Source organism: Paenibacillus sp. FSL R7-0273 (assembly GCF_000758625.1).
GTDB lineage: Bacteria > Bacillota > Bacilli > Paenibacillales > Paenibacillaceae > Paenibacillus_AQ.
The window spans coordinates 4,619,640-4,734,982 of sequence record NZ_CP009283.1 but is presented as its reverse complement, the minus strand read 5'-3'; the positions used below and the strand labels follow the sequence as shown (position 1 = coordinate 4,734,982).

The following is a 115,343-nucleotide window of genomic DNA, read 5'->3' as shown; positions in this document are numbered from 1 at the left end:
TGTGCCTGAGCTGCTGAAGGCAGGAGTCAAGGTCTCGCTCGGCACCGACGGGGCAGCCAGCAACAACAATCTGGATATGTTTGAGGAGATGCGGCTGGCGGCACTGATCCATAAAGGGGTCAGCGGTGATCCGACGGCTGTTCCTGCACCGGAAGCGCTGCTGATGGCGACAGAATACGGGGCGGCCTCGATCTACCTGAACAATGTCGGCCGTCTGGCTGCAGGGATGAAGGCGGACTTTATTGCGATTGATATTGACCAGCCGCACCTGCTGCCGCATTCCGACCTGCTCTCACATGCTGTATATTCGGCCAGTGCAAAGGATGTAGAGCATGTCTGGGTTAACGGTAAGCAGGTTGTGAAGCACGGCCAGTGCCTGACGCTGGACGAAGAGGAAATCCGTCGGAAGGCGCAGGAAACCTTTGAAAGCCTGCTCAAGCGGTAATGTATTACGCTGCTACGGGTAATCCGTTGGCGTACAGAGTTTTATAGAGGAAAGGGAGCTGCGCTTTGAGGAAAAGGAAAAAATGGCTTCCGCTGGCGGTCAGTGCGGTACTGCTCCTTTTGTTCGGACTCGGGCAGTTCTATGCCTATATTATGAAGGACCAGTGGGCTGAGCGCAGCGCGGCCAAGGAAGTGGCCAGAGCCCGTGCAGGGCTGACTGAAGTGACCAAGGCCCAGAAGTCTGTCTGGGACGAAAACTCGTCTTATTGGGTGCTTACAGGCACCAATGAGGCCGGAACCAAGCTGATGGTCTGGGTCCGCTTTACACTTGACGGTAAGCCGGCAGGGGGCGACAACGATATTTATGCTGCCGAGCTGGCCAGCGGCACTTCAGAGCAGCAGATGCAGGACAAGCTTGCTGCGGAGCTGCCGGGTGCCAATATCCGGCGGCTTCTGCCCGGCGTATTTAACGGGGAATATGCCTGGCAGGTCTTTTACAAGCAGGATGGCCGGTATTATTACCGTTTCTACCGTTTTGCCGACGCTACGGCAATCGGGGAAGGATACAGCCTGCCTAGCAAATAAGACGGCACAAATGGCAAAAGCAGCGGGTAGACGTAATGGTCTGCCTGCTGCTTTGTTTTGTTAATCAGATATTCGTATATGGCGGGATATGCCTGTTATGATATATAAATAATATAGCAAGCTGCCAAATGTAAAGATTATACGTCTTTATGCCCGGGCGGATTCCAGTGATGCTGGGGAAAGCAGGCTGATTGTACAAAGAAAAGACATGAATGAGCTCATCATTCATGTCTTTTTTGCCGATATGAAAAAGAAGCCAAGCAGGAATATCCAAAAATTAGTACCAAAAATTTTAAATATATTCACAATTTTTTGCGGAATCGTATATACACATATGATATACTAATGCTTGTACTTAAGACATGCCAAAGAGCATGCCGGTCTTATGAAAGAACGCTAGACATGCTATCTTAACTTTTAATATATTGATTGGCTTACATCTGAGAGGAGGACGTTTCTTGAAATTACGTCTTATGCCAGTGCTGTTAACGTCTTTGTTGTCTGCTGCGCTGCTGTTTGGAGGCTGGTACGCCTACCGTCAGTTTGCTGTGCAGGAGCCGCTGCAGAAGATTGTATCATCCTATGAAGGAGTCAATGAATCACATATTAGTATTAACCGCAATGAGGTCACTTTGAAACTCGAGCTTGAGCCGGGAACCAAATTACGTGAGCTTGTACAGTTTGTAAACACCGAAGGCAAATCGGCCATGGGCGGCCGGACACTGAAGCTTGATGTGGACCAGAACTCCAGCGACCTGCTCGATGCTTATTGGGAAAAGGCGATGTTTTCTGTTGCAGAAGCGATGGAAAGCCGCAAGTATACACTGATTCCGGCTAAGCTGGACGGACTCAGAACTCAAAACACCGAGTATAAAGATGTGACAGCTACGACCGAAATTGATGACAATAACGTCTACGTGAGCCTGAGCGACGGTAAACAGAGCAAATTTATTATTTTACCGCGGGTTCCCGGGTCGATGGGAGTGTGGAATAATGCCTAAGTACTGGAAGGAAATTCTCGCCGGCTTTGCTCCGGTGCTGCTGATCTTTATGGCTTTTGTCGGAATTAATATCTTTCCGGTCATCATTGCGGCCGGCATGGTCGCGGCCCTGCTGGTGATTGCCCATCTGCGCGGAGGACTTACTGTTAACGCCGGGGCAGACAAGAAGCGCAAGAAGAACGGTCCGGCCAAGCTTACCTTTGAAGAGATCGGCGGTCAGGATAACGCGAAGCAGGAGCTGCGCGAAGCGCTTGATTTCCTGATCCGGCATGAGGAGATCAGCAAGTTCGGCATCCGCCCGCTTAAAGGGATTCTGCTGACAGGCCCTCCGGGAACAGGGAAGACACTGATGGCAAAGGCTGCGGCACATTATACCAACTCCGTCTTTGTTGCAGCATCAGGCAGTGAATTTGTGGAAATGTATGTAGGTGTCGGGGCCGGACGTATCCGTGATTTGTTCAAGGATGCCCGTACCCGTGCTGTTAAGGAAAATAAGCAGAGCGCCATTATTTTTATTGATGAAATTGATGTTATCGGCGGCAAGCGCGAAGGCGGACAGCAGCGGGAATACGACCAGACCTTGAATCAGCTGCTGACCGAGATGGACGGGATCTATAATAACGATACGCCGCGTATCCTGCTGGTTGCTGCAACGAACCGCAAGGAAATGCTGGATTCAGCACTGCTGCGTCCGGGCCGGTTTGACCGCCATATTCAGGTGGATATGCCCGACAAGAAGGGCCGCAAGTCCATCCTTGATCTCCATGCCAAGAACAAGCCGCTGCATGCTGCAGTCGATCTGGACAAAATTGCCGAGGAAGCTTACGGCTTCTCCGGCGCCCAGCTGGAGAGCGTGATGAACGAAGCGGCGATTTATATGATGCGTGAAAACCTGACCGAGGTGGAGCAGCGCCATTTATCCTCGGCGATCGACAAGGTTATGATGGGCGAGAAGACGGACCGCGAAACCAACCAGGAGGAGAAGCGGCGGGTGGCGATCCACGAGCTGGGCCATGCGATTATGGCGGAGCTGCTGCGCCCGGGAAGCGTAAGCCAGGTGACTCTGACTCCGCGCGGCCAGGCACTTGGTTATGTACGGCATAATCCTCAGACAGAGCAGTATCTGTATACCAAAGACTATCTGGAGGACCAGATTATGATCGCTCTTGGGGGTGCAGCCTCTGAGGAAATGTTTTACGGCGGACGCAGCACCGGCTCGCGCGGTGATTTTGACCAGGCGCTGAATATAGTAGAGACAATGATGAAGTCGGGTCTTACCTCGCTCGGGATTGCCAATCTGCAAATGGTTACCACTGAAGAGCTTATGAAGGAAAACAGTAAAATACTGGACGAGCTTATGCTCCGCACCCGGGAGCTGCTTGAGAATCAGCGTAGTATTTTTGAATACTCCCTCGACATCCTGATGAAGGAAGAAGTCCTCTCCGGAGAGCAATTTCGTTGTCAATTTAGTGACAGTGTAAAATTACCGGCATAAATATTTATGCCGGTTATTTTTTTTTACTTTTCAGACATGCTAAGATATTATTATATGTCGGGCCATATATTTTTTTTCGACAGACAAGGTACAATACAAAAGTATAGATACCTGAAAGGATGGAGACTTTTACATGAAGTTTAAAAAGATCGGTGTCATCGGCGGTGGCACAATGGGACAGGGGATTGCCGAAATGCTGGCAGCCAAAGGTCTTGATGTATTACTGGTGGAGAAAAACGCAGAAAGACTGGACTACTCCTATGAAATGATCGAGACAAATCTCGACAAGCAATTGGAGAAATGGGCAATTACACAGGCTGAGAAGAAGCTGATTCTGAGCCGTATCCAGAAAGTTACACATTTTGCCGAGCTCAGCTCCTGCGACATGGTGATTGAAACCATTACTGAAGATCTGGAAGATAAACAAAAAGTGTTTAACCAGCTTGACCAGGTATGTCCAAGCCACATTATTCTGGCCAGCAACACTTCTACCCTCAGCTTGACTGAGCTTGCCAGCTCTACAATGTATCCGGAACGCGTTATCGGCATGCATTTCATACATCCTGTCGGCAAGGTAGATCTTGTTGAAATTGTGCGCGGTCTGAAAACCTCTGACAGCACCTTTGAAGATACCAAAACCTTTGTTGATGAAATCGTTGAGAAGAAGGGCGTAATGATTTATGAATCCCCGGGATTTGTAACTTCACGCCTAATTTGCCTGTTCATTAACGAGGCTATGCATGTTCTGCAGGAGGGTGTTGCTTCTCCTGAGGATATCGATGACGCAATGCGTATCGGCTACCAGTTCCAGCACGGGCCGCTTGAGATGGCTGACCGCTTCGGTCTGGACTCCGTACTTGCCGCACTTGAGAACATGTTCCGGGAATACGGCGAGCTGAAATACCGCCCGTCCACCATTCTCAGAAAAATGGTGCGTGCAGGACAACTGGGTGCAAAATCCGGCGAAGGCTTCTTCAAGTATGACAAGGATGGTGACCGTATATGAACGTTTTAGTAATCAACTCCGGAAGTTCCTCTTTGAAATATCAGCTGTACAATATGACTGATGAATCTGTGCTGGCCAAAGGGCTGGTAGAGCGCATCGGGATGGATTCCTCCATTCTGACCCACAAGCCGACCGGCAAGCAGGAAGTAACCGAGGTCAGCGAAATTCTGGAGCACAACACGGCTATCCGCAAGGTGCTTGCCTGCCTGACTGACAGCGAGCATGGTGTAATCAGCTCTATTGAAGAAATCAATGCTGTAGGACACCGTGTAGTACACGGGGGCGAATATTTCAAGGAATCCTCTTTGGTTAGCGGCGATGCTAAATCGAAGATCCGTCAATTGTTCGACCTTGCTCCGCTGCACAACCCTGCTGCAGTAATGGGGATTACAGCAACAGAAATCAATATGCCGGGTGTTCCGCAGGCTGTTATTTTTGACACTGCGTTCCACCAGACTATGCCTGAAAAAGCTTATATGTACGCCATTCCTAGAGTGCTGTACAACAAATACAAGGTTCGCCGCTACGGCGCGCACGGTACCTCCCATGACTTCGTAAGCAAAGCTGCTGCCGAGTATCTGGACCGTCCGCTGGAAGACCTGAAGATCATTACCTGCCACATCGGTAACGGTGCCAGCGTAACTGCGGTTCAGGGCGGAGTATCCGTTGACACTTCAATGGGGATGACCCCGCTGGAAGGTCTGATGATGGGTACACGCAGCGGTGACCTCGATCCGGCTATCGTTCCTTATGTTATGAACAAGGAAGAGCTGTCTGTCGGCGAAGTAAACTCCATGCTGAACAAGCACAGCGGCCTGCTGGCTATTTCCGGCGTGAGCAGCGACATGCGTGACATTATTGACGGTGCAGAGAAGGGCGAAGCGAATTCCACGCTTGCTTTTGAAATGTACGAATACCGTCTGCGTAAATACATCGGTTCCTATGCAGCAGCTATGAACGGTGTGGATATTATCGTCTTCACAGCAGGTGTCGGCGAGAATGCCTCACTGCTGCGTGAACGGGTACTGAACAATCTGACGTTCCTGGGCATCGAGCTGGATGCTGAGGCTAACAAAGTACGTTCCGGCGATCCGCGCCGCATCTCCACAGCTGATTCCAAGGTGCAGGTGCTGGTGGTTCCGACAAACGAAGAGCTTGTCATTGCCCGCGATACCTATCGCCTGGTGCAAGGAATTAACGGCTAAATTAGAGGAGAGATCTTAGGCATGGCTAACAAAAGTGTGATCAAGAATGTGAATGAACATGTCGGAGAGAGTGTTGTCATTGGCTGTTGGGTGAACAACAAACGCTCCAGCGGTAAAATTCAATTCCTGCAGCTTCGGGATGGTACAGGCTATATCCAGGGTGTTGTGGTGAAATCAGAAGTGCCTGAGCAGGTCTGGGAGGATGCCAAGAGCCTCACCCAGGAAAGCTCGCTGTATGTAACAGGCATTATCCGCGAGGAGCCGCGCAGCCAGTCCGGATATGAAATGACGGTTACCGGAATTGAAGTGCTGCATCTCACTGAGAATTATCCGATTACCCCTAAGGAGCATGGCGTTGACTTCCTGATGGATCATCGTCATCTCTGGCTTCGCTCCTCGAAGCAGCGTGCGGTACTCGTTATCCGTGCGGAGATTATCCGTGCGATTCAGCAGTTCTTTAACGAAAATGACTTTACCAAGGTGGATCCGCCGATCCTGACTCCAACCTCGGCTGAAGGAACCACCAACCTGTTCCATACGAAGTATTTCGATGAGGATGCCTACCTTACACAAAGCGGCCAGCTGTATATGGAAGCTGCAGCTATGGCACTTGGCAAGGTGTATTCCTTCGGTCCAACCTTCCGTGCAGAGAAATCCAAGACCCGCCGCCATCTGATTGAGTTCTGGATGATCGAGCCGGAAATGGCTTTTACTGATCATGAAGAGAGCCTTGTAGTACAGGAGAATTTCATCAGCTTTATCGTGCAATCCGTCCTGACGAACTGCCGCGCCGAGCTTGAGGCGGTGGGCCGCGATATCTCCAAGCTGGAGAATATTAAAGCACCGTTCCCGCGGATCACTTATGATGATGCGATCAAGTTCCTGAACGATAACGGCCATGAAATTGCCTGGGGTGATGACTTCGGTGCACCGCATGAGACAGCGATTGCTGAAGCCAACGACAAGCCGGTGTTCATTACGCATTACCCGGCGTCCTTCAAGGCGTTCTATATGAAGCCGCATCCTGAGCGTCCTGAGGTAGTACTCTGCGCAGATATGATCGCGCCTGAAGGCTACGGGGAGATTATCGGCGGTTCGCAGCGTATCGACGATCCTGCATTACTGGAGCAGCGCTTCAAGGAGCACAATCTTTCTATGGATACTTACAAATGGTATATGGACCTGCGCACCTACGGCTCCGTGCCTCACTCCGGCTTCGGTCTGGGACTTGAGCGTACTGTAGCCTGGATTTGCGGTCTGGATCATGTACGTGAAACCATTCCGTTCCCGCGTACACTGTACCGTCTGTACCCGTAAATAAAGTGAAAGGGGCAGAAGCATGGACGGCAAAGGATGGAATACCTGGGGTGAGGGCGCAGCTTTTGGCCTTCAGCACGGGATGGCCGTCATTCCTTATGCACTCTTAAAATATTACCGGAAGCTGAATCTCAGCGGCGAAGAAGCCATGCTGCTCATCCACCTGCTGTCTTTCCGGCAGGTGGAGGGCATTGAGTTCCCGTCGCTGGAGGATCTGCAAACTGTGACCGGCCGGAGCATATCCGCAATTGCCGGAGAGCTGCAGAAGCTGATGAAGGAAGGCTTTATCAGCATTGACGGAACAAATGACGAGTTGAGAGATTTTCATTATGAGCAGTACAACTTTACCGGACTGTTCAATAAGCTGGGGGTTGTCCTGGCTGAAGCCGCACAAGAGGCTGCTAGCGGCAAGCCTGCCGGTACTAATCATTCCGGGTATGCTGGATCAAGGATTGGCGTAAACTCAGCTGGAGCTGCGGCTGTAGAGTCTGAGAGCCGCAATCTGTTCAGCATCTTCGAAAAGGAATTCGGCCGTCCCCTGTCCCCGATGGAATGCGAGACGATCTCCGGCTGGGTTGATCAGGACCGGTATCCGGAGGAGCTTATCCTGCTGGCACTGAAAGAATCCGTCTTTGCCGGCAAGGTTCATTTCCGTTATATCGACCGAATCCTGCTGGAGTGGTCACGTAACCGGGTGAAGAACGCCCAGGACGTTAAGAACTATAACCAGAAATTCCGGGGCGGCGGAAGATGATGGTTATTATGCAAAGCCTGCTGGCTTGGGAAACCAAGCTGGCAGGCTTTTTTGTTTTTTGTAAGCACCCGCCACATTTTTTGTAAGCAGTATGCCAGAATTGTGTAGCTCCTCCTACAGAATTGTGTAAGCAGAATGGTGCAAGTACCATCTGTTTTTTTAAAGCGCAGGACAAGTAAGAAAGACAAGCTTGCGGGGAAAAGGGGGAGAAGGTAAAATTTAACTATTGCAGAATGGAACGGATGTTCAGGTTATGCTGACTGCGGCTTACTATTTTTCGTTACTGATATGGAGGGACTAATTATGCGGATAAAAGGTATAGCTATCACATTGGCTGCTGTAGCTGTTGTACTCGGCATTACCGCAATTGTCGCAGTTATAATGGGAGACTCAGAAGACGGTGCGGGGCAGGCTGCCGTAAATTCTGCCGTAGAACAAACTGAACCAATCCGTAATCCGGCAACAACGCCGCCAGCGGAGAGCAATATCGCAACTGGTGAAATAGACACAACTGATGGTCAGAATCTATCCGTTAGGCTGTCGGCTGGAATGGGCACAAACTTTGCAGTTATGAACAAAAAACAAGGTGATGTTCTGGTTATGAAAGTAGAATCAGACGAGGGAAATAAGCTTGAAATCGGCATTTTGTCCGTATCAAGCGATGAAGTGTACAGTGAAGTGATTCCCGGTGGTACAGGGGAAATCACAATTACGGTGCCGGAGGACGGGGATTACCGGGTGTATATCAAAAATCATGCTGCACAAGAGGCTCATTTCCGTCTGATTCTGGATGAAGCGCTCACAGGTCCGCTTGTCTAACTTGACACTAATAGAGGGCCCGCATACAAGAACTCCCCCGCCAGTCATCCTTGAGGATGCTGACGGGGGAGTTGCTGGTTAGGCGGTGGCTAGGATGCTGCTCCTGCCGTTTAGATGTACTTTGTGCAATTAAAACAGCTGTTTTCTAGCATATCCGCCTTTTAAGTGTAGTTTATACAGCTATAATTCCGGAATGGAGTGGTTTAAGCTAAATTAGGCTGTTTTAGTTGTATGGAGTGCAGTTATATGACACAAAAGCGGAAAATCTCTACTTTTAGTTGTACAAAATACACTTATGCTCAAAGAACTGCAACGTCCCGCGGGCGGGCTGATAAATATATGCCGGGTATAAAGTGTTGCGCGGTCTACATCACAGCCGAATGATAATGTTCCGGCAAGATGGACTGTCAAAAGCCTACTGGTTCTTAAACAGCTCTTTTTCCACTGCGGCACCCATCTCGCGGGAGCGTTCGGCACAGCGGTTTACTGCAGAAATAACGGTCTCGAAGAAATCACCCTTTTCGAGCGCTTCAATCGCCGCCTGGGTGGAGCCGTTGGGTGAAGTGACCTTTTTGCGCAGCGCAGCCGGGTCCTCGCCGGTCTGCTGTACCATGCGGGCAGCTCCGAGTACGCTCTGCACAGTCAGCTCCGAGCTCTGCTCAGGTGTCAGGCCGCCGCGGATGCCTGCAGCCGTCATTGCTTCCATCATGTAATAGATGTAAGCAGGCCCGCTGCCGGAGATTCCGGTGAGAATTTCCATCCGTTCTTCCTCAATAACGGACGTGATGCCCACTGATTCAAATATATTCAGCCCCAGACGGCGGCCGGCCTCATCGACCTCCTTGGAGAAGGCGATGCCGGTTGCACCAAGCCCGATCGTGCTGGAGGTGTTCGGCATGGTGCGTACAACCGGCTGTTGTGTGCCGAGCAGCCCCTGAATCGTGCGGATTGTAATTCCGGCAATCACAGAGACGATAATCTGTCCCGGGGACAGCAGCGGGGCAAGGCCGCGCAGTGCTTCAGCAGCATCCTTCGGTTTCATTGCCAGGACGATGACCTGGGCCTGCTTAAGGATTTCTGTTTTTTGCTGCGGATCGTTGCTGGCCTGTACGCCGTAACGGCTGCGCAGCTCGGCGAGCCGCTCGCTGCTGCTGCGGTTGAGCATAGTGATGCTGTCTGATGCAATAACGCTGCGGGCAATCATGCCCCGTACGATGGCCTCAGCCATCGAGCCTGCACCGTAAAAGACAATGCGCTCCTTAATAAGCGGAGCAGAAGGTTGCTGACACATGTATGAGTCCCCCTAAAAGTTTTGTGAGCTTAACCTCACTGAATGATCTGCGTACAAAACTCACTTCGTAAGCATAGACCTAAGTTTTGTGAGCTTAACCTCACTGAAGGTTATCCCCGGATTTGGCCGGTCCCGTAAATTTTGTATTTGCAGGAAGTAAGCGCAGGCAGGCCCATCGGTCCGCGCGCATGCAGCTTTTGGGTGCTGATGCCGATCTCGGCGCCAAAGCCGAATTCAAAGCCGTCAGTGAACCGGGTTGAGGCGTTATGGTATACAGCTGCGGCATCCACCTCCTGCATGAACCGGACAGCGTGCTCTGCATTTTCGGTAACAATACATTCTGAATGCTTGGTGCTGTACTCCGCAATGTGACCCAATGCTTCATCCAGTCCGCTGACAATCCGGATGTTAAGAATATAGTCATTATATTCGGTTGCGTAATCCGCTGCAGTGACCGGTACCGCCCATGGAACTAGAGCTAACGTTTCCTGACAGCCGCGCAGCTCAACCTTCGCCTTGCGGAAGGCTTCAGCAAGCGCAGGCAGATGCTCAGCGGCGTATTCACGGTGAATGAGCAGAGTTTCCATAGAGTTGCAGACGGACGGACGCTGGGCTTTGGCATTGAGGCTGATACGCTCGGCCATTTCCGGCTGACATCCAGCATCCAGATAAGTATGGCATATGCCTGCCCCCGTTTCAATTACAGGCACAGTGGCATTCATTACAACATTCTGGATCAGCGAGCTGCCCCCGCGCGGAATGATTACATCCAGCAGGCCGTTAAGCTTGAGCATCTCGTCAACGGAAGAACGGTTCGGATCCTCGATCAGCTGGAGGGCGCCGGGAGGCAGGGACGTTTTCGCCAGAGCAGTATGCAGCACTTCAACAATCCGCCGGTTTGAGGAGAGGGCAGAAGAGCCCCCGCGTAAAACTACGGCATTGCCTGTCTTCAGGCAAAGACCGGCAGCATCTACCGTTACATTCGGGCGGGCTTCATAGATAATGCCTATTACGCCGAGCGGTACACGGATTTTTTCGATCGAAAGGCCGTTCGGACGCTCAAAGGTCTCAAGTGTATCTCCGACCGGATCAGGCAGAACAGCAATTTGCTGCAGGCCTTCTGCAATGGCATCGATCCGGCTGATATCCAGTGCCAGGCGGTCGAGCATAGACTCCGGAGTTCCGGCTTGACGACCGCGCTCCAGATCCTCCGCGTTAGCAGCAATAATGGACTGTGCCTCCTGCCGCAGTGCGTCGGCCATGACAAGCAGCGCCTCATTTTTCTGGCCGGTGGTTAGTCCTGCCAGTACTCCCGTAGTTTCTTTAGCCCGGGATGCCTTGTTTACAACTTCACTCATAACGTTCCCTCCTGGATAGTGGTCTATGTTAAATAATCTTCTCAATTCGGATGACAGCTCTATGAGTCTGCTGTTAGCTCTCTTAACGCAGCGTTATCCATTCATCCCGGTGTATAACCTCAAGCCGATGAACTTCACCGAGCTTTGGAACAATCTCCCGGCTGGGCAAGCCCTGAATACTGCGGAGCTGGGTATCATCATAGTTGACAATGCCCCGGCCCAACAGGGTTGCATCCGGTCCAAGAACCTCAACAACATCCCCCGAGTGGAAGCTGCCTTCAATCCGTCTAACGCCAACCGGCAGCAGGCTATGCCCGCCGTGCAGCAGGGCCTCTACCGCTCCGTCATCCACATACAGGGAGCCGAGCGGTGTTGACATAAATCCTAACCATTGCTTTTTGACCGGCAGGGAGGAAAGGGTAGTATCAAAATAAGTTCCTCTGCCGTCTCCGGCCGCGGCCAGGGCCAGATCGCCTGGTTCGGATGCCCGTCCGATGAACACCGGCACGCCTCCCCGGGTGGCGATTTTGGCAGCGTCAATTTTGGAGCGCATTCCGCCTGTGCCGACACTGGAGCCGGCTCCGCCCGCATAAGCATAGATTTCAGGTGTGATCTCCTGCACCCGGCTGAAGCGGATTGCATCAGGGGTCTTGCGCGGATCTCCGCTGTACAGTCCGTCCATGTCGGTGAGCAGCAGCAGGTGCGAGGCCTTGAGCAGATTGGCGACGAGCGCCGACAGGGTATCATTATCCCCGAATTTGAGCTCATCCACTGATACGGTGTCATTTTCATTAAAAATAGGGATTGCACCCTGTCTGAGCAGTTCCTCTACCGTCATCATGGCATTGTTCATCGCCCGGCGGCTGCAGAAATCTGTGCGGGTCAGCAGGATCTGTGCGGTCGGCAGACCATGCTGTGCAAAAGCCTCCTGGTATGCCTGCATCAGCATCACCTGTCCGACCGCGGCTGCAGCCTGCTTCTCATGCAGCAGCTTCGGCCGGGCTATATACCCAATGCCGCGGAATCCGGCAGCCACTGCCCCGGAGGTTACCAGCAGCACCTCACAGCCGGCCTGCCGCAGTGCGGCAAGCTCGGCGGCAAAGAACGCTACGGCTTCGCGGTTTAAGCCGCCCTCAGGTCCGGTCAGCGAGCTGCTGCCGATTTTGACTACAATACGTGTTGCCACTTTATCTTCACTTCCCCTTTAGAATTGAACATCTGAAAACGACAAAAAGCCCCCATCCTAAGACTTGCGCAAAGGACGAAAGCATGGTTAACTTCCGCGGTACCACCTTCATTGATGAGGGATCATCCGACTTCATTCTCGTAACGGGAGTATCCGTCCTGCAGGGGCAGGCCGCTCGGGGGTAGGCTTCAGAAATATCAACCGCGGTAAATTCTCTCAGCCTTCCGGAATTTACTCTCTGCTCACGGCTATAGCATTTCTTACTGGTCCCGTCTGCACGTTTCACTATTTGACAATTAGAATACCATGGCGGTGTGCGGTTTGCAAAGGGAGTTGTCAGGAATATTTTTATGCGTTGCAGCATTAGCGGAATATGATGTTTATCCCCGGGGGGATCGGGTAAAGTATTTATAATCTGTTACCAGGAGGTGCATCCACTTGAGTAAAGACAACAAATCCGCGCAGGAGCAGAGCGAAAATGCCAAAGAGGCGGCGGAATTTCAGAATCAGGCTATCCGGGATTTTGTGGAGGAACGCGCAGCTGACGTTAGAACCAAGGGACCGGTTGATGAGAGCACAGCCCGAATGCCGGATAACCAGAACAGGATGATTACTCAGCATAACCGGCAGATGTAGTGATGATGCAGGTGGAGCTTATACAATAATACCCGGATGATATGAGTTTGCCAAAAGAATATAAAGAGCACAAAAGGCTGCCGGACTTCCGCTGATAAGCGAAGGTCCGGCAGCCTTTCTTTGTGTCGGGCTTTGTTGAACGAACAGTTTTACGCTTCCGCCAGTCCGGCAACGGTGTTCTTGAACGTTTCAATAAACACCTCTGCAGCCTTGGATAAATAGCGGCCCCTGCGGTAGGCGATGACCAGCGTACGGCTCGGCACCGGCTCAGCCAAGGGCAGGTAGACGGGAACAAATTCACTGCGCGGTGCACGGGCGATGAAATGCGGCACCAGGGTAACGCCCATCCCGGTAGCAACCAGTGACTGAATTGTCTCCATATTGTTGCTCTGAAAGACGACCCGCGGCTCAAAGCCGGCTTTGCGGCAGAGCTCCATAGTCATTTTGCGGAAGCCCTGGCCTTCCTTGAGCACGATGAACGGCTCGTCCTTCAGCTCCTCAAGCGAGGTCCGTATCCCTTCCTTTTTGCGCAGGGCCAGCGGATGGTCCGGAGGAACAGCCAGATCGATCCGTTCCTCCCCGAGCACCTCATACGCCAGGGTCGGAATCTCCAGCGGAAGTGATAGCAGGCTTAAGTCTGTCTGGCCGCTGGCGGTCAGCTTTTCAAGATTCATTGAAGAATCCTCAAGCAATGAAATCTCAACCTCTGCATAGTTCTGTTTGAATACAGGCAGCACGTGGGGCAGAAGATGCGCGCCGGTAATCGGCATGCTGCCCACAACGACACGTCCGGTTCGCAGCTGTGAAATATCCGACATTTCCTGGCGCAGCAGCTCAACCGCACCCAGAATCACTTCTGCCTGCTCTACGAACCGTTCTCCGGCATGCGTAAGCTCTACGGAGCTGGTATTGCGCTGAAACAGCATTACGCCAAGCTCCTTCTCCAGCTTGGACAGCTGCTGGCTGAGCGAGGGCTGGGCCACGTGCAATTTCTCGGCAGCCCGCGAGAAGTTGCGTTCTGCCGCTATTTGCAGCGCGTATTGCAATTGTCTTAATTCCATAATGTACCCCTTGTATACTTATAATACTTATAAGTATAGCCTATAAGTGGTCTTTTTAATATAGAGAACCCCGTAGGGTCCTCTTATTTCATTTCGGCAAGTGCCTTATCCATCTGCGCTTCGTTCGCTTTGACAGAGTCACCGTCAACAGCATCAGCACCGCGGTAGGTATTCTTGGTATTTTGGTAGAAATCAAAAGCGAATTCCTTAATCGGCTCCCCGTCCGTATGCTTGCCCTCAACAACAACAGCCTTGAAGAGATTGGTCAGCATGTACTCCGCGTCCTCGATATGGGCCAGATAATTCCCGGCATTGTACTCTTCAACCACTTGCGATTCAAAGTCCGTCAGTTCTTCAGGAGAAGGAGAGTAGGACTTGGCCAAAACTTCCACAGCGTCAGCCTTTTGAGCAGGCTCTGTATCAGACTGGGCGATTTGCTTGATTGCAGATTCCCAGCTGACGGAGGGATTCCCGGCCGCCGGTTCTGCAGCAGAAGTGCCTGCAGGTGCCGTTTGCTGTGCTTGCTGCGTGGCAGCAGGATCTGCCTGGCCATCCGGCTGATTCCTTGCGGCAATCTGCCCGATGATACTGCCCAGCACAACTACAGCTACCCAGAACAGCCAGCTTTTATAAAATGGTTTCTTCATAAGTCTTCCTCCTGATCTGTCTAATAATAGGGTCTAACTGATTCTATCAGACTTGAGAGTGAATACAAAAACAGCCTCTAACCAGCTTAACCAGCCTAAGCTGCTTATAAGCACTGGCTATTAGTTTTATAGAAATCATATCTTGGAATTATAAACACGGCGGTGTTATATTTAGAGCATTCAAGAGAGACTCCACACTCTCTTCCAATGAACGATTCTACTAATGAGGTGAAATCATGAGCAACAAGACAATGTTTGAGAAAATCTGGGACAATCACGTTATTCATTCTGAGGAAGGCAAGCCAAGCATCATTTATATCGATCTGCATCTGGTGCACGAGGTTACTTCCCCGCAGGCTTTTGAAGGCCTCCGCCTGAGCGGCCGCAAGGTCCGCCGTCCGGAGCTTACCTTTGCAACGATGGACCACAACGTTCCGACGAAGGACCGTTTCAATATTAAGGACCCGATCTCCAAGCAGCAGATTGACACGCTGTCACAGAACTGCCGCGATTTCGGCGTCAGACTGTTTGACCTGAATGATATTGACCAGGGCGTCGTACACGTTATGGGGCCGGAAATCGGTCTGACCCACCCGGGTAAAACAATTGTCTGCGGAGACAGCCATACCTCGACACACGGCGCTTTCGGCGCTCTGGCCTTCGGTATCGGTACAAGTGAAGTTGAGCATGTGCTCGCTACCCAGTGTCTGCAGCAGTCCAAGGCCAAAACGATGGAAGTCCGCTTTACCGGCAGCCGCAATCCCGGCGTTACTGCGAAGGATATGATTCTCGGCGTTATTGCCAAATACGGCACTGATTTTGCAACCGGATATGTTATCGAGTACACCGGTGAAGCGATCCGTGAGCTGTCGATGGAAGAACGCATGACCGTCTGCAATATGTCGATTGAAGGCGGAGCGAGAGCAGGATTGATTGCTCCGGATGATACAACCTTTGAATATCTGCGCGGACGTGAATATGTACCCCAAGGTGAAGCTTTTGACTCTGCCGTTGCTGCATGGAGAGCACTGGTGAGTGATGAAGGTGCGCAATATGATACAGTTGTTGAGTTTGATGTAGAAACACTGATCCCGCAGGTAACCTGGGGCACAAGCCCGGGTATGGGTACGGACATCAGCTCCAGCGTGCCTAATCCGGCGGATTTCACTACCGAAAATGAACGCAAGGCTGCTGAAAAGGCGCTTGAATATATGGATCTGGCACCCGGCACCCCGATGTCCGAAATCGGCATTGACTATGTCTTTATCGGCTCCTGCACCAACGGCCGGATCGAGGATCTGCGGGCTGCTGCACAGGTAGCCAAAGGCCACAAGGTATCTGACAAAGTTACTGCAATTGTAGTTCCAGGCTCCGGACGCGTCAAAATGCAGGCGGAGAAGGAAGGTCTCGACAAGGTGTTTACCGAAGCGGGCTTTGAATGGCGTGAAGCAGGCTGCAGTATGTGCCTGGCGATGAACCCTGACGTTCTCCAGCCCGGACAGCGCTGTGCCTCAACCTCCAACCGTAACTTTGAAGGCCGCCAGGGACGCGGAGGACGTACGCACCTTGTATCCCCGGCAATGGCCGCTGCCGCTGCCATCAAAGGCCGGTTTACTGATGTACGTGACTGGAACTACAAGACGGAAGCCGTCAACGCATAGAAACTTTGAGAGAGAGCGGGAGGAAATAACAATATGGAAGCTTTCAAAAAAATAAACGGAATCGTTGCCCCGGTTGACCGGGTAAATGTAGATACGGATGCTATTATTCCAAAGCAGTTCCTGAAGCGGATTGAACGGACCGGCTTCGGCCAGTTCCTCTTCTACGAATGGCGTTTTGATGAAGAAGGCAACGACAATCCTGCCTTTGAAATGAATAAGCCGCGTTATGAGGGAGCCTCCGTGCTGATCTCCCGTGCCAACTTCGGCTGCGGCTCCTCCCGGGAGCATGCGCCATGGGCGATTATGGATTACGGCTTCAGAGTGGTTATTGCACCGTCTTATGCCGACATTTTCTATAATAACTGCTTCAAGAACGGCATTCTGCCGATTAAGCTGTCGGAAGCCCAGGTGGATGAGCTCTTTAACCGCACAGCAGAGCACGAAGGCTATAAGCTGAATGTGGATCTGGAAGCTAACACGCTGAGCGATGATTACGGGCTGAGCATCAGCTTCGAGCTGGATGAGCACCGCCGCCAGTTCCTGCTGCAGGGTCTGGACGATATCGGTCTTACCCTCAAGCATGCAGATGAGATTGCAGCCTATGAAGAGCGTCATGCTGCGAAGCTGTTCGCCAGATAAAGACAAGAGTAACCTTAAACTTTACAAATTTTACACAAAACTTCTATTTCCGTGTACCGGAGATAGAAGTTTTTTTGCTATAATCGATATATTCATTGCCTTTGCAGGCAACTTTTGGGGATTTCTGTCGTCTAATCATTATCTGTGTTTTTAGTAGTAACTATTATTTGCCAAAAGGGAGAGTAAGGGATGAGAAAAGCCGGACAACGGGTGTTATTACTATTGCTGCTGCCGCTGCTTCTGCTGTCCTTCGCCGGCCGGGAAGCTGCCGCAGCCGGAAGCGGAGCCGGCAGGATCATTATGGACAATCAGGAGCTGTCGCTGCCCCAGGGAATCAGACTTGAAAATGTAAATGGAAGCGTTATGATACCCATCCGGGTCGTCGTAGAGAATCTGGGCTTCGAGGTGCTGTGGGAGCAGACCACGAAGAAGGTGACTGTACAGCAGGACGGAAAGACCGTTCAGCTGGCGGTCGGCAGCAAGACCGCAGAGGCTGACGGCGTAACGCTGATGCTTAATGCGGCCCCCAAGCAGAACGGGGGAACGGTGCTCGTTCCGATCCGCTTCGTCAGCGAGCAATTCGGCCTGAAGGTCGGCTGGGATAACAGCGACAAGACCGTCTATCTGAGCGGCGGACAAGCCGGCGGTACTATGCCGTCCGCAGATCCGCTCCCGGCGGCGACCCCATCCCCGCAGCCTGTGGCAACGGCAACACCTCAGCCAGCAGCAGTACCGTCAGCTACACCTGTCCAGACAGCGGTAACAGGCCAGGATGATGACATTGCTGCAGGTCCGGCCTCAACACCAATTCCCGGCAGTGCCGGGAATGTAGCGGTTACTCCGCAGGTATTGGGAGCCGTGTTCAGCGAGAACCGGCTCATTGTTGCGGCAGCTGGAGGCGCCAAGCCTGCGGTGTCAAGGCTCAGCAGCCCTGACAGAATTATTGTTGATTTTGCAGGTGCATCGTTTGCTTCGGATTTCGTAGGCAGTCTGCCGGGTGTTGCACCAAACGGTACGCCGCAGGGCAAGCTTGAGGTCACCGGGTATCCGCTGGTTACTGAAGTAAGATATGCGCTGTTCAGTACAAGCCCCTCTACCGTCCGGTTTGTGATCCAGACGGTTGGCAACCAGCCTTATCAGCTCAGTACAGACGAGAGTACGGGGCTTGTGACCATTGATCTAAACGCAGTTAATAACGGAAGCGCTCCTGCTGCCGGTACGGGAGGCTCAGGCAAGCCTGTGGTGGTACTGGATGCCGGACACGGCGGCAAGCAGCCGGGGGCTGTCAGTCCAAACGGCAAGCTGGAGAAGGATGTGAACTTTGCCGTTGCCGGCAAAGTAGGTGCACTGCTCGCACAGGACGGTAAAGTAGAGGTTGTATATACACGGACTACTGACCTCACACTTGGACTAGCGGACAGAGTGAAGATTGCCGAGGCAGCCAAGGCTAATCTGTTCATATCCATTCACGGAAATTCTCTTGATGTAACCTATCCTAACCGGGATAAGATTAACGGAAGTGAAACCTATTATTCGCGCACGGAGAGTCTGCCGCTGGCCCAGGTTCTGCATAAGCATCTGGTAGCAGGCACCGGCTTTAAGGATAACGGAGTCCGCAGCAAAAGTCTCCATGTTACCCGTGAGACGAGCATGCCGGCAGTACTGCTGGAGATCGGCTATCTGACTAATCCCGGAAATGAAGCTGCCATGTTCACTGAAACACTGCAAAATAATCTGGCAAATGAGCTTGTTGCCGGAATCTATGAATATCTCGGGCTGTAAAGGGAGCTTTGCTTAGCATTTTGGGAGGAAAAAGGACGTAATCTGGAATTAATTCGCAACTTTTAAGCTGCAGGGGCGTCTAACCAATGTCGAAGGTTGTCAGTGGCATGGTCATCATGAACGCCATTATCTGGCGGAATACTAGATTCTTAGAGGTGAAGGATGAAGAAATTTGCTTTTACGCTGTTGCTGATGCTCTTTGTACTGGTGTTGCCGGAGCATGGACAGGCTGCTGCCGCCAACAACAAGATTTTTCTCGACGGGAAGGAACTGACGGCAGGTCAGAGCGCTCCAGTCGAGAATGTGGGCGGTTCCGTAATGGTGCCGCTGAGAATGATCTCGGAGAACCTCGGCTACAAGGTGGACTGGGATCAGCCCAGCAAGACGGTCACGATTGCACAGCAGCTGACAACGGTCAAGCTGGTTGTAGACCAGACTGCAGCTTCTGTAGACGACAAGACTGTAATTCTCACCAACGCGCCCATCAACCGTAACGGAACCACTCTGGTGCCAATCCGGTTCATCAGTGAGCAGTTCGGGCTGACTGTAAGCTGGGACAACACACAGAAGATTGTAACCCTTATTACCCCGGAAACCGGCGGAAGTAACACCGGCTCTGGGAGTGGGTCCGCTGACGGCGGCTCAACCGTAGTCGTTCCTCCGGCTGAGCCTGCGAAGGACCTGACAATGGTGAACGGAATCAGCTTCAATGAAAACCGGCTGACCATTGCCATGGAGGGAAATGCGGTACCAAAGGTATCCAAGGTGAGCGGACCGGACCGGATTGTGATTGATCTGGAGAATGCGACCTTCTCCGATCTGTTCGGATCCGGGCAGGTGCTTGATCCGAACCTTAACGGCAGCCTTGCAGTAACAGGCTACCCGGATGTTACTGCAGTGCGTTATTCGCTGTACAGTACCAGCCCTTATACAGTGCGCTTTGTGATTGATACGACCAGCTCCAAGAATTATTCTGTTGAGGTTTCAGGCGATACCTCAAGGCTGGTGGTGGTAGATCTGAATGCAGTCACCACGGACAATCCGTCAACCCAGCCGGGCAACAACGGGCGTAAGCTGGTTGTGCTGGACGCCGGTCACGGAGCCAAGGATTCAGGTGCTGTAGGCGTTACCGGCAAATATGAGAAAAATTTCAATCTGGCAATTGTGCTTAAAACGGCTGAGCTGCTCAAAAAGGAAAATAACGTCGATGTTGTACTAACCCGCAGCGATGATACCTTCCTTGAGCTTAAGGACCGTGCGGCGATCGCCAATAACCTGAATGCGGATCTGTTTATCTCCGTGCACGCGAACAGCAGCAGCTCTTCGGCGGCAAGCGGCACAGAAACGTATTACCAGCGGGAGTCCAGCAAGGCGCTTGCCAACGTAATGCAGAAGTATCTTGTGCAGTCCACAGGACTCAGCAACCGTGGCGTGCGGTATGGTAATTTCCACGTCATCCGTGAAACAAAGATGCCGGCAGTTCTTCTTGAAGCAGGCTATCTGAGCAATAAAGGCGATGAGTCAGTGCTCTTTAAGGATGATGTACAGAACAAGATAGCAGAGGGAATTGTCAGCGGAATTAAGGAATATCTCGGATTGAAATAGCAGCTAAGCGGCAGATACGGGCCGCAAAGCCTTGTCCGGCCTGAAGTGGCGGGCAGACAGGCTTTGCTGTCCTGTCTGCCCCTATTCATCTAAAGGGGGTAATGATGTTGAACAAAAAATTAATGTATACAGCCGTTTCGGCTGTACTTCTGATGGTTATTGCCGGCTGCGGAGATAAACCGACTGCAGCACCACCGGCTGCTGAGGCTGCGCCGAGCAGTACTGCAGCTGTAAGCGGAGCTGAAGGAACCCCGGGTAACGGAGCGGACGGTGCAGAGGAAGCCGTTACACCATCAGCTGCACCACAGGCAGATCCAAGTCCTACTCCGTCTGCAACCGCTGAACCGGCTAAGCCGCAGGAGCAGAGCCAGAGCATTGAGGTGTATTTTACCGATCCGCAGCAGCTGGACCTGACCCCTGCGGCCGTTACGATCAGCTTCGGCAATGAGACTGAGAAGTACACAGAAAGCTTCAAGGCGCTGCAAACCAGCAGCAAAGCGGAGCAGGTAACTCTCTGGGGCGGCATTGAGCTCAAATCGCTTGAGTTCAAAGACGGGCAGATTACACTGGATATTCATAAGCCGGATGAAGCTCAGCTGGGCGCCGGCGGCGAAGCAATGGCTATCAGCTCCCTGGCGAAGACCTTCTTCCAGTTCACTGAAGTGAGCTCCATCGAGCTTCTCGTTGACGGTGAGCAGGTGGAGAGCCTGATGGGGCATGTGGATCTGGAGCATCCGATAACCAGAGAGAACAGCGGGCTATAAGGCTTGTAAGCAGGAATGAAGGCAAGAGCTGGCGAATCACTAACTGAATAATATTTGGGAAATAGAGAGGGGAATAACGCATTGTCCGGTCAAAAAAGATCAAAACATACTCTTAGAGCTTATTCTACCCAGGCGGCTTCCGCCGTTCTGGCCGGCGCCATTGCGTTTGGCGGGGCAGGGGCGGCATTTGCCGAAACTGCTGTTACTCCATCGGCTACTTCAACTGCAGCAACGCAAACCGCGGCAGCGGCAAGCGGCATTTTCAGCGATGTGAAGACCGGCTTTTGGGCCGAAAAGCATATCTACAAGCTGGCTTCCCAGGGAATCGTAGTCGGCAACAACGGACTGTTCCGTCCGGGAGACTCTGTTACCCAGCAGGAAGCTGTCCTGATGGCACTGCGCTTCATGAAATTACAGGACAATGTGGACAGTGCAACAGATGTAGTGCTGCCAACCAATTTTGAAGTCAACAATTACTATAAGCCTTACGTAGTGCTGGCATTCCAGTCCGGTCTGCTGGATAAGACAGCTGAAATGGCTGCAGACAACCTGAAGACCTCCTGGGGCGGGCGTAAAGCCTCCCGTGAATGGATCGCCGAGCTGCTGATCCGGGCCTTGGGCAAGAGCTCTCAGGCAGCAGCTGTGTCAGGCGAGCCAACCGGATTCGCTGACGATTCGAAGGTATCCGCGAACAAGCGCGGTTATATTAATGCAGCGGTGGATCTCGGACTGGCCAACGGACTGGACGGTAACCGTTTTGATCCGCAGGGAGCGGTAACCCGCGCGCAGCTGGCGACCTTCTTCAGCCGGGCTGAAGCTCACAGCACAGTGCAGTTCGATAATACAGTATCAGGAACGGTAAGCTCCTTGAAGGACGGTAAGCTTTCGCTTTACAGAGGCGGCTCTAATTCCACATACAATTTGACAGCTGCAACGGCATATTTTACAAGCACCTCGGAATCCAGAATCAGTCTGAATGATATCCAGCCTTATACTAAGGTTACGGTTATCGGTGCGACCTACAACGCGGCATATGTAGAGCTGACTGATCCGGTACAGCAGATTGATACGGTTGAAGGGACCTTTGCCAAAGTGACACCAGGCGTGATCTGGGTAGATTCCCCGTCAGGGTATGATCAATACAGCTATGATGAGAACACGGTCTTTACGGATGTGAATGATGCTGCCATTAATGCTGCAGCGGTTACGGCAGGCAGCAAGATTAAGCTGACCCGTGAAACCTACAGCGGACTGCATAAGGTGGTTAAGCTGCAGGTGACCTCCGGAATTGTCAACAAGACAGCTGCCGGAACAATTCAAAGCATCGACATCGCCGGAAAAAAAATCACCTTCAAAAATGCTGCCGGTTCAGTTGAGAGCTTCAGCTGGGAGGATAACAGCACATTGTTCAGCTCGCAGAACGCTGTATTGCAGCCGGCTGATCTCAGAACCAATTCCGCAGTGAATTATACGGTAAGAAATAACATCCTTACAGCGGTTGAGGTCACTTCAGCTACTGAACGGATTGTACAGGGTTATATTGTAGAGCTTACAGGCACAACGATTGTCTACAAAAAATCTGACGGCACACGCGAAGTCAAGCTGCTTGCCGCATCACCAGCCATTGTTATTCCTAACCTAACGAATCCGGCTGCAGCTGATCTGATTGCCGATGCCGTCGGAGGCGACAATGTCCAGCTTACACTGAACAGCAGCGATCAGGTGACAAAGATTGAAGTGACCAGCCGCCAGATCGAGCAATACAGCGGGGCAACCGTTGTTGCCTATAATAGCAAAACACAGCTGCTCACCTTTACAGACAGCAGCAATAAGGCTCATGTTGTGCAGCTGAATGCCAGCACGAAGCTTGCCTATGAAGGTGTAGCTTCACCTACACTGGCCGGCATTGCCTCAAGATTGACTGAAGGCCGCAAGGTGGATGTTAACTCTGTAGGGGACCGTGCGCTGTCTGTGGAAAGCACAAGCAAATACAGCGGGACCGTGGCTTCGCTGAATGCTACCGCCCGGACACTTGTCTTGAAGCTGACAAACGGCCAGTCGCTGACACTTCCTTATCCTCAGGCTGTAGATTATTTCGGTAAACAAGCTGCCAGTATGGCGGATGTGGCAGTCAACAGTCAGGTTACAGCTGTTCTGTCCGGTAACCAGGATATCATTTCTGTATTGCGTGTCCATACTGCAGCGCAGCTTGAAATTACCAATCTTAACAGCACCACCAACAAGCTGGGGGTAAAATGGGCTGGCGGCACGACTGAGCTGTACACTTTGACTATGCCGATGACCAATGATGCGGGCCAGACGATTACAATCAGCGACCTGAAGGTCGGCGGCTTTATCAATGTTAAATTTGACGGAAGCTCACCAACCTCCATACAGGCGGTTAGGGTAAGCAGCGGTCAGGTAACTGCTGTTGATGCGGCAGCGGCTACACTTACAGTCAAGGATTATAACGGAACCACCCAGACCTTTGCGGCAGGCAGCGGTGTCAGAGTGGTCCGTGACGGTGTTACGACAACTTCGCTGGCTAATGTAACAACTACTGACCGCGTAGAGGTACGTAAGGATGCGGACGGCGTCATTCTGGTCCGTGTGCTGACCCAGCTCAACAAAGTGTTCTCAAGGGTAGATACCGCCACTAACGAGCTGCAGGTCAAACGTTCCAATCTTAATGATCCTTACCGCTATTCACTTGCAGCCAATGCATATATTCATCAAGGTGACACGACTTTATCCGTGCAATCTCTCAAAGAAAATGATAATATTATATTGTATTTTAACAACGATTTTATAGTTGAAATTGTGAAACAATAATGTTATGGTGGATTTCCGTGTGAAACACCGTCTTGACGCAGAGGTAAGACTGACTGCGTCAGGACGTTTTTTTTGAAATATAAGAAGAGGTAGCACGCCCGCATAAGTAACTCCGGGTGTAAACACTCCGTGGAGGGGACGCTATGAAAGCTGCAGAGGTCCGCCACATTCTGGATACTATTGGAGACTTGTTTCCTGATGCACATTGCGAGCTGAACCACAAGAACGCCTTCGAGCTGACGATTGCGGTATTGCTGTCAGCCCAATGTACGGACGCAACAGTAAATAAAGTGACAGTGGACCTGTTTCAAAAGTATCAATCTCCGCTGGATTATGTTTCAGTTCCTCTAGAGGAGCTGGAGAATGATATCCGGCGTATCGGATTGTTCCGTAACAAAGCCAAGCATATTCAGAAGCTCTGCTCGATCCTTATTGAGCAGTACGGCGGAGAAGTGCCGGAGGCGCATGATCAGCTGGTTACTTTGCCTGGCGTAGGGCGCAAGACAGCCAATGTCGTAGTTTCCAATGCCTTTGGAGTTCCGGCCATTGCCGTCGATACTCACGTTGAGCGTGTAGCCAAGCGGCTGGCGCTGGCGGGCTGGGATGATTCCGTGCTTGAGGTGGAGAAGAAGCTGATGAAGGCGGTGCCGCGTGAGGAGTGGACACTTACGCATCACCGGCTGATTTTTTTCGGACGCTATCACTGTAAAGCACAGAATCCGGCATGTCAGATATGTCCGCTGCTCGATGTATGCCGGGAAGGTAAAAAACGTATGAAAACCGCAACAATCAGGAAAACTAAGACTGAGGCGGGAGCAATCAAGAAGTTAGAGATGAAGAAGAGGATGGGATAGAGATGAAGTGCATTTCTGTGTATACCGATAATTTTGAGACTTTTTCCGATATTTTTGACCGCGTAGTTGAAAGTCCGCTTGAAGAGAATGAAGAGCAGGAAGTGGAAGGCATCACGATCAGCCATTCCGGCGATGTTCCTGAGCACTACCTGGAGCGCATGTCCCAGAAGCCTGAGGTTGTCGTTATGAGAGACAAGTCCCGTGGCCTGACTATTCTCCAGCATGGCAAAGTATTCGAAATTCTGCTTCCGGTTCTGGAAACAGCTTAATATTAATTAACATGCAGAGCCGGCCCGTATGGGCCGGTTTTTTTAATATCCGAAAGGGAGGACGCCAATATGGAAGCTGAATCTGTGAATGCATCAAGAATAGAACAGCTTGAATCATTAAAATCAATGCAATCAACCATTCATAAGCTGGAAAGCGCTCTAAGCCAAATGACCGAAAGCGGTGCTAACACAACTCTGGTAAAAAAACGGCTCCTGGCTGTGAACGCCGGTTTAGCTGTCCTTGAAAAGATATGGGAGAACAAGCCTTATCCCTATACCCCTGAAGAATCAGCTGAAGCCCGTAAAGTTCTAGTTGGATTAATCTCTTCTGTTGAAAACAGCTATGCCAGATCCAAAGCCGGCAGTCCGCAAAGGACGCTGCTGGAAAGAAGGCTTCGGGCGTTGAAGCAGGCTGTTCAGGCGACTGATAATCTCTCCGCAACGCAGGCAACAGACCCTGAGTGACGGTATAACTGCACTTTGTACATTTAAAATCAGTGAAAGACCAGACTTTTTCTATATAAGTGTAGTTTGTGCAGCTATATTCGGCCGAAAAGGTAAAATTGCGCTTTTTACGGAGAAATAAGTGTACGAAATACAACTATCCGGTAGTTTTGATGAAAAGCGGGCGGTTTAGTTGTACAGAGTGCAGTTAACGTACGTTTGCTGATCACGTTCAGGAAGAGTGTGCCTTCAGACGCTGGCGGAAGCCGAAATAGACCATGACTGAAGGCACAAGCAGCATGGCACTGAGCATGACGCCTATCAAGGAGATGTTATGTATCAGTACATAGTCCCATAGTTTTGCTGACAAGTGCAGCAAGATGAAGTTTACTGCTGTCAGCATTAGTGCAATAAGAGCTGCTGTACGGCTCTGGCGGACAACTCTGGAATATTTGTCATAAAGGGTCTCGCGGTCGGTATGGATAGGAACGGTGCCCGGTTCTGCCGAGAAAATATGGAGATCCCCGGATGAGCATACATGATTCCAACCGCTGTCTGCGAACAGATCTCTGTATTCATGCTCTTCAGCAGGCTGCAGCATCCGTATATCGAGGCAGTAATCCAGCTTATGCGCCGTTCCTCTGCGGACAATGAACCCGAATGGGGATAAACGGTCCAAAAGCCAGCCTTGTGCAGCCAGTCTGCTTAACTTTTTCATCTCGGCCTCTTCAGCAAAAGCCAACCCCATCGTTAGGACATGCTTCGTCTGCTTGCTGTTATTTTTCATCTGAAGCTTCCTCCTTTGATTGATGTAGTGCAGCATTTCCGTGCCTTGCCATTCTCAATCTCCGTTCAATCTCAGCGGCAATCACCATTTCACCTTTGGCTGTCAACTGATAAGTTTTCCTCCGCTCATCGTCATCTTCATTCAGCAAAATGTAACCGTTCTTCTGCATCTTTTTGATAAGGGTATATAGCGTAGCGGGTCCGATCTTGACTTCTCCGTCTGTCAGCTCTTCAATGTACTTCATAATGGCGTAGCCGTGCCGGGGCACAATTAGAGCCAGAAGGATATAGTAGGCCGAATCTGTTAATTGCTCTGTCTCTAAAGAGTTAGCTCGGGACAATACTTCACCTCATTAATTCCATAAAATAACATTGTCAAGTGGAAACACTGCTGCTTTGTATTTTTTTGTATTTTAATGAATTAGTATTTGGGATAGGAGATTTTGTGGAGGATTATAGCTGATTTTGTAAAACATGATGATTTGATTTATGGCAGACTGGTGATAAAATGTAAATAATCTTTGGAGTGTTAAATTTTAAATAATTTATTTTAAAGCATTGTGCAGGAGTAGGATTCTAAGGAATTGAAAGCGGTTATTTACATTTAATGGACATATGATGTGCTAAGTACATAGTTAGTTATAAGCTGAAGATATTTTCCAGGACACGGCGGAGGTGGGCTTGTGCGGGCAGAACAGACGAAGCTGGAACAGAAACAGAAACAGGTAAAGGATTTATCGTTACCCTCATTACAAAAGCTGATGGAGGAGTGGGGGGAACAGGAAACAGCCCGGGTGATTGCGGATCTACAGGTGAAGCAGCAGAAGGAGGAACTTACGCTGGCTTTTTGCGGGCATTTCTCTGCGGGCAAATCCAGCATGATCAACAAGCTGTGCGGCAGCGATGTGCTGCCTTCCGGTCCTGTTCCGACCAGTGCGAATGTGGTATCGATCCGCTGCGGAGAGCCGCGTGCAGTGCTGTATCCGGTGCCAGAGCGGCAGGATATTCCGGTAATTCCCCGGGAGACTACGCCTGACCAGCTGCAGGAGTACTGCCGTAACGGCGGCGGGTATTCGTCGATCGAAGTGTGGGATCAGGTTCCTGTGCTTGGAGCGCATGGTGTGCTGCTGGATACTCCGGGGGTTGATTCAACGGATGACGGACATCAGGCGGCGACCCGTTCGGCGCTGCATCTGGCTGATGTGGTGTTCTATGTGATGGATTATAACCATGTGCAGTCAGAGAATAATCTGGCTTTTGCCAAAAATCTCAGTGACTGGGGCAAGCCCCTGTACCTCATAGTCAATCAGATCGACAAGCACCGCGAGCGGGAAATCACCCTGGAAGAATACCGGCGGCAACTGGAAAGCGCTTTCGATGCCTGGGGCATTCAGGCCGCAGGGCTGCTGTTCACCTCGCTTAAGGTGGAAGACCATCCGCTTAATCAGTGGAAGGAGCTGTTAGAGCTGATTGCAGCACTGCTGGACCGGCGTGAGGAGCTTCTGCAATATAGCCTGTCCCGGTCAGCCCGTCATATTGCAGACACACTGGTAACCGTTTTTGCGGAAGAGCAGCATGAGCAGCGGGAGCAGCTGGAGGAAGTGACGCAGGGAGCGGATGTAGCAGAGGTAGAGGCAGCACTTAAGGCATTGGCGCTGGAGCAGGAGGCTCTTGCAGGGCTGCCGGAAGAGGCAAGGCACAATCTGCGGAGCGGGGTTGATGCGCTGCTTGGCAACAGCAATCTGACGCCTGCGGATGTCAGGGAGGCCGCCGGCGCTTATGTGGAGAGCCTTGCCCCCGGATTCCGGCGCGGACTCCTGTTCACCGCGGCCAAGCGGGAGAAGGAGCAGCAGAAGCGCCTAGATGCCTGGCACGGGCTGCAGAGCCGGGAAATCTCCGGCCAGCTGGACTGGCACCTTCTGCAGGCGGTGCGTGAATGGGCCGAAGGCCTGGATGTCTGGGAGGACGGGGCAGAAACCCGGCTGAAGGACAGCCTCCCGGCGGTGAGCCGCGAGTGGCTCGCGGGTCAGGTGAAGCCGGGAACCTCCGGCAGCGGCGAGGCGCTGCTCAATTTCTGCCGCACCCTTGCGGCAGAAATCAAAGCGCAGTACCGCCGCGCTGCGCTCGCCGGCGGCGATGAGCTGCTGGCGAAGCTGCCGCCGCTCATCGGGGAGCGGCGCGGTGCCCTCGCGCGCCGCGAAGCCGCCTTGCTGCGCCAGGCGGAGGCCGCCGCTGCGCTAGCGGCCCTTGACCGCGCGGCGGAGGCCCGCGCGGCAGCCCTTGCGGCGCTGCTGCCGCAGCGCCGCGCCCTCACCCCCGGCTCCCTGCCGGAGGTGAGGGCCAGAGCCTACGCGGCCGCGCCGGAGGCAGCGCCGCGTGAAGCACGGCCGCGGCACAGCGCCGCGGCCGGCCCTTCCGCCGCCCCGGCCTCTCCGGCGGCGGAAGGGCCGGCGGGCGGGCGCCGCCGGCTGGGGCAGGCCGCAGCGGTGCTGGACGCTGCGGCGGAGCTGCTGCGCGGCGAGCCGGCGATGGCCTCGGCAGCGCGCAGTCTGGCGGCGCGGGCGGAGGACCTCTCCGGCGGCCGCTTTACGCTGGCGCTGTTCGGAGCGTTCAGCGCCGGCAAGTCCTCCTTCGCCAACGCCCTGCTGGGCGAAGACGTGCTGCCTGTGTCTCCGCATCCCGCAACAGCGGCCGTCGGGCGCATTCTTGCGCCGGAGGGCGGGTACCGGCACGGGGATGCCGTTATTACCATGAAGTCGCCGGAGGAATTCTGGGATGACATTGTCCATTCCTTCGGGGTACTGCAGCTCCCGCAGCCGCAGCGTGAGACATGGACCACTGCTGCGGTCAGCCTGCAGGCCGGCGGCCTGCATCCGTCGGCGCTGCCGCATATCGGCTTTCTGCGGGCGGCAGCGGCAGGCTGGCAGCAGGCGGAAGGGCTGCTCGGCAACGTCCGGACTGTCGGTCTGCAGGAATACCGCAGCCTGGTCGCGGACGAGACGAGGGCCTGCTTCATTCAGGAGACGGATCTGTATTATGACTGTCCACTTACCGCAAGCGGCATCGTGCTGGTCGATACGCCGGGTGCAGATTCCCTGCATGCGCGCCATACCGGCGTGACCTTTGGTTACATGAAGAATGCCGATGCCATCTGCTTCGTGACTTATTATAATCATGCGTTTTCGAAGGCGGACCGCGGCCTGCTGGCCCAGCTTGGCCGGATCAAGGACAGCTTCGCCCTGGATAAAATGTTCTTCATCATCAATGCCTCTGATCTGGCAGGCAGCGAGGAGGAGCTGGAGGAGGTCAAAGGGCATGTGACCCGGAATCTGCGGGCCGGCGGGCTGACCGCACCGCGAATCTTTGCCCTGTCCAGCCTGCTGGCCCTGGAGGGCAAAACAGGAATGGGGCCTCAGCGGTATGAAGCCTCGCGCTTTGGCAGCTTTGAGGAGGCGCTGGCGCAGTTCGCCGGCGGCGAGCTGCCGCAGCTGTCGCTGAATGCCGCCCGGGACAGCCTCACCTCAGTGAGGCAAAGGGCCGAGGAATGGCAGGAGCTGGCGGCAGCGGAGGCGGGCAGGCGGGAAGCGGGCATGCAGGAGCTGCAGGCGCGCAAAGAAGCAGCCGCTCAGCGTCTGGCCCTGCTGGCTGCGGAAGAACGGCCTGCCCGCGACCTGCGGCGTGAAGGGGAAGAGCTGATCTATCATGTGCGCCAGCGGATCGGGTTTGCGCTGGGAAGCTATTTTCAGGAATCGTTCCACCCGTCCCTGCTGCGTGAGGACGCGCGTAATCTCAAGGACATCTTCACCGCCTGCGGCCGGGAGCTGGAACGCACGCTGCAGCGGGAGCTGGAGCAGGAATTGTGGGCAACCACGCTGCGGCTGGAAGCGGCCGGAGTGCGGCTGGTCAGGCAGGCTGCACTGGCAGCTGCAGAGGAGCTGGCCCTGTCCGGCCGTGAGCTTCAGCTGCAGGAGCGCTGGGCTGCGCCGGATAAGCTGGAGGCGGTGCTGGCCCCGCTCGACTGGCCCGGCTTCTGGAGCCGCTTTAAGTCGCCGCGCCACTTTTTTGAAGGGCCGGGCCGTACAGAGCTGCGGGCCGCTGCCGAGCCGCTGCTGAAGGAGTCGCTCACCCGGGCGGCGGAAGCGGAGCAGCAGGTCCTGCTCGATTGTTACGCCAATGCTGTGAACACCGCGCTGGCACAGGCCGCAGACAGGCTGCGGGAAGCGCTGCATGAACGCGAGGAAGCTATGGCAGAGCTGCTGAAAGGAGGTGATTCAGCAGAGCACTGGAGTGGAGTTGTCACCCGGCTGCAGCATCTGGAGCAAAATTTCGACGGGCTTTTAAATAAAGTTCTGTGAAGATTGTAGGAAAATGTCGAAGAACACTTGCAAATTAACGGCTGATGGAAGAAAATAAAGAAGCCTGGAAATTTACAATGAAACTGCTGTCCGTTTACAGAAACCTTGAAAATCAGCAGACAAATTTGCGAAAGAGGTTGAACCGACAATGTGGGGAGCTCCCTTTTCAGCCCGAAGCCGTAAGCTGCTGCTCCTGGGCAGCGGAGAATTGGGTAAAGAAGTCATTATTGAAGCTCAGCGCCTTGGCGTAGAGACCGTAGCTGTAGACCGTTATCCGGATGCTCCTGCGATGGGCGTTGCCCACCGTTCGTATGTCATCGATATGCTGGACGCAGACGCGCTCAAAGCGCTGATCCGCAAGGAACAGCCGGATCTGATTGTGCCGGAGATTGAAGCGATTGCCACACATGCACTGCTGGAGCTGGAGGAGGAAGGCTTCAACGTTGTTCCTACCGCCCGTGCAGCCCGTCTGACGATGGACCGTGAGGGCATCCGCAGGCTTGCCGCCGAGGAGCTGGGACTTAAGACGGCCCCTTACCGCTTTGCCGACAGTCTGGAAGAGCTGCGCGCAGCGCTTGAGGAGCTTGGCACACCTTGTGTCATTAAGCCGATCATGAGCTCCTCGGGTAAAGGGCAGAGCATCTGCAGACAGCCGGAGGATGCGGAAGCCTGCTGGAACATTGCGCTTGAAGGCGCACGTGCCAAAGGAACCCGCGTCATTGTTGAAGGCTTTGTAACGTTTGAAAGTGAAATCACTCTGCTGACGGTGCGGACGGTAAGCGGGACTGTATTCTGTCCGCCGATCGGCCACATCCAGAAGGACGGCGATTATGTCGAATCCTGGCAGCCGCATCAGATGAGCGGGGAGCAGCTGGCTGAAGCACAAGCCATTGCCCTTGCGGTAACCGATCAGCTTGGCGGGCTGGGCATTTTCGGAGTGGAGCTGTTTTTGACGGATCAGGGAGTGCTGTTCAGCGAAGTGTCGCCGCGGCCTCATGATACGGGGATGGTCACTATGATTACACAGGATTTATCGGAATTTGCTCTGCATGTCAGAGCCATTCTTGGATTTCCGCTGGACTCGGTAACGCTTATCACGCCGGGGGCATCGGCTACCCTGAAAGCGGAGGCTGAAGGACAAGCCTTTACAATCTCCGGTATCGGTGAGGCGCTGGCACTGCCGCGCACACAGGTAAGGGTATTCGGTAAGCCTGAAATCCGTCACGGACGGCGGATGGCAGTAACGTTAAGTGCTGCGGAAGATGTGAATATCGCGCGGACGGCAGCCAAACAGGCGGCGTCTATGCTAAAAGTGGAGGTATATGAGGATGAACAGTAGTACTCAGGAGCAGGTACTGCAAATTCGCAAATGGAGTGAATGTGATCTGGAGAGAGTCACCGCTCTTTTGCGTGAATTCGGCTATCCGACAACGCTTAGCGTGATGAAAGAGAGAATGGAAGGCATGGAGCATGATCCGTTCCACTGCACAATGGTTGCTGAGCTGGACAATGAGGTTGTGGGTATGATTGATCTTCATCAGGTGAAATCCTATTACAAGCAGGCAGACTGCATTACGGAGATTACCGCACTGATCGTATCAGAGGAGCTTAGAGGCAACGGACTTGGCAAAAGACTGGTCGCTGCCGCAGAGGACTGGGCCCGCCAAAAGGGCTGCTGCCAGCTGTTTCTCAGAAGCGGCAACCGCGTGGAACGCGCGCCGGCTCATGCGTTTTACCGTCATATCGGGTTCGAAAAAAGCGCAGGCTACCGCTTCAGCAAGGCCCTGGTCTAAATCTTATACGTGCAATCATCCCCATCCCGGAGCTACGGGATGGTTTTTTTTGTTTCTGCAGCTATTCCGGCTGTAAGGATTATTTGAGTTGACCCTTGCCAGACGGCCAGACTAATATTATAGTGAAATCCCGCCGATATTAGCAGACTTATTTGTTTTAAACAAAAATGCGGGGAAACGAAACAGCCTGTGCCCATTTTTCACTAAGGCGCTCTGTTTCAGGCATGTTAATATAACGATAAACCGGATAAAACTATATGGGTAAACCAAAGAAGGGTGAAGCATGTATAAACTGATTCTTGCCGAAGATGAAGAGGATGTACGGGAAGGGATAATCGCCCAGATCGACTGGGAGCAATACGGCTTTGAGGTGGTTGAGCAGGCAGAGAACGGCCGGGAAGCGGCTGAGGCAGTGGACCGCCATATGCCGGACGTAGTCGTAACAGACATCCAGATGCCGTTTATGAACGGCCTGCAGCTGGCCGAGTGGATCCGCAGCCGTCACCCTAATACGAAGATCATCATTCTGACCGGCTTTGATGAATTTGAATACGCCCAGAAGGCGATCAAGCTGCAGATTGATGAATATATTTTGAAACCGTTCTCATCACAGGAGCTGATTGATGTGCTGCTGAAGGTAAGGACAGCCATTGAAGCTGAAATCGCCGAGAAGGAGAATATATATGTCCTCAGCGAGCATTACCGTAAAAGCCTGCCCGTGCTGCGGGAGCAGTTCCTCTCCTCGCTCGTATCCCGCCGGCTGCCGCTGCAGGAGATCAGTGATAAAAGCTCTGAGTATAGCATTGATCTTGCAGGAAGGCAGTTCCAGGCCTCGGTCATCAGCATTGACTATATTCATTCCGGGGAGCAGGAGGGGGCGGCAGCCGGCCGGCATATCTCGCTGCGGGACACCGGGGACCATAATCTCCAGCTGTTTGCCATCCTGAATATCGCCGAGGAGATATGCCAGAAGCATGCCTTCGGCAGAGTATTCATTCACCGGGATGATGTTGTGCTTCTGTCAGCGAGTCAGGCGGCTGATGAAGCCGAAATCACAGGCAGTACATTAACGGTTCTTGAAGAGATCCGCCAGAACGTGCAGCGTTATCTCAAGCTGACGGTGACGGCCGGGGCAGGCACGGTCTGCCGGTCTGCCGGCATGCTGTTCAATTCCTTTGCGGATGCGGTGCAGGCGCTGGATTACCGGCTCATACTCGGCAATAACAGAGTAATCTGGATTGAGGATGTCGAGTCCAGAGCACACCAGCTGCCTGCCTTTGATGAGCTGACCCAGCAGTCGCTGATCCGTACGATTAAGCTGGGTACCGTTCAGGAGCTGAAGCAGGTGGTGGACGAGCTGTTCGGCGGCCTGGATACGGCACAGGTCTCGACCCAGGATTATCAGATCTTTTTACTTGAGATTATTACGTCTATCCTGCGTGTAGCCAGGGAGTCGGGCAGTGAAGCGGCTGATTTCATCGGTCCCGGCTTGTCCACGCTGTCGGAATTGCATAAGTTCAACAATATGGGTGAAGCCAAGGAATGGATAATCAGGATTTGTACCCGGCTGATGGACTCCATCGCCTCGGAGCGCCAGTCCAGCTACAAGCAGCTGATGGATCAGGCCAAGGATTATATCCGCAGCCATTATGAGGAATCTGATATTTCCATCGGCCGGGTCTGTCAGCATCTGCACATCAGCACCGGCTATTTCAGCAGTATTTTTAAAAAAGAAATGAAAATGACCTTTGTCAGCTATCTGCTGCAGATCCGCCTGGAGGCGGCCAAGGAGCTGCTCCGCTCCACAGAGCTGAAGGCGTTTGAAATTGCCGAAAAAATCGGCTTCTCCGATCCAAATTACTTCAGCTTCTGCTTCCGCAAAAAATACGGGCAGTCGCCCAAAGAGTATAAGAACAGCTCCCGGGGAGGATAAACGATGAACAAAAGCAAGGCGGACTTCTTCCCGCTGCGTCCGCAGCCCGGCCAGCGCGGCCGGCTGCGCCTCTCGGCTAAGCTGCGCAGCATCCAGCTGATAATAACGTTATCCTTCACGACAGTGGCCGTTCTTGTAGCGGTCATTGTCGCTTTTATGCTGTACAGCAAATTTGCCAAGACAGCGGAGGAGAATGCGAACCTGAACATGCAGCAGATTATTGAGCAGGTGAATTACAACCTGGAGCTGTACGTGAAGGGAATGGGCAATATCTTTGATACGGCTGAGAAGCAGATTACCACCAGCGCATCCATTGATTCGCCTCTGCTTAATGAACGCATGGATACGCTGATGAGCAGCCGTGAGGATCTGGTGTCTGTGGCTGTTTTTACTCCCCAGGGCCAGTATGTGGTTGGTACTCCCGGGCAAAAGATGCGGCTGAATACGCAGCTCCAGAGCCAGAGCTGGTTCACCAGCGCCCAGAAAACGCCGGACATCTCCTATTCCGCACCGCATATCCAGAATTTGTTCAAAGGGAAATATACATGGGTCGTCTCCATCAGCAAAATGATCCAGTACAAGCAGAACGGGGAGCTGAAGTCCGGTATTTTGCTGATTGATTTTAACTTCCGGACGATTGACCAGCTTAGCCGCCAGGTAAAGCTCGGCAAGCGTGGATATGCCTATATCCTCGACCCCCTGGGCAATATCGTCTATCATCCGCAGCAGCAGCTGATCTATGCCGGCCTGAAGTATGAGAATGTGGAGCCGGTTCTTGAGTATGCTTACCGGAGCTATCTGGATGAATCCACCGGGGAGAAACGGTTTATTACGGTGCGTACCGTGGAGGAGACCGGGTGGAAAATCGTCGGTGTTGCTTACTACGATGAGATTGTAACCACCAAGCGGGATCTCAACCAGTTCCTGATCTGGTTCCTCGCTGTCGTCATTCTCTGTGTTATCGCTGTTTCCGTCTTCCTGTCCTGGCTGATTGCAAGTCCGATCCGGAAGCTGGAGCGCACGGTCAAGCAGGTGGGTGAAGGGGATCTGAATACACCTATTAACGTTAGCGGCGCTTATGAGGTGGAGCAGCTGTCGAGGCGCTTTAATCTGATGCTGCAGCGGATCCGCCAGCTGATGGACCAGATTATCTATGAGCAGGAGACGAAACGCAAAGGCGAGCTTGAGGTGCTGCAATCGCAGATTAATCCCCACTTTTTGTACAATACGCTGAATTCTGTCGTCCGGCTGGCTGAGCGCGGCAAAAATGATGAGGTCATCACGATGATCCAGTCACTCTCGAAGTTTTTCCGGATCAGTCTGAGCAAAGGAAATAACATCATTACGGTGCAGGAGGAGCTCGATCATATCCGCCATTATCTGGTGATCCAGAGCTTCCGCTTCAAGAATAAATTCTGCTTTGAGATCAAAGCGCAGGACGAGGTGCTTCAGCTTCAGACCATCAAGCTGATTTTGCAGCCGATTGTCGAGAATGCCCTGTATCACGGGATTGAAATGTCGCCGGACGAGGGGCTGGTGCTGATTACTGCCGAGCTGCAGGATGGTCTGATTGTAATCAGGGTCAGCGATAACGGAATCGGCATGTCCAGGGAGACATTGAATACTATCCTCAGCGGCGGCGTTAAAAGCGGCAAAACCGGCAGCGGCTCGGGTGTCGGGGTACGAAATGTAAATGAACGGATCAGCCTCTATTACGGCCGCGAATTCGGGCTTACCTTCGAAAGTGAGCTGGAGGAAGGGACCATCGTGACCATTGTTTTTCCGGCAGTCAGCAGCAGGGCAGTTGAGGAAGGAGGGGAGGAATCATCATGAAAATAACACGTATATTGCTGACAGTGCTGATGTGTGCGCTGGTCTGGCTATCGGTGACCTCCTGCTTTTTTAATTCGTCACCTGTATATATCAACACCAAAAACACGCGCAATATCCATATGATCGTCAAAATGAACAAGGGTGATTACTGGAATACGGTCAAGCTGGGCGCGGAAGCGGCCGCCAAGGAGTTCAATGTCAATCTGACCTTCAAGGCACCGGATTCGGAGAGCATGATTGATGAGCAGGTGGCCATGGTCGAGGATTCGATCAGCCAGCACGCGGATGCAATCATTCTGGCAGCGAGCAGCTATATGGGATTAGCCCAGGTGGTTGACCAGGCTGCTTATTCCAAAATACCGGTTATTTCAGTTGATGCCGAAGTCGGCTCTGCCAAGGTGCGGTCCTATGTAGGCTCTAACGGCTATGAGGCCGGCCAGAAATCTGCTGAACGCCTGATAACGCTGCTGAACGGCACCGGTGAGATCGGTATTCTTAACTTTACCAGCGCGTCCCTGAACGGTCAGCAGGAGAGTGGTTCGATAGATTACGGGGCAAGGGATGCGGATGAGCGGGAAAAGGGGTTTCTTAACTATGCCGCCCGTTATCCGAACATTCATGTGGTGCAGATTTCGTATACCTCATCCAATACGACCGAAGCCGAAGAGCTGACCCGGCAAATGCTGGAGAAGCACCCCGGACTGCGGGGCATTGCTACACTGAACGAAACGGCCTCGCAGGGAGCAGGCAAGGTTATTCAGAGCCAGGGTCTAGATAATATTATTAAAATGGTCGCCTTTGACAGCTCGCCCTCCATGCTGGAGCTGCTGCAGAACGGTACTGTTCAGGCTACCGTCATCCAGAATCCGTTCAGCAACGGCTATCTCGCCGTGAAATATGCAGTAGAGCTGCTGCAGGGAATAGATGTGCCGGAGCGCGTAGATACAGGAACCAAGCTGATTGATCTGGACAATATGCTCTACCCTGAGAACCAGAAGCTGCTGTTTCCGTTCGTAAAGTAGGATTTTTATAACATGAGAATTTTCATAAAAGACAGTAGGATTTTATATTCGCAACCGTTTTCACGTAAGGCATAATAAGGTTGTGCCTGAGACACACGGACACACTAATAAAGAAACATCACCAGGAGGTCATTAAATTATGAAAAAGCTTACTTCCGTATTACTAGCCAGTGCATTGCTGGGTGCTGCTTTGGCAGGCTGCGGCGGCAATAACAACTCTGACAATACAGCAGCAACAAATGCTCCTGCCGGCAACGCGGCAGCAAACTCCGGTAACTCCGGCAGCGGTGAAACTCCGAAGGTCGGTGTTGCGATTTACAAGTTTGATGATACCTTCATGACCGGCGTGCGTAATGCGATTGATGCAGCGGCAAAGGGCATTGCAACGGTTGACATCGTAGATAGCCAGAACTCACAGCCGACCCAGAATGACAAGGTTGACCTGTTTGTTACCAAGAAATATGACGGCATGCTGATCAACCCGGTTGACCGCACCGCTGCAGGCGTAATCATCGATAAAGCAAAGGCTGCTGATATTCCGGTAGTATTCCTGAACCGCGAGCCGCTGCCTGAGGATATGAAGAAATGGGATAAGGTCTACTATGTTGGGGCAAAAGCAGAAGAGTCCGGCACGATGTCCGGCCAGCTGATTGTTGACTACTGGAAAGCTCACCCTGAAGCTGACAAAAACGGCGACGGCGTGCTGCAGTACGTAATGCTCAAAGGCGAACCGGGCCACCAGGATGCTGAGCTGCGTACCACCTTCTCCATCCAGGCTATCGAAGATGCCGGCATTAAGGTAGAGAAGCTGGCTGAAGATACTGCAATGTGGGACCGCGTAAAAGGACAGGAAAAAATGGCGGCCTTCCTTGGCTCCCACGGCGACAAAATCGAAGCAGTTCTGGCTAACAACGATGACATGGCACTCGGCGCAATCGAAGCTCTGAAAGCACAAGGCTACTTCACTGGCGACAAATACATGCCGGTAGTAGGCGTTGACGCTACGGCTCCGGCGGTTCAGGCTCTTCAGGACGGAACCATGCTCGGAACGGTACTGAACGATGCGAATAACCAGGGTAAAGCGGCGATTACCGTTGCAGCTCTGCTGGCTAAGGGCGAAACTCCAACTAAAGATAACGTAGGCTTTGATATCACAGACAACCAATATGTATGGATCTCCTACAAAAAGATTACAAAAGACAACGTAGCTGACGCTAAATAATAGCTTCTGGTACACAGAGCAAATAGATAAAAATGATAACCGGGGAGCGGGTCCGCCCGTTCCCCGGAATTCCTTAAGGGTAGGGAGCAGGATAGAACCGCTGTGCCTCTCATGGAAAAAGAAAAAAGCGTAGGGGGCGTAACAACATGGCTAATGCTGAGTTTTTGCTGGAAATGAACAATATTACAAAAGAATTCCCCGGCGTTAAAGCGCTGGACGGAGTAAGCCTCAAGGTTAGACCGGGTTCGGTACATGCACTGATGGGAGAAAACGGGGCAGGCAAATCAACACTGATGAAATGTCTCTTTGGTATTTATTCACCGGACGCCGGTGAGATCTTTCTGGATGGCGAAAAAGCCAGCATTACCAACTCCAACGATGCCCTCGGGCACGGGATTTCGATGATTCACCAGGAGCTGCATCCGGTACCGTTCCGGAGCGTGATGGAGAACATCTGGCTCGGACGTTTTCCGACTAAGGGAATCGGGCCGATTCAATTCATAGACCACAAGAAAATGTATGCGGATACAGCAAGCCTGTTTAAGGATCTGGATATTGATCTGAATCCCGAAACGCTGGTGGGCAAGCTGTCTGTATCCAAAATCCAATCCATTGAAATCGCGAAGGCCGTTTCTTTTCATTCCCGCGTCATTGTAATGGATGAGCCGACCTCTTCCCTGACAAGCGTGGAAGTTGAGCATCTGTTCCGGATTATCCGGGACCTGCAAAAAAGAGGCGTAGCTATTATCTATATATCCCACAAGATGGAAGAGATTCTGGAAATCTCTGATGAAGTAACGATCATGCGTGACGGTAAAAAAATCGGTACCTGGCCGTCTGCTGAACTGACGACGGACCTGATTATCTCCCGGATGGTCGGACGCGATCTGACCAACCGCTTCCCTGAACGCAGCAATGTTCCCGGCGAGGTCTATATGAAGGTGGAAGGGCTGACCTCTCCGGAGCCAAGATCGTTTAAGAATGTCTCGTTCAGTCTCAGACGGGGAGAAATTCTCGGAGTAGGCGGACTGGTAGGCGCGCAGCGTACTGAGGTTATTGAAGCTCTGTTCGGACTGCGGGCGATTGCATCCGGCAGTATTTCAATAGAGGGTAAGAAGGTGAACATCAATTCTCCGCAGGATGCCAAAAAGCACGGGCTGGCGCTGCTGACGGAGGAACGCCGTGTGACCGGTATTTTCCCGGTGCTGTCTGTCCATGAGAACGGGGCGATCGCTAATCTGGACCGTTACCGGAAGCCTTATCTTCTGCTCGACGGCAAGAAGAAAAAGGTTGAGGTGGACCGGATGATCGAGAAGCTCCGCACGAAGACACCGACCACCAAGGTACAGATCATGAACCTGTCGGGCGGTAACCAGCAAAAGGTGCTGCTGGCCAGATGGCTGCTGACCGAGCCGGAGGTTCTGCTGCTTGACGAGCCGACACGCGGAATTGACGTCGGTGCCAAGTTCGAAATCTATTCTATCATCGCCGATCTGGCGAAGCAGGGGAAGAGCATTATCATGATCTCCTCCGAGATGCCGGAGCTGCTGGGCATGTCTGACCGTGTCATGGTGATGTCGGAAGGACGGCTTACAGGAATATTAGAAGGCGACCAGGCTACGGAAACCGAAGTTATGCGTCTCGCCGCACAGCATTAGGATAGGAGCAGCATAAAGCACGGCGAAGACCCATTTGCTTTCAATTAAGCTGATCCGGCTTAGGATAGACAAGCAAAACTTCGCGTAACAACTAAGGAGGAACACTACTCATGGATGTTAAAAAAGCACAATCCTTTATAACCCAAAATGCGATTTATATCGTACTTGTCATTCTCATCATGGGAATTATCGTATACGAACCAAGCTTTATGTCGATTAATACGCTGCGTGATGTACTGATCCAGTCCTCGACCCGCGTTATTATCGCCCTCGGGGTTGCCTTTATCCTCATTACCGCAGGTACGGACTTGTCGGCAGGCCGCGTAGTCGGCTTCACCGCCGTTATCTCAGCCTCAATGCTGCAAATTCCGGATTATTCCCGCCGGTTCTTCCCGGATCTCCCGCAGGTGCATGTGCTGCTTCCGATTGTTATCGCAATCGTGGCCGGTCTTCTCTGCGGTCTGGTCAACGGTCTCGTCGTTTCCAAGCTCAATGTTCCGCCGTTCATTGCCACGCTGGGCACCATGCTTATCGTATACGGAGTAAACTCCCTGTACTTCGATATGGACCCGAACCAGTCACAGCCAATCGGCGGACTGCGTGAGGACTTCACCAAGATTGGCTCCGGCTTTATCGGCAGCGGCCAGTATTCCATACCCTACATCGTCATCATAGCGATAGTCGTCGCCGCGATAGTCTGGGTGCTGTTCAACAAAACCAAGCTGGGCAAAAACATGTACGCCATCGGCGGCAACATGCAGGCCGCCAAGGTTTCCGGGATCAACGTATCCAAGAACCTGATCTACATCTACGCAATCGCCGGTGCTCTTTATGGTCTGGCTGGTGTACTCGAAGCTGCAAGAACAGGCGGCGCAACCAACAACTACGGTAACATGTATGAACTCGATGCAATCGCAGCCTGCGTAGTCGGCGGCGTATCCACCACAGGCGGTATTGGTACCGTTCCTGGCGTCCTCGTAGGGGTTATCATCTTCACCCTGATTAACTACGGTCTGACCTTCATCGGCATCAGCCCTTATTATCAATTGATCATTAAAGGTTTAATTATCATCGCTGCGGTGTCGTTTGATATGCGGAAGTACTCATCAAAGAAGTAGGCCTTGTGCTCGGTGATTGGGCGGCTCAGGGCGGCTCGATGCTCGGGCGGCTCAATGCTCGGGCGTAACTCCGGGAAAGCTTTGGGCTTCCGGCCGCTGTTGTTCTCGAATTCCTTGATTCCATACCGCCTTTGCGGTGGGAATTCGAGAACAAAGGCGGTCGCTCCGCTCCTCCAGCTCCAAACTTTCCCTCCGTTACTCCCATCACCTCGCCAAGGTGGGGGAAAGCAGCAAAAAGCGTTTGCTAGCACTGCATAGCAAACGCTTTTTGGTGTTTCGATTGCTGCGCTCCGAAACAAAACGCCAAGAAAAAAATAGACCAAGAAAAAGAACAAAAGACCAATAAAAAAGGCCTAAATGCCAAATCAGCTTTTGGGCAAAGTCCGCCAGCACGCTAGCGGCAATGTTAGTAAAACCCCGGCACAGTAAACCAAAGGCAATATTAGTGTAACCTCGGCTCAGCAAACTAACTGCAAATGTCTAACCTCGACTGGCCGCACCAACCTCACCATTAGTTCAAACTCAAGCAAGCCGCAATTCCCTGCATGTGTGCAAAAGCCCGGCACATCACAACCGAAAAACTTTGTAGAGGCTACCCGCCGGCCACTCTCACGGCGGCTAAACATTCCTGTATTCGCTAAGTTATTGGCTTAGACAAAAACAAGAGCGCCTCGTATGATGAGAGTATAAGGGGTCGGAAGCCCAAAAACTCATCAGGAGGCGCTTACTATGAAGTTTAACCGAAACGAAACAACGAATCAACGTATTGAGCGAATTACGGTGCAGCATGTAGTGGTTGGGATCGACATTGCTAAGGATATGCACGCCGCGCAGATGACCGATTTTCGCGGGCGTTCGCTTACTCCCCGCCATCTGTCTTTTCCCAATACGCTAGAAGGCTTTGAGAAGCTTTTGCGTTGGGTAAAAGAAGCCCAGAGCAAGCACCGGCTAACATCCCTTCTTATTGGACTTGAACCTACGGGGCATTACTGGTTTAACCTTGCCAATTGGCTGCTTCAACAAGGGATTGAGGTGGTGTTGGTGAACCCGGTGACCACCCACCGTAATAAGGAAAACCGGGACAATAGCCCATCCAAGAATGACCCCAAGGATGCGCTTGTCATTGCAGACGTGGTCAGTCGCGGCTACTACACAGACTATGTGACTCAGGAAGCCACTTTTGAGCGTCTAAAGACACTCATGAGTGACAGAGAGTACTGGGTAAAGCAATCGATAAGCTTGGGCAATCGAATCGTCCGCTGGATCGACCTTTATTTCCCCGAATTCCGCCAAGTCTTTCCGGACTGGACAGTGCTTCGTTCGCTAGCATCGCTCCACGCTTGTCCTTTGCCATGTGATCTAAAGAGACTGAGTGTGGATGAGGTGATTAAACTTTGGCGCAAGCAAGGGATGAAACGGGCCTCCGGCGTCAGTGGCAGAGCGAAAGCAGGCGCGTTACTTGCAGCAGCAGCGCGCAGTATTGGGGATACGAGAGCAACGGAAGAAGCACGGCAAGACCTCTACCGCCTGATTCAAACCTACAAGCAGGTAACCGTCATGCTCGGTGAAATAGAGGAGGCCCTCGGGCGGATCCTGCAAGAAATTCCTTTGGCTGAGCAATTACGAAGTATCCCGGGTCTTGGCACGATGACGCTGGCAGCCATTCTAGCCTCAGCGGGCGACCTGCGCCTGTATGCGCACGGCAGGCAATTGTTACGACGAGCCGGTTTGAATCTGGCTGAGTGTACCTCCGGTAAGTTCAAAGGGCAAATCAAGCTCTCCAAGCGGGGGGACAGCATGCTCCGCAAGCACTTCTACTGGGGAATGCTGAATCTGGTGCGGCAAAACCCGGATTTTAAGCGGTGGCATACGCACAACCAGGAACGGGGCATGAAGAAGCAGGCGTCGCTTTTTAAACTGATTGGCAAGCTGGCTCGTATCCTGATCGGTATGGTCCAGCGAGGGGAATCATACCAAAGTGCATCTGCAGCCCCAGTTGCCGCATAAATTGGAACCACGAGAATTGACTTGTTCGCAGGATTCTACAACATTGCATGTATAAGAGAACCGAGTGTGTGTGTCCGGAAGGGCCTTGACCCGTTAACTAAACGCTATCGGTCTCCACGCCATGGACAGGTGTAACGAAGGAATGTGAGGGCATAGACCCGTAGAGATCTGGGAGGGTGAACCTCCATGGGCCAAGTGGAGTATGCAGGATATCCTTGGATTAAAGCACGTCATACGCTGCTTTTGTTCCTGCATGCCCCTAGCGCTCCTGGCAGCTCAACCCCCACCATTAACTCGCACTCCCTGTTACTCCAGTACGTTGAAATCCTGCGAATGAGTGAGTATTTGTGAGAGAAACTCTTAAATACGAGGGACGGACACCACAGCCGTTAATTTTGCGAAACGGCGCATTTGGGAGAGCTAACGGACCGAGATGACCTTATTTCGCCCCGGGCAGGCTATTTTGAGGCTGAATTAGACAAATAACGGCGCTGGAGTCCGTTAGAATGTGATACCCGGGATTTTGCCGCGGATAAGGTCATCTGAGTCCGTTAGCCGGGTAGAGGATGTGGAGGCACGCGGATGGGACCTGGAGGACATGCGAAGGGCTACAAAAGGCAGGCGCACACGAAGGACACGCAAAAAGCATGCAAAAGGTCAGCGAGGATATACGCGGGTAAGGGATCGGCTATGTTCTCTGAACCGGTTCATTCAGCCAGGCAGCAACAAAAAAAGCAGCCGCTCGATCAAATCGAAGGGCTGCTGCGTATGGCTATTTTTTTCAAGACCTTATTCAACATCATAGCAGAACGGAAAGAAACAGTCTATATTTTTTCCAGGGATTATTATACAGTGAGTTAGCCGGCAATACAATGATCAGGAGTGTTGTTCAATGAACGTTAACGTTAGCTGCCCCCTCGACCCCCTTGCGCTGCAGGAATATATCGGCCAGGTTTTTGGAAGCTCCTATGTGGTTTCAGGTGTGTCCAGAATGCATGGTGGTGCTCAAAAGGTAGTTTATAAGGTGGACTGCACTAATGGTTTCAGCAGTGTGCTCTATGTGTGGGACCTGTCCATGAATTTTTTTCAGCAGGAAATCGAACAAAATACGATCAATGCAGGATCCTACGGCAGCGGCCTGTTTGCATCCAGCAACAGGTTTTTGAAGGAGCATTCCATCCGCACGCCGGCGCTTTACGACTTGAATAATGACAGAACGGATTATACATTTGATTACGCGCTGGTTGAGTATATTGACGGGCAAAAGGCAGAAGCCTATTTCAGCCATCCTGATCCGGAGGTTAAGGAGTATGTTTTGCAGCAGGTAGGGACTCTGGTTACTGCAATGCATAACATTAAAAGAAGTACCTTCGGGGCACCTGAGCAGCATCGCAACGTACGTACAACAGGCCAATGTCATCTGGTGCTGCAGGATAATGCAAAGCTGCAGTTAGCTTACGCAGTGCAGTATATCGACCTCATTAACACTAACAAAGAGAAGCTGCTGGATAAACTGGAGGAGCTTGCAGCCAGGATCAGTCCAAGGACAGAATACGGGCTGATCCACGATGAACTCGGCCCCGACCATCTGCTGGTGAATGAGAGGCTGGAGCCTTATCTGATTGACATTGAGGGCGTGCGTTTTTTTGATATCGAGCATGAGCATAGCTTTCTGGAATTCAGATTCGGCGAGTATTACCGCTATTTGCAGAACGATTCCCTTGATCCTGACAGAATGCGCTTTTACCGCTTCCATCATCACATCGCCTTAATCTCGGCCGGGCTGAAGCTGCTGCACCGCGGATATCCGGATCAGCAGTTTTCAAGGAATCTGTCCAGATATCATACAGAGCTGGCCATGCGATATATTGAATAAGCTACCAGATCAGAAAATCCCGGTCTAACAGCCGCAGGATGGCCTCCAGAAAAAAGTAGTCGCCGTAAATAATCGGCACTTCACGGTCCGACTCCCGGTGATATCTTCCGGAGCCGTGGGAGACGATGGAATCCGTCCCGGGGTTCCAGTCACAGAATTTCTCATCGATCTTCCTCAGGAGCCGGACCGCAGCTTTTATATACAGCCCTTTCTCATACTCACCTACAAATTCGGATAGCTCGAGCAGTCCGCAGGCAGCGCATACGGCAGCAGTTGTATCAACATACACAGGCTCTTCCGGCGAACGAAAATCAATCGGTACCTCGTAATCATTGACGGCTGCATTCGCGATAAAATAATGTGCTGACCGTTTGGCGGCATCCAGGTACTCCTGCTTCAGCGTATAGCGGTAGGAAAGCGCCATGCCATAGACGGCCCAGGACTGGCCGCGGGTCCAGGAAGAGCCGCTCTCATACCCTTGCCCGCCCGGATTATCCAGATACTCACCGGTCTCCGTATCAAATTGCACAAGATGGTTACAGGAGCCATCCGGCCGTAATACGTACTGCAGCGCCATGTCAGCATGCTTGACGGCAATCTGCTTGAGGCCGGAATCGTTGCGCTGATCCGCTGCCCAATAGAGCAGGGGGAGGTTCATCAGGCAATCCACAATGGCGACGCCTTCCTGCCCTTCGTTCCAGGCCCGGATATATTCGCCGGCCGGCTGAAACCGTCCGGCGAGAATGCCTGCTGCATGAAGCCCGCGGATACGCGACTGCTGATTTCCGGTAAGCCGGTAATCGGCCACTGCCGTATGTAACCAGAGAAATCCCAGATCATGGTCAAGGCCTGTATAGTCAGCCAGCCCCTGATCCAGTTTGGCTCCGATTTGTTCAGCTGTTTCTTTGTATAGATCCTCCTTGGTAGCATGATACATCTGCCACAGAATGCCGGCCCAGAAGCCGTTAGTCCACCAGACGAGATTCTTTTCAGCCATGTCCTCGTAGGTTCCATTGACTGGAATATAGGGCATAATCGGACCGACGCGCCGGCATTCTGCTTTTAATTTTACTTCAAGCTTGTCCCAGACCCGGGCCGCCCACTGGCGGTCCGTTTCACTGATTGTATATCTCATAGCCATGTCCACGTCCTATCTGTATTTTGACATCTGCAAAATCCGCCTCAATCCTGGTTTCGACACGAATGCTTCCCCTTGGAATCCGGTATTCGATCGCCGGGATTGCTGTAGTCGGGAAGATCAGATTGGTATTCGGTGCGCTGGCGATCACCATAGGTCTGCCGGTATCAGATGCTGCTGAGCTTCTGCCGTTGGTATCTATGACAGCAGCGGAGGTACCGCTGAGCTCTCTGCGGGTCTCTCCGGGCAGGTCGGGATAAGCAAAGCCGCAGTCATAAGCGGTACACTCCAATTCGCTGGTAATCATATGGCGCCGGATATGCCCTTCATCTGTTGGAATGAGCCAAGTCTCGACCTCAATGCCTTCCACCGGGCTCCATCTGGAATACACCTCTGTTCCGGTGACGTTATATTCCAGGCAGGCTTTTCTCACATAAATCATATCGTGAACGTAAAAAGCCAGCATGCTGTCCGTTCCCGCCTCATGCAAATGACTGTACGATCTGGGGCAGCTGAATCCGAAGCGGGTGGAATAGGCGAACTTTGCGTATTTTTCCGCTGCGTGGGTAAGCTGCAGAACCGGATATTGCCCGGCCGTAAGCGCGGTGACATCATAGCTGCGGCGGCAGATAAGCATGTCACACTCGGCGATGGCCAGCCGCTGTTCCAGCTTGGGAAGAGGCTCACTTTTCACGGTCCAGAACTTGTGGTCCGCAGGAAGGGCAAGCAGCGCGAAGCTTTTGAAGGCCCAGTATGGGGAGCCGGAGGCATTATAGCCTTCTGACATGTTCAGATTGGGGTAAGCGTAACCTATTGTTAACACGCCGCCATTATCAAAAATAGGCTGCCGCAGCCACTGCTCCATATGCCGCTCTATAAGTCCTTTTAATACGCCCATTGGCAGAACATCAAGCTCCAGCATGGCGCTAACACTCCAAAAGGCTGCCTGGGCAAACCGGTAGGCCATGGACCTTCCGAAGGGCAGGGCTTTGCCTTCATCATCAAACCAGTAGATAAAGGTTCCGGCAAACTCCCTGGCTCTCGCTTTGAAAAGCGCTGATCTTTCCGGATCCTCCGCGCCCACAAACTTGGCGTAGAGAAGACAATAAAAATGAATCGCAAACGAAATATAGTAATCCTTCTGAGGACGCAGCCCGTCGGAATACCAGCCGTTCCCCAAATAGAAGGACTCATATTTAGCCATTGCTTCTTCCAAACGCTCATTGCTGTAGGGCATGCCTATATGCTTTAGAGCCAGGTTGGTGATCACATTAAAATACTGCCAGTTATTATCGGCCAGGGAGTATAGATTAATCTGCCCCAGCCATGCTGCCAGATGGTTACGGCTAGGCTCCGCCAATGGCTCCCATAATTTCTCCGGAATCATCAGCAGCCCGAAAGCGATAGCGGCCATTTCCACCATCCGCTGGTCTTTATGGTGCAGCTCCCCCCAATACTCGGGAGAAGCTGGATTGGTTCCATTCGCCAGCCCCTCCAGATAAACCGGCAGCAGGCTGACATCTTTACCGCCGCCGGCCCAATACGGGACCAGTCCCCATAGCAGGCGCGAGAAACCCTCCATTCCCGCGACTCTGTTACCGTATCCGGCTGTTTCAGCGCCAAGCTGAAGCCTGGCTTTTCCCGGGCTGAAACGTTCCTTCAGGGGCTCTATCATCGACAGGAGCAGGTCTTCGTAAAACTCCCGGCTGCCGTGATCCTTTACTGCTTCCATAGCTGTCCTCCACCTTTCTGCGCATGCTTCCTGTCTTAACTATAGGATCAGGGCTGGGTGATGTATATGCGCAGAATGTCCAATCGGATAGAAAATGGCGGCTGCGGCATCGGCAAAATGCACAATGCGGTTGATAAATGGAGATACAGCGGGAGAACAGTAAATTTTGGTAGAATTTTACCGGTAGTTCACGGTATAGTGGAGGAGGAATAGTGCATTCCATATTGCAGTGGGGGGAGAAATCAGCAGATGAATCAAACGTACCGCAAGCGTAACACAACTGCCTTCACCTTGGCCTCTTATTTTGCCTTGGCAGCGGGCCTGTTCTTATTCTGCCTAGGTGTCTACAACGACAACTGGGAGCTGAATGTGAAGGGGTATTATATTCTGTGTATGGTGCTGATTACGATCAGCTGCATCGTCATGCAGAAGGTCGTCCGGGACAATACGGAGGACAGAGAAATCCGCCTGGAGAATCCTAAGCACCGGATGAGAAATACGGCAGCTTTTACAGGGATGGCGATAGCCGGGCTGGTTATCGGTTACGGCATGTTCTTTATCGGCCTGTACAACGCTCCGTTTCAGTTAAATGTAAAAGGATACTACATCGCTGTTATTCTGCTGATTTCGTACAGTGCAATCGGCGTGCAGAAGGTTACCCGGGACAATGCGGAAGACAAGGACATACTGGCCGAGCTGGAATCCAAAAGGGATTATCAGGGGTAAAAAGAACATTTAAACAAGAAAGGTCCATCCTGGGATGGGCCTTTGTGAATTCGTATTATATATAAAGAAAGGGAACATCTGCAGTGAGTATTGTAAAAGAATTGACAGCCTATGCGCTATACATACGTTTTGAACTGGGTTTGGGAAGCTTAATGGATGAGGCCTACCGCAGGGAAGGTCTGCATCGCGCAAATACGATTTGCCGTTCCATTTTTGATCCTGAGGATCATGTAGTTTTTTTACATCGTACCAGTTATAGCAGAAATGAAAAACGTGTCAGTATTGTACGATTAAAGCGCTTTTTCAAAACCCGGTTAAAGCAGGTAAGCTCATGTGTGCTGCCATATGAATTCGACGAATCACAAGAAGATCTCTACACTTTTGAATGGAAGGCTGAAATTAAAGCCAAAGAAATCCGGATACCGTATGTACTGGAGTCCATTGAAAATTTAGATTTCAGACGTAAACCGGAAGCAGGCGGCCAAATTTACCTGTACAACAAAACAAAAGGAGTTTTGTTTCATATGTATGATGATCGCGGCTGTGATGTTTACAGTTCCGATAAAGACGTTCTATTGCCTCTTTATCATGAACACCGGAAATGGATTCTGGACTATAACCGTTACCAAATTGACAATCTTTTCGGTGAGGGTCTCGCCGGTATCATCGAAACGGACGAAGAACAAAAAGCCCGCAGGAAGAGTAATAACAAGAAGGTCGTTGAATCCGGCATCAATCTCAGACGAATCAATACTTGTCGTATAGCACATCATTTCGAGATTCCCTCCGTGAACGCCGATCATTTTGCAAGGGAGCTTGCGTTCACATCGTTTGAGATTGAGCGGGTTTTCGAAACAGATAACCGGGTCACTTTTACAGCTGTCAAGACGGAAGCATTAGCGCAAATTGATTATCAGAGCCATCTCATGAGCATGTACGGTAAGAAATATGGGGCTTATACCGGTTGGAGCTATGGTAGAACAGATTGATTCCTAAACAGGAGGGACTTACAATGAACAACCCCATACAGTATTTTGTTACCAAAGAAGCAATCGCTACCCTCACTGAAAAACTTAATCTTCCCATATTAGATGAACGTTCTCAAGATTGGCAGCTTGAAATTTCAGACCACACTAGAATTGCTGAATTTATCACCTACTATGAGAAAAGTACTCTTAACAAGGATGAAAAGTTTGCCTTAATGAATCTTATTCTTTCTTCATTTGATGATGCTCTTAATATGACAGGAGTTACACCGGGACTTTGGTGCAGAATCAGAGACTGCTTGATCAGCGACCTCGATATGTTCCGGGATCTCATCCGTTACTGGGCATTAATAGATGAAGATTATTATGAAGGATTCGAACTAACTCCTTATATGAGAGAGCTTGTTGTGCAGTACAGCCTGTAACTGAGGAAGCAATATTTCCATCCAGAGAGGGCTGCTCCTACACCATTCAGTACGTCTCCTTCGGCGTAAACCCGCCAATCCCCTTCAGCGTATAATCATAAAACTGCAGCACCAGCTGATTCATGTTCTCGATGCAGTAGTATTTATCAATGACCGATTTTCCAACAGGCATCATATTAGCCAGAATAGGGGAGAACAGCGGAAGATCGGTCAGGCTCATGTGATTGGCTCCCTGAAAATGCACGGAGTAAACCTCGGCGAAAGTTTGTTCAGCCGTTTTGTTGCCGGCATACACAGTGACATAGTCAAGCTGCTTCCAGACATCGTCGGAGTAAACGTTAAGCAGCGGAGTAGTATAGGCTTTATTAGCTGCAGCAAAATTGTCCGATGCCCGGTCATAAATAAGCTCGCTGAACAGCGGGCCGTCCAGATTGACAACGGCACCGATGTCATCGCGCTCACGCCCGAGCCAGACACTGGCTGCGCCGCCCATCGAGTGGCCGAATACCCCGATTTTGGCCGGATCAACAAGCTGATAGACAGCAGGGCTGTCGTCCTTTGCGGCCATCTCCACCACTGTATCAATGACCAAACCCATGTCGCCCGTGCGAAGCTTCATCCATTTTTGAATGATTCCGTCAAGCTCCTGAGCCGTGTACACCCCAGCCTTGTTAGTATCATTGACTTCCTGAAAATAATCCGGGCTAATCATTGTCAGCTTCCCATCCTCGGATTCTGTATAAAAGGAATGATAAGGGTGGTCGATTGAAGCGACAACATAGCCGTGACTGGCAAGCTCTGTAAAGGTTGAGGTGTTGCTATACCTGATTCCGTATGCCCCATGGGAAAATACCAGCAGCGGATAATTACCTTCAGCCTGCTCCGGGTACCAGAACTCCACATTTACCTGTCTGTGCTCACCTGTATCCGTAAATTGCTCTATCCGGCTCTTGTCAGTGTAGGTGTACACAGCTGTTGCGACAGGATAGTCACCGGTTACCTCCGGCAACCGATACTGCGGAAAAAGCAGAACAGGTGTAAAAGCCAATGTCAGCATAATGAGCAGCAGGATTGCTTTTACCAGAGTGGTAGAGCGTTTGAATACACGCAGATCTGCTTTGGACTGCCGGATAAGCGAAAATACACCTCTCACCGCTAAAAGGAACAGCAGGCCTGTACATACAATCCAATAAAAGCTCCATTCAATGACAGGGAGCAGAATTAGTGTTGCCAATACGATAAATTCAGCAATTCTGACTAGGCTCTTTAATTTCCTGTGCTTCTGCTTCGTTACCATGCAATATACAGCCATAGCAATCTCAACAATAAGCGCAGCTGTGAATAATACAAATTCCATCTTTGGTTGTCCCCTTCCGGTGTTTATCATAATGCTGGCTTCATCTTATGAAACCGCCGGAAGGAAGTATATAGAAATTCAATAAGCTGTAGCTACAGGCCAATAAGCTGTAAAAATAAGTTGAATAGGTGTTTAATCCTGCCGTCTATCCGTCCTCAGCTGCTGGAGTTTTTCGTTAATCTGCTCCGCTTCTTTTTTATCCTGCTGCCAGGATAACAGCCGGATGATAGCATAGACTACGGCAATCTGCACAGCCATAATGGCTGTGGGTACAACCCCTTTTGACATCCCGGTCACGAGCGCCAGGGAGACCAGAATCACCTCCAGAGCGGCAAAGTGGATGATAACCCTGATCCGCATATTCCGCTCGCTTACCCCTTCAGGCGTATAGAGGATAATTCCGATTAATGTGCTTACCAGGCAAAAGCCCATTATGATATAAACGGTTGTCAGCTCAAAGGCCTCGTCAGGGTCAAAGAGCGATCTTAGAATCGTGATGATGATAATAACAGTTGCAAAAATCATTAAAAAGTCGGTTAGCAGCCCTTTTATCATTTGTGCCGGCTTCATGCTTTTTCCCCCTATAATCCCAGCATATTTTTGAGTACAGGCACGTATTGTCTGGAGATCACCACTCGTTCCCCGTTATCCAGCACTGCTTCGAACCGGCCGCTGATGGTCGGACGAACCATGTCAATTTTGGCGATGTTCAGTACGGTAGATTTGGATGCGCGAAAGCAGCTCAGCCTGCTGCACAAGGCCTCCAGCTCATAGAGCTTTTGCTTGACCTCGTACACGCTGCTCCTGCAGTAAATGAACACCTTTCCGTCTACAGCCTCAAAATAATAAATATCCCTAAGCCTGATCCGGTGGACCCGTTCATTCTGGTAACCAAGCAGCACGAGACTGTCTGTCTGCAGCCTATGTACAATGCCTTGTATTTCATCATCCTCCTCATGGCAGCGGATTATAATTTCTTCTTCCTGTTCTCTGGCAATCTGTTCGATCGAGATTTTCATGTCAACACCTGCTTTAATAAGATTACAGATTCAAGATTTATGTACATCTTAGCTGCGCGGAAGAAATGGGTCAATATTTTATATTATCTTAAAATAAACAACCGTTTTTCAAGGTGGATATGTAAACACTGCTGCATTTGTCCAAAAAAAATAAAAAGTGCAAATCCTTTGCAAACCATGGGCTATCACCTGCATTGCAGTTCGCTGCAGTTTATATAATCTTTTTTATTTCATTTCACAAAACATTCAATATTTTCATTATAATCTAAATTTTTTCTTGCTATAATTATGGAAATTAATGGTTAAGGGGGTGGATGGATTCCAGCTTCTCTGTTTTGGCTCATCGCAAGAAAGCGCTTAACTAAATCCTATTGAAGGAGTGTTATGTGATGTTGAGAAAAGGCATTTCCCTGTTAACTGCTTTTATTCTAGTGCTGGTTCTGGGACACATTCCGCAAGCCGATGCTGCCTCCGCAGAGAACAACGGGCTGTACAAAATTATTAACCGCAATAGCAGACAAGCTATGGAAGTGATCAACTGGGCTCATGAGAACGGCGCCAATGTCTCACAATGGAACGACCTCGGCGGGGACAACCAGCTGTGGCGCTTTGTCAGCGTCGGCAGCGGCTATTATCAGATTATCAACGCCCACAGCGGACGGGCACTGGAGGTTTATCAATATTCTACAGCCGATGGCGGCAATATTGTACAGTGGCAGAACATCAACGGCTATAATCAGCACTGGAAGCTGGAAGACAGCGGGGGCTATGTGCAGCTCAAAAATCGGCACAGCGGAAAGGTAGCCGAGGTCTATTCTCATTCCACAGCGGCAGGTGCAAATATAAGCCAATGGACCGATCTCGACAATCCTAACCAGCAATGGAGTCTGGTCAAGGTCTCACCAAGCTCAACAACGGTCAACTCCACGATAGTGGTCAAGTCCGGAGAGGTATATGACGGCAAGGGACGTACCTTTATAGCCGGTTCATCGCTTGGTGACGGCAGCCAGGCCGAAGGCCAGAAGCCAGTATTCAAGCTGGAGAACGGAGCCACACTGAAGAACGTAGTGCTCGGAGCACCGGCGGCCGATGGTATTCACACTTATGGTAACGCTTACCTGTCCAACATCGTCTGGACAGACATCGGCGAAGATGCGCTGACCATCAAAGAATCCGGAACGGTCACACTTAACGGTGGCGCTGCCTATAACGGCTCAGATAAGATGTTCCAGATTAACGCAGCAAGCACGTTCAACGTATACAATTTTGTCGGACGTGACGCCGGCAAATTCATCCGGCAATTGGGCGGTTCGACCTTTAACGTCAAGGTCTTCATTGACAGCTGTGATATCGCGGGCATGGGTGAAGCCATCTTCCGTACAGACAGCACAACCAGCTCGGTCACAATGACAAATACGCTGTATTCGGATGTCGGTGATAAATGGATTGGCGTCAAGCATGTTACCGAAAATAATAATACCGCTTATTAATCTATAAGTGCCCACAATTTAAAAAGATTAAGGCGGCAGGTCCCTTAGAGGCTTAGTGGACCTGCCGCCCTGTTATTTGTACCGGCAAAAGCAGTGAAACTCCGCCTAAACATTCAACCGTCTCCCCCGTTCCTTTTAATGCAATCCCCTCTTAAAAGCCCTACATGGTCCAGTCTATCAGCCAATGAATTAACACAATTTTTAACTGTAGGCTATAAATTTCCAGCAATTACTCTAGGGAAATATCCGGAACTTTCATATAATAGAGGGATTGATAGTTTTACCACATCTGAGAGGAAGTTAAATCTTTGCTTGAAACCCTGTTGCTTAACTTTTTATTTATCTTATTTCCGGTGCTGATTGTTGTTATTTTCTTTGAAAATAGAGCAAACCGCTACAATAACAAAATTCTGGTATTCATGTCTGCCGTTACGATGATTCTGTGCATAGCCAAGCCGATCAGGCTGGAGATGGGCTTTATTTACGATCTGCGCTATGTTCCGTTCATTCTTGTGGGGTTATTCGGCGGTTACGTGCATGTCCTTCCGCTTTATCTGATCCTAAATGTATACCGGTTGTACATTGGCGGGGCCGGCATTCTTCCGTCCTTCCTGTTCTCTACAACGGTGCTGCTGATTGTGCCTTACTTAAGTAAATGGTTTATCAGACAGAGCGCCAACCGCCGGATCTTTAGTGCTACCTTCATTGCTGCCCTTACAATGGGCATCTATCTGGTTACGCTTGGTGTAATGAAGGGGACGCTGGACAGGCAGTTCTGGATTCTGACCTTCTATGCGCTGACGACCCATGTCGGTGTTATGAGCATTATCATGATTCTGATTGAACAGATCATTACCAATATCAAGAACCGTGACCGCATTAACCAGTCAGAGCGCCTGAATGTCATCAGTGAGCTGGCGGCCAGCGTGTCCCATGAAATCAGGAATCCGCTGACGGTAACGAGCGGTTTTTTACAGCTGCTGAACAAGTCCGGGAATATTACACCTGAGGAAAAGGAATACGTCGAGCTGTCGCTGCAGGAGCTGAACCGGGCGGAGAAGATCGTAAGTGACTTTCTTTCTTTTGCCAAGCCGCAATCCGGTAATATGGTGTTTTCCAACCTGCGGACTGAAGCGGAGTATACCAAGAATATCATCATGCCCTTTGCCACCATTCATAGGGTAACCGTCGAATTCCATTTCAGTAATACGCTGAACACCAGCTATGACAAAAACCAGATCCAGCAGTGCCTGATTAACCTCTACAAGAACGGAATAGAAGCGATGAAAGAGGATGAATGCGGCACACTGACGATAGACATCTCGGAAAAGAGGCAAAACATCGTAATCAGCATCCGCGACACCGGGGTCGGTATGAGCAAGGAGGAGATTTCACGTCTCGGCAAGCCATACTATTCCACCAAAGAGGAAGGAACGGGACTTGGAATGCTCATGGTCTACAGCACAGTGGATAAGGTCAGGGGAGTTATTGAGGTTGAGAGTGAAAAGGGAAACGGAACCACCTTCATGATCACAATCCCTGCCACGGCTGAGCCTTCGGACTTCTAGTCCCGCTAAGTGACATAAACGTCACTTTACCCTCTGCTACATCTATGGCTGCAATTACCCGTTGTGGCTATATTGAATAGTAGAAGGGGAGGTAATAAAGCATGACAACGGTGATTGAAACGAGGAATGTGTCCAAAAATTACGGAGCTGCCGCTGTGCTCAAAAATATTGATCTCGTAATCGGAGCCGGGGAGCTCACTGCGGTAATGGGCCCGTCCGGATCAGGCAAGTCCACACTGATGAATGTGCTGTCGACCATAGACCAGCTGTCCGGCGGCGAGGTCTGGCTGGAAGGCAGGTCACTGCTGGATATGAACAAGAAAGCGCTGCGGCAGTTCCGCCAGGAGCGGATGGGCTTTATTTTTCAGGATTATAATCTGCTGGAGGCCTTAACGGTTAAGGAAAATATTCTGCTGCCGCTGTCGCTGCGCAAATTCAGGGCGGCGGAGATGGAAGAGCGGCTGTCCACGATTGCACAGGCGCTTAACATTGAAGGCATCATGGACAAGTATCCGAATGAAATTTCCGGCGGACAAAAGCAGCGGGCGGCCTCGGCCAGGGCGATTATTACGAATCCGGCAATTGTCTTTGCCGATGAGCCGACGGGTGCGCTGGATTCAAGATCGGCTACCCAGCTGCTGGAGCAGCTGGCCGGCTTAAATGAACGGTTCAATACAACCATAATGATGGTAACACATGATGTTTATGCGGCAAGCTACTGCCGGAGAGTTATTTTTTTGCGTGACGGCATGATTGTTAATGAGCTGTACGCCGGGGACCAGCCGCAGCAAGCGTTCTACGACCGTATACTGGAAACGCAGAGCCTTTTGGGGGGCCAGGCGCGATGAGTCTATTTGATCTGACAGTACGCAACGTAAAACGTAATTTCCGGCTGTATTCCATTTATCTGTTCTCGATGATTATAGGGGTCATTATCCAGTTCACCTTTTCCTCCCTGATGTACAACGGGGACATTATGGATGCGCTGCAGAACCGCGATAATTTCAGGAATGGCGTGGCTATTGCGTCTGTGGTTGTTTTTCTCTTTATCATTTTCTTTATCCTGTATGCCAACTCCTTCTTCATGAAGCAGCGCAAAAAAGAGTTCGGCATGTACCTGCTACACGGGCTCAGCGAGCGCCAAATCACCATTATGGTATTCTATGAGACGCTAATCCTGAGCACAATTTCGCTGGTTACTGGTGTGCTGCTCGGCGGCCTTCTGTCCAAGCTGTTCGGCATGCTGCTGCTCCGGCTGATGCAATATGACCAGGTCATTTCCCTGTCCTTCCCAGTCCAGTCCATTCTGTCCACTGCGGGGCTCTTCCTGCTGCTGGCGGTCATAATCAGTGTGCAGAGCCATATCATGGTGAACCGGGTACAGCTGATGGAGCTGTTTCATGCCAAGCAGAAGGCAGACAAGCCTGTACGGGTCTCTGCTGTCCCGGCGCTGCTCTCCGTGCTGATGCTGGTCCTGTCCTTTGCTGTGATCAGCAGCGGCAAGGGCTCGGTTTTCTGGCAGGACTATCCGGCCTGGAGCATGATTGGCGTAACGGGCGGGATTCTAGGCGGGACGTATCTGTTTTTCCGCCAGTTTGCCGGCTGGCTGCTCCAGCGGCTCAGCCGCAGCAGGAAATATCACGAGGGGAATACGGTGCTGTGGACCTCGTCGCTGCGGTTCCAGATCAGAGGCAATACGCTGAATCTGACCTTTATCACGCTGTTCAGTGCCGTTATTATGATGCTGATGTGCTTCATGACGATCAATTATAAGGTGCAGTTTGATGCAGTAGGCAGAAATTTGCCCAATGATATCGCCTTTCAGTCACTGGATCAGCAGACCAACAGCCGCATCGACGGGATGATCAGAGACTCGGATCATGAGATACGCTTTCACTTAACACAGGAGGGGGTGGCTGTTACCCCTGTAAGTGATATGCACACGCTCGTAGAGAATCCGGAGTATTATTCGGCGGATGTCCTGCTGGTAGCGGAGCACACCTATAACGAACTGATTGCACAGCGGGGAGACGATGAGGTTGTAGAGCTGCAGGGTAATGAAGCGGTCGGACTGGCGCAGGGCTCTGACTTCCCGAGGGTGTATGGTGCCGGTGAACAGCCGGAATTTACCGTTCAGGCAGGTGCGGAGACTGTATTCAAGCTGGCTGAAATCAAGGATTATGCTTATCTTGGCTGGGCTTCCGACCCGGTGCGCTCCATGGTTTACAAGCCTGCCGTGCTGATTATCTCCGATGAGGCTTACGGACAATTATCAGGCGGCGGGGCAGATGCAGAGCTGCGAACGTTTGAAATATACGGCCTGCACAATGCCCGCAATGCAGAGGCGCTGTCGAAGGAGATCCATGCTATCGTGACACAGACGCCGGGGGCTTATTATTCCTCCTTTGCCGATGTGTACTCCAAGCAGATCGAGAGCTCCTCGCTGATGCTCTTCGCCAGCGGCTTCCTGTCGCTGATCGCCGTCTTCGCCCTGGCCAGCATTATTTATTTCAAACAGCTGCGCGAGGCGACAGACGAACGGCTGCAATATTCAATTCTGCGCAAAATCGGCGTCGGCAGCAGACAGCTGAAGCAGGTCATCCGCAAGCAGCTGGTGTTCGTGTTTCTGCCTCCGCTGCTGCTGGGGATCACCTACAGCTGGTTCATCATTAAATACTACATTCTCGATTCCGTCGCCGGCTATTCCGGCCTTACAGCCATGGTATGGGGAATCATGGGCGTTTATTTTCTGATCTATCTGCTGCTGTACCATTCATCCACGAATCTGTACTATAAAATAGTCAGCGAGAACCCATAAAGCATGCCAGCCAGTGATGGCATAATGACGCAATCGGCCTTTTACAGGTCATTGCGTCTTTTCGTTGTTGTGCCGGAGAATGCTGAGGTAAGGATCATGATTTTTGGGAAAATGAATAGTGAATTCGCTGAAACTGCCGGCAGCTGAATCGCAGGTAATGTAGTGGCCGAGCTTTTTGGACAGCTCCTGGGCCAGATACAATCCCATGCCCGTGGACTTCACGAAGGTCCGCCCGTTAGTGCCGGTAAAGCCCCGCTCAAAAATCCGCGGCAGATCCTTGCGGTCGATGCCCACGCCGTTATCCCGGATCACAAGCAGCTTCTCCTGCGGTGTAGTCCGGCTTGTAATGGCGATCAAACCCTGATCGGCAGTGTACTTAAGGCTGTTCGAGACCAGCTGATTAAGGATGAAGAGCAGCCACTTTGAATCACTTTGCACAGTTGTACCGTCCACCTCGAGGCGGACCGCTATTTTTTTGGAGATAAAGGTCTTGGAATGGTGCTTCACTGCCGCTTTGGCGAGCTGCTCCAGGCTGCAGTTCACAATTTCATAATCCTTGTTAAAGCTGTCCAGCTTGGCGTAATAGAGGGCCTGATCCACATAATGCTCAATGCGGGACAGCTCCTCCTCCAGGCTTGCCGGGTTCATCTCGGTCTGCTGCATCAGGCGCATGACGGCGATGGGGGTCTTGATCTCATGAAACCAGGAGACGATGAAATCATAGGTTTCCTTTTGCCGGTCCTGAATGGCATTGAGTGAACGGATGTGGCTGATCCGCAGCCGGCGCATCTCCTCCCGGCATACCTCGGCTTCCAGTGACAGGGGCTCGGCGTCCTCATCGTCCGGCTTGCGGATAACCTGTACATTTTTCAGATAGCGGTAAAGGACAAACGAAGTCATCAGCAGCAGAACGAGGGCCAGACAATAGTAAAAGCTCTCCCAGTCCCACGCATTGTTCGGATTAATGCCGAATACAGCGGCAGTCAGCAGAAAGCAGGCCCCGCAGAGGTACAGGTACGGCCGTTCATATTTCAGAAAACGCCAGAAGCTCATTCGATAATATACCCCATTCCTTTGCGGGTAGCGATGAAATCCTCAAGGCCCAATAGTGCGATTTTGCGCCGCAGCCGGTTCACATTTACCGTTAAGGTGTTGTCGTCCACGAACTGCTCGTCATTCCACAGCACCTGCATCAGCTCATCCCTGGAGACAATTTTTCCGGTACTGCGCATCAGCGTCTGTAAGAGAATAAAATCATTCCGTGACAGCTCTGCTGTCTGATTACCATACTGGATAGAGGAGCTGGACAGGTTGAAAATAAGCTGCCGGTGCGAAAGCTGCAGGTTCTCATCCTGGTAGGTATAATTGCGGCGAAGCATCGCGCTGATCTTGGCAACCAGCACGCTTAAATCAAACGGCTTCTGGATATAATCATCCGCTCCCATATTGATTGCCATAATGACATCCATATTCTGTGTGCGCGAGGACAGGAAAATGACCGGAACCTTGGAGACAGAGCGGATCTGCTGGCACCAGTAAAAGCCGTCATACATGGGCAGGTTCACATCCAGCAGCACCAGATGGGGCTGAACCCTGTTAAACTCCTCCAGAATCTGCTCATAGGCTGTCACTTCGGAAACCTCGTATTTCCATTTGCGCAGCGTATCTGCGACGATTTGCCTGATTTTTACGTCATCTTCTATAATCATGATCCGAAACACAGGAATTCCTCCAAGCCTAAGGGTGATAAAATACTGCTTATTGCTAAAGTGAACAGACTTTTGCCGCACAGCTTCTATTATAAATCGCCTGCGGCTCAGTCACCACAGAAATGCGGCTATAGCTATTAATTATAACGGACGATAGATCATTGGTAGAACGGGATGGCCGGGGGCGTGTGCTATAGTAACTATACTAATTAAACAGATAGAGGAGATAAACCGATGAGCACCCAGACTGAACCTTTGAAACGTACTGTTACCCCATTCCGCTATGATATTGTCGGCAGCTTCCTGCGCCCTGCGGCTCTGAAGGATGCAAGAGTGAAATATAAGAACGGTGAGATTAGTGCCGTTCAGCTGAAAGAGGTTGAAGACGCCGAAATCGTCAAGCTTGTGGCCAAGCAAAAGGAAGTGGGTCTTCTGGCTGTAACAGACGGTGAATTCCGCCGCTCCTGGTGGCATCTGGATTTCTTCTGGGGCTTTGACGGTGTAGAGCAGACCCTCATTGACCAGGGATACCAGTTCAACGGAGCCCAGTCCAGACCGGAGACAGCCCGCCTGACCGGCAAAATCAGCTACAGCAGCCATCCGTTTGTTGCCCATTACACTTACCTCAAAAGCATTGTCGGGGACGACGTTGTAGCCCGCCAGTCTGTGCCGGCCGCTGCCCAGTTCCTGTTCGAGCTGGACCGTGCGGAGAATAAGGAGAGTACAACTGCGCTATACCCGAACCGGGAAGAGCTGCTTGCGGATACAGTCAAAGCCTACAAGGGAGCAGTGCTCGATCTGTACAATGCCGGCTGCCGCAGCATCCAGTTCGACGACTGCACCTGGGGTGCCCTGTGCGACGAGCAGTTTATCACCATCATGGAGCAGATCGGCGTGAATGTAGCCGACTATGCTGCGGAATTGGCCAAGGTGAACGCAGCCGTTGTAGCCGGCCTGCCGGAAGATCTTGTGGTTACGACGCATGTGTGCCGCGGCAACTATGTATCGACCTATGCCGGTGTGGGCGGAAGCTATGAGCCGATCGTGCAGGCGCTGCTCGGAATTGATAACTATTCCGGCTACTATCTGGAGTTCGACACAGACCGTGCCGGAGACTTCAAGCCGCTGCGGTTCCTGAAGGACAGCCAGCAGGTGGTGCTCGGCCTGTTCTCCTCCAAATTCGGGGAGCTGGAGAACAAGGAAGAGATCCTGAAGCGGATTGAGGAAGCCAAGCAGTACGTCGACCTGAACCGGATCTGTCTGAGCCCGCAATGCGGCTTCGCTTCTACAGAAGAAGGCAACCACCTGACCGAAGAGCAGCAGTGGAACAAGCTTGCCTATATCAAAGAAATTGCGGATGAGATTTGGAAATAGACTAAGGGTCCCGTTTGTTACGGGATGATTATAAGTTCAAGTAAACCGTACGGGGCTATCCGTACGGTTTACTTGTGTTTGTGGGCAATAACTTGTCGGGTAAACCTGCCGGTTGGTTACGGTTTGGTTACCACTATAAAGAATTTATTCGAAACTCCCCTTTGCATAGGGAACTCAGCAGTATCGCATGATGTGTCCCTGATGGTTGCACACTCTGTGTTGCCAGTCCCTGCTTGCACGTCTCTATCGGACCCAGGAGCCCTTATTAGCTGCTTTTTTTGGTTTCCTGCCTCTCTAACGGACCCAGATGACGTTATTTGTGCTGCTGATCCCATTTTTGTACGAAAATGCGCCGAATAAGGTCACTGGTGTCCGTTAAAGTAACCTTGCGTCCTGAATCCTGCTGATAAGGTCATCTGAGTCCGTTAGCGGGGGGCGGCACAGTCGAGTTGGGAGCTTTGCTCTTCCCAGTAACTTGGTTCATTAAATCTGCCACTAGAGTAGTCGTATATATGCACTCATTAATGTTGCTCGAACAGCTGTCTTCGAGTAGTCCACTCAAGGCAAGGTATTGACTCATTCTGTCCCTCACGTTCTTTACTCAAATTGTTCATTAATCTGCCCATTCAGCTAGTCCCATTCAAGCGCTCATTCATGTTGCTCTATTCTCACATATGTTTTTCAAGGGCAGGGCAGAGCTGCCCTTGTTCTGCCGGCCAACACCCTCCTAGAGGGTGTTTCTGTGCTTTTCTTTCCCCGCCGAAGAGGATGAAAGGGACGGAGCAGATTTTGGAACTGGAGGAACGGTAGTGTCCGCCTTTGTCTTCGGATTTCACCCGCTGACAGCGGTAAAAATAAAGGAAATCCGAAGACAACAGCGGCCGGAAGTCCAAAAACTGCGGAAGTCCCCCAGTATCCTCGCAGTCCGCACTCCCGCAGTTTCACGTCCTTACTCCCCAGTATCCTCACAGTTTTACAGCCCCCCAGCACTCCCGCACACTTTTACAAATCAGGGCACAGAAACACCCTTTCCCCATCCCCTTCATACTCTATAGGCAAATGCCTTTGTAAGGGAGCGACGGGAATGCTGAGAATTAGGCTGAATGAGCTGGCAAAAGGGAATGACAACGGTCTGCTGCAGACGGAAGTGTGGAAATGGGACGGGATCGGGTGGAATGAATATGTGGCTCAGCAGGAGGAGGATTTCATCCGTGCCGATGATGATCTGTTCGTGACGATCCCCGCAGAGGCGGGACTGTACCGTGTTGATTATTATATTAAGCCGCTGGAACCGCTCCAGTTCCTCGAGGCTGCGGATGTGAACGGTCTGCGGGCGGAAGTGCTGCATCCGGCGCCTTTTAAGACCAAGGAAGGGACGCTGTGGGGCTATATCAACAATGAAGGGCGGACCGCAATTGAACCGAGGTATGAGTATGCCGAGGATTTTCAGGAGAACGGGCTGGCAATCGTGCAGCGTAAGAACAGCAGCGGGCTGATTGACAGCAGCGGCCGTGAAAAAGTAAAGCCAATCTACTCCTTCATTGCCCCTTTTGCGGAAGGCCGGGCGGTAGTGTCGGATGCTAAGGGGTACACACTGATCGATGAAAAAGGTAAGGAAGTCACTGCGGCGCGCTATGATTATCTGAATTCGCTGCATGAGGGGCGGGCGCTCTTTTCCAAGCAAAGTACTACAGCAGGCGGCTCCCGCTACGGCTATATCGATGCGCAGGGCAAGGAAGTGCTGCCTCCGGTCTATCTGGATGCGGGCGATTTCATGAACGGGACAGCTTTGGTCAAAATCGCCGAAGGCGAATATGCGCTGATTGATCCGGATGGAAAGGTGCTGCATACGTACAAACATCCGTTTGTCGGAAATCCGGGCGACGGGCTGCTGGCCTACCAGGAGACAGAGAACGGCAAATACGGTTATCTTAACCTGGACGGCACTGTGGCAATCAAGCCGCAATTTACGTCGGCGCTGCCATTTTCGGAGGGCCGGGCGGTAATCAATACAGCGGAGGATTACGGGAACGCCTACGGGCTGATCGATAAGCAGGGGAAGCAGATCATTCCGGCCACCTATTATGAGGTGCAGCAGCTGGGAGAAAACCGCGTTGCGCTGGGAACTCCGCTCTATGCCGACCAGCCGTACCGGGGATCGCGTTATGTAATAGTAGATGCCGTAACGGGCAGGGTTCTCAGCAATCATCCGCTGCTCGGAGTGAATAACTATCAGCATGGGCTGGCTTCGGTTTTTGATGCCAAGGACACCTATTTTATCGACAAAAGCGGTAAAAAAGCATCCCAGCCGCCCGTGATTGCCGGCTCCGGCACATTATCCTTCAGCGGCAGCCTGATCCGTGCGGATATTGATCAGCGTACCGCTTACTACGACCGCAGGGGCAAGCAGGTATGGCGTCAGAACGGCGTTATTCCGCTCCGTCCGCCTTACTCCGTACTGGAGAAGAAATACAAGCCGAACCGGGACTACCTCGTCTACTATCCGGTGATTGAGGGCATTGCCGATATCGAAGTATCCAAAACCGTCAACAGCAGGCTGCGCAGCCTCTCCAAGGCAGAGGGCGTGGGAAGCGGAGGAGCAGCGCAGGATTTCAGTTATACCGGAGACTTCGCCGTTGAATTTTTCCGTAAAAATCTGCTGGTGCTCGAGCTCAGCGGCTATAATTACCCGTTCGGCGCAGCCCATGGTATGCCTACGATGCTGTATGAGCATGTCAATCTGCGCAGCGGCAGATTTTATACGCTAAGTGACCTGTTCAAGCCGGGCAGCAGATATGTCGAGAAGCTTAGCGACATCGTCGGCAAGCAGATCGCTAATGACCCACAGTATACTTATATTTTTCCGGATACGTATAAGGGGATTACCGCCGATCAGCCGTTTTATGTGGATGAAGAGGCACTGTATCTGTATTTTGCGCCATATGAGATTGCTCCATACGCGGCAGGCTTTCCGACCTTCCGGATTCCATATGCTGAAATTATGGGCCTGATCTCGACAGAAGGCGATTTCTGGCAGTCTTTTCACTAAATACAACTAAGCGCCGGGCCGATAAATAGAATAAGTAGCCTACTACACAGCAAAGACTGCTGCCTCGACCGGGCGGCAGTTTTTTGAATGCCTGCACAGCATCTTACCCGGTTCTCTTGCTGGACAAGCCGTCCTGCAAATCTAGTACTGTAAACATTTAGCAGCGCACAGCTGATAGTTTTGTGCTACAATGACTGAGGAAGAAATGACAAGATTGTAATATTTGGTGCCGGCATACTTTCAGCACTGTAAATACAACAAGAACAAGGAGATGGCATAATGAAGAGCAAAACAGTAAAAGCAATGATAGGTGGAAGCGTAGCAGCAGTAATGGCCCTGAGCATTTCCATGCCGCTAAAGGCAGATGCAGCCAGCGGAACTGCAGCAGCAGCTGACACTGCCAGCTTTGCCCAATTCCTGCAAAACTTCACTCAATATAGCAACAAAGCCTTTGCATTTAAAGGAACGACCGTAGTGGTATCGAAGTTCAAGCCGCCGGTTGTTACACAGAAGCCTGCAGCCGCCGCTACACCGGCCGCAACAGCCAAGCCAGTGGCAACACCTGCAGCAACCGCTAAGCCGGTAGCAACACCTGCAGCTACTGCCAAGCCGGTAGCAACAGCTAAGCCTGCAGCAACCGCAGCTCCAGTCGCTACTGCAGCTGCACAGTCTTCCTATGTTAAGCAGGTTGTAGACCTGGTGAATAAGGAGCGCGCTGCAGCTGGGCTGTCTCCGGTTACCGCGCTGGACAGCCTGAACAAGGTGGCGGCTGCCAAGGCAGCGGACATGCGGGTCAACAACTATTTCTCCCACACTTCGCCTACGTACGGATCACCTTTTGATATGATGAAGTCCTTTGGTGTAACTTACCGGGCAGCGGGCGAGAATATTGCCATGGGCCAGAAAACGCCGCAGGAGGTTATGACAGCCTGGATGAACAGTGCGGGTCACCGTGCCAACATTCTTAGCGCGAACTTTAACTATATCGGGGTAGGATTTGATAATAACTACTGGGTGCAGGAGTTTATCGGTAAATAAACCGTACAACACTCTCTGCAGCTCATATATAAAAGGACTGCCTGGACAAGCCGCGAAAGCGGCCCGTTCCAGTGCAGTCCTTTTTTTTGCAGAAATCCAGGAGCTTCAGGAAATGCCCGCCTCCCAGATTGGCTCGGCATAGAGGTTCTTCAGCCGGCTGCTGCAATCCTTGCCTGTATCATAGGAACGGTCACCCAGCACCAGCCGGAAATGCTCCAGCGCTCTGGCGGCCTCTGCCGGTGACGTGCTGTTCAGCCAGGCTGCAAGCGCCCGGAGAACGGTGCGGCCTTCAGCCAGTGCCTGCTCCCACAGATCCCATACACTTTTAGTCCGCACCTCGGAATAGAGGGCGGAATGCCGCCATTCGCCGTGTTTTTCGTTCAGATAGTCTAGCTGCTCCTCAGCAGGAGAGAGCGGCTGAGAGAAAAGACGGAGGGCTTTGCCGCGCAGCAGGGATTTTTTCCAGCCCTTCGGATCGAACAGGAGCTTATGGGCAAGCAGCATATCCAGATAAGCCTCATCCCATATTTCGGCAGGCAGCCGGCCGGTCTCCGGATACCAGCGGGAAGCTGTTTCATGCAGAATGCTGTGGACGGTGAAGGGCAGGTGAGAGCCCACATTAATCTGCTTCCAGGCTGCATGCTGCCAGGTATTGATCTGTTTCAGCGACTTCATGAACAAAGTATCGAGCACTATTTCAAAACGCTGGTGGTTCCGGTGCTGGTAGCCTGCTTTCCAGTTGATATAGGGATGAAGATTGCGGTCAAGCAGGTGGTGGGTGATGAACCCGAGAAAATATTGCTGGGCTTCCAGACGCTCTCCGTCAGGCAGGGCAAGCGTCCGCTCCCAGAACTCGGTCAGCACCGGGCCGCAGCTCTCTGTATGCATATCATCGCCGAGCCGGAGTGCCCTTGCTTCCTTCTGCCAGGGAAGAAAGCTGTGATACAGCAGGATGTCAGGTCCCTGGCAGCCCAGCTGATACAGCTCGGGACGGGTCTTAACGTCAGCTAGACAAGCAAATTCCCCTTGAAGCTCCCCGGCGAGCTGCTGTCCGTACTCCAGATGCATCCAAATGTTTGGCATTCCGGTCCACCCCTCAGTCACGTAGTTTTCTCCAGCATACCTCCCCAATATTAAAAGAAAGTGAAATGGGCTTGCCGGCATTGTAATACCTGCTGCTCATTTGCAAATTGTGTATAGAAGAATTATGTTTATTTACATACGTTAAGAAGTTTGTAAAATGTGGAACAATGGAGAATAGAGGCATATGGAGGGATTGCTTTGAAGGATGCAAAATGGACCTGGCGCAGCGTAAGCGTGATTTCCATAGCGGCTACACTTCTTTTAATCGTGGGCTTTGTATATGCAGTGGGCGATATTATCAACCCGCAGGGTGAAGCGCTGACCAGCTCCCTGCCGCAGGTGACAGAAGCGCCTGAAGCCGCTGCTGAAGGCGAATTGCGGATTCTGGCGCTGGGTGATTCCCTGGCCAAGGGTACAGGTGACAACAGCGGCAGCGGGTTTGTCAGACGGGCGCTGGACGGGCTGAGCGGAGCCGGCGGTACAGCCGGGCTGATCGGGAACATGGGAATCAATGGACTGACCACCTCCGGGCTGCAGACGAAGCTGCAGGAGGAGGGCGTGCAGTACGCGCTGCGGCAGGCAAATGTCGTGCTTATATCCATCGGCGGCAATGACCTGTTCAGGGGCTCTGATATTTTGGGCAACGGGACCGGCGTTCAGGCTGAAGAGGGAGCAGGAAGTGTTGAAGCTCCGGCAGACAATGCGGCAGCAGACGGGGCTTCTGTACAGTCAACCGGTATTCTGGACGGGAAGCCGGGTGCGCTTGTGACCTCCACTCCAAAGCCGGGTGAGGACGAACTGACCCCGGAGGCACTGTTATCAGCTTTGCCTGAGGCTGCCAAGCGGCTGAGTGAGATTCTGGAGACAGTTGCGGAGATCAATCCGCAGGCACAGGTTTACTATGTAGGTCTGTATAACCCCTTCGGCGATATTGAGGATCTGCTTGTACCGGGGAATCAGGCAGTTACAGCCTGGAACAATGCGGCGATGGATATCATCAATACGCACAGCAATATGACCCTGGTGCCGACCTTTGATCTGTTCAACCGCCATCTGGACAAGTACCTTTCAAGTGATCATTTTCACCCGAACGGCGACGGCTACCAGCGGATCAGCGAACGGATTGTGCAGGCGATACGTTAATCATTAAATGTGAATGAACCCGAACCAGATATGAATGTCAGCAAGGAGCTGTGGGGATATGGAAAAAGAAAAGGCGGCGGAGACCGGAGAGGTTGTATTGTCCGTTAAAGGCGTCCGCAAGAAAATAAGCCGCAAATGGATCATTGATGATGTTACGTTTGATGTGAAGCAGGGGGAAATCTTCGGTTTTCTGGGTCCTAACGGAGCCGGCAAAACAACAACCATCCGGATGCTCGTGGATCTGATCCGTCCGACAGAGGGGACGATTACGGTCTGCGGCTATAATGTCAACCGTAATCCGGAAAAAGCGCTCCAATTCGTCGGATCGATCGTTGAGAATCCGGAGGTATATACCTATCTGACCGGCTGGGAAAATCTGCAGCATTTTGCACGGATGCAGCCCGGAGTGGACGAGCAGCGGATTACTGAGGTGGTTGATATTGTCCGGCTCGATCAGCGGATTCATGACAAGGTAAGCACCTATTCGCTCGGCATGCGGCAGCGGCTTGGCATTGCCCAGGCGCTGCTGGGGCGTCCGCGGCTGCTCATTCTGGATGAGCCGACAAACGGACTGGACCCCAAAGGGATCAAGGAGCTGCGTGAATTCATCCGCAACCTTGCCGAAGGCGGTCTGGCCGTGTTCGTCTCCAGCCATCTGCTTAGTGAAATCCAGCTGCTGTGCGACCGGGTGGCGATTATCAGCAAAGGGCGTGTGCTGGCTGTCGGCGGTGTAGACGAGCTTGTTGCACGCAATTCCCCTTATGTGCTCTGGGACCTTGCTCCTGTTCCGGCAGGGAGGGCTATCCTGGAAAAGCTTCCCGGCGTTACGCTGCTTAAGCTTGAGGAGGTTACCCTCGACGATTCTGTAATTGCCGGAATGGGCGGAGGCTCTGTCATCACGCTGATGGACGAGACCCTGATTCCCGGCATTGTTGCTGACATGGTTAAAGCGGGAGTTAAGGTAAAAGCCGTGCATAAAATCAGCCCCACACTGGAACAGCTATTCTTGAAGCTAACGGAAGGTGAATCTATTGACTAATCTGCTTCCGCTCATCCGTAATGAGTGTACAAAAATTATCAAAAAGAAGCGCTTTTATGTTATACTGCTGATTCTGCTTGTGCTTGTGCCTATGTTTACCTACGCGCAGATGCGCGCCGCTGAACGGAGCCGGGACAAGTTCAATTCGGACTGGAGGCTGGAAATCCAGCAGCGGATCACTGATAACCAGAACTCACTGAGCAGTGACCGCATTCCTGAGGAATGGAAGTCGTACCGGCGGATTTTTATCCAGCAGCTGCAGTATTATCTGGACCATGATGTGAATCCCAATGAGCCCAGCGGTGTAACGTTTACCCGTGAATTTCTGGATAACTCAGTCTCCCTGTTCATTCCGCTGCTGATTATGGCGGTTGCTTCGGATCTCGTGTCCGGCGAGCGGACGACAGGCACCATCAAGATGCTGCTGACCCGGCCTGTAAAACGCTGGAAGGTGCTGTTCAGCAAGCTGGCGGCGCTGCTTATGTTCGTCTCTTTAATTGTGCTGTCCGTATTCCTGATCAGCTACCTGGTTTCAGGGCTTGCCTTTGGATATAAGGGCTTTAATATTCCGGTGTTTACCGGCTTCCAGCTCAGCGGGGATACGGTGGACATGTCAGGCGTGCATTCTGTGCCGCAGTGGCAATACCTGCTGATGCAGGGAGGGCTGATCTGGTTCGTTAGCGTCGTTGTCGCACTGCTTGCTTTTATGGTATCGGTGCTGGTACGCAGTACTGCCGCGAGCATTGTTGTGATGATGGCCGCACTGATCGCCGGATCCATCCTGACGAATATGGCTGCAGCCTGGTCGACCGCAAAGTATTTATTTATGGTGAACCTGGGGCTTACGGGGTATTTAGCCGGCACGCCTGCGCCGATTGAGGGGATGACGCTGCCTTTTTCACTGGCAGTACTGTCTGTCTGGGGGCTGGCCGCGATAATCATTTCATTCGCCGTCTTTACGAAAAGGGATATTTTGAATTAGAATGTACAAAGTGAACGAAAACGTTTGTTTGCATTTCAGAGTATGAGTAAGTGAGATAAGGGGGAGCATGAATGCTCGAACAGATCGATATGTTTGCAAAAGTCTCCAAGGACGGCTTAGCCGGCCCGACCGGATACGATGCTGACGACATTCAGGTGCTCGAAGGTCTGGTTGCGGTCCGCAAACGGCCCGGCATGTATATCGGCAGTACGAGTTCATCGGGACTGCACCATCTTGTATGGGAAATCGTGGATAACGCCGTTGATGAGCATTTAGCCAAATTTTGTTCCAAAATTGATATTTCATTACGTAAGGACGGTTCGGTAACCGTCATCGATAACGGCCGGGGCATCCCGACCGGAATGCACAAGACAGGAGTGCCGACGCCGCAGGTTGTGTTTACGATTCTGCATGCAGGCGGTAAATTCGGCGGTTCCGGCTACAAAAAATCAGGCGGACTGCACGGCGTTGGCGCTTCTGTCACCAACGCCCTGTCTGAGTGGCTGGAGGTCGAAATTTACCGTGAAGGCAAAACCCACCGCCAGCGGTTCGAATACTGGGTGGACAAGAGCGGCAAGGAGCATGTCGGCGAGCCTGTGACCGGCCTCGAGGTTCTTGGAAATACGAACAAGACCGGTACGAAGATCACCTTCAAGCCGGATATTCGCGTCTTTGCAAACGGCATATCCCTGAGCTACGATACGCTTGCAGAGCGGGTGCAGGAGATTGCGTTCCTGAACTCGGGACTGCGGATCACGCTTAGCGACGAACGGAGCGGACGCCAGGACGAATACTTCTATGAGGGCGGAGCCAGCCAGTTTGTCCAGTTCCTGAATGAAGGCAAGGATACGCTGCATGATGTGATTCATTTCAGTTCGGAGAAGGACGACATTGAGGTTGAAGTAGCGCTGCAGTATAACGCCGGTTATACAGAGACACTTGCCTCATTCGTCAATTCCATTCCGACCCGCAGCGGCGGAACCCATGAGACCGGGTTCAAAACGGCTTACACCCGTGTGATGAATGATTACGCCCGCCGTACACAGCTGCTGAAGGAAAAAGACAAGAACCTGGAAGGGAATGATCTTCGCGAGGGCATGATGGCTGTCATCAGTGTCAAGATGTCAGAGGTTGAGTTTGTCGGCCAGACCAAGGACCAGCTTGGCAGCGCCTCTGCCCGCAGTGCTGTCGATTATATCGTGGCTGAGAACATGGCGCGGTTCCTCGAAGAGAATCCGCAGGTGGCGCAGAGCCTGCTGAAGAAATCGATTCAGGCCTCTAAGGCACGCGAAGCGGCGCGCAAGGCCAGGGATGAGATCCGCAGCGGCAAGAAGCGCAGCGAGAGCTCCAATCTGGGCGGCAAGCTCTCACCGGCACAGTCGAAGGATGTAACCCGCACTGAGCTGTTCATCGTCGAAGGGGATTCCGCCGGCGGCTCGGCCAAGCAGGGCCGTGATTCCAAGATTCAGGCGATTCTGCCGCTGAAGGGCAAGCCGATGAATCCGGAGAAGGCCAAGCTGCTCGATATTCTGAAGAATGATGAGTACAAAGCTATTATTTCTGCAATCGGTGCAGGGATTGGCCCGGATTTTGCCGTAGAAGACAGCAATTATTCCAAAATCATTATTATGACTGATGCCGATACTGACGGTGCACATATCCAGGTCCTTCTGCTGACCTTCTTCTACCGTTACATGAAGCCGCTGATTGATGCCGGTAAGGTCTTTATTGCCCAGCCGCCGCTGTACAAGCTGACCCGCAAATCGGGCAAGCTGGAGACGGTGCGCTACGCGTGGAGCGATGAAGAGCTGCAGAATTACCTGAAGGAGTTCGGCAAGAACTTTGAGCTTCAGCGCTATAAGGGGCTTGGTGAGATGAACCCTGACCAGCTGTGGGAAACCACGATGAATCAGGATACCCGTACCCTGCTCCAGGTGCAGATTGAGGATGCCGCCAAGGCGGAACGCCGCGTCTCCACGCTGATGGGCGACAAGGTCGACCCGCGCAAGCGCTGGATCGTTGAGAATGTTGATTTTACGGAAATAATTGAGTAGGAATGGCCAATTGGTGGTCATTCAGCTCTGCAGTTTACGGCGGGATGCTCAATAACCCGCCTTTGCTTTAGCCATGCCGCAGATTCTGACGGCATGGTCTTAGCGGAAGTGACGATTGCTTCCGGTTTCTAAAAGCTTGATGATTAGAGGAACGGAGCAGAGTAAAGCCTGCAAGGCGGCAACGTTCGCCTTTATTCTTGAATTTCAACCTTGCTATAAAGATTCAACTTTTATACTTTTATTAGGAGAAGTGGCGGAAGGGAATTTTGGAACTGTAGGAGCGACTGCGACCGTCTGAAAGCTTTTCGCAGAAAAGCTAGCTACGGAAGCATATGCTGTCTGCGGATTTCAACCGCGAACAGCGGATAAAATCAGGAAATCTGCAGACAACAGCGGCCGGAAGTCCAAACATTCTCTGGAGTCACGGCAAAGCCCAAATAAGAAATCTATAAGTTAATCTGTATAGCGGACAATAATGTGGATTCGAGAATAACAGCGGTTGCAAGTCCAGACTTTCTGCGGAATGACGATAATCATCAGACTTTTTTTAACGGGATAGATTGAGGAACAGAAGGTGAGCCAAGTGAGCAGTTTATCAGAACAATTTTCGCCGGCTTTTCTGGAAGAGGTCGTCGGTGACCGCTTTGGCCGGTATTCCAAATATATTATTCAGGACCGGGCGATTCCCGATGTGCGGGACGGGCTGAAGCCCGTGCAGCGCCGTATTCTGTATGCGATGTACGACTCGGGCAATACCCCGGACAAGCCGTACCGCAAATCAGCCAAAACCGTCGGGGACGTTATGGGTAACTATCATCCCCACGGCGACTCCTCCATCTATGACGGTATGGTCCGTATGGCCCAGCCGTGGAAAATGGGGCATGTGCTCGTAGACGGACACGGCAACTGGGGCTCGATGGACGATGACCCGGCTGCAGCGATGCGTTATACCGAAGCCCGCCTGTCACCGATCGCAATGGAAATGATGCGTGACATTGAGAAGCGCACCGTGCTGTTCAAGGACAACTTTGACAACACGGCGAAGGAGCCGGTAGTTGTACCTTCACGGTTCCCTAACCTGCTGGTTAACGGCACAAGCGGGATCTCCGCCGGCTTCGCGACCGAAATTCCGCCGCACAACCTGCGTGAGGTGATCGACGCCTGCATCGCTGTGATGCAGAAGCCGGAGATCTCCCTGGAAGACATCATGACCTTTATTAAGGGCCCGGATTTCCCGACCGGCGGTACTATTATGGGCGGCGACGGCATTATGGATGCCTACCGCACCGGCAAAGGCCGGATCTACCTGCGTTCAAAGACCGAGATAGAGAATCTGCGCGGCGGCAAGCAGCAGATTGTGATTACCGAGGTTCCGTTCCAGATTGTCAAATCGCGGCTTGTCACCTCGATGGAGAACATCCGGCTGGAGAAAAAGATTGACGGTATCGCGGAGGTCCGCGATGAGAGCGGACGGGAAGGCCTGCGTATTGTAGTCGAGCTCAAGAAGGATGCCGATGCTCAAGGCGTTCTGGCCTACCTCCTTAAGAAGACCGATCTGCAGGTTACCTACAACTTTAATATGGTGGCCATCGTTAATAAAGCTCCCCAGCAGCTTGGACTCAAAGCGATTCTGGAGGCTTACATTGCCCACCAGCGTGAGGTAGTTACCCGGCGTACCCAGTTCGATCTGGAGCGGGCTGAAGACCGTGCCCATGTCCTGGAAGGACTGGTCAAGGCGCTTAACATTCTGGATGAGGTCATCGCAGCCATCAAGGCTTCCAAGAACCGCCAGGATGCCCAGAATAATCTCGTCTGGATGTTCGGCTTCAGTGAACGCCAGGCGGATTCGATCCTGACCCTGCAGCTGTACCGGCTGACCAATCTGGAGATTCATTCCCTGCAGAAAGAGCTGGATGAAATGATGGCCCGGATTAACACGCTTCAGGGCATTCTGAACAGCGACAAGAAGCTGATTTCCGTCATCCGTAAAGAGCTGCTGGAAATCCGCGACAAGTACGGCATCGACCGCCGCTCACTGATTCAGGGCGAGGTGGAAGAGCTGAAGGTCAGCCTCGAAGTGCTGGTCAACGCTGAGGATGTTCTGGTTGCTATGTCGGCCGACGGCTACATCAAGCGGACCGGCATGCCATCCTTTACACGCTCGGGCGGAGAGCGCAATGCTTCCGGGGTCAAGGACGGGGATCACATCGTAAGGCTGCTTGACCTGAATACAAGGGACAGCCTGCTTGTCTTTACCCGTAAAGGCCAGTACTTCCTGCTTCCGGTGCATCAGATACCGGAATTTAAATGGAAAGAGCCGGGTACGGCAATTGTTAACGTAATCGGCCTCACCAAAGGCGACGGAGTTGTAAGTATGCTGCCGGTAGGTAATCTGGATGATCCCGGGACCAGCCTTGTATTTGTCACACGCAAGGGTCAGGTGAAACGGACGGAGCTCAAGGAGTACTCAACCAGCCGTTCAGGAGCTGTAGCTGCCTGCAAGGTTGGTGAAGGCGATGAGATTATTAACGTGTCGCTAAGCAGATCTGACAAGGACCTGGTGCTTGTAACCCGTGAAGGGATGAGTATCCGCTTCAAGGAGAATGAGGTGAACCCGATGGGCCGTGTAGCCAGCGGGGTTAGAGGGATTCAGCTGCGCGAAGGCGACGAGGTGGTTTCCTGCTTCTGGGTCACTGAGGATGAAGGCGAGATTCTTGCTGTAACGGATATCGGCTATGCCAAACGGAGTCTGCTTGTGGATTATCCGTCGCAGAGCCGCGGCGGCAAGGGCATGCCAACCTTTGAATTCAAGGAAGGCAAGCGTGTGAAACCGAACGGCAGCCGGATCGCGGGGGCGTTCCATTGCAAGGAGCCGCTGGAGCTGATTGCAATTACCCGGGACGGACAAGTCCAAACCTTCTCTTCCGAGTCTGCACCGCTTGGCGAGCGCCGTTCGATAGGCAAGCTGCTGGTTTCCGTTGAGAAGAAGGACGAGATAGCTACGATTTTCCCGGCAATTAAATAATTAAAGCAACAGAGAAGATATTATAGCAGCGCGTGTACGGCTCTTACAGAGCGGGTGCATGCGCTGTTTTTGTATTTTGAATCAGCCCGCAATAGCTGGAGGAGCAGACCGTCACAATTTTTTATTTTTTTGTTTAGCAGGAAATGGAATTTATTTCTCGAATTTGTAGGTATACCGGATAGAGATCCGCAGGGAAAGGAAGGAATAAGTGTGCACTCCTCTGAATTCAGTAAAATCTGGCACAAAATCTTAAAGGATTACAAATTACATATGGACAGCAACCTTGCCCCTACACTGACTGATGCCCAGCTCACCGTACTGGAACTGCTGCAGGAGCGCGATGCGATGAAGCCTTCTGATCTGGCGCCTCATCTGGCAACCAGTCCGGCGGCGGTAACGATGCTGCTAGACCGGATGGAGAAGAACGGATTAATCGTGCGTGAGCGTGATGCTGCAGACCGGCGGATTGTCTGGGTGAGCATTACCGAGACAGGACGGAGGGAAACCACGCGCGGACTTAAGGTGCGCAGTGATTTTTTTGCCGAGGCGCTTGATCCGATATCATCGCACAACCAGCAGCTGCTGCTGTATCTGATGGGGAAGATGGCGGTTGCCCCGGCGCCGGAAGGCTCGACACCTTAAATACAGCACCCTCATAATAGTATGCTTATAAAAAAGAGGCCATCCGTCAACGGATGGCCTGTTTCTGTACCTGCTGCGGCCACAAACTCCAGGGATGAGCCTGCGGCGGCAGTGAGATCAGCTCGATATCTTCTTTGGTAACCGGATGCGGAAAGCCGACAACCGCTGACCAGAGGGCAATCTGCTGGCCCGGCCGGTTCACGGCGGCGCCGTATTTCTGGTCCCCGGACAGCGGACAGCCAATCCCGCTGAGCTGCACGCGGATCTGGTGCGAGCGTCCGGTCAGCAGGTCAATCTTCAGCAGGCTGTAGCCTTCAGCGGTTCCAAGCACTGTATAATCAAGGATGGCTTCCTTGCCGCCCGGTGTGCCCTTGCGGACGATGGAGACGGTGTTGGTCTTGGCGTCCTTAAGCAAAGTGTTGACCAGCCGGCCCTGGGAGGCAGGCGGCTTGCCGTGGACAACAGTCAGGTATACCTTGCGGAAGGCATGGGTTCGGACACTGTCGGACAGCCGGGAGGCTGCCTTAGAGGTCTTGGCAAAAATCATTGCCCCGCCGACCGGACGGTCCAGCCGGTGCACAAGTCCCATAAAAACATTCCCCGGCTTGCTGTACCGTTCCTTCACATCCTCCTTGAGCAGACTGAGCAGGTCGGGATCACCAGTAGCATCCTCCTGTACCGGAATGTTCACAGGCTTCACAATGCCCAGCAGGTGATTATCCTCGAACAGAATCTCAAAGCGGGATTGTCCGCCGGACGGCTCCCCGCCAGTGCTGCGATGCTGCGTACTCATGGCTTACGCCTCCCAGCGGCCCAATATTCCGCAAGGCAGGTTCATGCCTGAGGCTGTAATCGGCAGCCCGATTTCCCCGGAGGTCAGCTTGCCGCCGTACCGCTTAGCCATGGTCATATTGAGCATGTTCCGCAGAACGGTCGGAGAGATGCCGGTTGTGTAGGAGTTAATCAGCATAAAGAGCGGTCTGTCGCTCATAATTTCCATGCAGCTCTCAAGGAACGGGTAGAGGCTGGATTCCAGCTTCCACATTTCGCCGCCCGGGCCGCGTCCGTAGGACGGCGGGTCCATAATAATGGCGTCGTATTTACTGCCGCGGCGCTGTTCACGCTGGACGAATTTGAATACGTCGTCCGTGATGAAGCGGACCGGGCGCTCGCCGAGGCCGGACAGCTGGATGTTTTCTTTTGCCCACTGAACCATGCCCTTGGCTGCATCGACATGCACAACCGAAGCCCCTGCGCTGGCTGCAGCGACTGTCGCTCCGCCGGTATAAGCGAACAGGTTAAGCACGGAAATCGGGCGGCCTGCGCCGGCAATCTTGTCCATCATCCAGCTCCAGTTGGCTGCCTGCTCAGGGAAAAGGCCTGTATGCTTGAAATTAGTCGGGCGCAGATGGAACTTCAGCTTGCCGTAGCTGATTTTCCAGTCGTCCGGGATTGTCTTTTTCATTTCCCATTGTCCGCCGCCGGAGGAGCTGCGGTGATAATGTCCGTGCACATCGCGCCATTTCGCTGTTTCTTGAGTCAGCGGCCAAATAATCTGCGGGTCCGGACGGCGCAGGATAATATCTCCCCAGCGTTCCAGCTTTTCCCCGCCTCCGGTATCAATAACTTCGTAGTCTTTCCAATCGCCTGCAATATACATCATTAATCCATCCTTCAAAAATTCATTTAGACTTCATTGTACAACATTTAAGCGGGCGGCTACAAACAAAAAGGTTGCAAAGCTGCGACTATTCTCAGCTTGCCCATCTGCCGGCCGGTACATAATATTGCCGGAGTCTCCGGCGGGCAGGATTAAAAGTGATTTTGAACAGGATACGGGCAAATATGCTCTTCTGGCGCGGATGTGGCGGATTGTGTATGATCAAAGGAGCGGTTTATTAAAGGAAGGGCGGAGGAGGAGAGCAGATGTACAATCTTGCAGAGCTGTATTATCCGATTACAGCAAAGCCGGATGGTGCTGGAGAGCTGAAGCCCTGTAAGGAGCTGCAGCCGTATATCCGCTGCTTCTGGGGGAGCCTGTCAGAGCCGGCGGAAGGAGCGGCACAGCCGGATAAGCTGTCCGGACATCAGCCGGCGAGGGAGATTATCATCCCTGACACCTGCATGGACATTATTTGGGAGTGGGATGCGGATACCGGTGCTTCCGGCGGTGTTTTTTGCGGAATCAATGATACGGCCTTTGAAGTGGAGCGAGCTGAACCGTCTGCGTCCAGGCTGCGCTTTGCCATCCGGTTTCACTTCTGGGCGGTGCACCTGTTCGCGGAAGAGCCGCTCACTAATGTAATGAACTACTATGGTGATGTGGATGCCTATTTCCCTTTTTTCCGCAGGGAGCTGGGTGAAAGGCTGACGGCTGCCGGGACAATGGCCGAGCGGATTGCCATGACCGAGCAGGTTCTACTGCGCCGTCTGGAGCTGGTGCGCGGCAGCCACAACGGGCTGATGAATACAGTCCATGACATTTTGCGGGCTAAAGGGGTGGTAACGGTAAGCAGTCTCGGCAGCAGCAACGGCCTTGGCAGCCGGCAGCTTGAACGGCTTTTCCGCGAAAATATCGGCATTTCCCCCAAACAGACTGCTGATCTGGTCCGGTTTCAGAATGTCTGGAAGAGCCTGTACCGCCCCTCACCGCAGATCAGGAATCTTCAGGACCTGGTATATGCTTACGGTTACAGCCATCAATCCCATTTTAACAACAGCTTCAAAAAATTTGCCGGACAGACCCCGCTGGAGGCGCTGGCGTATGCGGAGCGATAAATGTCGTCTTTTTGCAATACAGGGAATTAGCCTGCAGTTACAATAAATACAGTAGCCGGACAAGGCTGACCACACATCAGGAAGAGAGAGTGAACCCATATGATATCGGCATTTGAAGGCATTAATCTGTACACCAAGGATCCAGCAGCGCTTGTAGCGTTCTATTCCGGCGTTCTTGGGATTCCGGTTCCGTTTGAAGGCTTCGGCAACGGGGACGGGGCGAAGATCGGTTTTGAGGGAGGACTCCCGGGAATCATTATCTGGGATGAGCACAAATGGGGCAAGCATACGACAGGAGTTGTTAACCTGGTCTATTCCTGCAGCAGCCTGGATGAGACGTATGCAGAGCTGAAAGCAAGAGGGCTGGATTGCGAGCCTCCGGTTACAATGGAATACGGCGGCAAAGAGATGAACTTCCGCGACCCGGACGGCAATGGAATTACACTGCTTGAGGGTGCTTATTAAGCCGTTCAGTAAATTGGGCGGTTTAAGCAACCCCTCGGATAAATATGCAAAAGCGGTACGCGGACAGGAGCCTTATAAACAGGCTGCTGTCTGCGTTTTTTTATAGGTTGACAATGAGAATCATTATCAAATAGAATGGAGATAATTCATTTTGGCTTTGCGGTAAATAATGGAGCCATCATATACTTCATGCTTAACATAGGGAGGACAAATCATGGCTAAGGTGCTAGTGGCATACGCCAGCTTGACCGGCAATACGGAGGAGATCGCGGAGCTGATTGCAGAAGGAGTACGCCAGGCTGGCGGGGAGGCCGTGCTGAAATCGGTAACCGACTGCAATGCAGATGAGATAAATCATTATGATGCGGTACTGCTGGGAGCTTATACGTGGGGAGACGGCGAGCTGCCGGATGAATTCCTTGATTTTTATGAGGAGATGGATGAGCTCGATTTGGCCGGCTATAAAGCGGCTGCGTTCGGCAGCGGAGATACCGGTTATTCCATATACTGCGGAGCGGTAGACCTGATTGAAGAGAAGCTGAAGGAGCGCGGGGCAGAGATTGCCCAGGACAGCCTGAAGATTGAATATGGCCCGAATGCGGAGGAAAAGGAAGCCTGCCGCAGCTTCGGACGCCAATTTATCGAAACCTGCGCGGCGGTTTCTTAGGCATGGGCGGCGCGGCAGGAAGCCGGGAGACAGATAAAGCGGAGACGCCGGAGGTGCGTTTCACCAGGCTGAATGATTTCCGCATGGAGCATATCATGCTGGGCGGTTCAGAGTCACTTGGCAGCGGTGCTGCGGCCACCGGGCTTCCGCGCTGGAGACAGCAGGTGCAGTATGCAATCGGCCATACGCTGAACGATTTCTACAGCCTGCAGCCTGCGGTGCGCAGGGAGACGCCGATTCAGTTTCTGCTGGAGCGGCGCTGGCCGCCCAAAAGCAGTGCTTTTCCGTCGCTGATGCATTATTGGGATGTAAAGACGGCGGTTGGCGATGAGCTGATGCGGCTTGCACCGGTCAATCATACAGGTGAGATACCTGTTATGCTCTATGAGCAGTGGCATACCCAGGTTCCGGAGCTGTCGGTCGAGCTGGCGATGATCTTTCAGCTGGCCTGGAATTCGGAGCGCAGCGGCCGCTGCCTGAACATTCAGAAATTTATGGTGTCCGGGCATGAGGATGTAATCACCGGCTTCCTCCATATGGCTAATGTGTTTTGCCATAAGGCTTACGGAATGCCGGCGGATACTATTGAAATCTACTCGCTGATGGACGGACGCAGGCATATCTTTGACGGGGCAGGCATACCGCTTACTGAATCACTGGATTATGTGCGGCTGCTGTCGGTATTTCTGAATCAGGATCATACCGCTGACCGGAACGTCAGTGTAGCCAGCCGGAGAAATGAGAAAAGTGAGACCGCCTACGGCGGGTTCGGGCTGATGTAGCCTGTACTGATTTGTGCAAAAATGCTTTAAAAAGCCACCGCCACCCGGTAACCTGCCGGGCGGCGGTGGCTTTTATGGTGTGCTACAACGAGCCTGTATAGCGGTAATAGTCCTGCCTGTTCACGATCACGAAGCCGCAGCTTTCATACAGCTTCAGCGCGTTCGGATTGTCCAGTGACACTTCGAGGTTCACCCCGTTGTAATTCCGGCGCTCCCTGTCGATGGTCTGCTGCAGGGCGCTTCGTCCGATCCCGAGGCCCCGCAGGTCCTTGTCCACGGTTAGACCGTAGATCCAGGTCTCGTTGTTATCTGACCAGAGCCGCATTTTGCCGGCTGGCTGCCCGTTCAGCTCGATGATGATATGCTCCTGCAGCGCTTCAAGGCTCTGCTCCTTAAATATTTCCGCCGCTTCTTCCTCGGTCATATCAAACCCGGAGCTGTCCAGCTTAATGAGAATGGAGGCTTCATCCTCGCGTGCAGGACGAAGACTAACGGTTCCGGCAGCGGAGCTTGCTTCTCCCGGACCCTGCAGGGCGGCAGAAGGTTCCCATTTCATCTGGTATTCGGCATGTCCGAACACCAGCGGCAGGCTCTTCAGGAACCCGGCACCAGATGCCGAGGCTGCGGGGGCATTCAGAAGCAATTCAGAGATATTGCGCTGCCTGATTTTTTTCTGTGCCCGCTCCCACAGCGATGTAAAGATGCCTCTGCGCCGGAAACCCGGCCGGACCATACCGCACACCTCCATGCTGCCGCCGAAGCCGTACAGGCCGATGAAGCCGACGAGCTGATCCTCCTCATAAGTCACGAGCCATTCTGTCCCTCCGGCTTCCGTGGTATGCTCCAGCATGTCCCAGTTCAGCTTCAGGGAGATTCCCTCATATTGCTCGCAGCGCAGCTGGAGCTCTTCAATTTCTTTTAATGTATGCTCAGTATTCAATCCGTTTCCTCCTCAGGTTGAGCGCTAACACGCTTCATGCTCTTCATGCTCCCAAGGAAACGGATACGCTTTTATGATGCGCTTCCGTCTCCGCTGAGCACATCGGAATATTCCTTATGCCGTTCGAACTGCTTGGCGGCATAAGGGCATTCCGGAATGATCTTTACCTGCTCTTCACGGGCCTTGTCCACCACTGCCCGCACCAGCTTCTCGCCTGTACCCTGCCCGCGCAGCTCTTCCGAGACGAAGGTATGATCCACGATCCAGTTCCCCGTAGCCTCTTCCAGCCTGTATGTAATCTCGGCAAGATCCTTTCCGTCACCGGCAATATAAAAACGGCCTTCACCCTGAACAATTTGTCCCATATTCTTCACTCCAGTCTTTTTAATATGGCTTTATTTTACTATTCCGAATGACAAAAAGCGAGAAGAGGAAGCATATGGATGTTTCCATTAGTGTCCAGCAGGGTAATTAAGAAACTAATTAGACCTGTATTTCTAACGGGTCTTGTTTCCATACGAAGTCCAGCAATTCAAGGCAGTATCTACAGAGGCGCTATTGGACGCAGCTAAGCTGACTGCATGTAAATTCATGCTGCAGCTCACCAAACTTAGCGTATGCTTTCGAAGCGAGTTTTGTCCTAAGAGACTCACGGAAGCCGAAGCTAACAAAACTACTAGGAGGAATTATCATGAATACTACAGTTCGTTTGACTGAAAGATCCGGCTCGGCTTCTGCAACGCGGAAAAAAGGCTTTGTACCGGTTGTCGTCTACGGTGCAGGTTCAGATACACAATCCTTTTCGGCGGATGCCAAGGCGCTTAATGAAATTGTCAGCAAAAATCCGCGGGCCATTCTCAAGGTTGAGCTTCCGGATTCCGGTGCTAAAAATGCGGTAATCGCAGAAATCCAGCGCCAGCCGCTCTCGCGCAATATTCTGCACGTAGATTTGCAGCAAATTGATATGAAGGCGGAGCTGGACACCAAGGTGGCATTCCAGTTCACAGGCGATCCGTCCGGTGTGAAAATGGGCGGTATCCAGCAGATCGAGCTGTATGAGCTCGATATCAGAACGCTGCCGGACAAGCTGACTCCGACCTTTGACGTGGACATCAGCAATCTGGAAATCGGTGACCAGCTGCTGGTATCCGATCTGCCTAAGCATGATGGCTGGGAAATTTTGACACCTGAGGATACGCTGATCGTGCGGATTTCGCCGCCGATTGCCCATGAGGAGCCTGCAGAAGGCGAAGCTGCTGAAGAACCGACAGCCGCAGAGAATGCAGAAGAAGGCAAGACAGAAGAATAAGATCCCGGCATACAGCAGGGTGTATAGACGGAGCAAGCCATTCCTTAGCGGGAGCGGCTTGCTCCTTTTTGCGTGGAACGGGTTCTGCTGCTGGGAAAGACCTGAGAAAGGTGCGGGAAAAGCATAATGCGTTCCTGTTATCAGCATTTACAACGTAACAGTGTTATGTTACGATGACGACAAGGAGTGATTACATGGAGGAAGATTTGATTTCCAAGAAGGAGCTGCTTGAGCTAACAGGAATCTCATACGGGCAGCTCTACCGCTGGAAGCGCAAGCAGCTGATACCGGAGGAGTGGTTTATCCGCAAATCGGTGTTTACCGGTCAGGAAACCTTTTTTCCAAAGGAACGGATTCTTGGTCGCATCCATAACATTATTAACCTGAAGGACGGGTTTTCCCTGGATGAGCTGGCGGATAAGCTGACTGATACGGCTGCAGTTAACGGGCTTGCTTTTACAGCCGATCAGCTTTTAGAACGTAACATTGTTTCGAAAGTATGTCTGGAGCGGTTCGGAAACATCCAGGATAAGATGAAGCTGTATGAGTTCGGGCAGGTTGTACATTTGTTCATGGTTGACTGGCTGCTCAGCGGAGGGGAGCTGAATCTGGATGAGGCGGATCAGCTTTATCACACGCTTGCCGAGCAGACACCGAGGTTTGGCGGGAAGGGCTGGGAGCTGTTTTTTATCCGGAAAATGGGGGTTAGCTTCTTTCTGCTCAGTACAGCACCCGCTGAGATCCTGCTCGATAGGGGAGCCCGGCTGGTAGTCCGGATGAGTTTTGCCGACTTAGCTGAGCAGCTGAACGGTAAATTGAATTTAATCTGAATTTATTACAAAGGGGAAATGAAGATGAATGAACAGCAGTTGCCGGATTTGCTGCTGACCGGAGTTACCGGCGGAGCAGGGGGGCGTTACAATAAGGTTTCGTTGGATGGGGTGTGCAAGGTTAACGGTGCGGTTAGCGCCAGAACGATTCAAGGAAACGGAATGATTACCTTTGAGGGAGATGTTGTGTCAGAAGAGCTGCAAGCCAACGGGAAAATAAAGATAAACGGCGGCCTGCAGACGGAGCAGATGGGGATTGAAGGCTTGGTGGCGATAAACCGTAATCTGCGTGGAGAAAGCTGCTGCCTGAACGGCATGCTGAACGTAAACGGAAACTGTGAGCTGGAAGAGCTGAAGGGCGAGGGTGTATTTGAAGTCAAAGGGCTGCTTAGCGCAGGACATGTAAACTTTACACTGCAGGGGCAGGCCAGAGCAGGAGAAATCGGTGCGGGGAGTCTGATAATCCGCAGGGTGGATATGGACGGAAGACTCTGGAATAAGCTGGCGTCCAGCTTCATTCCAAAGCTTAAGCCAGAGCTGATTGCCAAAATGATTGAGGGCGATGTGCTGGATCTGGAATACACAAACGCGGAAGTGGTCAGCGGCGGCGTTGTAAAGATCGGACCGGGGTGCAATATCGGACGCGTGGAATATCTGTCAGAGCTGACCGTTCATCCGGATGCCACAGTAGGAAAGGTAGAAAAGTATGGTGAATGATTTTGCAGGGCGGAGCAATCTTAAGGTACTTGGAACATCAAGTTCATTAGGCGGTTTTTTTCAGGATGTAAAGATAACCGGAGAGTGCAGGTTTAACGGAGATGTGGATTGCCAGAGTCTCAGCATTACGGGGGAGAACGAAGTGTCCGGCAGCCTGAAGACGGAGAAGCTGAAACTGACAGGTGAGCTTGCCGTGAACGGCCGGCTTGAAGCCGGAACATTACGCGGGCAAGGAGATATCAAGGCCGGCAGCCTCTGCGCCGAGCAGCTGAAGCTCAGCGGAAGCCTGGAAGTCAGTGGTAATTGTGAGGCCGAGGAGCTGGAGCTGAGCGGTACGCTGCAGGTGAAGGGGCTGCTTAGTGCAGAGAAGATACAGCTGAAGCTGTATGGTCCGGGCAGCGCGGCTGAGGTCGGCGGCGGTACGATTACAGTTAAAAGGAGTAAGACCAAGGCTCTGCTGCTGCCGGGAAATCACACGGAGATGCGGTTCACAGCCGGGTTAATTGAAGGCGACTATATAGAGCTGCAGAATACGCATGCGGACACCGTGCGCGGAGAAAAGGTGATTATTGGCACAGGCTGCGTTATTCAGAAGGTGGAGTACAGCAGCTTGCTGGAGATTCATAAGAGTGCACTAGTGAAGCAGCAGCTGAAGATTACGAAGTAAAGTGTGGAGGGAGCCGGGCTATGGAGATACAGTTTGCTTCTGATTTTGTCATGTCCGAGGTTAAGGATGAAAAAGAGGAATACATACAGGTTCGAACGGCTGGCTGCATATTGGATTCTCCCGGCGAACACAGGTAGAATAGACGTGAGAGAGCAACTAACATCAAGGAAGCTTAGGAGGAGGGGCATTATGACTGATCAGGCAGAGCTGGTATTAGATGCACGGGCGGTGCTGGGTGAAGGGCCGCATTGGAATGACAAGGACGGTAAGCTGTACTGGGCAGATATTGAAGGGATGCAGTTGCGCAGCTATAATCCGGAGTCAGGCAGGGAGGAGCAGGCGGTTACGTTCGCGCAGAGAACCGGTGCAGCTGTCCCTGACACTGATGGCGGCTGGATTCTGGCGCTTCAGGAAGGCATCTACAGGTATGACGGCAGCAATCCGGACCAGCTTGAGCAGCTTGCGGAGATTGAATCCGAGCTTCCAAACAACAGGCTGAACGATGCCAAGTGCGACAGCAGCGGCAGACTGTGGTTCGGCTCAATGAGTATGGGCTCTGACCGTTCGTCGGGCAGCCTGTATGTGCTGGATAATGACGGACAAGTCCGTCAGGTGCTGAGCGGGGTCGGAATCTCCAATGGTCTGGCCTGGGATGACCGGCTGGGCCGCATGTACTATATTGACTCTGTAACCAGAGCTGTAGATGCGCTGGATTATGAATTGGAGACCGGTAAGGTGAGCAACCGCCGGGCGATTATTCATTTCCCGGAGGGCAAGGATGTCCCGGATGGAATGACCATTGACCGGGAAGGCATGCTCTGGGTCGCCCATTGGGGCGGTGCGCGCGTATCCCGCTGGAACCCGCATACCGGTGAGCAGCTCGCCAGTGTTGAGGTACCGGCACTTAATGTAACCTCCTGTGCTTTCGGCGGCGAGGGACTGGATGAGCTGTATATTACGACAGCGCGCAACGGGATGAGTGAGGAACAGCTGGAGCGCTGGCCGCTGTCGGGCGGACTGTTCAAGTTCAAGCCGGGCGTGCAGGGGCATGCAGCAAGTGTTTTCCGGAGTGAAAAATAAGCTTCCATGGAGCAGCGGTGACGGAATAAGTGTATTTGGTGCAACTAAAAACAGTAAATTAGTGTACTTGCGCGGTATAACTGCAGTTTGTGCAACTAAATCTGGCCAAATTGGCCCGAAGGAGCTTTTTACGCTGACATAGTTGTACGGAGTACACTTAAACGGAGTTTAGCCGGAAAATCAGGCGTTTTAGTTGTACAAAATGCAGCTATGCTGATTTTTGTGAGCAAATTGATAGGATGATAGATGGATAACAGGCTTCCCGTTACGGGAGGCCTTTTTGAATGTAAAAGAGCAGCTCCGTAAGGCATCTGAGCCGTCATCCGGCCGGGGATGGCTTTGGCGGGGTTATTTTACCTGACCGCAAGCTTGGATAATTTACCTCCATCAAACTCCCCTGCGAAAACGGTTCACTTCCCTGCGAAAATGGTCCGCAACTACCGGACGGCTCTCTCTTAACCGGTGGCTGGCCTCTATCCCGGAAAAGGCGATGCTTTTGCTAAGATGAAAGCGTAAACAAAAATCTGGATCATAGGAGATAGAGGCATGGGAGTACCTTCTGGCAAGCTGCTGCACAGCGCCGAACCAATCCGCCGGAGCCAATGGAAGCTGCAGAACAAGTATAAGCTGTTCCTGATGGCGCTGCCGTTTCTGGTGATCACTTTTATTTTCTATTATCTGCCGGTCAGCGGGTGGATCTATGCCTTCTATGATTTTATACCGGGCATTCCGCTGTCGGATACGCCGTATGTCGGGCTGAAATGGTTCCGGACAATGGTCGAGAATCCGACCCAGACCGCAGAAGTGCTGCGTGTGCTGAAGAATACGGTGGCAATGAGCTCACTCGGGCTGGTCACTTCGGTGTTTCCGGTAATCTTCGCCATTCTGCTGACAGAGATCAAGGCAGGCTGGTACCGCAAAATGGTGCAGACGCTGACGACAATCCCGAATTTTATCAGCTGGATTCTCGTGTATGCGCTGGCGTTCTCGCTGTTCTCTGTAGACAACGGCGTTGTAACCCATGTGCTGGTACAGCTTGGACTGGTGGATGAAGGCTTCAATTTTCTGGCCTCCAGCTCCCATATCTGGCTGACGATGATTGCCTGGTACTGGTGGAAGTCCCTCGGCTGGGGAGCGATCCTCTATCTGGCGGCGATTGCCGGCATTGACCAGGAATTGTATGAGGCGGCAGAGGTGGACGGGGCCAGCCGGTTCCGCAAAATCTGGCATATCACCGTACCGGGACTCATTCCCACCTTCTTCGTGCTGCTGCTGCTCTCGATCGGGAACTTCGTGAACAACGGGATGGAGCAGTACTTCGCTTTCCAGAATGCGATGAACAAGGACACGATTGAGGTGCTGGATCTGTACGTGTACAATATCGCGTTTGCCAACAATTTTCCGTTCGCGACAGCCGTCAGCATGCTGAAATCGGTCGTCAGCGTGGCGCTGCTGTTCGCAGCCAACACCTTATCCAAGGTTGTGCGGGATGAATCGATTATTTAAGGGGTGATTCCATTTGCGCAAAAAGCTCAAGCCAGGCGATGCCCTGTTCCAGGGAATCATCTACGTGCTGTTCGGCGTGTTCACGCTCAGCTGCATGTATCCGTTCTACTACCTGTTCATCAACACGATCAGCTCCAATGATCTCAGCGCGGCGGGCTACATCAAGTTTTATCCGCGGGATATTCATTTTGACAACTACTCCAAAGTACTGCGGATCAGCGGGCTGAGCCATGCGGCGCTTGTGTCGGTCTACCGGACGGTGGTAGGTACGCTGCTGACCGTTGGCGCATCGGCCTTCCTCGGCTACCTGTTCACCAAAAAGGAGATGTGGGGCCGCCAGATCTGGTACCGCAGCATTGTCGTCACTATGTATTTCAGTGCGGGGCTGATTCCGTGGTACATCACTATGCACAATCTGCATCTGACCAACAACTATCTGGCGTATATTTTGCCGACGATTATTACCCCGTTCAACATCATTCTGGTCAAAACCTTTGTTGAGGCGATTCCACCCTCACTCGAGGAGTCAGCCAGCATCGACGGGGCAGGTTATCTGCGGGTATTCTGGAGCATTATCGTTCCGCTGACGACGCCGATTCTGGCGACGATTACCATTTTTTCAGCGGTGAGCCAGTGGAACTCCTTCATCGACACGGCGTTTCTGATGACCGAAACCAAATATTTCACGCTGCAGTTTCTGCTCTGGCGCTATCTGAATGAATCGAGCTCCCTGGCGGCGCTGATCCGCAATTCCCCGGATATGGCGGCCAGTGTGCAGAATATGCAGACGCCGACCTCTGTGCGGATGACGGTGACGATGATTGTCGTGCTGCCGATTCTGATTGTGTATCCGTTTTTCCAGCGCTTTTTTGTCAAAGGCATTATGATCGGCGCGGTCAAAGGCTGAGGAGGCCGCAGCCGGCTTCATGCATGTACAGGTCTATAAACTTTATTAGGGGGTAAAAGTATGAAGCTGAAAAGATTGCCGCTGCTGCTGCTGAGCGCGGTTATGGTGTTCGTGCTGGCAGCCTGCGGCGGGGGCAACAATAACGGGGGCAACGCAGGTCCGGCGCAAAGCACGGAAAAGCCTGCGGCAGAGGCTACTGCCGTTACGGAGGCAACGGCTGCGCCGGATGACGGTGCGCTGGATCACTCCAAGCCGCTGAAGCTGACCGTGTTCTCGACAACCGCCAACTATGCCGGGCCGCAGACCGGCTGGTTCGCGAAAGTGATCAAGGATAAATTCAATATCGAGCTGGATATCGTCGCGTCCAACCTGACCGGCGGAGATACGAAGATTTCAGCGATGATGGCCTCCGGTAACCTGGGCGACATTATTGTTTTCGGCGATGACAAAAACCATTATCCGAATGCGATCAAAGGCAAGCTGCTGCTCGACTGGACCCAGGACGGCCTGCTGGACAAATACGGCGCTGACATTGCCAAGCAGTTTCCGAAGGCTGTAGAAAAGGCTAAGGTCGCTTTTGGCGGCGGTAATTCGGTATACGGCATCGGCAACAGTGTAGCTACCAACCCGTCCGGACCTTCCGAAGGCAAGGATATGACCTGGGGACCGGATCTGCGCTGGGATCTGTATCAGCAAATCGGTGCGCCAGAGATTAACACGATCGAGGATTATCTGCCGGTGCTGAAGCAGATGCAAGAGCTGGAGCCAAAGAATGAGCAGGGCAAAAAAACCTATGCCTTCTCGCTCTGGGCCGACTGGGACGGCAACTACAAAATGACTCTGGCGAAGCAGTTCGCCAACATGATGGGCTACGACGAAATTCCGGAGACAGCGATATTTGTCAAAGCCGATGAAGAGAAGTATTACGACTTCCTGTCCGAGGACAGCTGGTATATGAAGTCGCTGAAGCTGTACTACGACGCCAACCAGATGGGGCTGCTTGATCCGGACTCCCTGACCCAGAAGTTTGATGACGTTGTGGCAAAATATAAAGACGGCCGCCTGCTGTTCTCCTGGTTCCCGTGGCTTGGCGCTGCCAACTATAACACCGCAGAAAGAACGGCTGAAGGCAAAGGCTTCGCCATGGTGCCGTTCAAGGATGAGCTGATGTACTCAACCGGCTTCAACGTATACGGCGGCAACGGTATTATCGCGATCGGAGCCAAGGCCAAGGAGCCTGCGCGGATTATGGAGTTCCTGAACTGGATGTACACCCCGGAAGGCGCGATGCTCTCGGCAGGCAGCGGAACGGCTGTACCTAACGGACCGAAAGGGCTGACCTGGGATATCGATGCAAACGGCAAGCCGGTCGTAACTGATTTTGGCTGGCAGGCCTATACAGATCAGCAGAACACCCAGGTTCCGGCGGAATACGGCGGCGGGGACTACTACTATGGCTCAAATCAGATGAACTTCTCGTTTGTGGTGCCGGCGATGCTTAATCCCGAAACAAATGAGCCGTATGACCACAATCTGTGGCAGACGACGCTGGAGCGCAATCCGTCCAAGCTGGACAGTGACTGGAGAGCGAAGATGGGCGTGCTGACGCCTAAGGAATATTTTGAGAAAAACAATCTGCTCGCCGTTGCCCCTCAGGGCTTCACCGGTAAAGAGCCGCTGACGATGGACAAAACGCTGGAGCAGAAAAACAAACAGATCGGCACCGTGATCCAGCAGATGTCCTGGAAGATGGTTTTTGCCAAAAATCAGGCTGAATTCGATAAGCTGAACAAGGAAATGCACGACAAGGTGAACGGGCTGGGTTACGCCGAAGTGATGGAGTTTTCCATAAAAAAAGCGGAGGAGCTGTTCGAGGCCCGCAAGAGTGTGCAGTAAATAGAGGGGAGGCAGGGCGGCGCAGCAGCTGTTCTGCCTTATTCTATTCAATCCAGGGTAAATCTGGTATTCTGATCCTATCAGATAAAACGCTTACAGAAAGCGAAGTGGGCTAGCAGAATGCGCAGAATGAAGAACGGGAGCCCCACGCCGGCCGTGAAATCCCTGAGGAGAACACTGGTCATCTATCTGCTGGTTGGTACGCTGCTGCCGCTGCTGATCGTCGGAATCATATCCTACACCTCTATCTATTCCATTTTGTCCGGTAAAATAGGCAGCGGCATCAGTGCAAGTCTGCGCCAGGAAGCGCTCAGCCTGGAGAATGCCATCGACAATCTGGACTTCGCCTCCAAGCAGTTTGCGCTCGACGGGCAGATTGTGGAGGAAATGTCCTCTTTTCTGCAGGAAAAACAGATTTACCGCAAATCACAGATTATGAATTCCATCAATCAGAAGATCAATCTCGTCAATTTCACCAATCCCTATATTGGATTGACTGCCTATGTTATGCCCGGCGTCAAGGACCCGGTGCTGTTCACCAACATGAGCATGCGGCGGGGATTCGATACGGGGAAGCTGCCGGCTTTTATGCGCTACAACGGGGCGGATTACTTTGGGCCGCACGGGACGATGTATGCTGTCGGCGATAATGTGGTCTTCTCGGAGCAGCGGATTGTCCGGGTGAGCGGCCAGCATGAGCTGTATATTTATCTGGAGACGAACTATAGCCTGCTGCGCAAAATTTTTAATGAACAGGCCTACGGTATGGCGGTGAACCATCTGCTGGTCAATCAGGCGGGAACGTCGACCTATGCGATTGACGGTGAGGTGCCTGACAAGATACTCGCTGCTGCGGCGCTGAGCGGCCGTCCGGCACATGAGGAGCTGGAGGGCTATCATCTGTTCCGCTATGAGAGTCCGCAGGGCTGGAAGCTGGTGGCTGCCGTCAAAAAATCGGTGTTCAACAGCGAAATCTACGCCTGGTTCTACAAAATGATTCTGCTAGCCCTTTTGACCCTGCTGTTCGCCGGTCTGCTGGCCTGGCTGATCTGGAGGCGGATCTATGGTCCGCTGCGCAAGGTTAACGTGGAAATTATCCGGATGGCAGAGAATGTTACCGCGCCGGTTGCTTTTACGAATGTGGAGGAGTTTGATTTTGTACTGAGCAACTTCCAGCAGATGAAGGATCAGGTCAACGAGCTAATCCAGGCGGTAGCGCGCAATGAGAAGCAGAAAAGCCAGTTTGAGATAGAAAAGCTGCTCAGCCAGATTAACCCGCACTTTTTGCATAATACGCTTAATACGGTGCAGTGGCTGGCCCGGCTGAACGGGCAGAAGGAGATCGACCGGCTGGTTACGCTGCTGGTGAAGGTGCTGCATTATAATCTGGGCAAGCAGAGCCTTATTGTCACGATCAGGGAGGAGATTGAGGCGATACGCAACTATATGGAGCTGCAGCGCATCCGCTATGATTATGAATTTGAATTCAAGGTGCAGGCGGAGGACGGGGTGCTGGATGCGGCGGTGCCAAGGTTCCTGCTCCAGCCGCTGGTGGAAAATTCAATCTACCACGGGCTCAGCGACCATGGGCGGGTGGAGGTCATTATCGCGGGACAGGGGGAAGCTGAAATCCGGCTATGCGTGCGGGATAACGGTTCCGGGATGAATGAGGACCAGATCGCCGAGCTGCTGTCGGACGACAGCGCCAAAAAGCGCGGGCTCGGCATTGGCTTCGCTTACGTCATGCGGATGCTGCATACCTATTATGGCGGACAAATGCAGCTGCAGATCAAAAGCGGCGAGGGTGAAGGGACGGACATCTCCATTACCATTCCCCGCAAAAGCAAGGAGGACTTCGATGATTAAAGCAATTGTGGTCGATGATGAGCGGCTGGTGCGCAAGGGCTTTATTTCGCTGATTGACTGGCTATCCTTCGGAGTGGTGATTACCGGTGAAGCCGGGGACGGCAATGCGGCGCTGGCGCTGCTCCGTGAGCAGGAGGCCGATCTGCTGTTCGTGGATATTACAATGCCGGGCATGTCCGGCTTTGAGCTGATCCGGCAGGTGAGGCAGCAGTTTCCGGCTATCCGCTGTGTCGTGCTGACCTGCCATCATGAATTCGACTATGTGCAGGAAGCGCTGCGGCTGGGGGCTGTCGATTATATTGTTAAAACGCTGCTCGAGGTGGAGAACGCAGACGCGACAATCAGCCGACTGGTCGAACGGGTAAGGTGGGAGGACACCGCGCGGGAATCTCTCAGCCGGAGGGAGGGTGCCGCCGGCCTGGCTGCGGACAGAGCGCTGCTCCTGGTGCCGCTGAAGGGGCAGGAGAGCGAAGAGGAGCTGTTCCAGCTCCCCCTGGCGAAGAATCAGCCGCTGATTGCCCTGCAGGGGCAGTGGATTGTGCCGCTGCAGGGGCGTCTGAGTGGTGAGGGGCTCCAGCGTGAGCTGGCTGCCCTGCCGGCAGGACGCTGGCAGGCGGCGCTGGTCAGCGGACTGCAGGGCAGGCCGTGCCGGGAGCTGGAGCAGGTGCTGGGCAAGGCGGCGCGCCTGGCGCTGTTCTATTACGGCGGCGAAGAGTTACCGCCTAGGCTTGATTATGCGGAGCTTGCGCTGGCAGCGGAGGGGGCGGCCGGGGAGGCGCCGTTTCCGGCGTCGGGGCATCAGCTCAGATGGGCGCTTGAGCGGGGAGACTGGGACAGCTTCACTGCGGAAGTGCTGCTGTGCCGGCCTGCTACTGAGGCGGTAGCGGACTTCGGGCATTCGCTGCTGAAGAGCTGGAGCCCGCTGCTGCTTAGCCCCGCAGAGGCAGCTGAGCTTGCGGCTTCCGCCGACGGTAACATAAGCTGGTGCGGCTGGAAGCCCTGGCTCCGGGAGTTTGCCGGACATGTCCAGCGGCGGATGATCGAGCTCGGACTGAGCAAAGAGGTCATGTTCTGCCTGATCCGCGCTGTCCTGTACATGAAGCAGAACGCCGGCCGTAAAATCAACCAGGGCGATGTAGCGGCCCATATCAATATGAGCCGGGGGTACTTCAGCCAGTGCTTTGCCCGCTTCGCGGGGGAGAGCTTCGGCGAGGTGCTGCGTGGGATGCGGCTGGAGCTGGCCAAGTCGCTGCTGCTGGAGACGACTCATCCGGTGCATGAGATCGCCTGCCGCTCAGGCTTTGAGGACGACCGGTACTTCAGCAGGCTGTTCCGGGAACGGGTTGGCCGGCTGCCTAGCGAATACCGCGCGCAAGGAGCGAAGCTGTGAGTAAGGGCGGTACACCTGCTTGTTCATGCTGGCCCGCTACTGGCCGGCTGCCATGCCGCTGCCGTGCAGAAAGGATGGGGCTATGAAGCATAGCTTAAGGTTCATGCTTGTTATACTGGCGGCGCTCATGCTGCAGGGCTGCAGCGGTGACCGGACCGGTCCGGATGCCGAGGCTCCGGTGCCCGATGCTGCCGAAGCTGCGGCTTACGGCAGATATGAGCAGCCGGTTACGATGCGGATCGGCTTCAAGGTGCCCGATGCCCGGCTGAATAACGGGGACAGCAACGATAATAATCCGATTTCCCGTTATCTGGAGAGCCGGACGAACATCAGGGTCACACACTCCTGGGAGGCAAAGGGCGAGGAGACGTATACGCAAAAAGCGCAGCTGGCGATTGACAGCAACGACCTGCCGGATGCGATGGTGGTTGACCGGGATCAGTTAAAAAAGCTGATGGACAGCGGAATGATTGCCGATCTGACTGAGGTTTTCGGGCAGTACGGCTCAGAGCTGATCAAGGATATGTACGATTCTACGGGGGGCCGGGCACTGGCGGATGCTTCACGCGGCGGCAGGCTGTATGGCCTGCCGAATGTGGCGATCCGGGCCGATTCCCCGATGCTGCTGTGGGTCCGCCAGGACTGGCTGGACCGGCTGGAGCTTCCGGGTCCGTCTACTTTCGGGGATATTGAACGGATTGCCAGGGCGTTCACCCAGCAGGACCCTGACGGCAACGGCAAGCGCGATACCACCGGGCTCAGCGCCTACAAAAATATCATCTACGGGGCGAAGCCGCATATCAACGGGCTGGATGCCGTATTCAGCGCGTTCCATTCTTTTCCGACCAACTGGATTAAGGACAGCAGCGGCTCGGTTGTTTACGGATCTATTACCCCTGAGACCAAGGCCGCACTCGGCAAGCTCGCTGACTGGTATAAGCAGGGGCTGATTGATCCGGGCTTTGCCCTGTATAAAGAGACCCAGGAGCCGATCATCGCCGGGCAGTCCGGGATGTTCTTCGGACCGTGGTGGATGCCGTATTACCCGCTGTCTGAGGCGGTGGCTGCAGATACCAGGGCGGAGTGGCGGGCTTTTGCAGCGCCGCTGGACTCAAGCGGCAAGTTCGTTGCCCATATGGCGGCGCCTACGGACCGCTATCTCGTGGTCCGCAAGGGCTACGAGCACCCCGAGGCTGTGGTGAAGCTGCTGAACGTATTCACCCGGCTGGAGAGAAGACGCGACCCGAACACCGCAGAGGTCAAAGCGCTCGATGACTTCTCGTCAGAGACCGGCATCCAGCCGCGCGCCTATTATCCGTTTGACCTGCTGATCGACTACAGCGGGGCGATTGAGCAGCACTACACCGATGTGCAGCAGGCGCTGCACGGCAAGATCGATCCGGAGCTGCTCGACCCGGACACCAGGCTGCTCTATGACCGCTGGATTGCGGAAGAGGAGCAGCCCAAGAAGAACCTTGAAGGCTGGAAAGCTACCAACGCTTATAAATATGGTGCAGCCGTCCTCACTTCAACGGCGATTGAAGAGGTGCACAGCGTATTCTACGGCAGCACCCCCAGCATGCCGGGCCTATGGCCGAAGCTGCAGACGCTGGAGAGCGAGACCTTTCTGAACATCATCGTCGGCGAGACGCCGCTGAGCGCATTCGATGAGTTTGTACAGGAATGGAAGCGCCTGGGCGGGGAGCGGATTACGCAGGAGGTGGCGGGGGCGGTTGACGGGGCGGGCCGGTGAATGAAGAGGAGTGAGCATGGCAGGGCCGTTCAATACTGGCGTCCAATACTGCCCTGTGGTTGCCCCCGAGTTGACCTAACACCGACGCGGCGGTGCCCCGACATTAACTCAACACCGCCCGGCACTACCCGGCACTTTCCAGCACTACCTAGCACCAATCCAGCAGCAACTCAGCACTACCCGATACTAACCCGGCACTAACTCAGCACTAACTCAGCACTAACTCAGCACTACCCAGCACGACTACACACTAAGCTAAACGGACACCAGCGCCCTTATCTTGCAGTAAAACTGCTATTTCTACCGCTAACGGACCGAGGTGACTTTATTTGTGTTCGCTGCGGCTCAAAACGGGCATTTCTGCCATAATAACGGCGCTGGAGTCCGTTAGACTGCGGAAGTGCCCGTTTTTCTTACTTTAACGTCATTTGAGTCCGTTAGACCATACAGTATTGAATCAAAGATGAGTATCAGGCAGCGGGATAGCCCGAAGCGAGGGGATATAGGCATTTTACATGCCACGGCCTCTCCTCCTTCTGCGCTGAGTTGCCAGTCCCCAGTGCTGCACTCCTCCGCTGCTGCAACTCCCAAACAAAAAGCCCGGAATCCCCCGCTCAGGAGATTCCGGTCTTTTTCCTAATGGTACTTTGTAACTGAAGCTGTTAAGCAACCAATTTATCTATGCAGCAGAAGCATCACTCTTAGCTGCACCAGAGGCTCTACCTCTAGTAGATGCATAGCTGAACCAGGCACCCGCCAGAGCCAGGACGGCCAGGGCTGCCGACAGCCAGGGAATGGAGGTCAAGCCGAACGAGTTAATTGCGGCCCCGCCCAGATAAGCTCCGGCCGCATTGCCCAGATTTAGCGCAGAGTGGCTGGAGGTTGTGGCCAGCAGCGGGGCTTTGTGCGCCAGATTCATAATCCGCAGCTGGATGCCAGGCATAATGCCGAAGGCGGCGATTCCCCACAGAAAAATGTTGCTGACCGCCAGCACAGGATGGCTCATGGTTACGGTAAGAGTGGAGATGACAGCTGCAAGCACTGCGAAGTTAACCATCAGTGAGGGCATCAGCTTCCAGTCAGCCAGCTTGCCGCCTGCAATGTTGCCGAGCGTGACACCCACCCCGAACAATACCAGAATCCAGGTCACACTCTGCTCGGCAAAGCCCGTAATGCCCTGCAGCATTGGTGTAATGTACGTGAACAGTGAGAACAGGCTTCCGCAACCTAGGGCTCCGGTCAGCAGAATCAGGAGCACCTGCGGATTCAAAAGACCCCGCACCTGCTCGCGGAGATTGGCCGTTTCCTGCTGGACAATGACCGGGATGAACCGGACGATGCCGAATAATGAAATGATGCCAAGCACCGTAATGGCACCGAAGGAGGCACGCCAGCCGAGCTGCTGGCCGATAAAGGTTCCAAACGGAACACCGATAATGTTCGCGACAGTCAGTCCGGCCAGCACAACCGATACGGCCCCGGCCCGCTTGTCCGGGTGCACCAGTCTGGCGGCGATAATAGTCCCGACACCCAGAAAAGTGCCGTGTGCAAAGGCTGTCAGCACTCTGGCGATAATCAGCAGCAGATAGGTAGGCGCAATTACAGATACTGCATTGCCCAGGATGAAGATGCCCATCAGGATAACGAGCAGCTTTTTCTGCGGCAGCTTGTGGGTAAATACCGTCAGGATAGGTGCCCCGATAGCAACACCAAGCGCGTAGCTGGTAATGAGCTGGCCGGCCTGCGGGATGGTCACACCGAGATCACTGGCGACATTGGGGAGCAGCCCCATAATGATGAACTCGGTCATGCCGATGGCAAAGGCACCGAGGGTCAGGCAGAGAAGCGACAGCGGGAAACGTTCTTTGGTTTGCTTTGGCATACTGTGGAGGCTGTTGGCTGAATGGTTCGTCATGATGCTTGTGCTGACACTCCTTTTTAAATAATCATGGTTTACAGTGGTTTTTCATGTGTTTTCATACAGGTTTACATTTTAACCGTTTTTTGCGGTTTGGGCAAAAGAAACTTGATCTCTCATCCAATCCTTTCAGCAGCCGCGAGCATTTACTATAGAAATAACTTGGTGGGGTGAGGCAAATGGATTTGGGCGAAATAAAAGGAGCCTATGACTGTATTGTCAGTCTGGGCAGTTCCTGTGAGCCTGCGGCTCATTTGCGGAGAAAAGGCCTCAGAACCTTCTCTTCTCCGCTGGACTGGGTCGTTTCCTTATCGCTTACAGATGTGAACAGGCTGCTGAGCAGCCGTTTTGCGGGTTATATGGAGCTTGAGAATATGTCGCCGGTCGATGGCAATGATGTATTTGTGGAGAATGAAGTGGTTATGCCGGTCAAATCCTATTTTATCAAGGACTTTCATTACAATGTTATCTCAGTCCATGATTTCCCGGTGCTGGAAGGACAGGATTGGAGTGCGGTTTACCCCGGCTTTAAAAGTAAAATCGAGCTGCGCAGCCAGCGCCTCCTGGACCAGCTTGCCGCCAGCCGCCGGACTCTGTTCATCCGCTGGGGCAGCACGTATGAAGAGGCCGCTGCGCTCCGGCAGGTGCTGGGCTCCTTGACGGGAGGAGAATTTCTTATCCTGATTGTGAACGGGGTAGACGAACTGGACGGTGTGCTTAACAACGGCTGGGGATACCCGGGCATCTGCTCGCTCAGCATTCCGAACCGGGCAGGAGATAACGTTACTTGGGATTATATTCTGGATGGCATCAGCCTGATGTGAGCAGCGGTTGAGGCTAGAGGCAAAACTGCCTCTGATTCCGCCCCGGCAGGCCAAATGAGCGAAATGAGAGGCAAAACTGCCTCTGATTCCGCCCCGGCAGGCCAAACGAGCAAAATGAGAGGCAAAACTGCCTCTGATTCTGCCCCGGCAGGCCAAACGAGAAAAATGAGAGGCAAAACTGCCTCTGATTCCGCCCCGGCAGGCCAAATGAGCGAAAAGAGAGGCAAAAATGCCTCTGATTCCGCCCCGGCAGGCCAAACGAGCAAAATGAGAGGCAAAACTGCCTCTGATTCCGCCCCGGCAGGCCAAACGAGCGAAATGAGAGGCAAAACTGCCTCTCATCCCACTCCAGCAGGGCCGACTGAGTAAAATTGGAGGCAGGTGTATGTCCCACATAGCGGCGCAGCCGGTAACATAGTGGGGGGCTTCAGCTAGGTCAGCTTCTCGGTGCTGCGGATGACCTTCTGGAGCAGCGCCACCAGTGTATCGGACTCCTCCTCCGTCAGTCCGGCAGTCATTCTGGCATTATGGCCGTCCAGAATGGCCTGAAATTCAGGGGCAAAAGCCTGCGCCTTCGCAGTAGGGTACAGGTGGGAGGAGCGCCGGTCCTTCGGATCGGGCTGGCGTTCAATATAGCCAAGCTGCTCCAGGTGCTTGACCGAGCGGGCCGTGGTCGCTTTATCAAATTTCATTTCATTTGTCATCTGATCCTGGGTAATGCCGGGATTGCCGAGAATCAGCTTGAGGAAGCTGTGCTGTCCGCCGCTGCCAAGGCCGTACGGCTGAAGCTCCCTGCTTAGAATTTTGGTATTCTGGCGCTGAAGGTAAGCGACGAGCTTGCCGAGCGGTTCTTTTTTCACTACGGACACACCTCTTTGCATTTGTGCGGTATAAGCTATCCGCCTTTGCTGAAAGTTTACCTTAAAGTTGTTGCGCACGCAACTAATTTGCTGTACACTGGGTATTGTGAATTGTTGCGGACGCAACTATATTCAAAAACGGATGCTAGAGGGTGTTTTTTTATGAGTTCTATTAGTGCTACATACCAGGATGATCCGGCGGTTCAGAAGAAGCGCTGGATTATTCTTATTGTGCTAAATTTGTTTACCTTTATGTCCACACTGGACGGGAGTATTGTCAACATTGCCCTGCCTGTGCTGGTGAAGCAGCTGAATCTGCCGGTAGCCGAGGTCGAATGGGTCACTACCGGTTATTTGATGGCCATTTGCGCCGTTATTCTGTTCTTCGGCAAGCTGGGGGATATAGCCGGCAAGATCAGGATTTTTAGAATCGGGACGATCGTGTTCATCATCGGGTCTCTGCTCTGCGGTTTCAGCACCAATCTGCCGTTTCTCATTATCTCCCGGGTGATCCAGGCGGTCGGCGCTTCGATGACAATGGCGAACAGCCAGGGGATTGTAACGGATATTTTCCCGGCTAATGAACGGGGGAAGGCGCTTGGTCTCATCGGGACCTTTGTGTCGCTGGGCAGCATCGCCGGTCCGAGTCTGGGCGGAATCATTGTGTCTACGCTGGGATGGGAATATATTTTCTGGGTGAATGTGCCGATTGGCCTGATTGCGATTGTGCTGGGGATGAAGGTGCTGCCTAAGGACCTGGTCCGGGTACGATCAAAAATCGATCTGCCGGGCAGCCTGCTGTTTTCTTTCTTTATCATTACGCTGTTTGCCGGCTTGCTGCTGGGACAGCAGCTTGGCTATAGCGATGTAAGGATTATCACCGCCCTCGCTGCCGCAGCTGCTTCGTTCGCCGCCTTTCTCCTTGTCGAGCTGCGCAGCCCTGCACCGCTTTTACAGCTGTCACTGTTCAAGAATTCTCTTTTCTCACTGAGCATCCTGTGCGCATTCCTGGTCTTTGCGGCTAATTTCTGCTTCAATATCATTTCACCGTTCTATGCACAGAACATGCTGGGGCTGTCGCCGTTTTATGCCGGCTTTCTGCTGATGCTTTTCCCGATTTCGATGGTTATTGTTGCCCCGCTAAGCGGCGCGCTCTCCGACAAAATCGGTTCCGAATTTCTGACCTTTGCCGGCCTGGTGGTGATGGTAATTGCCCAGTTTGGACTAGCCCGGCTGCATGAGGGAAGCCCGGTCATTCTGGTTGGGGTGTGGATTGCCATGCTTGGGGTTGGCAGCGGCCTGTTCCAGTCACCGAACAATTCGCTGATTATGAGCAAGGTGCCGCGTACCCAGCTTGGCTCAGCCGGCAGTGTCAATTCACTGGTCCGCAACGTAGGAATGGTGGTTGGTATTACACTCGCTACCACAATCCTGTTCAATGTGATGAGCAGCAAGGCAGGCTACCGGGTTACCGGACTGGTTGAGGGGCGGCCTGAGCTTTTTCTGTCGGGAATGCATGTTGTGTTCATGACCTCTTCGGTAATTTGTCTTGTGTCGGCGCTGCTTACAGGCTGGAGGATGATTACGATCCGCAAAAGCAAGCGGGCCCGGGCCTGAGGAAGCAGATTAGCGGTGCTGCAAAATATTTTTTTAGCCGTTTCTGTCACATATCTCTGACCCGGATTGTCTCCATTAATGAATAACACTTTTGGAGGCGATCAGAAATGAGCTTACGTTTAAATTACAGACAGGTTAACGCGCCGGCATTCCGGGCAATGATGGCAATGGAACAGCATAATAGCGGACGTGGACTGGACAAGGTGCTTACCGAGCTGGTTAAAATAAGAGTGTCGCAGATTAACGGCTGCGCATTCTGTCTGGATATGCATGCCAAGGACCTGCTGAAGCTGGGAGATTATCAGGATAAGCTGGTGCTGGTCAGCGTATGGCGCGAGGCGCCTGTCTTTACTGCACACGAAAGAGCGGTGCTGGAGCTTGCCGAGGCGGTTACCCTTATCAGCCAAGGCGGAGTGCCGCAGGCCGTCTATGACAAGGTACGCGAGTTCGTAAGCGAAGAAGAATATGTAGACTGGATTATGAACATCAATATGATTAACAGCTGGAACCGGATTGCAATTTCTACAGGCATGTATCCGGGCTTGTTTTAAGGCAGGCCTGAAGGAGGGGCGTATGGTGTTAGATGCACAGATGGCGGAGCTTGAGGAGCTGTATATTCATTATAAAAGATACGCCTTCTCCATCGCTTACCGCATGCTGGGTAGTGCGGCTGATGCGGAGGATATCGTCCAGGACTGCTTTGCCGACCTGCAGCGGCATGAGCTCAGCGGCATTGATAACATCAAGGCCTACGTCGCCAAAAGCATTACCAACCGCTGCCTGAATCTGCTCAATTCCGCGCACACCCGCAGGGAGACTTACATCGGGGAATGGCTCCCTGAGCCGGTTAGTGAGCGGTATGACGGACCCGAGGAGGCGGCTGTGCGCAAGGATACGCTCTCCTTTGCTTTTCTGGTTCTGCTGGAGAGGCTGGCGCCAGCCGAGAGGGCCGTATTCGTCCTGAGGGAGGCTTTTCAGTACGATTATGAGGCAATCGCCGGGATGGTCGGCAAAAGTGAAAGCAACTGCAGGCAGATTTTCAGCCGCGTGAAGCGCACGCTCCAGGCAGAGCCGGCTGCAGCGGCACTTTCACCAGCGCCGGGTCAGGCCCGCAGGAAGCTGCTCCAGCGATTTACTGCCGCCTTCGCGGCGCATGATGTGAGCAGTATGCTGGCTCTGCTGACCGAGCAGCCTGTACTCATCGCCGATGGCGGCGGACAGGAGGTCCATACCGTCCTCCGGCCGATGATTGGCCGCAAGGGAGTGCTCGCCCTGCTCACCTCGCACAGAGTGCTGCAGGAGATGAGAACCTGGAAGCCCTCCATCGAGCGGGTCAACGGGGAGGAGAGTCTGGTGTACCGCCGGGAGGAGCAGGTCAAGGCTGTGCTGTGCCTTGGCCTGAGCCGCAGCGGGGAGCAGATCCAGAGCTTCTACCTGACCGTGGGGCCGGAAAAGCTGGGGCATATCCATCCCCGCTCTTGACCCGGCCGCAGATTCATCTGAAGCGTCACATACCTTAATCCAACCCAAAAGCGCCGCCCACCTGACAGCAGGGGGCGGCGCTTTTGACGTACAATCAGTTCTTGAAGCTGTGGATCGGAGCGGGAATCCGGCCGCCGCGGTTAACGAACCCGGCGCAGTTGAACGGATTCACCGCCATGACCGGTGCGTAGCCGAGCAGGCCGCCGAATTCGACCATCTCGCCGACCTCCTTGCCGATAACCGGGATTACGCGGACTGCAGTTGTTTTGTTGTTGACCATTCCGATCGCCGCTTCATCGGCAATAATGCCAGAAATTGTTTCTTTGCTGGTGCTGCCCGGAATGGCAATCATGTCAAGGCCGACGGAGCAGACACAGGTCATCGCTTCCAGCTTCTCCAGTGTCAGCGCGCCGCGCTGCACGGCCTGGATCATCCCGTGGTCCTCACTGACCGGAATGAAGGCGCCGCTAAGTCCGCCGACATACGAGGAGGCCATGACCCCGCCTTTTTTGACATTGTCGTTGAGGATCGCCAGTGCGGCAGTAGTGCCGGGAGCCCCGGCTTCCTCAAGCCCCATGACCTGGAAGATCTCGGCGATGGAATCCCCGATCAGCGGGGTGGGCGCCAGGGACAGGTCAATAATGCCGAACGGTACGCCGAGCCGTTTGGAGGCCTCCTGGGCGACGAGCTGGCCGACCCGGGTTACCTTGAAGGCGGTCCGTTTGATCGTCTCGCAGAGCGTTTCAAAGTCTTGACCCTTTACCTCCTCCAGCGCCCGCTTGATGACACCCGGCCCGCTGACGCCGACGTTGATTACACATTCCCGTTCTCCGACACCGTGAAAGGCGCCGGCCATGAACGGGTTATCCTCCACAGCGTTGCAGAACACAACCAGCTTGGCGCAGCCGATGGAATCACGGTCTTTTGTGCGCTCTGCAGTCTGCAGAATGATGTCGCCCATCAGCTTGACCGCGTCCATATTGATCCCGCTGCGTGAGGAGCCGACGTTGACGGAAGAGCAGACCCGCTCGGTTACAGCCAGTGCCTCAGGAATGCTGTCAATCAGAATCCGGTCGCCTTTGGTGCAGCCCTTCTGCACGAGTGCGGAGAATCCGCCGATAAAGTTAACACCGACCTCTTTGGCAGCCTTGTCCAGAATTTCAGCAACAGGCACATACGAATCCGTATGAACAGCCCCGGCAGCAATGGAGATTGGTGTTACGGAAATCCGTTTGTTGACAATAGGCACACCGAACTGCCGCTCCAGATCTTCACCGGTCTTGACCAGCTTTTCGGCGGAGCGGGTAATTTTATCATATACATTCTGGTTAAATACGCGCATATCGGTATGGGAGCAGTCCATCAGGCTGATTCCCATCGTTATGGTGCGGACATCCAGATTCATTTCCCGGATCATCTGATTCGTTTCCTGAACTTCAACACGTGATATCATTGTCTTCGTCTCCTTTGGCTGCTAGATGCGGTGCATAATATTGAAGATATCCTCATGCTGGAGCTTAATCTCCACTCCGATATCCTCGCCGACATGCTGCAGGTCCAGGACAATCTCTTCAAAGGTTTTGCTTGGCGCCGAAATATCAACAATCATCATCATGTTAAAATAGTCCTGGACAATCGTCTGTGAAATATCCAGAATGTTCAGATTGTGCTCGGCAAGGTATGTACAGACTCTGGCGATAATCCCAACTTTGTCTTTTCCCAGTACAGTAATAATTCCTTTCACTGCAAATGCCTCCTATGTAATCTATTCTCTGTTCACCACCGCTTTAACGGAATGAACCGTTTCAATCATTATCACAAATGCAGGCACAGGCTTCAACCAAAGGTTTTTTGTCAGTTTGATTACATTTTTGATCTTGACGCCGATATTCTTTAGTATAGAGTTGACACAGCTTGAAAAAAATGATGAACTGATAGTTTGACAGTTTGATAGAAGTTTCCAAAGGAGTAACCATGACAACGAGAAAATATAAAGAGCTTGTTGAGCAGCGGACGAGGCAGACTCTGGAGAAGTGGGCAGGACAGCAGTCGGTCGGGGAGAGGGAGCTTTACCGTTTTCTGCATAATTTAAAGGGAACCGCTGGTACGGTCGGCCTGGACCGGGTAGAGCAGTTTGCCGGCAGTGTGCTGCTGTATTTCTCGGATGAAAGTGATAAGGTGTGGCTGGAGGCGGAGTGGCGTGAGGTTTTATTTCCTTTGCTCGGGCTGTTCGCAGCTGAGGAGCAGACCGGGGCGCAGCCGGAGCCTGCATATGAAGCAGGTCTGTCACTTGGCGTCAAGCAACAGAAATATGAAATTCTGCTTGTGGATGATGATGTGGAGCTGGTTGCTTTTCTGCGGGAATCGCTGGAGCGCCAGTCCTATTATGTGAATATAGCCATGTCGGCCGAGCGCGGGCTCAAGCTGTTCTATGAGAGCCGTCCGGACATGATTCTGCTGGATATTCTGCTGCCGGACCAGAGCGGAATAGATGTGCTGCACCAGATTATCGGCAAGGCCAAAAAAGAGCGGATTCCGATCATTATCATCAGCGGCGAGCATTCCAAGGACATTCAGTTGTACGCGTATACACTCGGTGTAATGGACTATGTCGCTAAGCCGGTGGACATCGATCTGTTTCTGGCCCTGATCAGGAACCGCTTCGAGCTGAAGCAGGAATGGCAGAAGTCCATTATTATCGATGAGCTGACAGGCGCGTATAACCGCAAATATTTTAATCAGACGATGAAGCAGCTGGTTTCCGATTTCCGGCGGACGGAGCGGATTTTTTCACTGGCGCTGCTAGATCTGGACCATTTTAAACTAATCAATGACACTTACGGTCATCTGGTCGGGGATGAGGTGCTGCAGGCTTTTTCAGAGCTGGTGCGCAGCTCCATCCGGGTTGAGGATACCTTCTGCCGCTACGGAGGTGAGGAGTTTGCCCTGTTTATGCCCAATACGGATGCGGCCTCAGCACTGCTTGTTATCGAGCGGATTCAGCGGCAGTTTGCAGATATGGAATTCCGGGCCAAGCAGGAGCCGTTTCAGGTTACCTTCTCGGGCGGGATAACGGAGATACGCACCTCGCGGGACGATCCGGATTCGCTGATCGAGGATGCGGATCAGGCACTCTATGCCAGCAAGCATGCCGGACGGAACCTGTCCACCTTGTATAACGAATACCTGCCGGCAGGCAAGGCAGAGCGGGTGCTGAAGGTCATCATGGTGGACGACGACGCCCTGATGCGCAGAATTGTAGTCAAGCATTTCATGGACTGGAAGCCGGCCGATATCACCAGGGTTGAGGTGAGCAGCTTCGAAAGCGGTGTCGAGTTCCTTCAGTCAGGCTGGTATTCACCCGATGATAAATATATCGTTCTGCTCGACGGCATTATGCCTGAGCTGGACGGGCTGGAGGTGCTGGAGCAGCTCCGCAGCCGGTATCCGGAGATTAACCTGCTGGTTGTTATGCTCACAGGCCGCAATGACCAGCAGGATATTATCCACGCGCTGCAGATGGGGGCGGATGATTATGTCATCAAGCCGTTCCACCTGCCGGAGCTGCTGATGAGGGTCGAGCGTCTGGCCCACAGATTTTTATTCTAAGAGTAGTGCGCAAGTGTAAATTGAAAGGTGAGAGAAAGATGCAAAAGGTTTTAATTGTTGATGATGAAGATGTTTTACGCATGCTGATTGAAGACACGCTTGAGGACCTGGAGGAGGTTGAGCTTCATACAGCCGAGAACGGGCGGGAGGCATTGGCCAAGCTGTCCGGCAGCAATTTTGATCTGGTTATTCTCGATTACATGATGCCGGAGCTGACCGGAATTGAGGTGCTGGGCCTCTTGAGTGACGAGGTGAAGTCGGCCACCCCGATTCTGATGCTGACCGCCAAGGCGCAGGAGGGTGACCGGAACAGGGCAAGAGAAGCGGGCGCCCGCTATTTCATGCCAAAGCCGTTCAGCCCGATGGAGCTTTTGCAGATTGTGGAGGGGATCCTCGGTGATAAGAAGCAGCCTTGGTAAAATGAGCATCAAAAACAAGTATTTCCGTATCATTGCCGGTCTGATCACACTGGTTCTTCTGTCAGGAACGGGCCTTCTTATTTACATTAATGCAGAACAGACCTCTCTGAACCGTGATCAGGACGTGCTGCAGCATAAGGCGGGTACTATCAATGAGATGGCGGTTACGCTGAATGAAGTATTCTTCCGGGCAAGAGGCTACAGTCTGCTCAAAAACGACAATGAGCTCCAGCTGACCTATGATGCGCTCGATAAGCTGAAAGGTGTTATCAGTGAGTACTCTGCGCTAAAGCTCTCCCCTGAGGAAGCCAGCTTCAAAGCGGATCTGGAGACCTTTGTGGACCAGTATCAGAATGCGACCCTGCCGAAGGCGATCAGCTTCGTGAAGCAGAATGACTATACAAGTCTGCGGGCGCTGGCCAGTGATGGCAACACCGAAGCGGTTAATGATTTTCTTACCTACACCAAAGCATATAAGCTGCGCTCTGACCGGCAGCTGAGCGATATAGTGGATCATTCCCTGAAGCGGGCCAATGAATTTACCCTGCTGGCCTTCGGCTTAAGCACACTGCTGCTGCTGCTGTTCACCCTGATGATCTGGCGGATTCTCAAGATTCTTATCGACCCGATTGTGAAGCTCGAGGCAGCCAGCAATTCGCTTGCGGCGGGAGAGGCCGTGCTGCTCGGGAAGTTGCACAAGCAGGATGAAATCGGGCGTCTTTATGAGGCGTTCCTCAATATGGCGCACAGCATCCAGGATAAAGAGGAAGAGCTGATGATGCAGAATGAGGAGCTGCATGCCCAGCAGGATGAGCTCCAGGATCAGCAGTTCAAGCTTGAACGCTCCCTGAGCGAAATCGAGAGCATGATGAAGGCGCTGGACCAGTCGTCCGCTGTAGCGATCCTCACGCCTAAGGGCATATTCAAGCATGCCAATGAGAACATGAGCGAATATACCGGCTACAAGAATGCTGAGCTGATCGGCTTCACGTTCAGGCTGCTCGATCTGAAGAATATGGATGCTGCCAGAATGCAGCAGATTACCGGCAGGCTGAGCACAGGCGGCGTTTGGAGCGACGAGGTGCAGGTCGGCATGAAGAACGGGACGCCGGTGTGGCTGCATATGACTATCATGCCGTATCTGAATGATGAGGGGCAGGTCTACCAGTACATTCTGATTGCGAATAACATTACCTCCATGAAAAATGTCCAGCAGGAGCTGGCGGAGACGCTCAAAAAAACCGAGCAGACCAAGACGATGCTGGAGCGCAGCAATCAGCTTAACCATGACATCACCTATACGCTCGACAAGCAGGAATTCGCCGAGAAATTTATCGAATTCATGAACAGGCAGTATGCGTTTGACTCCAGTGTATTTTTCCTGGTCAAGGATCAGATTACAGTGGTCAAGGGCGTTCCGCAGGCGAACGTTGACCGGTATCTGGGCAGCGAGAGCGGCAATATGCTGTACCGGATGCAGTCGGAGAAATCCTATATCACCAAACGTCCCGCGACGGAGCGGGAGCAGGGGATTGCGCCTGAGCCGGTCCACTCCTTTGATTATTATTCAACGGTTGTAAATGCCGATAACGAAGTGATCGCCGTATTCTGCGGGACACGGATCGGGCATTCCTTCAGTGATGATGAGATTAACGAAATCAGAGGCATGATGAACCGGGTAGGGCTGGCCATCGAGCGCCTGTTCATGTACGAGGAAATCGAGCATGGACGCAGGCTCAACCGCGATATTGTCAATAATGTCAACGAAGGCATCCAGTTTGTACAGATGGACGGCAGCATGCTCCAGATGAATGGGGCGCTTGCCCAGCTGTTTGATTATCACGGATGGACCGAGGGCTATCTGATTCCGCAGGAGCACTGGACCGGGCACTTTATCCGGATGGCCAATGAGTCGGAGGAGCTGGAGCTGTTCTACCAGAAGGCTATGTCCGAGCATTTCATTGAATCCAGCTCGATGAAGTATTCCATCGGCAGGGATCCGCTGAAGCATGTGGACATGTATGCCATACCAGTGTTCCGCCGGGACACCCGTGTCGGGACGCTGTTCGTGCACCGCGATATTACCCGTGAATATGAGCTGGATGTGATGAAGTCGGAGCTGGTCAGCACAGTCAGCCATGAGCTGCGGACACCGCTGTCGAGCGTACTGGGCTTCACCGAGCTGCTCTTAACCAAGACGATGAAGCCGGAGAAGCAGCTGAAATATCTGGAGACCATTCACCGGGAAGCCCAGCGGCTGACCGATCTGATTAATGATTTTCTGGATCTGCAGCGGATGGAATCGGGCACCCAGCAGTACAACCAGGAGCCGCTGAATCTCAGCACGCTGGTCTTCGGCGTCATAGACCAGTATAAGCTTAGCGGCACACATACCTTTACGTATGAGGATGAAGCGCACAACGCCGAGGTTGAGGTTGACCGCGATAAAATTGTTCAGGTGATGACGAACCTGTTCAGCAATGCAATCAAGTTTTCGCCGGGAGCAAGCGAGATCAAGGTCTCTCTGCATAACGAGGCTGAACGGATTATCGTGCAGATTCAGGATCACGGGCTGGGCATTCCGAAGAATCAGATCGGCCAGCTGTTCCAGAAATTCAGAAGAGTGGACAACAGCGCGTCCAAGCGGATTGGCGGAACCGGCCTGGGGCTGGCGATCTGCAAGGAGATTATTGAGAAGCATAAGGGCTCCATCGGCATTGAGTCGGAGGAAGGGGAAGGATCAACAGTATGGTTCAGCCTCCCGGTGCTGCATACGGCAGGAAGCCGCCATGAGGATGAGCCGGTGAAGCTGAATGCGGACAAGGAGCAGAAGCCGAACGTAATGATTGTCGAGGATGACTACAGCCTGTCGCTGCTGCTGTCGGAGGAGCTGAAGGGCAAGGGCTTCCGCGTAATCCATCATTATCACCCGCAGCAGGCCTTTGAGCAGGCGCTCAGGACGCCTTTTGTAGCGATTGTTGTTGATCTTATGCTGGGTGAGGAGCTGGACGGCTGGGATCTGATCCGCATGCTGAAGAATGACACACGCACCGCGCCTGTCCCGATTATCATTTCCTCTGCCCTGGATAAGACGGACAAAATAATGATGGATAAGGTGCAAAAATATTTAACCAAGCCGTATCCTCCGAATGAGCTTACAGGCACTCTGCAGGAGATTGTGGACAACAGCAGGCAGGGAACCGGAGAAGTGCTCTTTCCGGACAGCAGTCATACAGCTGAACAATAAATTAATAGCTACATGAACAAGTCCTGGCTGCAGGGCTTGTTTTTTTGAGCAAAACTACTTGCCTTATAGTGGACTCTAAGGGGTATAGTGGGAATGAACTGCGGACAACCATTCAAGGATTAAAGGGAGGAATTACAAGTGAAGTACAGTTATTTGGGTAAATCAGGCCTTAAGGTCAGCCAGCTCTGTCTCGGAACGATGAATTTTGGCCCGGAGACCGAAGAGAAGGATGCTTTCCGGATTATGGATGCCGCACTGGATGCGGGAATTAACTTTTTTGATACGGCCAATGTCTATGGCGGCCAGGAACGCCGGGGCTGGACGGAGGAAATTATCGGCCGCTGGTTTAAGCAGGGCGGCGGGCGGCGCGAGAAGGTCGTGCTGGCTACTAAAGTATACGGCGATATGTTCGATGAGCTTGACGGTCCCAATTCCGGCGCGGGCTTGTCTGCCTATAAGATCAGACGGCATCTGGACGGTTCCCTGAAGCGCCTGCAGACCGACCATATTGAGCTTTACCAGATGCACCATGTGGACCGTAACGTATCCTGGGATGAGCTGTGGGGCGCCTTTGAGAATGCGATTGCCCAGGGCAAAATGGATTACATCGGCAGCAGCAACTTTGCCGGCTGGCATATTGCTGCTGCCCAGGCCCAGGCAAAGGCGCGCAATTTCCTTGGCCTCGTCTCCGAGCAGCACCTGTACAATCTGCTGGAGCGGACGCCTGAGCTGGAGGTGCTGCCGGCCTCGCAGGAGCTGGGACTCGGCGTTATTCCATGGAGTCCGCTGGCCGGCGGGCTGCTGGGCCGTAACGCACTGGCTAAGAGCGGCGTCCGCAGCGCCCGGTCGGCCAAGCTCGAGCAGAACCGCAGCAAGCTCGAGCAGTTCTCTGCGCTCTGCAAAGAGCTGGGTGAGCATGAGGACCAGGTTGCCTTGGCCTGGGTGCTGGCGAATCCGGCGGTTACAGCGCCGATTATCGGGCCGAGAACCATCCAGCAGTTTGAGGATTCACTGCGCGTAACCGAAATCGAGCTGGACGGGGAGACGCTGAAGAAGCTGGATGAAATCTTCCCGGGTCCGGGTAAGCCGGCTCCTGAGGCCTACGCCTGGTGATTAGCTTTAGCTGGTGATTATTAGCTTTGAGACTCTGCTCCGGCTGAGCCTATAGCAAGTTGATTTGTTCAATTGATTTTGTTTAAGGCAAGAAACTATATAGTTGTGGGCAGAAAAGCAGCGGCTTCCGTTATCCAGGGGGCCGCTGCTTTGTGTTAATGTAATGCGGGTTAGAAGCATTGCGGCGAGTGTTAGGGCGCGGGCCGGGAAATGAGAGGCATTTATGCCTCTGAAATCGCCGAAAGCAGGCGCGAGGCGAAAATGAGAGGCATTTATGCCTCTGAAATCGCCGAAATCAGGCGTGAGGCGGAAATGAGAGGCATAAGTGCCTCTGAAATCGCCGAAAGCAGGCGCGAGGCGAAAATGAGAGGCATAAATGCCTGCCCCGCGACCGGAAGCTTGTCCGCCGCCTCAGTATGATACAGAAGAGATGACTGCCAGCTCCCCCTCTTCTGTAATTTCCGCGTAAGCCACCGACTGCGGTCCGGCATAGCCTAGCTTGCGGAGCTCTTTGGACAGCCACTCTTCATCATGCCCCAGCTTGCTGAGGGTCTCACGCTGCACAATTCCGTCCTCGATGATGCTTACCGGCAGGACGGAGTCGGGGACAGGCACGAGCAGGTCCTCGCGGGTTGCCGGCTCATACTGCGCTTTTTTGAGAATGCTCAGCGAGCCGTTTGTCTCATAGATGGCGTACGCGACCTCGCTGACCGAAAAGGTATCCTTGGCCCGCAGCATCATTTGCAGCTGCTCTAGGTCAAGATTGTTTTTGCGCAGCCTGGCGAGATCAAGCTTGCCGTCACGGATCAGAATTTCCGGTTCCCCCTCCAGCGGCTTGCGGAGCCGGGGAAAGTGGAGCGTGATTTTTTCAAAGGTGACGGATAACAGGGTCCACACGGTCAGTGTGAAAATCAGCATCAGCACAGTGTGCTCTTTTTCATAAATCGTATCCCCGACAAGATCGCCCAGAATAACCGCCGATATGAAGTCAAACGGTGTCAGGGCGGTAATCTCCTTTTTGCCGAGCAGCCGCGTCATTGCCCAGAGTCCGATAAAGCCTGCGATCAGTTTAACGAGTATGAGTCCATAATCCATGCGGTACCGCCCTCCAGTCGGTCAATAGAATCTAAGAGTGTTTAACCCGTAATGATTTAGTCGTAACAGCGGATGCACTGCGGGACCCGGGACGGCGTTGAGGGTTAAGGGACTGTGGTAAATGTGACAAAGATGAAAACATCCTCTGTCATGTGATAAGCTTGAGGCAGAAATCCGGCCAGCGGATAATAAATAGGAACTAAGGGAGGCGCCGCTTGTGCTCTTTTATGTAATTGCAGCAGTGGTGTTTGCGGCAGACCAGGCTGCCAAATGGATTGTGAGGGCGAACATGGAGCTGGGAGAGATTATTCCGTTCTGGGAGGGGCATGTGACCTTTTCCTATTATGAAAATAGCGGTGCTGCCTTCAGCTCGTTTCAGGGATACGGGAAATATTTCGCTATTGTAGCGGTACTGTTTATTGCGGCAGTGTTCTATTACCGGCGGAAGGGAGAATTGCAGGGACCGCTGCTGGAGGCGGCCAGCGGTTTTCTGGTAGGCGGGGCTGCCGGAAACGGGATTGACAGGGTGCTGTATCATCAGGTGACAGATTTCCTTATGTTCGGGGAAGGCGGAGGCATTATGAATCTGGCCGATCTGGCGATTAATGCAGGAATGCTGCTGTTCCTGCTGCATCTGATTCTGGAGCAAGTAAAGAGCAGCCGGCACAAGCGGCGGCAAATGAAGGAGAACTGAATAGCTTTCAAGTGAAACAGGCTGCCTGTTAAGTCATGAAGATGACTTACCGGGCGGCCTTTTTGGTTATCTGATCTGAGCGGCGGATGTCCCCGATCAATCTGCAGGCGGCAGACCGCCGTGCTCCAGCTCCCCGATGGCCCATTCACAGAACTCAATGGAGGCCTTCATTGCCATCACCCGTTTCTGAAGCAGCAGATACCGTCCGAAGGTCGTCGCTTTCAGCTCCCGTGTCTCGCCGCGCTCATCGCGAAGCGCTTCATTGGCCTTGATCAGCAGATTGTACCGGTCCAGCTCGCTCCGGTTGAATTCGGCGCGCTTTTGCAGTAATGCCTTGGCTTCCTCCGGCTCGGTAAGCCACAGGCTATATAGCTTGAAATGCAGCTCGTCACGCAGGACAGCCGGCTCAGCAGGGAGCCTTACCCATTCCTGAAGCACCGAGATGCCGGCTTCTGTAATGGTATATATTTTTTTGTCCGGCTTGTCGGACTGCTCAATCCGCTCGTGACGGATATAGCCTTTGGTCTCCATAGTCTGCAGCAGGGGATAAATCTGGCTGTGCCCGGCCCTCCACAACGGTTTGATGCCCTGCGTCAGTTCATAGCCGGTCAGCGGATTCGCTGTCAGCAGCGCGAGCAGCCCGTAAGACAGTGTATTCATTACTTTAATGACCTCCAGTCTCTATTGATCCGGTTTTACCGCGAATAACGCTTATATGTCAGCATTGACATAACTATTGTGTAGCTATAACATTAATAAAGTCAAGTTACATATGTAAATATAGACATAATAAAAAGGAGGGGATGGTTCTTGGAATTAGCAGAAAAAGGGAAGATTCCTTTCTGGCCGGTAATGACCGCTATTTTCTTCGGGAATTTTCTCTCTGTACTAAGTACTACAACCATTAATATAGCTGTGCCGATTCTGATGGATCAATTCGGCTCCGGACTGCACACGATGCAGTGGATGGTAACCGGCTTTATGCTGGCAACAGGTGTTACAGCGCCGCTGGCCGGTTACCTGGGCGGCCGATTCAGTTATAAACGGCTGTACACATTCGCGTTATCGGGTTTTACTTTATTTTCACTGCTCTGTGCTGTCTCCTGGAATCCCGGAATGCTCATTGTATTCCGTATGCTGCAGGGCTCCTGCAGCGGGCTGATTATGGCATGTACGATGACCATCATCTTCCAGGTTATCCCGCAGGAGCGGCGTCCCTTTGCTGTAAGCCTATGGTCGCTGTCGGCTATGGTTGCTCCGGCTGTCGGTCCCACCTTCAGCGGCTGGCTGCTACAGTTCGCCAGCTGGCATTGGCTGTTCCTGATCAACCTGCCTGTCGGAATTGCGGCTGTTATTCTGACGCAGCAGCTGATACCGTACTACCGGATGAATGTTCCAAAGTCCTTTGATGTTCCGGGACTGCTGACGGTAGTTCTCGGCAGCCTGTCCCTGCTGGGAGCATTCAGCCAGGGCGGCAGCTGGGGATGGACCTCCTGGAAGACGCTGTCCATGATTGCACTGGGGATTATACTGCTTGTTCTGTTTGTTCTGCGGGAGCTGAAGACAGAGGTGCCGCTGCTTAATCTGCGTGTACTGAAGAACCGGCGTTTTACGGTGATGCTCAGCATTTATAGCATCGTTACAGTGGCAATGTATGCCGGAACCTATCTGACACCGCTGTTCCTGCAGACGGTGGAAGGGGCAACCACGCTCAAGACGGGTCTGATTCTGCTTCCGTCCTCTGTGCTGCTTGCTCTGCTCAGTCCGGTAGTCGGCAAGCTGTATCCGCGTCTCGGCCCGGTGAAGCTGATATCTGCCGGGATCGTCTGCATCTTTGCCGGCCTGTTTCTGATGAGCAGGCTGCATGCAGGCATCGATCATAGCTTCATTTTATGGGCAATGGTAGTGCGGAATCTGGGGATCGGGCTGGCAAATGTACCAAGCAGCACCGCCTCCATGGAGGAGATTCCGGCGGAATGGTCGGGGCATGCAACCTCAATTAATAACTGGGTGCGCAACGTGCTCAGCTCGCTGGCAATTGCCGTGTTCACCTCGCTGCTCTCCAGCAGGGAGGCCGCACATGCCCGTGAGCTAAGCGGAGCCGGAGGGCTGACGCTGGCAGGTGCTGATCTGCATCAGCAGTCCTTCACAATGGGGATAAATGATGTATTCCTGGTTGCGGCGCTGCTGGTGCTGTCAGGGCTCCCTCTTATGCTGCTGGTCCGCCGTAAACGGGCAGAGGCTGGGTTTGAACGCCTGTCTGAAGTGCCGGGGACGCTCAAAAAGGGCTCAACTGCAAAATTGTAATATCAGATTATCTAATGCATGTTATCATTAATAATAATGAAGCGGCCCAAATCGGAGTGTTTTACTCTGATTTAAGCCGCTTTTCGCTATTTTATTGGATAAAATGACATAAATGACAAAAATGAGGCATGATCAGACTCGTTGATCGTTTCAGATAATTATGATAGCCTGAGTTCAAGATGTTAGAAGAGTAGAAGATTGTTTGCTAAGGAGAGGTCCATATTGGTGCAACTACAAGTTACGAACAGCCCGTTTAACGAAAGCCAGGTCCAGCTGCTGAACCAGCTGCTGCCGACATTGACGGAGTCACAGCAAATCTGGCTGGGCGGATATTTATCCGCTATGTCCCTGCGGGGAGCCGGGGCCGCAGCGGCAGCCGGTGAACAGCCGGCATTGGTGCAGGCAGCCCCAAGCGCAGTACCGGCTGCCGCTCCTCCCGTATCCCGTGAGGTGACCGTACTGTTCGGCTCGCAGACCGGCAACTGCCAGCGGCTGGCAACCAGCCTGTCCCGCAAGCTTGAAGAGCAGGGCTTTCAGGTAAGCGTGTCGGCAATGAATGCCTTTAAGCCGAATACGCTTAAGAAGGTCGAGAACCTGCTGATTCTGGTCAGTACCCATGGGGAAGGGGAACCGCCGGACAATGCCCGGGCCTTCCATGAATTTCTCTACAGCAAAAGAGCTCCGCAGCTTGAAGCGCTTCGTTATTCAGTGCTCGGGCTGGGGGATACCTCCTATGAATTCTTCTGCCAGACCGGTAAAGATTTTGACCAGCGCCTTGAAGAGCTGGGCGGCACCCGCCTGAGTCCGCGCATTGATTGTGATCTTGATTACGACGAGCCTGTAGCAGACTGGTTCGCTAAGGTGCTAGAAGCGCTGAACGGACCGCAGAATGCGCCGCAGCTTGCTGACGCGGCAGTTCAGGCTGCAGAGAAGGCAGATGAGCCGCAGTC

At 52.7% G+C, this 115,343-nt stretch carries 99 protein-coding genes and 1 pseudogene (2 of these 100 cut by a window edge); 75 read left to right on the top strand and 25 right to left on the bottom strand.

Features of this window, described 5'->3' with window-relative positions:
• The 9 genes from R70723_RS20350 to R70723_RS20310 form a co-directional block, all read left to right on the top strand.
• Positions 1-445 carry the 3' end of an amidohydrolase gene (locus tag R70723_RS20350; RefSeq protein ID WP_039874866.1) on the top strand. The gene continues 857 nt to the left of window position 1, outside the view, so the window shows 445 of its 1,302 coding nt (coding positions 858-1,302); the start codon falls outside the window, past its left edge; its stop codon occupies positions 443-445.
• Positions 446-510: 65 nt separating this feature from the next.
• On the top strand, positions 511-1,029 hold the full coding sequence (locus R70723_RS20345) for a cell wall elongation regulator TseB-like domain-containing protein (protein WP_039874864.1): 519 nt from the start codon (positions 511-513) through the stop codon (positions 1,027-1,029).
• 458 nt (positions 1,030-1,487) lie between these two features.
• Complete coding sequence (locus tag R70723_RS20340) at positions 1,488-2,030, top strand: hypothetical protein (RefSeq protein WP_039874861.1); 543 nt, start codon at positions 1,488-1,490, stop codon at positions 2,028-2,030.
• Positions 2,023-3,525 (top strand): AAA family ATPase, encoded by a 1,503-nt coding sequence (locus tag R70723_RS20335; protein WP_039874859.1) that lies wholly within the window; start codon positions 2,023-2,025, stop codon positions 3,523-3,525. Before R70723_RS20340 ends, R70723_RS20335 begins: the two co-directional genes overlap by 8 nt.
• A 133-nt stretch (positions 3,526-3,658) precedes the next feature.
• On the top strand, positions 3,659-4,531 hold the full coding sequence (locus R70723_RS20330) for a 3-hydroxyacyl-CoA dehydrogenase family protein (RefSeq protein ID WP_039874855.1): 873 nt from the start codon (positions 3,659-3,661) through the stop codon (positions 4,529-4,531).
• Entirely contained in the window at positions 4,528-5,736 is a 1,209-nt protein-coding gene (locus R70723_RS20325; protein ID WP_039874852.1) for an acetate/propionate family kinase, read from the top strand. Before R70723_RS20330 ends, R70723_RS20325 begins: the two co-directional genes overlap by 4 nt.
• A 21-nt stretch (positions 5,737-5,757) precedes the next feature.
• Entirely contained in the window at positions 5,758-7,053 is a 1,296-nt protein-coding gene (gene asnS / locus R70723_RS20320) for an asparagine--tRNA ligase (protein WP_039874850.1), read from the top strand.
• A 22-nt stretch (positions 7,054-7,075) separates the two neighbouring features.
• Positions 7,076-7,807, top strand: a complete 732-nt coding sequence (locus R70723_RS20315) for a DnaD domain protein (RefSeq protein ID WP_039874847.1) — start codon at positions 7,076-7,078, stop codon at positions 7,805-7,807.
• Positions 7,808-8,110: 303 nt separating this feature from the next.
• The gene (locus R70723_RS20310; RefSeq protein ID WP_039874844.1) at positions 8,111-8,626 is read left to right on the top strand and encodes a hypothetical protein; all 516 of its coding nucleotides are present in this window, start codon (positions 8,111-8,113) and stop codon (positions 8,624-8,626) included.
• 415 nt (positions 8,627-9,041) lie between these two features.
• Here R70723_RS20310 and proC read toward each other — a convergent pair whose 3' ends face one another.
• From proC to proB, 3 genes are all read right to left on the bottom strand, one after another.
• Positions 9,042-9,917 (bottom strand): pyrroline-5-carboxylate reductase, encoded by an 876-nt coding sequence (proC, locus tag R70723_RS20305; protein ID WP_039874840.1) that lies wholly within the window; start codon positions 9,915-9,917, stop codon positions 9,042-9,044.
• 110 nt (positions 9,918-10,027) lie between these two features.
• On the bottom strand, positions 10,028-11,275 hold the full coding sequence (locus R70723_RS20300; RefSeq protein ID WP_039874839.1) for a glutamate-5-semialdehyde dehydrogenase: 1,248 nt from the start codon (positions 11,273-11,275) through the stop codon (positions 10,028-10,030).
• Positions 11,276-11,357: 82 nt separating this feature from the next.
• Entirely contained in the window at positions 11,358-12,461 is a 1,104-nt protein-coding gene (gene proB / locus R70723_RS20295; protein ID WP_039874837.1) for a glutamate 5-kinase, read from the bottom strand.
• 438 nt (positions 12,462-12,899) lie between these two features.
• Here proB and R70723_RS20290 point away from each other — a divergent pair, with 438 nt between their 5' ends.
• Positions 12,900-13,097, top strand: coding sequence for a hypothetical protein (locus tag R70723_RS20290; protein WP_039874836.1), 198 nt, complete (start codon positions 12,900-12,902; stop codon positions 13,095-13,097).
• Positions 13,098-13,246: 149 nt separating this feature from the next.
• Here R70723_RS20290 and R70723_RS20285 read toward each other — a convergent pair whose 3' ends face one another.
• A complete protein-coding gene (locus R70723_RS20285) occupies positions 13,247-14,158 on the bottom strand; it encodes a LysR family transcriptional regulator (protein ID WP_039874834.1) in 912 nt (303 codons plus the stop codon).
• An 83-nt stretch (positions 14,159-14,241) separates the two neighbouring features.
• Positions 14,242-14,805, bottom strand: coding sequence for a hypothetical protein (locus tag R70723_RS32225; protein ID WP_052421402.1), 564 nt, complete (start codon positions 14,803-14,805; stop codon positions 14,242-14,244).
• Positions 14,806-15,041: 236 nt separating this feature from the next.
• Between R70723_RS32225 and leuC the strand changes: the two genes are divergently transcribed.
• From leuC to R70723_RS20235, 9 genes are all read left to right on the top strand, one after another.
• Entirely contained in the window at positions 15,042-16,466 is a 1,425-nt protein-coding gene (leuC, locus tag R70723_RS20275; RefSeq protein WP_039874832.1) for a 3-isopropylmalate dehydratase large subunit, read from the top strand.
• Positions 16,467-16,499: 33 nt separating this feature from the next.
• Positions 16,500-17,105, top strand: coding sequence for a 3-isopropylmalate dehydratase small subunit (leuD, locus tag R70723_RS20270; protein WP_039874830.1), 606 nt, complete (start codon positions 16,500-16,502; stop codon positions 17,103-17,105).
• Positions 17,106-17,294: 189 nt separating this feature from the next.
• Positions 17,295-18,887, top strand: a complete 1,593-nt coding sequence (locus R70723_RS20265; RefSeq protein WP_039874827.1) for an N-acetylmuramoyl-L-alanine amidase family protein — start codon at positions 17,295-17,297, stop codon at positions 18,885-18,887.
• 162 nt (positions 18,888-19,049) lie between these two features.
• Entirely contained in the window at positions 19,050-20,492 is a 1,443-nt protein-coding gene (locus tag R70723_RS20260) for an N-acetylmuramoyl-L-alanine amidase family protein (RefSeq protein ID WP_039874825.1), read from the top strand.
• Between the two features lie 101 nt (positions 20,493-20,593).
• Positions 20,594-21,256: a GerMN domain-containing protein gene (locus R70723_RS20255; protein WP_231574756.1), complete on the top strand. Its 663-nt coding sequence runs from the start codon at positions 20,594-20,596 to the stop codon at positions 21,254-21,256.
• A gap of 81 nt (positions 21,257-21,337) precedes the next feature.
• Positions 21,338-24,088 carry an S-layer homology domain-containing protein gene (locus R70723_RS20250; RefSeq protein ID WP_039874819.1) on the top strand — a complete coding sequence of 917 codons (2,751 nt, stop codon included), beginning with the start codon at positions 21,338-21,340 and terminating at the stop codon, positions 24,086-24,088.
• A 143-nt stretch (positions 24,089-24,231) separates the two neighbouring features.
• Positions 24,232-24,942, top strand: coding sequence for an endonuclease III (gene nth, locus R70723_RS20245; RefSeq protein ID WP_039874816.1), 711 nt, complete (start codon positions 24,232-24,234; stop codon positions 24,940-24,942).
• Positions 24,943-24,944: 2 nt separating this feature from the next.
• Entirely contained in the window at positions 24,945-25,211 is a 267-nt protein-coding gene (locus tag R70723_RS20240; protein WP_039874814.1) for a hypothetical protein, read from the top strand.
• A gap of 69 nt (positions 25,212-25,280) precedes the next feature.
• On the top strand, positions 25,281-25,676 hold the full coding sequence (locus tag R70723_RS20235; RefSeq protein ID WP_039874812.1) for a hypothetical protein: 396 nt from the start codon (positions 25,281-25,283) through the stop codon (positions 25,674-25,676).
• 211 nt (positions 25,677-25,887) lie between these two features.
• Here R70723_RS20235 and R70723_RS20230 read toward each other — a convergent pair whose 3' ends face one another.
• Together R70723_RS20230 and R70723_RS20225 are read right to left on the bottom strand one after the other, a co-directional pair.
• Positions 25,888-26,442, bottom strand: coding sequence for a DUF2812 domain-containing protein (locus tag R70723_RS20230; protein WP_047171172.1), 555 nt, complete (start codon positions 26,440-26,442; stop codon positions 25,888-25,890).
• Positions 26,432-26,782, bottom strand: a complete 351-nt coding sequence (locus R70723_RS20225) for a PadR family transcriptional regulator (protein ID WP_039874810.1) — start codon at positions 26,780-26,782, stop codon at positions 26,432-26,434. Before R70723_RS20225 ends, R70723_RS20230 begins: the two co-directional genes overlap by 11 nt.
• 342 nt (positions 26,783-27,124) lie before the next feature.
• Between R70723_RS20225 and R70723_RS20220 the strand changes: the two genes are divergently transcribed.
• From R70723_RS20220 to R70723_RS20165, 11 genes are all read left to right on the top strand, one after another.
• Positions 27,125-30,796 carry a dynamin family protein gene (locus R70723_RS20220; RefSeq protein WP_052421401.1) on the top strand — a complete coding sequence of 1,224 codons (3,672 nt, stop codon included), beginning with the start codon at positions 27,125-27,127 and terminating at the stop codon, positions 30,794-30,796.
• 148 nt (positions 30,797-30,944) lie between these two features.
• The gene (gene purT, locus R70723_RS20215) at positions 30,945-32,135 is read left to right on the top strand and encodes a formate-dependent phosphoribosylglycinamide formyltransferase (protein WP_039874808.1); all 1,191 of its coding nucleotides are present in this window, start codon (positions 30,945-30,947) and stop codon (positions 32,133-32,135) included.
• Complete coding sequence (locus R70723_RS20210; protein ID WP_144027080.1) at positions 32,125-32,589, top strand: GNAT family N-acetyltransferase; 465 nt, start codon at positions 32,125-32,127, stop codon at positions 32,587-32,589. Before purT ends, R70723_RS20210 begins: the two co-directional genes overlap by 11 nt.
• Before the next feature lie 283 nt (positions 32,590-32,872).
• On the top strand, positions 32,873-34,522 hold the full coding sequence (locus tag R70723_RS20205; RefSeq protein ID WP_039874805.1) for a response regulator: 1,650 nt from the start codon (positions 32,873-32,875) through the stop codon (positions 34,520-34,522).
• A 3-nt stretch (positions 34,523-34,525) separates the two neighbouring features.
• Entirely contained in the window at positions 34,526-36,355 is a 1,830-nt protein-coding gene (locus R70723_RS20200; RefSeq protein WP_081957441.1) for a sensor histidine kinase, read from the top strand.
• Positions 36,352-37,377 carry a substrate-binding domain-containing protein gene (locus R70723_RS20195; protein WP_039874803.1) on the top strand — a complete coding sequence of 342 codons (1,026 nt, stop codon included), beginning with the start codon at positions 36,352-36,354 and terminating at the stop codon, positions 37,375-37,377. Before R70723_RS20200 ends, R70723_RS20195 begins: the two co-directional genes overlap by 4 nt.
• Positions 37,378-37,516: 139 nt before the next feature.
• Positions 37,517-38,599 carry a galactose ABC transporter substrate-binding protein gene (locus R70723_RS20190; protein WP_144027079.1) on the top strand — a complete coding sequence of 361 codons (1,083 nt, stop codon included), beginning with the start codon at positions 37,517-37,519 and terminating at the stop codon, positions 38,597-38,599.
• Between the two features lie 146 nt (positions 38,600-38,745).
• Entirely contained in the window at positions 38,746-40,257 is a 1,512-nt protein-coding gene (locus tag R70723_RS20185) for a sugar ABC transporter ATP-binding protein (RefSeq protein WP_039874797.1), read from the top strand.
• A gap of 110 nt (positions 40,258-40,367) precedes the next feature.
• Positions 40,368-41,375, top strand: a complete 1,008-nt coding sequence (gene mglC / locus R70723_RS20180; RefSeq protein ID WP_039874795.1) for a galactose/methyl galactoside ABC transporter permease MglC — start codon at positions 40,368-40,370, stop codon at positions 41,373-41,375.
• 729 nt (positions 41,376-42,104) lie between these two features.
• On the top strand, positions 42,105-43,382 hold the full coding sequence (locus tag R70723_RS20175) for an IS110 family RNA-guided transposase (RefSeq protein WP_039870016.1): 1,278 nt from the start codon (positions 42,105-42,107) through the stop codon (positions 43,380-43,382).
• Between the two features lie 892 nt (positions 43,383-44,274).
• Positions 44,275-45,258, top strand: a complete 984-nt coding sequence (locus R70723_RS20165) for a phosphotransferase family protein (protein ID WP_231574755.1) — start codon at positions 44,275-44,277, stop codon at positions 45,256-45,258.
• A 1-nt stretch (position 45,259) separates the two neighbouring features.
• Here the strand turns inward: R70723_RS20165 and R70723_RS20160 are convergent, their stop codons facing one another.
• Both R70723_RS20160 and R70723_RS20155 read right to left on the bottom strand, forming a co-directional pair.
• A complete protein-coding gene (locus tag R70723_RS20160; RefSeq protein ID WP_144027199.1) occupies positions 45,260-46,393 on the bottom strand; it encodes a glycoside hydrolase family 88 protein in 1,134 nt (377 codons plus the stop codon).
• Positions 46,374-48,128 (bottom strand): DUF2264 domain-containing protein, encoded by a 1,755-nt coding sequence (locus R70723_RS20155; RefSeq protein ID WP_047171171.1) that lies wholly within the window; start codon positions 48,126-48,128, stop codon positions 46,374-46,376. The genes R70723_RS20160 and R70723_RS20155 overlap by 20 nt, the downstream gene beginning before the upstream one ends.
• Positions 48,129-48,377: 249 nt before the next feature.
• On the opposite strand from R70723_RS20155, the pseudogene R70723_RS34420 reads away from it, so the two are divergent.
• The 4 genes and pseudogenes from R70723_RS34420 to R70723_RS20140 form a co-directional block, all read left to right on the top strand.
• A pseudogene (locus R70723_RS34420) lies at positions 48,378-48,560 on the top strand (YiaA/YiaB family inner membrane protein); the annotation flags it as partial.
• Positions 48,552-48,854 (top strand): YiaA/YiaB family inner membrane protein, encoded by a 303-nt coding sequence (locus tag R70723_RS34415; RefSeq protein ID WP_063837793.1) that lies wholly within the window; start codon positions 48,552-48,554, stop codon positions 48,852-48,854. The pseudogene R70723_RS34420 and the gene R70723_RS34415, both read left to right, overlap by 9 nt.
• Before the next feature lie 83 nt (positions 48,855-48,937).
• Positions 48,938-49,843 (top strand): DUF3885 domain-containing protein, encoded by a 906-nt coding sequence (locus R70723_RS20145; RefSeq protein WP_144027198.1) that lies wholly within the window; start codon positions 48,938-48,940, stop codon positions 49,841-49,843.
• Positions 49,844-49,866: 23 nt separating this feature from the next.
• Positions 49,867-50,265, top strand: coding sequence for a hypothetical protein (locus R70723_RS20140; protein WP_052421400.1), 399 nt, complete (start codon positions 49,867-49,869; stop codon positions 50,263-50,265).
• 46 nt (positions 50,266-50,311) lie between these two features.
• Here R70723_RS20140 and R70723_RS20135 read toward each other — a convergent pair whose 3' ends face one another.
• The 3 genes from R70723_RS20135 to R70723_RS20125 all read right to left on the bottom strand — a co-directional run bounded on the left by R70723_RS20135 (position 50,312) and on the right by R70723_RS20125 (position 52,641).
• Positions 50,312-51,622, bottom strand: a complete 1,311-nt coding sequence (locus R70723_RS20135; RefSeq protein ID WP_039874780.1) for an alpha/beta hydrolase family protein — start codon at positions 51,620-51,622, stop codon at positions 50,312-50,314.
• A gap of 132 nt (positions 51,623-51,754) precedes the next feature.
• Positions 51,755-52,192 (bottom strand): DUF3021 family protein, encoded by a 438-nt coding sequence (locus R70723_RS20130; protein ID WP_039874778.1) that lies wholly within the window; start codon positions 52,190-52,192, stop codon positions 51,755-51,757.
• Between the two features lie 11 nt (positions 52,193-52,203).
• Positions 52,204-52,641 (bottom strand): LytTR family DNA-binding domain-containing protein, encoded by a 438-nt coding sequence (locus R70723_RS20125; protein WP_039874776.1) that lies wholly within the window; start codon positions 52,639-52,641, stop codon positions 52,204-52,206.
• 389 nt (positions 52,642-53,030) lie between these two features.
• Between R70723_RS20125 and R70723_RS34280 the strand changes: the two genes are divergently transcribed.
• The 4 genes from R70723_RS34280 to R70723_RS20105 all read left to right on the top strand — a co-directional run bounded on the left by R70723_RS34280 (position 53,031) and on the right by R70723_RS20105 (position 58,517).
• Complete coding sequence (locus tag R70723_RS34280; protein WP_039874774.1) at positions 53,031-54,131, top strand: pectate lyase; 1,101 nt, start codon at positions 53,031-53,033, stop codon at positions 54,129-54,131.
• A 308-nt stretch (positions 54,132-54,439) separates the two neighbouring features.
• Positions 54,440-55,699: an ATP-binding protein gene (locus R70723_RS20115; protein WP_039874773.1), complete on the top strand. Its 1,260-nt coding sequence runs from the start codon at positions 54,440-54,442 to the stop codon at positions 55,697-55,699.
• A gap of 101 nt (positions 55,700-55,800) precedes the next feature.
• Positions 55,801-56,547, top strand: a complete 747-nt coding sequence (locus tag R70723_RS20110) for an ABC transporter ATP-binding protein (RefSeq protein WP_039874772.1) — start codon at positions 55,801-55,803, stop codon at positions 56,545-56,547.
• Positions 56,544-58,517: an ABC transporter permease gene (locus tag R70723_RS20105; RefSeq protein ID WP_039874769.1), complete on the top strand. Its 1,974-nt coding sequence runs from the start codon at positions 56,544-56,546 to the stop codon at positions 58,515-58,517. The genes R70723_RS20110 and R70723_RS20105 overlap by 4 nt, the downstream gene beginning before the upstream one ends.
• A 48-nt stretch (positions 58,518-58,565) precedes the next feature.
• Here the strand turns inward: R70723_RS20105 and R70723_RS20100 are convergent, their stop codons facing one another.
• Both R70723_RS20100 and R70723_RS20095 read right to left on the bottom strand, forming a co-directional pair.
• Positions 58,566-59,570, bottom strand: coding sequence for a sensor histidine kinase (locus tag R70723_RS20100; RefSeq protein WP_039874767.1), 1,005 nt, complete (start codon positions 59,568-59,570; stop codon positions 58,566-58,568).
• Positions 59,567-60,238, bottom strand: coding sequence for a response regulator transcription factor (locus R70723_RS20095; protein ID WP_039874765.1), 672 nt, complete (start codon positions 60,236-60,238; stop codon positions 59,567-59,569). Before R70723_RS20095 ends, R70723_RS20100 begins: the two co-directional genes overlap by 4 nt.
• A 222-nt stretch (positions 60,239-60,460) precedes the next feature.
• Between R70723_RS20095 and R70723_RS20090 the strand changes: the two genes are divergently transcribed.
• From R70723_RS20090 to R70723_RS32590, 3 genes are all read left to right on the top strand, one after another.
• Positions 60,461-61,600 (top strand): 5-methyltetrahydropteroyltriglutamate--homocysteine S-methyltransferase, encoded by a 1,140-nt coding sequence (locus R70723_RS20090; RefSeq protein WP_039874764.1) that lies wholly within the window; start codon positions 60,461-60,463, stop codon positions 61,598-61,600.
• Positions 61,601-62,684: 1,084 nt separating this feature from the next.
• Positions 62,685-64,649, top strand: a complete 1,965-nt coding sequence (locus tag R70723_RS20085; RefSeq protein ID WP_039874762.1) for a WG repeat-containing protein — start codon at positions 62,685-62,687, stop codon at positions 64,647-64,649.
• Positions 64,650-64,928: 279 nt separating this feature from the next.
• Complete coding sequence (locus R70723_RS32590; RefSeq protein ID WP_039874761.1) at positions 64,929-65,687, top strand: CAP domain-containing protein; 759 nt, start codon at positions 64,929-64,931, stop codon at positions 65,685-65,687.
• A gap of 105 nt (positions 65,688-65,792) precedes the next feature.
• Here the strand turns inward: R70723_RS32590 and R70723_RS20075 are convergent, their stop codons facing one another.
• The gene (locus tag R70723_RS20075) at positions 65,793-66,770 is read right to left on the bottom strand and encodes a zinc dependent phospholipase C family protein (RefSeq protein ID WP_039874760.1); all 978 of its coding nucleotides are present in this window, start codon (positions 66,768-66,770) and stop codon (positions 65,793-65,795) included.
• A gap of 198 nt (positions 66,771-66,968) precedes the next feature.
• Here R70723_RS20075 and R70723_RS20070 point away from each other — a divergent pair, with 198 nt between their 5' ends.
• The 6 genes from R70723_RS20070 (at position 66,969) to R70723_RS20045 (ending at position 75,655) form a co-directional block, all read left to right on the top strand.
• On the top strand, positions 66,969-67,913 hold the full coding sequence (locus R70723_RS20070; protein WP_039874757.1) for a GDSL-type esterase/lipase family protein: 945 nt from the start codon (positions 66,969-66,971) through the stop codon (positions 67,911-67,913).
• A 58-nt stretch (positions 67,914-67,971) separates the two neighbouring features.
• The gene (locus R70723_RS20065; RefSeq protein WP_039874755.1) at positions 67,972-68,952 is read left to right on the top strand and encodes an ABC transporter ATP-binding protein; all 981 of its coding nucleotides are present in this window, start codon (positions 67,972-67,974) and stop codon (positions 68,950-68,952) included.
• A complete protein-coding gene (locus R70723_RS20060) occupies positions 68,945-69,934 on the top strand; it encodes an ABC transporter permease (protein WP_039874752.1) in 990 nt (329 codons plus the stop codon). The genes R70723_RS20065 and R70723_RS20060 overlap by 8 nt, the downstream gene beginning before the upstream one ends.
• A 71-nt stretch (positions 69,935-70,005) precedes the next feature.
• Positions 70,006-71,988 carry a DNA topoisomerase IV subunit B gene (gene parE / locus R70723_RS20055; protein WP_039874748.1) on the top strand — a complete coding sequence of 661 codons (1,983 nt, stop codon included), beginning with the start codon at positions 70,006-70,008 and terminating at the stop codon, positions 71,986-71,988.
• Positions 71,989-72,571: 583 nt separating this feature from the next.
• On the top strand, positions 72,572-75,013 hold the full coding sequence (gyrA, locus tag R70723_RS20050; protein ID WP_039874745.1) for a DNA gyrase subunit A: 2,442 nt from the start codon (positions 72,572-72,574) through the stop codon (positions 75,011-75,013).
• Between the two features lie 210 nt (positions 75,014-75,223).
• On the top strand, positions 75,224-75,655 hold the full coding sequence (locus R70723_RS20045; RefSeq protein ID WP_039874744.1) for a MarR family winged helix-turn-helix transcriptional regulator: 432 nt from the start codon (positions 75,224-75,226) through the stop codon (positions 75,653-75,655).
• Between the two features lie 46 nt (positions 75,656-75,701).
• Here the strand turns inward: R70723_RS20045 and R70723_RS20040 are convergent, their stop codons facing one another.
• Both R70723_RS20040 and R70723_RS20035 read right to left on the bottom strand, forming a co-directional pair.
• Entirely contained in the window at positions 75,702-76,448 is a 747-nt protein-coding gene (locus R70723_RS20040; RefSeq protein ID WP_039874741.1) for an RluA family pseudouridine synthase, read from the bottom strand.
• 3 nt (positions 76,449-76,451) lie between these two features.
• Positions 76,452-77,315: a class I SAM-dependent methyltransferase gene (locus R70723_RS20035; RefSeq protein WP_039874739.1), complete on the bottom strand. Its 864-nt coding sequence runs from the start codon at positions 77,313-77,315 to the stop codon at positions 76,452-76,454.
• Positions 77,316-77,581: 266 nt separating this feature from the next.
• Between R70723_RS20035 and R70723_RS20030 the strand changes: the two genes are divergently transcribed.
• From R70723_RS20030 to R70723_RS20015, 4 genes are all read left to right on the top strand, one after another.
• Positions 77,582-78,433, top strand: coding sequence for a helix-turn-helix domain-containing protein (locus R70723_RS20030; protein ID WP_039874737.1), 852 nt, complete (start codon positions 77,582-77,584; stop codon positions 78,431-78,433).
• A 99-nt stretch (positions 78,434-78,532) separates the two neighbouring features.
• The gene (locus R70723_RS20025; protein WP_039874735.1) at positions 78,533-78,898 is read left to right on the top strand and encodes a VOC family protein; all 366 of its coding nucleotides are present in this window, start codon (positions 78,533-78,535) and stop codon (positions 78,896-78,898) included.
• Positions 78,899-79,112: 214 nt separating this feature from the next.
• Entirely contained in the window at positions 79,113-79,565 is a 453-nt protein-coding gene (locus R70723_RS20020) for a flavodoxin (protein ID WP_039874732.1), read from the top strand.
• Between the two features lie 2 nt (positions 79,566-79,567).
• The gene (locus R70723_RS20015; protein WP_052421399.1) at positions 79,568-80,347 is read left to right on the top strand and encodes a hypothetical protein; all 780 of its coding nucleotides are present in this window, start codon (positions 79,568-79,570) and stop codon (positions 80,345-80,347) included.
• An 82-nt stretch (positions 80,348-80,429) separates the two neighbouring features.
• Here the strand turns inward: R70723_RS20015 and R70723_RS20010 are convergent, their stop codons facing one another.
• Entirely contained in the window at positions 80,430-81,287 is an 858-nt protein-coding gene (locus R70723_RS20010; protein WP_039874729.1) for a GNAT family N-acetyltransferase, read from the bottom strand.
• Positions 81,288-81,358: 71 nt separating this feature from the next.
• Positions 81,359-81,652 carry a GNAT family N-acetyltransferase gene (locus tag R70723_RS20005; protein WP_039874726.1) on the bottom strand — a complete coding sequence of 98 codons (294 nt, stop codon included), beginning with the start codon at positions 81,650-81,652 and terminating at the stop codon, positions 81,359-81,361.
• A 326-nt stretch (positions 81,653-81,978) separates the two neighbouring features.
• On the opposite strand from R70723_RS20005, the gene R70723_RS20000 reads away from it, so the two are divergent.
• The 11 genes from R70723_RS20000 (at position 81,979) to R70723_RS19950 (ending at position 95,208) form a co-directional block, all read left to right on the top strand.
• Positions 81,979-82,596 carry a 50S ribosomal protein L25 gene (locus R70723_RS20000; RefSeq protein WP_039874724.1) on the top strand — a complete coding sequence of 206 codons (618 nt, stop codon included), beginning with the start codon at positions 81,979-81,981 and terminating at the stop codon, positions 82,594-82,596.
• A gap of 194 nt (positions 82,597-82,790) precedes the next feature.
• Positions 82,791-83,426 (top strand): YhbD family protein, encoded by a 636-nt coding sequence (locus R70723_RS19995; protein ID WP_039874720.1) that lies wholly within the window; start codon positions 82,791-82,793, stop codon positions 83,424-83,426.
• 24 nt (positions 83,427-83,450) lie between these two features.
• Positions 83,451-84,143, top strand: coding sequence for a hypothetical protein (locus R70723_RS19990; RefSeq protein ID WP_052421398.1), 693 nt, complete (start codon positions 83,451-83,453; stop codon positions 84,141-84,143).
• Entirely contained in the window at positions 84,133-84,810 is a 678-nt protein-coding gene (locus tag R70723_RS19985) for a bactofilin family protein (RefSeq protein WP_052421397.1), read from the top strand. The genes R70723_RS19990 and R70723_RS19985 overlap by 11 nt, the downstream gene beginning before the upstream one ends.
• Positions 84,811-84,999: 189 nt before the next feature.
• Complete coding sequence (locus tag R70723_RS19980) at positions 85,000-85,890, top strand: SMP-30/gluconolactonase/LRE family protein (protein ID WP_039874718.1); 891 nt, start codon at positions 85,000-85,002, stop codon at positions 85,888-85,890.
• Positions 85,891-86,436: 546 nt separating this feature from the next.
• On the top strand, positions 86,437-87,396 hold the full coding sequence (locus R70723_RS19975) for an ABC transporter permease (RefSeq protein ID WP_039874716.1): 960 nt from the start codon (positions 86,437-86,439) through the stop codon (positions 87,394-87,396).
• A gap of 13 nt (positions 87,397-87,409) precedes the next feature.
• Positions 87,410-88,303: a carbohydrate ABC transporter permease gene (locus R70723_RS19970; protein ID WP_039874715.1), complete on the top strand. Its 894-nt coding sequence runs from the start codon at positions 87,410-87,412 to the stop codon at positions 88,301-88,303.
• A 60-nt stretch (positions 88,304-88,363) separates the two neighbouring features.
• Positions 88,364-90,199, top strand: coding sequence for a type 2 periplasmic-binding domain-containing protein (locus R70723_RS19965; RefSeq protein WP_039874713.1), 1,836 nt, complete (start codon positions 88,364-88,366; stop codon positions 90,197-90,199).
• A gap of 120 nt (positions 90,200-90,319) precedes the next feature.
• Positions 90,320-92,065, top strand: coding sequence for a sensor histidine kinase (locus R70723_RS19960; RefSeq protein ID WP_081957439.1), 1,746 nt, complete (start codon positions 90,320-90,322; stop codon positions 92,063-92,065).
• Positions 92,058-93,455, top strand: a complete 1,398-nt coding sequence (locus R70723_RS19955; RefSeq protein ID WP_039874707.1) for a response regulator — start codon at positions 92,058-92,060, stop codon at positions 93,453-93,455. Before R70723_RS19960 ends, R70723_RS19955 begins: the two co-directional genes overlap by 8 nt.
• Positions 93,456-93,537: 82 nt before the next feature.
• Positions 93,538-95,208, top strand: a complete 1,671-nt coding sequence (locus R70723_RS19950) for an extracellular solute-binding protein (protein ID WP_039879040.1) — start codon at positions 93,538-93,540, stop codon at positions 95,206-95,208.
• Positions 95,209-95,887: 679 nt separating this feature from the next.
• Here R70723_RS19950 and R70723_RS19945 read toward each other — a convergent pair.
• On the bottom strand, positions 95,888-97,090 hold the full coding sequence (locus tag R70723_RS19945) for an MFS transporter (RefSeq protein ID WP_039879038.1): 1,203 nt from the start codon (positions 97,088-97,090) through the stop codon (positions 95,888-95,890).
• 221 nt (positions 97,091-97,311) lie between these two features.
• Between R70723_RS19945 and R70723_RS19940 the strand changes: the two genes are divergently transcribed.
• Positions 97,312-97,950 carry a DUF1796 family putative cysteine peptidase gene (locus R70723_RS19940; RefSeq protein WP_179088115.1) on the top strand — a complete coding sequence of 213 codons (639 nt, stop codon included), beginning with the start codon at positions 97,312-97,314 and terminating at the stop codon, positions 97,948-97,950.
• Between the two features lie 54 nt (positions 97,951-98,004).
• Positions 98,005-98,319, top strand: coding sequence for a hypothetical protein (locus R70723_RS19935; protein WP_039874700.1), 315 nt, complete (start codon positions 98,005-98,007; stop codon positions 98,317-98,319).
• Positions 98,320-98,381: 62 nt separating this feature from the next.
• On the opposite strand, the gene R70723_RS19930 is transcribed toward R70723_RS19935, so the two are convergent.
• Entirely contained in the window at positions 98,382-98,810 is a 429-nt protein-coding gene (locus R70723_RS19930) for a MarR family winged helix-turn-helix transcriptional regulator (RefSeq protein WP_039874693.1), read from the bottom strand.
• A 162-nt stretch (positions 98,811-98,972) separates the two neighbouring features.
• On the opposite strand from R70723_RS19930, the gene R70723_RS19925 reads away from it, so the two are divergent.
• From R70723_RS19925 to R70723_RS19915, 3 genes are all read left to right on the top strand, one after another.
• Complete coding sequence (locus R70723_RS19925) at positions 98,973-100,427, top strand: MFS transporter (RefSeq protein WP_039874690.1); 1,455 nt, start codon at positions 98,973-98,975, stop codon at positions 100,425-100,427.
• A gap of 107 nt (positions 100,428-100,534) precedes the next feature.
• A complete protein-coding gene (locus R70723_RS19920; protein ID WP_039874687.1) occupies positions 100,535-100,978 on the top strand; it encodes a carboxymuconolactone decarboxylase family protein in 444 nt (147 codons plus the stop codon).
• A 22-nt stretch (positions 100,979-101,000) separates the two neighbouring features.
• Positions 101,001-101,909 (top strand): sigma-70 family RNA polymerase sigma factor, encoded by a 909-nt coding sequence (locus R70723_RS19915; RefSeq protein WP_039874685.1) that lies wholly within the window; start codon positions 101,001-101,003, stop codon positions 101,907-101,909.
• Positions 101,910-102,003: 94 nt separating this feature from the next.
• On the opposite strand, the gene R70723_RS19910 is transcribed toward R70723_RS19915, so the two are convergent.
• Together R70723_RS19910 and R70723_RS19905 are read right to left on the bottom strand one after the other, a co-directional pair.
• On the bottom strand, positions 102,004-103,359 hold the full coding sequence (locus R70723_RS19910) for a PFL family protein (RefSeq protein WP_256704680.1): 1,356 nt from the start codon (positions 103,357-103,359) through the stop codon (positions 102,004-102,006).
• 24 nt (positions 103,360-103,383) lie between these two features.
• On the bottom strand, positions 103,384-103,653 hold the full coding sequence (locus R70723_RS19905; RefSeq protein WP_039874680.1) for an ACT domain-containing protein: 270 nt from the start codon (positions 103,651-103,653) through the stop codon (positions 103,384-103,386).
• A 230-nt stretch (positions 103,654-103,883) separates the two neighbouring features.
• On the opposite strand from R70723_RS19905, the gene R70723_RS19900 reads away from it, so the two are divergent.
• The 5 genes from R70723_RS19900 (at position 103,884) to R70723_RS19880 (ending at position 110,717) form a co-directional block, all read left to right on the top strand.
• Entirely contained in the window at positions 103,884-105,518 is a 1,635-nt protein-coding gene (locus R70723_RS19900; RefSeq protein WP_039874677.1) for a diguanylate cyclase, read from the top strand.
• 38 nt (positions 105,519-105,556) lie between these two features.
• The gene (locus R70723_RS19895; RefSeq protein ID WP_039874676.1) at positions 105,557-105,937 is read left to right on the top strand and encodes a response regulator; all 381 of its coding nucleotides are present in this window, start codon (positions 105,557-105,559) and stop codon (positions 105,935-105,937) included.
• Positions 105,915-109,184, top strand: a complete 3,270-nt coding sequence (locus R70723_RS32210) for an ATP-binding protein (protein ID WP_144027206.1) — start codon at positions 105,915-105,917, stop codon at positions 109,182-109,184. The genes R70723_RS19895 and R70723_RS32210 overlap by 23 nt, the downstream gene beginning before the upstream one ends.
• 138 nt (positions 109,185-109,322) lie before the next feature.
• Complete coding sequence (locus tag R70723_RS19885; protein WP_039874674.1) at positions 109,323-110,297, top strand: aldo/keto reductase; 975 nt, start codon at positions 109,323-109,325, stop codon at positions 110,295-110,297.
• A gap of 210 nt (positions 110,298-110,507) precedes the next feature.
• Positions 110,508-110,717 carry a hypothetical protein gene (locus R70723_RS19880; protein ID WP_039874671.1) on the top strand — a complete coding sequence of 70 codons (210 nt, stop codon included), beginning with the start codon at positions 110,508-110,510 and terminating at the stop codon, positions 110,715-110,717.
• Here R70723_RS19880 and R70723_RS19875 read toward each other — a convergent pair.
• On the bottom strand, positions 110,709-111,392 hold the full coding sequence (locus R70723_RS19875) for a DUF421 domain-containing protein (protein ID WP_039874669.1): 684 nt from the start codon (positions 111,390-111,392) through the stop codon (positions 110,709-110,711). The two genes, R70723_RS19880 and R70723_RS19875, sit on opposite strands and share 9 nt — an antisense overlap.
• 217 nt (positions 111,393-111,609) lie before the next feature.
• Here R70723_RS19875 and lspA point away from each other — a divergent pair, with 217 nt between their 5' ends.
• Entirely contained in the window at positions 111,610-112,086 is a 477-nt protein-coding gene (gene lspA / locus R70723_RS19870) for a signal peptidase II (RefSeq protein WP_039874666.1), read from the top strand.
• A gap of 96 nt (positions 112,087-112,182) precedes the next feature.
• On the opposite strand, the gene R70723_RS19865 is transcribed toward lspA, so the two are convergent.
• Positions 112,183-112,746 carry a PadR family transcriptional regulator gene (locus R70723_RS19865; RefSeq protein ID WP_039874664.1) on the bottom strand — a complete coding sequence of 188 codons (564 nt, stop codon included), beginning with the start codon at positions 112,744-112,746 and terminating at the stop codon, positions 112,183-112,185.
• A 150-nt stretch (positions 112,747-112,896) separates the two neighbouring features.
• On the opposite strand from R70723_RS19865, the gene R70723_RS19860 reads away from it, so the two are divergent.
• Together R70723_RS19860 and R70723_RS19855 are read left to right on the top strand one after the other, a co-directional pair.
• Positions 112,897-114,393 (top strand): MDR family MFS transporter, encoded by a 1,497-nt coding sequence (locus R70723_RS19860; protein ID WP_039874662.1) that lies wholly within the window; start codon positions 112,897-112,899, stop codon positions 114,391-114,393.
• A 225-nt stretch (positions 114,394-114,618) separates the two neighbouring features.
• Positions 114,619-115,343, top strand: partial view of an assimilatory sulfite reductase (NADPH) flavoprotein subunit gene (locus R70723_RS19855; protein ID WP_039879035.1) — the beginning only. The gene runs 1,129 nt beyond the window's last position; the window shows 725 of its 1,854 coding nt (coding positions 1-725); it begins with the start codon at positions 114,619-114,621; its stop codon lies beyond the right edge, outside the window.

Coding starts and splice junctions, on each gene's coding strand:
- R70723_RS20205 (WP_039874805.1), top strand. CDS start 32,873: ATGTATAAACTGATTCTTGCCGAAGATGAAGAGGATGTACGGGAAGGG.
- R70723_RS20040 (WP_039874741.1), bottom strand. CDS start 76,448: ATGAGTACGCAGCATCGCAGCACTGGCGGGGAGCCGTCCGGCGGACAA.
- R70723_RS20035 (WP_039874739.1), bottom strand. CDS start 77,315: ATGTATATTGCAGGCGATTGGAAAGACTACGAAGTTATTGATACCGGA.
- R70723_RS32590 (WP_039874761.1), top strand. CDS start 64,929: ATGAAGAGCAAAACAGTAAAAGCAATGATAGGTGGAAGCGTAGCAGCA.
- R70723_RS20065 (WP_039874755.1), top strand. CDS start 67,972: ATGGAAAAAGAAAAGGCGGCGGAGACCGGAGAGGTTGTATTGTCCGTT.
- R70723_RS20020 (WP_039874732.1), top strand. CDS start 79,113: ATGGCTAAGGTGCTAGTGGCATACGCCAGCTTGACCGGCAATACGGAG.
- R70723_RS20310 (WP_039874844.1), top strand. CDS start 8,111: ATGCGGATAAAAGGTATAGCTATCACATTGGCTGCTGTAGCTGTTGTA.
- R70723_RS20030 (WP_039874737.1), top strand. CDS start 77,582: ATGTACAATCTTGCAGAGCTGTATTATCCGATTACAGCAAAGCCGGAT.
- R70723_RS20000 (WP_039874724.1), top strand. CDS start 81,979: ATGAATACTACAGTTCGTTTGACTGAAAGATCCGGCTCGGCTTCTGCA.
- R70723_RS20200 (WP_081957441.1), top strand. CDS start 34,526: ATGAACAAAAGCAAGGCGGACTTCTTCCCGCTGCGTCCGCAGCCCGGC.
- R70723_RS19895 (WP_039874676.1), top strand. CDS start 105,557: ATGCAAAAGGTTTTAATTGTTGATGATGAAGATGTTTTACGCATGCTG.
- R70723_RS20265 (WP_039874827.1), top strand. CDS start 17,295: ATGAGAAAAGCCGGACAACGGGTGTTATTACTATTGCTGCTGCCGCTG.
- R70723_RS20335 (WP_039874859.1), top strand. CDS start 2,023: ATGCCTAAGTACTGGAAGGAAATTCTCGCCGGCTTTGCTCCGGTGCTG.
- R70723_RS19945 (WP_039879038.1), bottom strand. CDS start 97,090: ATGCCAAAGCAAACCAAAGAACGTTTCCCGCTGTCGCTTCTCTGCCTG.
- R70723_RS19920 (WP_039874687.1), top strand. CDS start 100,535: ATGAGCTTACGTTTAAATTACAGACAGGTTAACGCGCCGGCATTCCGG.
- R70723_RS19950 (WP_039879040.1), top strand. CDS start 93,538: ATGAAGCATAGCTTAAGGTTCATGCTTGTTATACTGGCGGCGCTCATG.
- R70723_RS20160 (WP_144027199.1), bottom strand. CDS start 46,393: ATGAGATATACAATCAGTGAAACGGACCGCCAGTGGGCGGCCCGGGTC.
- R70723_RS20255 (WP_231574756.1), top strand. CDS start 20,594: ATGATGTTGAACAAAAAATTAATGTATACAGCCGTTTCGGCTGTACTT.
- R70723_RS20190 (WP_144027079.1), top strand. CDS start 37,517: ATGAAAAAGCTTACTTCCGTATTACTAGCCAGTGCATTGCTGGGTGCT.
- R70723_RS19875 (WP_039874669.1), bottom strand. CDS start 111,392: ATGGATTATGGACTCATACTCGTTAAACTGATCGCAGGCTTTATCGGA.
- R70723_RS19965 (WP_039874713.1), top strand. CDS start 88,364: ATGAAGCTGAAAAGATTGCCGCTGCTGCTGCTGAGCGCGGTTATGGTG.
- R70723_RS20140 (WP_052421400.1), top strand. CDS start 49,867: ATGAACAACCCCATACAGTATTTTGTTACCAAAGAAGCAATCGCTACC.
- R70723_RS20090 (WP_039874764.1), top strand. CDS start 60,461: ATGAGCACCCAGACTGAACCTTTGAAACGTACTGTTACCCCATTCCGC.
- R70723_RS20100 (WP_039874767.1), bottom strand. CDS start 59,570: ATGAGCTTCTGGCGTTTTCTGAAATATGAACGGCCGTACCTGTACCTC.
- R70723_RS20135 (WP_039874780.1), bottom strand. CDS start 51,622: ATGGAATTTGTATTATTCACAGCTGCGCTTATTGTTGAGATTGCTATG.
- R70723_RS20230 (WP_047171172.1), bottom strand. CDS start 26,442: ATGAAAAATAACAGCAAGCAGACGAAGCATGTCCTAACGATGGGGTTG.
- R70723_RS20195 (WP_039874803.1), top strand. CDS start 36,352: ATGAAAATAACACGTATATTGCTGACAGTGCTGATGTGTGCGCTGGTC.
- R70723_RS19935 (WP_039874700.1), top strand. CDS start 98,005: ATGAGCGAAATGAGAGGCAAAACTGCCTCTGATTCCGCCCCGGCAGGC.
- purT (WP_039874808.1), top strand. CDS start 30,945: ATGTGGGGAGCTCCCTTTTCAGCCCGAAGCCGTAAGCTGCTGCTCCTG.
- R70723_RS19865 (WP_039874664.1), bottom strand. CDS start 112,746: ATGAATACACTGTCTTACGGGCTGCTCGCGCTGCTGACAGCGAATCCG.
- R70723_RS34415 (WP_063837793.1), top strand. CDS start 48,552: ATGCAGAAGGTCGTCCGGGACAATACGGAGGACAGAGAAATCCGCCTG.
- leuC (WP_039874832.1), top strand. CDS start 15,042: ATGAGCAACAAGACAATGTTTGAGAAAATCTGGGACAATCACGTTATT.
- R70723_RS19955 (WP_039874707.1), top strand. CDS start 92,058: ATGATTAAAGCAATTGTGGTCGATGATGAGCGGCTGGTGCGCAAGGGC.
- R70723_RS20025 (WP_039874735.1), top strand. CDS start 78,533: ATGATATCGGCATTTGAAGGCATTAATCTGTACACCAAGGATCCAGCA.
- R70723_RS20240 (WP_039874814.1), top strand. CDS start 24,945: ATGAAGTGCATTTCTGTGTATACCGATAATTTTGAGACTTTTTCCGAT.
- leuD (WP_039874830.1), top strand. CDS start 16,500: ATGGAAGCTTTCAAAAAAATAAACGGAATCGTTGCCCCGGTTGACCGG.
- R70723_RS20285 (WP_039874834.1), bottom strand. CDS start 14,158: ATGGAATTAAGACAATTGCAATACGCGCTGCAAATAGCGGCAGAACGC.
- R70723_RS20015 (WP_052421399.1), top strand. CDS start 79,568: ATGGGCGGCGCGGCAGGAAGCCGGGAGACAGATAAAGCGGAGACGCCG.
- R70723_RS20075 (WP_039874760.1), bottom strand. CDS start 66,770: ATGCCAAACATTTGGATGCATCTGGAGTACGGACAGCAGCTCGCCGGG.
- R70723_RS20130 (WP_039874778.1), bottom strand. CDS start 52,192: ATGAAGCCGGCACAAATGATAAAAGGGCTGCTAACCGACTTTTTAATG.
- asnS (WP_039874850.1), top strand. CDS start 5,758: ATGGCTAACAAAAGTGTGATCAAGAATGTGAATGAACATGTCGGAGAG.
- R70723_RS20330 (WP_039874855.1), top strand. CDS start 3,659: ATGAAGTTTAAAAAGATCGGTGTCATCGGCGGTGGCACAATGGGACAG.
- R70723_RS20185 (WP_039874797.1), top strand. CDS start 38,746: ATGGCTAATGCTGAGTTTTTGCTGGAAATGAACAATATTACAAAAGAA.
- R70723_RS20165 (WP_231574755.1), top strand. CDS start 44,275: ATGAACGTTAACGTTAGCTGCCCCCTCGACCCCCTTGCGCTGCAGGAA.
- R70723_RS20325 (WP_039874852.1), top strand. CDS start 4,528: ATGAACGTTTTAGTAATCAACTCCGGAAGTTCCTCTTTGAAATATCAG.
- nth (WP_039874816.1), top strand. CDS start 24,232: ATGAAAGCTGCAGAGGTCCGCCACATTCTGGATACTATTGGAGACTTG.
- R70723_RS19960 (WP_081957439.1), top strand. CDS start 90,320: ATGCGCAGAATGAAGAACGGGAGCCCCACGCCGGCCGTGAAATCCCTG.
- proC (WP_039874840.1), bottom strand. CDS start 9,917: ATGTGTCAGCAACCTTCTGCTCCGCTTATTAAGGAGCGCATTGTCTTT.
- mglC (WP_039874795.1), top strand. CDS start 40,368: ATGGATGTTAAAAAAGCACAATCCTTTATAACCCAAAATGCGATTTAT.
- R70723_RS20300 (WP_039874839.1), bottom strand. CDS start 11,275: ATGAGTGAAGTTGTAAACAAGGCATCCCGGGCTAAAGAAACTACGGGA.
- R70723_RS19995 (WP_039874720.1), top strand. CDS start 82,791: ATGGAGGAAGATTTGATTTCCAAGAAGGAGCTGCTTGAGCTAACAGGA.
- R70723_RS20315 (WP_039874847.1), top strand. CDS start 7,076: ATGGACGGCAAAGGATGGAATACCTGGGGTGAGGGCGCAGCTTTTGGC.
- R70723_RS19985 (WP_052421397.1), top strand. CDS start 84,133: ATGGTGAATGATTTTGCAGGGCGGAGCAATCTTAAGGTACTTGGAACA.
- parE (WP_039874748.1), top strand. CDS start 70,006: ATGCTCGAACAGATCGATATGTTTGCAAAAGTCTCCAAGGACGGCTTA.
- R70723_RS20085 (WP_039874762.1), top strand. CDS start 62,685: ATGCTGAGAATTAGGCTGAATGAGCTGGCAAAAGGGAATGACAACGGT.
- R70723_RS20175 (WP_039870016.1), top strand. CDS start 42,105: ATGAAGTTTAACCGAAACGAAACAACGAATCAACGTATTGAGCGAATT.
- R70723_RS20260 (WP_039874825.1), top strand. CDS start 19,050: ATGAAGAAATTTGCTTTTACGCTGTTGCTGATGCTCTTTGTACTGGTG.
- R70723_RS32225 (WP_052421402.1), bottom strand. CDS start 14,805: ATGAAGAAACCATTTTATAAAAGCTGGCTGTTCTGGGTAGCTGTAGTT.
- R70723_RS19925 (WP_039874690.1), top strand. CDS start 98,973: ATGAGTTCTATTAGTGCTACATACCAGGATGATCCGGCGGTTCAGAAG.
- R70723_RS20005 (WP_039874726.1), bottom strand. CDS start 81,652: ATGGGACAAATTGTTCAGGGTGAAGGCCGTTTTTATATTGCCGGTGAC.
- R70723_RS19900 (WP_039874677.1), top strand. CDS start 103,884: ATGACAACGAGAAAATATAAAGAGCTTGTTGAGCAGCGGACGAGGCAG.
- R70723_RS19915 (WP_039874685.1), top strand. CDS start 101,001: ATGGTGTTAGATGCACAGATGGCGGAGCTTGAGGAGCTGTATATTCAT.
- R70723_RS19980 (WP_039874718.1), top strand. CDS start 85,000: ATGACTGATCAGGCAGAGCTGGTATTAGATGCACGGGCGGTGCTGGGT.
- R70723_RS20125 (WP_039874776.1), bottom strand. CDS start 52,641: ATGAAAATCTCGATCGAACAGATTGCCAGAGAACAGGAAGAAGAAATT.
- R70723_RS34280 (WP_039874774.1), top strand. CDS start 53,031: ATGTTGAGAAAAGGCATTTCCCTGTTAACTGCTTTTATTCTAGTGCTG.
- R70723_RS20105 (WP_039874769.1), top strand. CDS start 56,544: ATGAGTCTATTTGATCTGACAGTACGCAACGTAAAACGTAATTTCCGG.
- R70723_RS20155 (WP_047171171.1), bottom strand. CDS start 48,128: ATGGAAGCAGTAAAGGATCACGGCAGCCGGGAGTTTTACGAAGACCTG.
- R70723_RS19975 (WP_039874716.1), top strand. CDS start 86,437: ATGGGAGTACCTTCTGGCAAGCTGCTGCACAGCGCCGAACCAATCCGC.
- R70723_RS19990 (WP_052421398.1), top strand. CDS start 83,451: ATGAATGAACAGCAGTTGCCGGATTTGCTGCTGACCGGAGTTACCGGC.
- R70723_RS20235 (WP_039874812.1), top strand. CDS start 25,281: ATGGAAGCTGAATCTGTGAATGCATCAAGAATAGAACAGCTTGAATCA.
- R70723_RS20110 (WP_039874772.1), top strand. CDS start 55,801: ATGACAACGGTGATTGAAACGAGGAATGTGTCCAAAAATTACGGAGCT.
- R70723_RS19880 (WP_039874671.1), top strand. CDS start 110,508: ATGAGAGGCATTTATGCCTCTGAAATCGCCGAAAGCAGGCGCGAGGCG.
- R70723_RS20210 (WP_144027080.1), top strand. CDS start 32,125: ATGAACAGTAGTACTCAGGAGCAGGTACTGCAAATTCGCAAATGGAGT.